The 108,315-nt window shown below is 72.3% G+C and carries 111 protein-coding genes; 87 read left to right on the top strand and 24 right to left on the bottom strand.

The genetic code is table 11. From position 1 onward, the window contains the following. The 3 genes from IE200_RS16795 to IE200_RS16785 form a co-directional block, all read right to left on the bottom strand. A partial coding sequence (locus IE200_RS16795) for a helix-turn-helix domain-containing protein (protein WP_191280628.1) occupies nucleotides 1-278 on the bottom strand: 278 nt, incomplete at its 3' end. A gap of 526 nt (nucleotides 279-804) precedes the next feature. After that, nucleotides 805-1,137, bottom strand: a complete 333-nt coding sequence (locus IE200_RS16790) for a DUF4235 domain-containing protein (RefSeq protein ID WP_191280627.1) — start codon at nucleotides 1,135-1,137, stop codon at nucleotides 805-807. 9 nt (nucleotides 1,138-1,146) lie between these two features. Continuing rightward, nucleotides 1,147-1,605: a DUF3093 domain-containing protein gene (locus IE200_RS16785; protein ID WP_191280626.1), complete on the bottom strand. Its 459-nt coding sequence runs from the start codon at nucleotides 1,603-1,605 to the stop codon at nucleotides 1,147-1,149. A 27-nt stretch (nucleotides 1,606-1,632) separates the two neighbouring features. Here IE200_RS16785 and dut point away from each other — a divergent pair, with 27 nt between their 5' ends. The 4 genes from dut to IE200_RS16765 are packed head-to-tail and all read left to right on the top strand — an operon-like array spanning nucleotide 1,633 to nucleotide 3,891. After that, complete coding sequence (gene dut / locus IE200_RS16780) at nucleotides 1,633-2,115, top strand: dUTP diphosphatase (protein ID WP_268245561.1); 483 nt, start codon at nucleotides 1,633-1,635, stop codon at nucleotides 2,113-2,115. A gap of 46 nt (nucleotides 2,116-2,161) precedes the next feature. Further along, entirely contained in the window at nucleotides 2,162-2,827 is a 666-nt protein-coding gene (locus IE200_RS16775) for a DUF3710 domain-containing protein (RefSeq protein WP_191280625.1), read from the top strand. A 3-nt stretch (nucleotides 2,828-2,830) separates the two neighbouring features. Then, nucleotides 2,831-3,193, top strand: a complete 363-nt coding sequence (locus IE200_RS16770; RefSeq protein ID WP_191280624.1) for an OB-fold nucleic acid binding domain-containing protein — start codon at nucleotides 2,831-2,833, stop codon at nucleotides 3,191-3,193. Further along, nucleotides 3,190-3,891 (top strand): DUF3159 domain-containing protein, encoded by a 702-nt coding sequence (locus tag IE200_RS16765; protein WP_191280623.1) that lies wholly within the window; start codon nucleotides 3,190-3,192, stop codon nucleotides 3,889-3,891. The genes IE200_RS16770 and IE200_RS16765 overlap by 4 nt, the downstream gene beginning before the upstream one ends. 25 nt (nucleotides 3,892-3,916) lie before the next feature. Here IE200_RS16765 and IE200_RS16760 read toward each other — a convergent pair whose 3' ends face one another. After that, the gene (locus tag IE200_RS16760; RefSeq protein ID WP_191280622.1) at nucleotides 3,917-4,582 is read right to left on the bottom strand and encodes a potassium channel family protein; all 666 of its coding nucleotides are present in this window, start codon (nucleotides 4,580-4,582) and stop codon (nucleotides 3,917-3,919) included. 59 nt (nucleotides 4,583-4,641) lie between these two features. Next, nucleotides 4,642-5,304 carry a potassium channel family protein gene (locus IE200_RS16755; RefSeq protein ID WP_191280621.1) on the bottom strand — a complete coding sequence of 221 codons (663 nt, stop codon included), beginning with the start codon at nucleotides 5,302-5,304 and terminating at the stop codon, nucleotides 4,642-4,644. A 56-nt stretch (nucleotides 5,305-5,360) separates the two neighbouring features. Here IE200_RS16755 and IE200_RS20855 point away from each other — a divergent pair, with 56 nt between their 5' ends. The 4 genes from IE200_RS20855 to IE200_RS16740 all read left to right on the top strand — a co-directional run bounded on the left by IE200_RS20855 (nucleotide 5,361) and on the right by IE200_RS16740 (nucleotide 10,011). Continuing rightward, on the top strand, nucleotides 5,361-7,409 hold the full coding sequence (locus tag IE200_RS20855) for an APC family permease (RefSeq protein WP_229856702.1): 2,049 nt from the start codon (nucleotides 5,361-5,363) through the stop codon (nucleotides 7,407-7,409). Further along, nucleotides 7,406-8,593, top strand: coding sequence for a class I SAM-dependent RNA methyltransferase (locus IE200_RS20850; RefSeq protein WP_229856700.1), 1,188 nt, complete (start codon nucleotides 7,406-7,408; stop codon nucleotides 8,591-8,593). Before IE200_RS20855 ends, IE200_RS20850 begins: the two co-directional genes overlap by 4 nt. A gap of 108 nt (nucleotides 8,594-8,701) precedes the next feature. Further along, nucleotides 8,702-9,040, top strand: a complete 339-nt coding sequence (locus tag IE200_RS16745) for a hypothetical protein (RefSeq protein ID WP_191280620.1) — start codon at nucleotides 8,702-8,704, stop codon at nucleotides 9,038-9,040. After that, on the top strand, nucleotides 9,034-10,011 hold the full coding sequence (locus IE200_RS16740; RefSeq protein WP_191280619.1) for a hypothetical protein: 978 nt from the start codon (nucleotides 9,034-9,036) through the stop codon (nucleotides 10,009-10,011). Before IE200_RS16745 ends, IE200_RS16740 begins: the two co-directional genes overlap by 7 nt. A 6-nt stretch (nucleotides 10,012-10,017) precedes the next feature. Here the strand turns inward: IE200_RS16740 and IE200_RS16735 are convergent, their stop codons facing one another. Continuing rightward, a complete protein-coding gene (locus IE200_RS16735; protein ID WP_229856698.1) occupies nucleotides 10,018-10,383 on the bottom strand; it encodes a DUF5655 domain-containing protein in 366 nt (121 codons plus the stop codon). A gap of 100 nt (nucleotides 10,384-10,483) precedes the next feature. Between IE200_RS16735 and IE200_RS16730 the strand changes: the two genes are divergently transcribed. Continuing rightward, a complete protein-coding gene (locus IE200_RS16730) occupies nucleotides 10,484-11,986 on the top strand; it encodes a hypothetical protein (RefSeq protein WP_191280617.1) in 1,503 nt (500 codons plus the stop codon). Nucleotides 11,987-12,004: 18 nt separating this feature from the next. After that, nucleotides 12,005-12,361 carry a hypothetical protein gene (locus IE200_RS16725; RefSeq protein ID WP_191280616.1) on the top strand — a complete coding sequence of 119 codons (357 nt, stop codon included), beginning with the start codon at nucleotides 12,005-12,007 and terminating at the stop codon, nucleotides 12,359-12,361. A gap of 13 nt (nucleotides 12,362-12,374) precedes the next feature. On the opposite strand, the gene IE200_RS16720 is transcribed toward IE200_RS16725, so the two are convergent. Continuing rightward, entirely contained in the window at nucleotides 12,375-12,908 is a 534-nt protein-coding gene (locus tag IE200_RS16720; RefSeq protein ID WP_191280615.1) for an AAA family ATPase, read from the bottom strand. A 153-nt stretch (nucleotides 12,909-13,061) separates the two neighbouring features. Between IE200_RS16720 and acnA the strand changes: the two genes are divergently transcribed. From acnA to dxs, 10 genes are all read left to right on the top strand, one after another. After that, the gene (gene acnA / locus IE200_RS16715) at nucleotides 13,062-15,770 is read left to right on the top strand and encodes an aconitate hydratase AcnA (RefSeq protein ID WP_191280614.1); all 2,709 of its coding nucleotides are present in this window, start codon (nucleotides 13,062-13,064) and stop codon (nucleotides 15,768-15,770) included. Nucleotides 15,771-15,988: 218 nt separating this feature from the next. After that, nucleotides 15,989-17,344, top strand: a complete 1,356-nt coding sequence (locus IE200_RS20845) for a hypothetical protein (RefSeq protein WP_229856697.1) — start codon at nucleotides 15,989-15,991, stop codon at nucleotides 17,342-17,344. Further along, the gene (locus IE200_RS16710) at nucleotides 17,331-17,837 is read left to right on the top strand and encodes a SigE family RNA polymerase sigma factor (protein ID WP_229856696.1); all 507 of its coding nucleotides are present in this window, start codon (nucleotides 17,331-17,333) and stop codon (nucleotides 17,835-17,837) included. The genes IE200_RS20845 and IE200_RS16710 overlap by 14 nt, the downstream gene beginning before the upstream one ends. Continuing rightward, entirely contained in the window at nucleotides 17,834-18,448 is a 615-nt protein-coding gene (locus IE200_RS16705; protein ID WP_191280612.1) for a DUF3105 domain-containing protein, read from the top strand. The genes IE200_RS16710 and IE200_RS16705 overlap by 4 nt, the downstream gene beginning before the upstream one ends. A 46-nt stretch (nucleotides 18,449-18,494) precedes the next feature. Then, nucleotides 18,495-18,800 carry a thiamine-binding protein gene (locus IE200_RS16700; protein WP_191280611.1) on the top strand — a complete coding sequence of 102 codons (306 nt, stop codon included), beginning with the start codon at nucleotides 18,495-18,497 and terminating at the stop codon, nucleotides 18,798-18,800. Beyond that, entirely contained in the window at nucleotides 18,790-19,194 is a 405-nt protein-coding gene (locus IE200_RS16695) for a YjbQ family protein (RefSeq protein ID WP_191280610.1), read from the top strand. Before IE200_RS16700 ends, IE200_RS16695 begins: the two co-directional genes overlap by 11 nt. Before the next feature lie 41 nt (nucleotides 19,195-19,235). Next, complete coding sequence (locus tag IE200_RS16690) at nucleotides 19,236-19,652, top strand: hypothetical protein (protein WP_229856695.1); 417 nt, start codon at nucleotides 19,236-19,238, stop codon at nucleotides 19,650-19,652. A 20-nt stretch (nucleotides 19,653-19,672) separates the two neighbouring features. Continuing rightward, nucleotides 19,673-20,137 carry an NUDIX domain-containing protein gene (locus IE200_RS16685; protein ID WP_191280609.1) on the top strand — a complete coding sequence of 155 codons (465 nt, stop codon included), beginning with the start codon at nucleotides 19,673-19,675 and terminating at the stop codon, nucleotides 20,135-20,137. Continuing rightward, nucleotides 20,134-21,075, top strand: a complete 942-nt coding sequence (locus tag IE200_RS16680; RefSeq protein WP_191280608.1) for an SMP-30/gluconolactonase/LRE family protein — start codon at nucleotides 20,134-20,136, stop codon at nucleotides 21,073-21,075. The genes IE200_RS16685 and IE200_RS16680 overlap by 4 nt, the downstream gene beginning before the upstream one ends. Nucleotides 21,076-21,091: 16 nt before the next feature. After that, nucleotides 21,092-22,996 (top strand): 1-deoxy-D-xylulose-5-phosphate synthase, encoded by a 1,905-nt coding sequence (dxs, locus tag IE200_RS16675; protein ID WP_191280607.1) that lies wholly within the window; start codon nucleotides 21,092-21,094, stop codon nucleotides 22,994-22,996. Between the two features lie 9 nt (nucleotides 22,997-23,005). Here the strand turns inward: dxs and IE200_RS16670 are convergent, their stop codons facing one another. The 4 genes from IE200_RS16670 to IE200_RS16655 form a co-directional block, all read right to left on the bottom strand. Continuing rightward, nucleotides 23,006-23,134, bottom strand: a complete 129-nt coding sequence (locus IE200_RS16670) for a methionine/alanine import family NSS transporter small subunit (RefSeq protein WP_191280606.1) — start codon at nucleotides 23,132-23,134, stop codon at nucleotides 23,006-23,008. Then, a complete protein-coding gene (locus IE200_RS16665) occupies nucleotides 23,134-24,681 on the bottom strand; it encodes a sodium-dependent transporter (protein ID WP_229856694.1) in 1,548 nt (515 codons plus the stop codon). Before IE200_RS16665 ends, IE200_RS16670 begins: the two co-directional genes overlap by 1 nt. Nucleotides 24,682-24,886: 205 nt before the next feature. Further along, nucleotides 24,887-26,965: a 3-hydroxyacyl-CoA dehydrogenase NAD-binding domain-containing protein gene (locus IE200_RS16660; protein WP_191280604.1), complete on the bottom strand. Its 2,079-nt coding sequence runs from the start codon at nucleotides 26,963-26,965 to the stop codon at nucleotides 24,887-24,889. Next, nucleotides 26,962-28,179, bottom strand: a complete 1,218-nt coding sequence (locus tag IE200_RS16655; RefSeq protein WP_191280603.1) for a thiolase family protein — start codon at nucleotides 28,177-28,179, stop codon at nucleotides 26,962-26,964. The genes IE200_RS16660 and IE200_RS16655 overlap by 4 nt, the downstream gene beginning before the upstream one ends. 130 nt (nucleotides 28,180-28,309) lie before the next feature. Here IE200_RS16655 and IE200_RS16650 point away from each other — a divergent pair, with 130 nt between their 5' ends. After that, complete coding sequence (locus tag IE200_RS16650; protein ID WP_191280602.1) at nucleotides 28,310-29,257, top strand: proteasome assembly chaperone family protein; 948 nt, start codon at nucleotides 28,310-28,312, stop codon at nucleotides 29,255-29,257. Then, entirely contained in the window at nucleotides 29,257-30,123 is an 867-nt protein-coding gene (locus IE200_RS16645) for an acyl-CoA thioesterase (RefSeq protein ID WP_191280601.1), read from the top strand. Before IE200_RS16650 ends, IE200_RS16645 begins: the two co-directional genes overlap by 1 nt. Here IE200_RS16645 and IE200_RS16640 read toward each other — a convergent pair. Both IE200_RS16640 and IE200_RS16635 read right to left on the bottom strand, forming a co-directional pair. After that, on the bottom strand, nucleotides 30,120-30,995 hold the full coding sequence (locus tag IE200_RS16640; protein WP_191280600.1) for a MaoC/PaaZ C-terminal domain-containing protein: 876 nt from the start codon (nucleotides 30,993-30,995) through the stop codon (nucleotides 30,120-30,122). The two genes, IE200_RS16645 and IE200_RS16640, sit on opposite strands and share 4 nt — an antisense overlap. Beyond that, on the bottom strand, nucleotides 30,995-32,329 hold the full coding sequence (locus tag IE200_RS16635) for a 3-oxoacyl-ACP reductase (RefSeq protein WP_191280599.1): 1,335 nt from the start codon (nucleotides 32,327-32,329) through the stop codon (nucleotides 30,995-30,997). The genes IE200_RS16640 and IE200_RS16635 overlap by 1 nt, the downstream gene beginning before the upstream one ends. A gap of 142 nt (nucleotides 32,330-32,471) precedes the next feature. Between IE200_RS16635 and IE200_RS16630 the strand changes: the two genes are divergently transcribed. The 5 genes from IE200_RS16630 (at nucleotide 32,472) to IE200_RS16610 (ending at nucleotide 37,244) form a co-directional block, all read left to right on the top strand. Continuing rightward, nucleotides 32,472-33,752: an acetyl-CoA C-acetyltransferase gene (locus tag IE200_RS16630; protein WP_191280598.1), complete on the top strand. Its 1,281-nt coding sequence runs from the start codon at nucleotides 32,472-32,474 to the stop codon at nucleotides 33,750-33,752. Nucleotides 33,753-33,911: 159 nt separating this feature from the next. Next, nucleotides 33,912-34,481, top strand: coding sequence for a bifunctional pyr operon transcriptional regulator/uracil phosphoribosyltransferase PyrR (pyrR, locus tag IE200_RS16625; protein WP_191280597.1), 570 nt, complete (start codon nucleotides 33,912-33,914; stop codon nucleotides 34,479-34,481). Beyond that, entirely contained in the window at nucleotides 34,478-35,416 is a 939-nt protein-coding gene (locus IE200_RS16620) for an aspartate carbamoyltransferase catalytic subunit (protein ID WP_191280596.1), read from the top strand. The genes pyrR and IE200_RS16620 overlap by 4 nt, the downstream gene beginning before the upstream one ends. Further along, complete coding sequence (locus IE200_RS16615; RefSeq protein ID WP_191280595.1) at nucleotides 35,416-36,705, top strand: dihydroorotase; 1,290 nt, start codon at nucleotides 35,416-35,418, stop codon at nucleotides 36,703-36,705. The genes IE200_RS16620 and IE200_RS16615 overlap by 1 nt, the downstream gene beginning before the upstream one ends. Further along, nucleotides 36,702-37,244: an isochorismatase family protein gene (locus IE200_RS16610; RefSeq protein WP_191280594.1), complete on the top strand. Its 543-nt coding sequence runs from the start codon at nucleotides 36,702-36,704 to the stop codon at nucleotides 37,242-37,244. The genes IE200_RS16615 and IE200_RS16610 overlap by 4 nt, the downstream gene beginning before the upstream one ends. Before the next feature lie 6 nt (nucleotides 37,245-37,250). Here the strand turns inward: IE200_RS16610 and IE200_RS16605 are convergent, their stop codons facing one another. Both IE200_RS16605 and IE200_RS16600 read right to left on the bottom strand, forming a co-directional pair. Further along, nucleotides 37,251-37,889, bottom strand: a complete 639-nt coding sequence (locus IE200_RS16605) for a DUF3060 domain-containing protein (protein ID WP_191280593.1) — start codon at nucleotides 37,887-37,889, stop codon at nucleotides 37,251-37,253. A 46-nt stretch (nucleotides 37,890-37,935) separates the two neighbouring features. Beyond that, nucleotides 37,936-38,667, bottom strand: coding sequence for a VOC family protein (locus IE200_RS16600; RefSeq protein WP_191280592.1), 732 nt, complete (start codon nucleotides 38,665-38,667; stop codon nucleotides 37,936-37,938). A gap of 32 nt (nucleotides 38,668-38,699) precedes the next feature. On the opposite strand from IE200_RS16600, the gene IE200_RS16595 reads away from it, so the two are divergent. After that, nucleotides 38,700-38,876 carry a VOC family protein gene (locus IE200_RS16595; protein WP_191280591.1) on the top strand — a complete coding sequence of 59 codons (177 nt, stop codon included), beginning with the start codon at nucleotides 38,700-38,702 and terminating at the stop codon, nucleotides 38,874-38,876. A gap of 28 nt (nucleotides 38,877-38,904) precedes the next feature. On the opposite strand, the gene IE200_RS16590 is transcribed toward IE200_RS16595, so the two are convergent. Continuing rightward, entirely contained in the window at nucleotides 38,905-40,140 is a 1,236-nt protein-coding gene (locus tag IE200_RS16590) for an acetyl-CoA hydrolase/transferase family protein (protein WP_191280590.1), read from the bottom strand. Nucleotides 40,141-40,320: 180 nt separating this feature from the next. On the opposite strand from IE200_RS16590, the gene IE200_RS16585 reads away from it, so the two are divergent. From IE200_RS16585 to IE200_RS16465, 25 genes are all read left to right on the top strand, one after another. Continuing rightward, the gene (locus IE200_RS16585; protein ID WP_229856693.1) at nucleotides 40,321-41,970 is read left to right on the top strand and encodes an ABC-F family ATP-binding cassette domain-containing protein; all 1,650 of its coding nucleotides are present in this window, start codon (nucleotides 40,321-40,323) and stop codon (nucleotides 41,968-41,970) included. A 130-nt stretch (nucleotides 41,971-42,100) separates the two neighbouring features. Further along, a complete protein-coding gene (gene carA, locus IE200_RS16580; RefSeq protein ID WP_191280589.1) occupies nucleotides 42,101-43,234 on the top strand; it encodes a glutamine-hydrolyzing carbamoyl-phosphate synthase small subunit in 1,134 nt (377 codons plus the stop codon). Nucleotide 43,235: 1 nt separating this feature from the next. Further along, nucleotides 43,236-46,568, top strand: coding sequence for a carbamoyl-phosphate synthase large subunit (gene carB, locus IE200_RS16575; RefSeq protein WP_191280588.1), 3,333 nt, complete (start codon nucleotides 43,236-43,238; stop codon nucleotides 46,566-46,568). A gap of 1 nt (nucleotide 46,569) precedes the next feature. Then, the gene (locus IE200_RS16570) at nucleotides 46,570-47,613 is read left to right on the top strand and encodes a quinone-dependent dihydroorotate dehydrogenase (protein ID WP_191280587.1); all 1,044 of its coding nucleotides are present in this window, start codon (nucleotides 46,570-46,572) and stop codon (nucleotides 47,611-47,613) included. A gap of 43 nt (nucleotides 47,614-47,656) precedes the next feature. Further along, nucleotides 47,657-48,424 carry an iron-sulfur cluster-binding protein gene (locus IE200_RS16565; RefSeq protein ID WP_191280586.1) on the top strand — a complete coding sequence of 256 codons (768 nt, stop codon included), beginning with the start codon at nucleotides 47,657-47,659 and terminating at the stop codon, nucleotides 48,422-48,424. After that, on the top strand, nucleotides 48,421-49,278 hold the full coding sequence (locus tag IE200_RS16560) for a beta/alpha barrel domain-containing protein (protein ID WP_191280585.1): 858 nt from the start codon (nucleotides 48,421-48,423) through the stop codon (nucleotides 49,276-49,278). Before IE200_RS16565 ends, IE200_RS16560 begins: the two co-directional genes overlap by 4 nt. Next, entirely contained in the window at nucleotides 49,275-50,099 is an 825-nt protein-coding gene (gene pyrF, locus IE200_RS16555) for an orotidine-5'-phosphate decarboxylase (protein WP_191280584.1), read from the top strand. The genes IE200_RS16560 and pyrF overlap by 4 nt, the downstream gene beginning before the upstream one ends. Beyond that, on the top strand, nucleotides 50,096-50,542 hold the full coding sequence (locus tag IE200_RS16550) for a hypothetical protein (RefSeq protein ID WP_191280583.1): 447 nt from the start codon (nucleotides 50,096-50,098) through the stop codon (nucleotides 50,540-50,542). Before pyrF ends, IE200_RS16550 begins: the two co-directional genes overlap by 4 nt. Nucleotides 50,543-50,684: 142 nt before the next feature. Next, the gene (gene mihF / locus IE200_RS16545; protein ID WP_191280582.1) at nucleotides 50,685-51,008 is read left to right on the top strand and encodes an integration host factor, actinobacterial type; all 324 of its coding nucleotides are present in this window, start codon (nucleotides 50,685-50,687) and stop codon (nucleotides 51,006-51,008) included. Further along, on the top strand, nucleotides 51,005-51,622 hold the full coding sequence (gmk, locus tag IE200_RS16540) for a guanylate kinase (protein WP_191280581.1): 618 nt from the start codon (nucleotides 51,005-51,007) through the stop codon (nucleotides 51,620-51,622). Before mihF ends, gmk begins: the two co-directional genes overlap by 4 nt. Nucleotides 51,623-51,641: 19 nt before the next feature. Then, a complete protein-coding gene (gene rpoZ, locus IE200_RS16535; RefSeq protein ID WP_191280580.1) occupies nucleotides 51,642-51,956 on the top strand; it encodes a DNA-directed RNA polymerase subunit omega in 315 nt (104 codons plus the stop codon). 13 nt (nucleotides 51,957-51,969) lie between these two features. Further along, nucleotides 51,970-53,226 (top strand): bifunctional phosphopantothenoylcysteine decarboxylase/phosphopantothenate--cysteine ligase CoaBC, encoded by a 1,257-nt coding sequence (coaBC, locus tag IE200_RS16530; RefSeq protein WP_191280579.1) that lies wholly within the window; start codon nucleotides 51,970-51,972, stop codon nucleotides 53,224-53,226. 71 nt (nucleotides 53,227-53,297) lie between these two features. Next, nucleotides 53,298-54,500 carry a methionine adenosyltransferase gene (gene metK, locus IE200_RS16525; RefSeq protein ID WP_191280578.1) on the top strand — a complete coding sequence of 401 codons (1,203 nt, stop codon included), beginning with the start codon at nucleotides 53,298-53,300 and terminating at the stop codon, nucleotides 54,498-54,500. A gap of 130 nt (nucleotides 54,501-54,630) precedes the next feature. Further along, nucleotides 54,631-56,637, top strand: a complete 2,007-nt coding sequence (locus tag IE200_RS16520) for a primosomal protein N' (RefSeq protein WP_191280577.1) — start codon at nucleotides 54,631-54,633, stop codon at nucleotides 56,635-56,637. Nucleotides 56,638-56,707: 70 nt separating this feature from the next. Beyond that, nucleotides 56,708-57,253, top strand: a complete 546-nt coding sequence (gene def, locus IE200_RS16515) for a peptide deformylase (protein WP_191280576.1) — start codon at nucleotides 56,708-56,710, stop codon at nucleotides 57,251-57,253. 13 nt (nucleotides 57,254-57,266) lie between these two features. Beyond that, nucleotides 57,267-58,202, top strand: a complete 936-nt coding sequence (gene fmt, locus IE200_RS16510) for a methionyl-tRNA formyltransferase (protein WP_191280575.1) — start codon at nucleotides 57,267-57,269, stop codon at nucleotides 58,200-58,202. Continuing rightward, nucleotides 58,199-58,375, top strand: a complete 177-nt coding sequence (locus IE200_RS16505; protein ID WP_191280639.1) for an MmcQ/YjbR family DNA-binding protein — start codon at nucleotides 58,199-58,201, stop codon at nucleotides 58,373-58,375. Before fmt ends, IE200_RS16505 begins: the two co-directional genes overlap by 4 nt. Continuing rightward, a complete protein-coding gene (locus tag IE200_RS16500; protein ID WP_191280574.1) occupies nucleotides 58,368-59,684 on the top strand; it encodes an RsmB/NOP family class I SAM-dependent RNA methyltransferase in 1,317 nt (438 codons plus the stop codon). The genes IE200_RS16505 and IE200_RS16500 overlap by 8 nt, the downstream gene beginning before the upstream one ends. A 185-nt stretch (nucleotides 59,685-59,869) precedes the next feature. After that, nucleotides 59,870-60,898: a hypothetical protein gene (locus IE200_RS16495; RefSeq protein ID WP_191280573.1), complete on the top strand. Its 1,029-nt coding sequence runs from the start codon at nucleotides 59,870-59,872 to the stop codon at nucleotides 60,896-60,898. A 22-nt stretch (nucleotides 60,899-60,920) separates the two neighbouring features. Next, on the top strand, nucleotides 60,921-61,892 hold the full coding sequence (gene ligD / locus IE200_RS16490; RefSeq protein WP_191280572.1) for a non-homologous end-joining DNA ligase: 972 nt from the start codon (nucleotides 60,921-60,923) through the stop codon (nucleotides 61,890-61,892). A gap of 66 nt (nucleotides 61,893-61,958) precedes the next feature. Continuing rightward, nucleotides 61,959-62,906, top strand: coding sequence for a lipid kinase (locus IE200_RS16485; protein ID WP_191280571.1), 948 nt, complete (start codon nucleotides 61,959-61,961; stop codon nucleotides 62,904-62,906). A gap of 10 nt (nucleotides 62,907-62,916) precedes the next feature. Further along, the gene (gene rpe, locus IE200_RS16480; RefSeq protein WP_191280570.1) at nucleotides 62,917-63,579 is read left to right on the top strand and encodes a ribulose-phosphate 3-epimerase; all 663 of its coding nucleotides are present in this window, start codon (nucleotides 62,917-62,919) and stop codon (nucleotides 63,577-63,579) included. Next, complete coding sequence (locus tag IE200_RS16475; RefSeq protein ID WP_191280569.1) at nucleotides 63,579-64,040, top strand: hypothetical protein; 462 nt, start codon at nucleotides 63,579-63,581, stop codon at nucleotides 64,038-64,040. The genes rpe and IE200_RS16475 overlap by 1 nt, the downstream gene beginning before the upstream one ends. Next, entirely contained in the window at nucleotides 64,028-64,393 is a 366-nt protein-coding gene (locus tag IE200_RS16470; RefSeq protein ID WP_191280568.1) for an MmcQ/YjbR family DNA-binding protein, read from the top strand. Before IE200_RS16475 ends, IE200_RS16470 begins: the two co-directional genes overlap by 13 nt. A gap of 23 nt (nucleotides 64,394-64,416) precedes the next feature. Further along, nucleotides 64,417-64,881 (top strand): DUF427 domain-containing protein, encoded by a 465-nt coding sequence (locus IE200_RS16465; RefSeq protein WP_191280567.1) that lies wholly within the window; start codon nucleotides 64,417-64,419, stop codon nucleotides 64,879-64,881. A gap of 84 nt (nucleotides 64,882-64,965) precedes the next feature. Here the strand turns inward: IE200_RS16465 and IE200_RS16460 are convergent, their stop codons facing one another. Together IE200_RS16460 and IE200_RS16455 are read right to left on the bottom strand one after the other, a co-directional pair. Further along, a complete protein-coding gene (locus IE200_RS16460) occupies nucleotides 64,966-65,193 on the bottom strand; it encodes a DUF5703 family protein (RefSeq protein ID WP_191280566.1) in 228 nt (75 codons plus the stop codon). A 43-nt stretch (nucleotides 65,194-65,236) separates the two neighbouring features. Further along, the gene (locus tag IE200_RS16455) at nucleotides 65,237-66,184 is read right to left on the bottom strand and encodes an aldo/keto reductase (protein ID WP_191280565.1); all 948 of its coding nucleotides are present in this window, start codon (nucleotides 66,182-66,184) and stop codon (nucleotides 65,237-65,239) included. 64 nt (nucleotides 66,185-66,248) lie between these two features. On the opposite strand from IE200_RS16455, the gene IE200_RS16450 reads away from it, so the two are divergent. Next, nucleotides 66,249-67,073: an undecaprenyl-diphosphate phosphatase gene (locus tag IE200_RS16450; protein ID WP_229856692.1), complete on the top strand. Its 825-nt coding sequence runs from the start codon at nucleotides 66,249-66,251 to the stop codon at nucleotides 67,071-67,073. Here IE200_RS16450 and IE200_RS16445 read toward each other — a convergent pair. Continuing rightward, complete coding sequence (locus IE200_RS16445) at nucleotides 67,039-68,283, bottom strand: MFS transporter (protein WP_229856684.1); 1,245 nt, start codon at nucleotides 68,281-68,283, stop codon at nucleotides 67,039-67,041. The genes IE200_RS16450 and IE200_RS16445 overlap by 35 nt on opposite strands. Next, entirely contained in the window at nucleotides 68,274-69,272 is a 999-nt protein-coding gene (corA, locus tag IE200_RS16440; protein WP_191280564.1) for a magnesium/cobalt transporter CorA, read from the bottom strand. The genes IE200_RS16445 and corA overlap by 10 nt, the downstream gene beginning before the upstream one ends. 53 nt (nucleotides 69,273-69,325) lie before the next feature. Here corA and IE200_RS16435 point away from each other — a divergent pair, with 53 nt between their 5' ends. The 4 genes from IE200_RS16435 to mshC are packed head-to-tail and all read left to right on the top strand — an operon-like array spanning nucleotide 69,326 to nucleotide 72,709. Next, nucleotides 69,326-70,039 (top strand): histidine phosphatase family protein, encoded by a 714-nt coding sequence (locus IE200_RS16435; RefSeq protein WP_191280563.1) that lies wholly within the window; start codon nucleotides 69,326-69,328, stop codon nucleotides 70,037-70,039. A gap of 10 nt (nucleotides 70,040-70,049) precedes the next feature. Next, on the top strand, nucleotides 70,050-70,634 hold the full coding sequence (locus IE200_RS16430) for a DUF3090 domain-containing protein (RefSeq protein WP_191280562.1): 585 nt from the start codon (nucleotides 70,050-70,052) through the stop codon (nucleotides 70,632-70,634). Continuing rightward, nucleotides 70,624-71,412, top strand: a complete 789-nt coding sequence (locus tag IE200_RS16425) for an SCO1664 family protein (RefSeq protein WP_191280561.1) — start codon at nucleotides 70,624-70,626, stop codon at nucleotides 71,410-71,412. The genes IE200_RS16430 and IE200_RS16425 overlap by 11 nt, the downstream gene beginning before the upstream one ends. A gap of 58 nt (nucleotides 71,413-71,470) precedes the next feature. Next, nucleotides 71,471-72,709, top strand: a complete 1,239-nt coding sequence (mshC, locus tag IE200_RS16420) for a cysteine--1-D-myo-inosityl 2-amino-2-deoxy-alpha-D-glucopyranoside ligase (protein WP_191280560.1) — start codon at nucleotides 71,471-71,473, stop codon at nucleotides 72,707-72,709. Nucleotides 72,710-72,867: 158 nt separating this feature from the next. Here mshC and IE200_RS16415 read toward each other — a convergent pair whose 3' ends face one another. After that, complete coding sequence (locus IE200_RS16415; protein ID WP_191280559.1) at nucleotides 72,868-73,713, bottom strand: PAC2 family protein; 846 nt, start codon at nucleotides 73,711-73,713, stop codon at nucleotides 72,868-72,870. A gap of 209 nt (nucleotides 73,714-73,922) precedes the next feature. Between IE200_RS16415 and metH the strand changes: the two genes are divergently transcribed. The 7 genes from metH to IE200_RS16380 all read left to right on the top strand — a co-directional run bounded on the left by metH (nucleotide 73,923) and on the right by IE200_RS16380 (nucleotide 84,384). Further along, nucleotides 73,923-77,600: a methionine synthase gene (gene metH, locus IE200_RS16410; protein WP_191280632.1), complete on the top strand. Its 3,678-nt coding sequence runs from the start codon at nucleotides 73,923-73,925 to the stop codon at nucleotides 77,598-77,600. Nucleotides 77,601-77,639: 39 nt separating this feature from the next. After that, on the top strand, nucleotides 77,640-78,347 hold the full coding sequence (locus tag IE200_RS16405; protein WP_229856682.1) for an HAD family hydrolase: 708 nt from the start codon (nucleotides 77,640-77,642) through the stop codon (nucleotides 78,345-78,347). Nucleotides 78,348-78,443: 96 nt separating this feature from the next. Next, nucleotides 78,444-80,111 carry an ABC transporter substrate-binding protein gene (locus tag IE200_RS16400; RefSeq protein ID WP_229856680.1) on the top strand — a complete coding sequence of 556 codons (1,668 nt, stop codon included), beginning with the start codon at nucleotides 78,444-78,446 and terminating at the stop codon, nucleotides 80,109-80,111. A gap of 96 nt (nucleotides 80,112-80,207) precedes the next feature. Next, on the top strand, nucleotides 80,208-81,218 hold the full coding sequence (locus IE200_RS16395; RefSeq protein ID WP_191280557.1) for an ABC transporter permease: 1,011 nt from the start codon (nucleotides 80,208-80,210) through the stop codon (nucleotides 81,216-81,218). Between the two features lie 6 nt (nucleotides 81,219-81,224). After that, nucleotides 81,225-82,199, top strand: a complete 975-nt coding sequence (locus tag IE200_RS16390) for an ABC transporter permease (RefSeq protein ID WP_191280556.1) — start codon at nucleotides 81,225-81,227, stop codon at nucleotides 82,197-82,199. A gap of 5 nt (nucleotides 82,200-82,204) precedes the next feature. Further along, a complete protein-coding gene (locus tag IE200_RS16385; RefSeq protein ID WP_191280555.1) occupies nucleotides 82,205-83,218 on the top strand; it encodes an ABC transporter ATP-binding protein in 1,014 nt (337 codons plus the stop codon). Continuing rightward, nucleotides 83,215-84,384 (top strand): ABC transporter ATP-binding protein, encoded by a 1,170-nt coding sequence (locus IE200_RS16380; protein ID WP_191280554.1) that lies wholly within the window; start codon nucleotides 83,215-83,217, stop codon nucleotides 84,382-84,384. The genes IE200_RS16385 and IE200_RS16380 overlap by 4 nt, the downstream gene beginning before the upstream one ends. Before the next feature lie 9 nt (nucleotides 84,385-84,393). Here the strand turns inward: IE200_RS16380 and IE200_RS16375 are convergent, their stop codons facing one another. After that, a complete protein-coding gene (locus tag IE200_RS16375) occupies nucleotides 84,394-85,290 on the bottom strand; it encodes a RecB family exonuclease (protein WP_191280553.1) in 897 nt (298 codons plus the stop codon). A 90-nt stretch (nucleotides 85,291-85,380) separates the two neighbouring features. On the opposite strand from IE200_RS16375, the gene IE200_RS16370 reads away from it, so the two are divergent. From IE200_RS16370 to IE200_RS16350, 5 genes are all read left to right on the top strand, one after another. Further along, nucleotides 85,381-86,550: a site-2 protease family protein gene (locus IE200_RS16370; protein ID WP_229856678.1), complete on the top strand. Its 1,170-nt coding sequence runs from the start codon at nucleotides 85,381-85,383 to the stop codon at nucleotides 86,548-86,550. 48 nt (nucleotides 86,551-86,598) lie between these two features. Beyond that, nucleotides 86,599-87,558, top strand: a complete 960-nt coding sequence (locus IE200_RS16365; RefSeq protein WP_191280552.1) for a tRNA (adenine-N1)-methyltransferase — start codon at nucleotides 86,599-86,601, stop codon at nucleotides 87,556-87,558. After that, a complete protein-coding gene (locus IE200_RS16360) occupies nucleotides 87,555-88,097 on the top strand; it encodes a GrpB family protein (RefSeq protein ID WP_191280551.1) in 543 nt (180 codons plus the stop codon). Before IE200_RS16365 ends, IE200_RS16360 begins: the two co-directional genes overlap by 4 nt. Nucleotides 88,098-88,211: 114 nt before the next feature. Next, nucleotides 88,212-89,957, top strand: coding sequence for a proteasome ATPase (gene arc / locus IE200_RS16355; protein ID WP_191280550.1), 1,746 nt, complete (start codon nucleotides 88,212-88,214; stop codon nucleotides 89,955-89,957). 8 nt (nucleotides 89,958-89,965) lie between these two features. Continuing rightward, complete coding sequence (locus IE200_RS16350) at nucleotides 89,966-90,349, top strand: hypothetical protein (protein WP_191280549.1); 384 nt, start codon at nucleotides 89,966-89,968, stop codon at nucleotides 90,347-90,349. A gap of 197 nt (nucleotides 90,350-90,546) precedes the next feature. Here IE200_RS16350 and IE200_RS16345 read toward each other — a convergent pair whose 3' ends face one another. After that, on the bottom strand, nucleotides 90,547-91,170 hold the full coding sequence (locus IE200_RS16345; protein WP_191280548.1) for a class I SAM-dependent methyltransferase: 624 nt from the start codon (nucleotides 91,168-91,170) through the stop codon (nucleotides 90,547-90,549). A gap of 3 nt (nucleotides 91,171-91,173) precedes the next feature. On the opposite strand from IE200_RS16345, the gene dop reads away from it, so the two are divergent. From dop to prcA, 4 genes are all read left to right on the top strand, one after another. Then, the gene (dop, locus tag IE200_RS16340) at nucleotides 91,174-92,694 is read left to right on the top strand and encodes a depupylase/deamidase Dop (RefSeq protein ID WP_191280547.1); all 1,521 of its coding nucleotides are present in this window, start codon (nucleotides 91,174-91,176) and stop codon (nucleotides 92,692-92,694) included. Between the two features lie 69 nt (nucleotides 92,695-92,763). Beyond that, entirely contained in the window at nucleotides 92,764-92,961 is a 198-nt protein-coding gene (locus tag IE200_RS16335) for a ubiquitin-like protein Pup (RefSeq protein ID WP_191280546.1), read from the top strand. A 5-nt stretch (nucleotides 92,962-92,966) separates the two neighbouring features. Further along, nucleotides 92,967-93,797 (top strand): proteasome subunit beta, encoded by an 831-nt coding sequence (gene prcB / locus IE200_RS16330; RefSeq protein WP_191280545.1) that lies wholly within the window; start codon nucleotides 92,967-92,969, stop codon nucleotides 93,795-93,797. A gap of 21 nt (nucleotides 93,798-93,818) precedes the next feature. After that, nucleotides 93,819-94,859, top strand: a complete 1,041-nt coding sequence (gene prcA, locus IE200_RS16325; RefSeq protein WP_407941020.1) for a proteasome subunit alpha — start codon at nucleotides 93,819-93,821, stop codon at nucleotides 94,857-94,859. Between the two features lie 139 nt (nucleotides 94,860-94,998). Here the strand turns inward: prcA and IE200_RS16320 are convergent, their stop codons facing one another. Next, nucleotides 94,999-95,409: a hypothetical protein gene (locus tag IE200_RS16320; protein ID WP_191280544.1), complete on the bottom strand. Its 411-nt coding sequence runs from the start codon at nucleotides 95,407-95,409 to the stop codon at nucleotides 94,999-95,001. Between the two features lie 126 nt (nucleotides 95,410-95,535). Here IE200_RS16320 and pafA point away from each other — a divergent pair, with 126 nt between their 5' ends. The 13 genes from pafA (at nucleotide 95,536) to IE200_RS16255 (ending at nucleotide 108,173) form a co-directional block, all read left to right on the top strand. Continuing rightward, nucleotides 95,536-96,897: a Pup--protein ligase gene (gene pafA / locus IE200_RS16315; RefSeq protein WP_129453982.1), complete on the top strand. Its 1,362-nt coding sequence runs from the start codon at nucleotides 95,536-95,538 to the stop codon at nucleotides 96,895-96,897. A gap of 100 nt (nucleotides 96,898-96,997) precedes the next feature. Then, on the top strand, nucleotides 96,998-97,951 hold the full coding sequence (locus IE200_RS16310; RefSeq protein ID WP_191280543.1) for an FKBP-type peptidyl-prolyl cis-trans isomerase: 954 nt from the start codon (nucleotides 96,998-97,000) through the stop codon (nucleotides 97,949-97,951). 37 nt (nucleotides 97,952-97,988) lie between these two features. Continuing rightward, nucleotides 97,989-98,990: a helix-turn-helix transcriptional regulator gene (locus IE200_RS16305; protein WP_191280542.1), complete on the top strand. Its 1,002-nt coding sequence runs from the start codon at nucleotides 97,989-97,991 to the stop codon at nucleotides 98,988-98,990. Continuing rightward, nucleotides 98,987-100,021 (top strand): helix-turn-helix transcriptional regulator, encoded by a 1,035-nt coding sequence (locus tag IE200_RS16300; RefSeq protein ID WP_191280541.1) that lies wholly within the window; start codon nucleotides 98,987-98,989, stop codon nucleotides 100,019-100,021. Before IE200_RS16305 ends, IE200_RS16300 begins: the two co-directional genes overlap by 4 nt. Nucleotides 100,022-100,034: 13 nt before the next feature. Beyond that, nucleotides 100,035-100,322 carry a twin-arginine translocase TatA/TatE family subunit gene (gene tatA, locus IE200_RS16295; RefSeq protein ID WP_191280540.1) on the top strand — a complete coding sequence of 96 codons (288 nt, stop codon included), beginning with the start codon at nucleotides 100,035-100,037 and terminating at the stop codon, nucleotides 100,320-100,322. 18 nt (nucleotides 100,323-100,340) lie between these two features. Then, nucleotides 100,341-101,177 carry a twin-arginine translocase subunit TatC gene (gene tatC, locus IE200_RS16290; protein WP_191280539.1) on the top strand — a complete coding sequence of 279 codons (837 nt, stop codon included), beginning with the start codon at nucleotides 100,341-100,343 and terminating at the stop codon, nucleotides 101,175-101,177. Between the two features lie 52 nt (nucleotides 101,178-101,229). Then, entirely contained in the window at nucleotides 101,230-101,643 is a 414-nt protein-coding gene (locus IE200_RS16285) for a hypothetical protein (protein WP_191280538.1), read from the top strand. Nucleotides 101,644-101,690: 47 nt separating this feature from the next. Continuing rightward, complete coding sequence (locus IE200_RS16280) at nucleotides 101,691-102,596, top strand: diacylglycerol kinase (RefSeq protein ID WP_191280537.1); 906 nt, start codon at nucleotides 101,691-101,693, stop codon at nucleotides 102,594-102,596. Further along, a complete protein-coding gene (locus IE200_RS16275) occupies nucleotides 102,593-105,409 on the top strand; it encodes a DEAD/DEAH box helicase (protein ID WP_191280536.1) in 2,817 nt (938 codons plus the stop codon). Before IE200_RS16280 ends, IE200_RS16275 begins: the two co-directional genes overlap by 4 nt. A 12-nt stretch (nucleotides 105,410-105,421) precedes the next feature. Then, on the top strand, nucleotides 105,422-106,363 hold the full coding sequence (locus tag IE200_RS16270) for a 5'-3' exonuclease (RefSeq protein ID WP_191280535.1): 942 nt from the start codon (nucleotides 105,422-105,424) through the stop codon (nucleotides 106,361-106,363). A gap of 10 nt (nucleotides 106,364-106,373) precedes the next feature. Beyond that, a complete protein-coding gene (locus IE200_RS16265) occupies nucleotides 106,374-106,826 on the top strand; it encodes an Lrp/AsnC family transcriptional regulator (protein ID WP_268245559.1) in 453 nt (150 codons plus the stop codon). A 45-nt stretch (nucleotides 106,827-106,871) separates the two neighbouring features. Further along, complete coding sequence (locus tag IE200_RS16260; protein ID WP_191280534.1) at nucleotides 106,872-107,432, top strand: TetR/AcrR family transcriptional regulator; 561 nt, start codon at nucleotides 106,872-106,874, stop codon at nucleotides 107,430-107,432. A gap of 69 nt (nucleotides 107,433-107,501) precedes the next feature. Further along, nucleotides 107,502-108,173, top strand: coding sequence for a maleylpyruvate isomerase family mycothiol-dependent enzyme (locus tag IE200_RS16255; protein ID WP_191280533.1), 672 nt, complete (start codon nucleotides 107,502-107,504; stop codon nucleotides 108,171-108,173). The last annotated feature ends 142 nt before the right edge of the window (nucleotides 108,174-108,315 follow it).

Genomic DNA, 108,315 nt, shown 5'->3' with positions numbered 1-108,315 from the left:
GGACTCGTACGCCCGGTCTCCCACCGCGCCACCACCGACTGCGAGACCCCCAACAACGCCGCCAGCCCCCGCTGCGAGACGTCCAGGATCCGCCGCACCCGCCTCACCAGCCCCGGCACCTGCCCCGGGAACGGACCCATCCACCACCACTCCCGCTCCGCCGGCGACCAGTTCACCATCGCATCACGCACCGGCCCGACCGGCCCGGCCTGCCCGTCGTCGGGCCCGTCCTGCCCGTCGGGCCCGTCCTGTGTGTTCTGTGCCCCCGTGTCGTCCATCCCCGACACCCACCCTTCCTCGACCCGGGCCCCGCCGCTCGAGGCCACCACACCCCATTCCACGCCCCCGCACCGACACCCGCCCCCGCCCATCCACAACCACCCCCGCCCCGGCGTGCGAACCGTCCCCTGTGGACACCTCGTGGCCCATCAACCCCCGCGGCACAGAGCCTCCGGGACCTCTCCAGGCACGGCCATCACCTCGGCTGGCGACGGCTCGCCGCGGCCTGGCCGGTGCGAGCCCGCGCGACCTCACGATGCTCCCTTGCCCCTGAGTCGCTCACAGACTCACGGGCAAGGGAGCGTCGCCGGCAGGTGCACGAGCCCCTGAGTCGCTCAGAGACTCACGGGCAAGGGCCGATCATCTGGTCCGGGAACGGCGGGGCGGCGGTCGCCCGGGCACGGCAGAGCTACCGGACGCGACCAGCTGGATCGACGGGGTCCGGGACCAGCGAACGGACGCGACAGCGGGCGGGCCGACCCTGAGTGAGTGAGCGCGGGCGGCGCCGCTCGGGTCGGTGAGCGGTCAGGACTGCGGAGCAGGCGCCTTGGAGGCGTCCTGGTTGTCCTTCTGCAGCTGCGGCGGCAGGTGACCGGTCGAGCGGGCGTAGTAGTGCGCGGCGCGACGCGTGGCCAGCATCCGGGCGACGCCGATCAACGTGCCGCTGAGAGCCGCCCACATGATCGCCTCGCTGAGGCCGACATCGGGGTCCGCCGGGTTGGCAGGCGGGTTCTTGCCGGTCGCGGCGCGCCAGGACGAGTTCAGCCCCTTCTTGGCCACGGCAGCCGCACCGATCGCGGCGGCGAGGGAGAAGGCCGAGTAGACCTTGCTGTTGTTGTCCTTGGAGGAAGACGCCATGTCGTCACCCTACCCAGCGGCTCGGCGCGCCCGCCCCGCCTCGAGGGCTGAGACGAGCGCGTCGGGACGACGGCAGCTGACGAGCCAGTACGGGGTGGGGTCAGCCGGGTCGGTGATGTCCACGCGCACGCCCCGCTTGAGGTACGGCCGAAGCACGAGGTGCGCCCGCGCGTCGGCGTCGACACCGGCCTGCCGACGTACGCCGTCGGCGTCGAGGGGGGTGGCTGCGCCCACCAGCGCGAGCGGAATGTGTGCCCGCCCGGCGCGGAGCGTCGTTCCGTCGACCGAGACGCGGGCACGCCCGTACGCGAGGAACAGCGCGACCATGAGCAGCAGCGCGGCGCCGCTGATCGACCAGGCGAGCGCATCGGGCACGGCGACGACGAGTGCGAGCCACAAGGACGCCACGAGCATCGTCCCCTGCGCCCACCAGCGCAGCGGCACGGTGAGGCGTTCGGCGTAGTCCACGGCGCAGAGCCTATAGATTCAGTCCTCGTGCCCGACCACGACCCACACCATGCCGTCGCCCCCGACCTCGACGTCGCCGTCCTCCGCCTCGACCCCGACCTGCCGGTCCCGTCGTACGCCCACCCGGGCGACGCCGGCGCCGACCTGCACACCGCCGTGGACGTCGACCTCGCGCCGGGCGAGCGGGCGCTGGTGCCGACCGGCCTGTCGATCGCGCTGCCGGACGGCTACGTCGCGCTGGTGCATCCACGCTCCGGGCTCGCTGCGCGCCACGGCCTGTCGATCGTCAACACGCCGGGCACGGTCGACGCCGGCTACCGGGGCGAGATCAAGGTCCTGCTGATCAACCACGACCCTGTCGAGGCCGTGACGCTCAGGCGCGGTGACCGCATCGCCCAGCTGGTGATCCAGCGGTTCGAGCGCGCCCGGTTCGTCGAGGTGGGGGTGCTGCCCGAGTCGTCCCGGGGCGCCGGGGGCTACGGTTCTACAGGTACTGGCTCGCGCGCGTGAGCCGGGCCGACCTGTCGAGAAGAGCGCCGATCGAAGGAGTGCTGACGTGAAGTTCCGCCGCAAGGCAGAGGCCGCCCCGGCGTCGACCGACGACGTCGTGGACCCGAGCGCCGTCGACGAGGCCGCCGGCTCGCCCGCCGCACCGGCAGGCGCAGGCGGAGGCGCGAGCGCAGGTCCGCGTGACGTGTCGGAGGTCGAGGGCGACGGCATCGAGCGCGCCGACCTGGGCTCCCTGCTGGTCCCGGCGATCGCGGAGCGCGAGCTGCGGCTCCAGGTGGACGAGAAGTCCGGCCAGGTGCGTGCGGTGATGCTCGCGGGAGCTGACGGTGCCTGCGAGTTCCAGGCGTTCGCCGCTCCTCGCAACGGCGACCTCTGGTCGGACGTCAGGCCCCAGATCGCCGAGGACATGGTGCGGCGCGGTGGCGCGGCGACCGAGCGTGAGGGCCGGTGGGGCACCGAGCTGGTCTGCCAGATGCCCGTGCGCCGTCCGGACGGGACGACCGCGACCCAGCCGTCGCGGATCCTCGGCATCAACGGTGACCGCTGGATGCTGCGCGCGTCGTTCCTCGGGCGACCCGCTCTCGACCCCGACTCCACCACGGAGTGGGAGGACGCGCTCGCCCAGGTGGTCGTACGACGCGGCGAGCAGGCGATGCCCGTCGGCGAGCCCCTCCCGGTCACCCTGCCGGACGACGCCCGCCGGGTCCGGTGAGCGATGGGCGAGAAGAGCCGGCTGCGGCAGGCGCTCTCGAGGTGGGCCGACAGCTCCGAGGCGCACCAGCGCGACCTGCGTGAGTCGCGCGCGTCCACCGCGGCGCTCGCCATCGCCGACGCCCCCGAGCGCGAGCACGTGGTGGTCAGCGGTGTGCTGCGCACCGTGACGCTGCGCCCGCGCGGCGGCGTGCCGGCGCTCGAGGCAGAGCTCGACGACGGCTCGGGCGTCATCACGCTCGTGTGGCTCGGCAGGCGCCGGATCACCGGCGTGGACCCGGGACGCTCGGTGACGGTCGCCGGCTGCATCGGGCGTCAGGGCGGCGTCTCCATCATGTTCAACCCGCGCTACGAGCTGCGCCCATGAGCGAGAAGATCGGCACCGACACGGTCGAGGCCGTGGTGCGCCAGCAGCTGTCCACCGCTCTCGGAGGGCGACGCGGGATGGCCGAGGCGGCCGTGCCGACGATCCTGTTCACCGTCACGTGGCTGACGATGCGCGACCTCGACCGCGCCCTGATGGTCAGCATCGGGTCCGCCCTGGTGCTGCTGGTCGTGCGCCTCGTCCAGCGCTCGACGGTGCAGTTCGTCGTCAACGCCCTCCTCGGCATCGGCATCGGCTGGTTCTTCGTCCAGCGCTCGGCCGCGTCCGGCGGCTCCGAGCAGGAGCAGGCGCTCGCCTACTTCCTGCCCGGCCTGCTCTACAACGGCGGGTACGCCGTGGTGCTGGCGTTCACCTGCCTCATCGGCTGGCCCCTGGTCGGGTTCATGGTCGGCAGCATCACCGGCGACCCCACCGCGTGGCACTCCGACAAGCAGGTCGTGCGGCTGTGCAACCGGCTCACCTGGCTGCTGGTGGCCCCGTGCGTCCTGAGGGTCGTTATCCAGGCGCCCATCTGGCTCGCCGGGAGCTCCGGCTCGATGGACCCCGACGCGGCGGTCGCGGCGCTGGGGGTCCTGAAGATCGCCCTGGGCTGGCCGCTGCAGCTCGCGGCGCTGGGGTCGATGGTCTGGCTGCTCTCACGCAACCGGACGCCGGTCGAGCCGGACGCGACGCCGGCCTGACGACCGGCCCGACCCCGGACCAGGCTCAGGCGTGACCGGGGGAGAGCAGCTGCTCGAGCTCGGACTCGACCTCGGCCGGCACGACGAACAGCAGCTCGTCGCCCGACTCCAGCGGCTGCTCGGCCTCGGGGGTGTAGACCTGACCGTCGCGCAGGATCGTCACCAGCGCGCAGTTCTCCGGGAACGGCACCAGCCCCGCCGGCGTACCGACGTAGGGCGAGTCGGCCGACAGGGTGAGCTCGACCAGGTTGGCGTTGCCCTGGCGGAAGGTGAACAGGCGCACGAGGTCGCCGATCGATACGGCCTCCTCGACGAGCGCCGACATGATGCGCGGCGTCGACACGTTGACGTCGACCCCCCATGCCTCGGTGAACAGCCACTCGTTGTTGGGGTGGTTGACCCGGCCCACGGTGCGCGGGACGCCGAACTCGGTCTTGGCCAGCAGCGAGGTCACCAGGTTGGCCTTGTCGTCGCCGGTCGCGGCGATCACCACGTCGCACTTGCCCAGCTGGGCCTCGGCCAGCGAGGACAGCTCGCACGAGTCGGCCAGCAGCCACTCGGCGTTGGGGACGCGCTCGGGACGGATCGCGGACGGGCTCTTGTCGATGAGCAGGACCTGGTGGCCGTTCTCGATCAGCTCGCGCGCGATCGAACGGCCCACGGCTCCGGCTCCGGCGATGGCGACGCGCATGTCAGCAGTGCTCCTGGCTCAGGTCTGGGTGAGGTGCTCGGTGGGGGGTGCTCGGGCGGTCAGTCGTCTTCAGGGCCGGCCTCGAGCACGGCGTACGCGTGGGCGGCGTTCTCCTCGCGGATGACGAGGTGCAGCATGTCGCCCTCCTGCAGGACCGTCTCGCGGGTGGGCAGCATGCCCTCGCCGAGGCGGTCGATCCACGCGATCCGGCTGCGCGACTGCATCTGGAACTCGACCGTGCGGTTCCCGATCCACACCTCGGGCACCGGGACGTGGTCGACGCGGATCGTGCCGGAGGGGTCGCGGAAGTCGGGCTCTGCACCGGCCGGCAGGATCCGGCGCAGCACCTGGTCGGCCGTCCACTTCACGGTCGCCACGGTCGTGATGCCGAGGCGCTGGTAGACCTCGGCGCGGCCCGGGTCGTAGATACGGGCGACGACCTGCTGCAGGCCGAACGTCTCGCGCGCAACTCGGGCGGCGATGATGTTGGAGTTGTCTCCGCTGGACACCGCGGCGAAGGCGTCCGCCCGCCGGATCCCGGCCTTCTCCAGCACTTGCTGGTCGAAGCCGTAGCCGGTGATCTTGTCGCCGTTGAACTCGGGGCCCAGGCGCCGGAAGGAGTCGGGCTCGCTGTCGATGACGGACACCGTGTGGTTGCGGTCCTCGAGGCTGCGGGCGAGCGTCGAGCCGACGCGGCCACAACCCATGATCACGACGTGCACAACGGAACCGTATCCCAGCGGGGATATCGGCCGCTGCGGGTCTAGGCTTGCCGCCCGTGAGTGTCGGCGACGTGTCCAAGCGGATCCTGCTGGGTCGCAAGCTGCGGAGCAGCCAGCTGGGCGAGACCCTGCTGCCCAAGCGGATCGCGCTGCCCGTGTTCGCCAGCGACGCGCTGTCGTCGGTCGCGTACGCCCCCGACGAGGTCTTCATCATGCTGGCGATCGCGGGCGCGTCGACGTACGTCTGGTCGTGGAAGATCGGCCTCGCCGTCGCGGTCGTCATGCTCACCGTGATCGCCAGCTACCGCCAGACCGTGCACGCCTATCCGTCCGGTGGCGGCGACTACGAGGTGGCCACGGTCAACCTCGGCCGCAACGCCGGCGTCACCGTGGCCAGCGCGCTGCTGGTCGACTACGTCCTCACGGTGGCGGTCTCGATCTCCTCGGCCTCCCAGTACGCCGCCGGGGCGATACCGGTGCTGATCGGGCACGAGGCCACCGTCGGCGTGATCGCGGTGGCGCTCCTGGCGGCGATGAACCTGCGCGGGGTGCGCGAGTCGGGGGCGTTCTTCGCCGTGCCGACCTACCTGTTCATGGTGGCGATCCTCGGCATGTGCGCGTACGGCCTGATGCGCCTCCTGGCCGGGGACCTGCCCGACGCGGAGAGCGCGGACCTCCGGATCGTGCCCCAGGAAGGCTGGGAGGGACCGCTCACCCAGATCGGCCTGATGTTCCTGCTGGCGCGGGCGTTCTCCTCGGGTTGCGCGGCGCTCACGGGTGTCGAGGCGATCAGCAACGGGGTGCCGGCGTTCCGCAAGCCCAAGAGCCGCAACGCGGCCACCACGCTGCTCCTGCTCGGCCTCATCGCCATCACGATGATGATGAGCGTCATCGTGCTCGCCAAGCAGATGACGATCCGCTACGTCGACCCGCATCACCTCGAGCAGCTGCGCACGTCGAGTGGTGCGGTTCCCGAGGGCTACGAGCAGCACCCGGTGATCTCCCAGATCGCCGCCGGGGTCTTCGACCACTTCCCGCCGGGCTTCTACTTCGTCGTCACGGTCACCGGGATCATCCTCGTCCTGGCCGCCAACACGGCGTTCAACGGCTTCCCGGTGCTCGGCTCGATCCTCGCCAACGACGGGCTCGCGCCGCGCTCGCTGGGATCGCGCGGCGACCGCCTGGCCTACAGCAACGGCATCGTCTTCCTCGCCGGGATGTCCATGCTGCTGATCTGGGTCTTCGACGCCGAGACCACCAAGCTGATCCAGCTCTACATCGTCGGCGTCTTCGTGTCCTTCAACCTCAGCCAGCTCGGCATGATCCGGCACTGGACGCGACACCTGCGCACCGAGTCCGACCCGGCCGTTCGCCGGCGGATGATGCGCTCGCGCGCGATCAACACCTTCGGCCTCGGGATGACCGCGGTCGTGCTGGTCATCGTGCTGATCACCAAGTTCCTCGCCGGCGCCTGGATCACGATCCTGGCGATGGGCTTCTTCTTCGCGGTCATGCAGGCGATCGGGCGCCACTACGAGCGCGTCGAGCTCGAGCTCGCGGCCGACGAGCAGGACAAGGTGATGCCGACCCGCGTGCACGCGATCGTCCTGGCCTCCAAGCTGCACAAGCCGACGCTGCGCGCGCTCGCCTTCGCCCGGGCGACGCGGCCCAACGTCCTGGAGGCGATCTACGTCAGCGTCGACCCGCGGGCGACCAACCGGCTGCTCGAGGAGTGGGACGAGCGCCACCTCGACATCCCCCTCAAGGTGCTGCACTCGCCCTACCGCGAGGTCGTGCGGCCGATCGTCGAGTACACCCAGGAGATCCGCCGGGCGAGCCCGCGCGGGGTGGTCGCCGTCTACATCCCCGAGTACGTCGTCGGACGGTGGTGGGAACAGCTGTTGCACAACCAGACTGCGCTGCGGCTCAAGGGTCGACTGCTCTTCACGCCGGGGGTCATGGTCATCTCGGTGCCCTACCAGCTGCGGTCCTCCCAGGCTGCCCAGGAGCGGGGCCGCCTCGACGAGGTGCGCGTCCACGCCGGCGACCTGCGGCGGGGCCGTGTGACCTCGCGCGACAGCGAGCGCCAGGTCGACGAGCCGTGAGCCGCACCAACCGTCCACGCCGGGCCCGGGGCCGCTCGCGCGTCGGGGAGCGCTTCGAGGTCGAGGTCGGGCCGGTGGCCCACGGAGGCCACTGCGTCGCCCGGCTGCCGGAACCCGAGTCCCGCGTCGTGTTCGTACGCCACGCGCTGCCCGGCGAGCGGGTGCTGGTGGAGATCACCGAGGGCACCGAGGGAGACCGGTTCTGGCGCGGCGACGCCGTACGGGTGGACGAGACGTCGGCCGACCGGGTGCCCGTACCGTGCCCCGTCGCGGGGCCCGGCCTGTGCGGCGGCTGCGACTTCCAGCACGTCGCCGTGCCGGCGCAGCGCGACCTCAAGACCGCCGTCGTGCGGGAGCAGCTGGTGCGGCTGGGGCGGCTGCCTGCGGAGTCGGCGATCGTGTCCGGGCTCCACGTCAAGGCGGTCCCGGTGCCCGGACGCGCGGACGACGGCCTGCGGTGGCGCACCCGCCAGAGGTACGCCGCCCTCCCGGACGGACGGCCCGCCATGCGCGCGCACCGCTCCCACGACCTCGTGCCGCTCGAGGACTGCCTCATCGCGGCCGAGGGCGCTCGACCGGCGGACGCACTGGTCGAGGAGGGCGCCCCGCCCGTCGTCCACACCGTCACCGCCGCCGGGCAGTCCCACGACTTCGCCGTGGCGGCCGACGGCTTCTGGCAGGTCCACCCCGAGGCGCCACGCGTCCTCGTCGAGGCCGTCCTCGAGCTCCTCGCGCCGCGTCCGGGGGAGCGGGCGCTCGACCTGTACGCCGGTGTCGGGCTGTTCGCCCGGTTCGTCGCCGACGCGACCGGCACCCGGGTGGTCGCGGTCGAGGCCGACCGCACCGCCTGCCACCACGCGCGCGCCAACCTGGCCGGGCTCGACGCCGCGGCCGTCGAGTGCGGCCCCACCGACCGCGTCCTGCGCACGAGCCTGGACGAGCCGTTCGACCTCGTCGTCCTCGACCCGCCGCGGGAGGGCGCGAAGCGTGCGGTCGTCGAGCAGGTCGTCGACCGTCGCCCGCGCGCGGTGGTGTACGTCGCCTGTGATCCCGCCGCCCTGGGTCGTGACGTGGCGATCTTCGCCGAGCACGACTACGAGCTGACCGCGGTGCGGGCCTTCGACCTGTTCCCGATGACGCACCACGTGGAGTGCGTCGCGCTCCTCGAGCCGCGTCGCCGCTGACCGGCGGACGGGGTTTGCAGGGGTCCCGTACGGGTCCTTCGACCCTTGTCGTCCGGTGCTGGTGACGGCTCCACTGGGAGTGTCCGCAGGTCGTACGGGGAGGTCGCGTTGAGAGCCGTGCATGCCGTCGTGGTCGCGCTCGCCACGGTAGCCGGCGCCTTCACCGCACCCGCTCTCGCCGGCACCGTCGACGACTGGCATGCGCCCGTCCCCCTCACCCGTGGCGGTGCCGACGTCTGGGACCTCGGGCTGAGCCTGGCCGACGACCGGGGCGTGGCCGCCTGGGTGCGTTGGAAGGACGACCGCACCCGCCTGCTCGTCGCCCGGCAGCGCCGCGACGACAGCTGGTCGCCCCCGCGCGTGGTCCGCGGGACCGGCAGGCTCGCCGAGGTGGAGGTCGCCGCGGACGGACGCGGCTGGCATGGACAGCGGGCCGGCGGGTGCTGACCGCGAGGCTGCGGGCCGACGGGTCCACCAGCCCGCCCGTCGTCCTGCACCGCACGCCCGGGGGGCCACTGGGGACGCGCCCGGTCTACCTGCGGCTGGCCGTCAACGCCACCGGCGCGGCGGTCGTGGCCTGGGAGACCATGGACGACGACGAGGCGCCGCCGTTCGCCGACCCGGTGGCGCAGGTGGCCGCCCGCGACGCGGGCGGACCATGGAGCCCGGCGCGGACCCTGTCGACCGACGGTGTCCTCGGCATCCGGCCCGAGGTCTTCGTCGCCCGCACCGGACGGATGACCGCAGCGTGGGGTGAGCGCGACGGTCGCGCATGGTCGGTGCGTGCCGCCTCACGACCCGCCGGAGCGGACTGGGGGAGAAGCGAGCGGTTGAGCGCCGCAAGGGAGCGGGCCGGCGCGCCGCACCTTGCGGGCCTGCCGTCCGGGCTGACGGCGGTGGCCTACGCGTTCCGCTCGGAGGAGTCGGAGGGCATCGCCGTGCGCCACGGGTCGCCCGCAGCACGGTGGTCGTCCCCGGCGCGGATCAGGGGAGCGCGACTTGCGAGCTGGCTCGACGTCGGGCTCGGCCGTACGGACGCGGTCGTCGCTCACACCGACCGCCGCGACGCCGCGTGGGCCGCCTCGGTCTCGCGGACGGGTGTCGTGACCCGCACCCGGCTGCTCCCCGAGGTCTCGGTCTACTACGGCCTGCAGGTGGTGGCCAACCCGTCCGGGGAGGCCCTGGCGGTCTGGGACTCGGTCGCGGGGGACGACCACCCCATCGAGGCGGCCGTACGCCGGCGCGACGGGACCTGGAGCCGTGCGGCGCGGTTGTCCGGCGGCGGGGTCGACGGCTTCCTCGGCGCTCCGGTGATCGCGACGGGCGGTGGCGCGCTCGTGCTGTGGAACGCCGGGGAGGAGACCGACCCGGACTCGTCGCGGGTGTGGGTCAGCAGCCGTCCCGGTCGGGCACGGTGAGAGCCGTCAGCCCGCCGCGTCGTACGCCTCGCTGAGCCAGTCGCGCACCTCGGCGTCCACCTGGCCGGGCGCGTGGAGCTCGAGGTGGTGCATCCAGGTGTGGGCAGAGGGGTGGACGACCTGCTTCCACCGCGGGCTCGCGACCGCGCGCGGGAGGGCGATCGACAGCACCGCGGGGACGTCGCTGGCGACGTACTGTCCGGGACGCCACAGGTAGGCGAACCCGGTGCGGCGGCGGAACGCGACCTGGCTGCGGGAGACCCGCACCTCGTGGGGACCCGACGACGCGACGACCCGTGCGACCACGGCGGCCACGGCCTGGCCGTCGGGGTGCCCGGCGAAGAACCGGACGGCAGGGTGCTCGGCGACCACGGGTCCAGCCTGGCCCCGATGGCCCATGAGGTCGAGTGCCTCGCACCTTCGGGGGAGAACCTCCCCCGACCTCCCGCGATGCCGAACTAGAGTCGGGCGGGTGCGTCTGGTCTCGGCAGTCCTCGGCTTCGTCCTGAGGAAGACGGGCGCGCTCCTCGCGGTGGTGGTGTCCCTCTTCCTGGCCTACCTGCTCGTCCAGGCCGCGATCCCGGCGGTCAAGGAAGCCGTGACCGACCGAGAGCGGCTCCAGCAGATGGCGGCCGAGCGCGCTGCGCTGGAGGAGGACCTCCAGCAGCTGAGGGACGAGGTCGAGGAGGCCCGGCGCGAGGAGGTCGCCGCGCGGCTGGACAGCATCGGCGCCGAGGTCGACGCGCTGGGCGACCAGGTGTCGGACCAGCGGGACGAGGTCGCGGACAAGGTGGCGGAGAGCGAGGAGTGCGGTCGCCTCCGCGAGCTGGTCGAGGACCTGCCGCTGGTGCCCAACACGTGCGACCTCAAGCAGCGGGCCGCCGAGTCGGCCCAGGCGACGCTCGAGACCCTCGAGTCGGGACTCGCCCGGGCCGAGGCTGATGCGTCGGTGCTGGGAGACCCGGACCTGACGCCGCAGCAGAAGCTCGAGCAGGTCGGCGCGGACGGCGCCTTCGCCCGCTCCGAGACCGAGCTCGACGCCGCCGAGTCGGAACTGGCCCAGAAGCAGGCGGAGGAGCGCAGCCTCGAGCAGACGCAGGGGTCCGGCGTCGGGTGGGTCGTCGACCAGTGGGCCCGGTCGTGGCGGTGGCTGGCCGCCGTCGCCCTGGCCGTGCTGCTCCTGCCTCCGGTGCTCAGGACGTTCAGCTACTTCGTCCTGATGCCGCTGGTCCACCGGGCGCACCGGCCGATCAACCTGGCCGGGGGATCGGAGGGGGAGGCCGGCGTGCTCCGTACGTCGGAGGCCGAGCGGACGCTGACGGTCGAGCTCGGCCCCGGCGAGGTCCTGTCCGCGCGCTCGGAGCACGTACGGCCCGTGCAGGGCCGAGCGCGGAGCCATCTCCTCTACGACTGGTCGTCGCCGTTCATCAGCTACGCCGCCGGACTCTTCGCCCTGAGCCGCGTCACGGGTGGTGAACGTGTCACGGCGGCGACGCTGTCGACGCCGGACGACCCGGACTCCTACCTGATGCGCATCGACTTCGTCGACCATCCGGGGCTGGTGATGCGGCCCCGGCACGTCGTGGGTGTCATCGGGACGCCGGAGCTCGGGACGCGGTGGCGCTGGGGGATCCAGTCCTTCGCGACGTGGCAGGTGCGCTACATCCTCTTCTCGGGCACCGGCAGCCTGATCGTCCAAGGTCACGGCGACGTCGTGGCGACGAGCCCCCGGGGAGGGACCACCCGGATGGAGCAGCACCTGGTGATGGGCTTCGACTCCCAGCTGCTCGTGGGCGTCAACCGGACCGAGGTGTTCTGGCCGTACCTGTGGGGCCGGGCGCCGCTGGTCGACGACGAGTTCTCGGGCCAGCACCCGTTCTTCTGGCAGAAGGCCAGTGCCGCCGGTCCCGGCAATCCCGTCGCCCGGGCGTTCGACACCTTCTTCTCCGCGCTCGGCAAGCTTCTCGGCTTCTGAGTCTGGCAAGGTGGCGCCATGGCCAGGTACGCCGTCAACGCCGCCGCCGTCACCCACGCGCGCCGGCTGATCGATGCCCGGCAGTACGTCCTGGACAGCGACTGGGGCGAGGTCCAACCTCGGGCGGAGGCGGAGAACGCCTACCTGGAGCGCCACTCGTGGGAGGAGTACGCCGCGTGGCACCTCGGCCTCACCGAGGGTGCCCGCGACGGGACGAAGGCGCGCTACGCCTTCGCCTACGGGGACCTGCGGCGGGTCCACCGGAGCGGCCTGATCGCGTGCGTCTACCGCGCCTCGGAGTGGCGGCACAAGGCCGTCGAGCTGGCGGCGCACGACCTGCTGCAGCGCCTCGACCAGATGGCGGGGATCGACTGACCCGGAGCCTGGCTCACGACCGTACGGCGCGCGCCAGCGTTGCGAGGGCGGTGTCGCGGTCCGACGCGTCGACCACCGACCACCCATGCTCCGGAGCGAGGTCCAGCAGCTGCCGACGGCCCTCGAGGACGAGGTCGTCGCCCCCGCGCTCCTCGATGATGCGCGACACGACGGCGGTCACCGAGGTCACCTCCCGGGCGTGGAGGCGCTCGAGCAGCGTGTCGGGTGCGACGTCGAGCACCACCCCGACGTACGTCGCGCCGGCCTCGGCAGCGGCGGCCTCGAACCTCTCGGCCTGCGACGGAGTCACGATGAGCTGGGGGAGGACCACGTCACGCCCGGTGCCCAGGTAGGCCGTGAGCAGCGCGAGCGCCGACGAGCGGACGGCCTCACCGGTGCCGATGAAGTCGTCCTCCCAGCCGGACACCCACGACCTCAGCTCGTCGATGTCGAGGAGCAGCGTGCCGGGATGGGCGGCTGCGTGGGCCCGCGCGAGCGTCGACTTCCCGACGCCGGACGGACCGTTGAGGTGGAGGAGGGTCGGCACGCGCCGAACGCTATCCCCGACCATCCCGCCCACTGTGATATCTTGACGTCAAGATACTGCGATGCCAGAACTAAGGGTCGCCTGTCTTCCCGTCCCTTCCGGTGCGACGGCAAGATGGTGGCGAACCCGCGAACTCCCGAGGAGATGTGGCTGATGGCCAGTCAGGACAGCTTCGGTGCCAAGGGCACCCTGGACGTGGACGGACAGTCCTACGAGATCTACCGCCTCGACGCGGTCAAGGGAGAGGGCCTCGACGTCGAGAGCCTGCCCTTCTCGCTGAAGGTGCTGCTGGAGAACCTGCTCCGCACCGAGGACGGCGCCGACATCACGGCCGACCACATCAAGGCGATCGCCGGCTGGGACGCCGCCGCCGACCCCGACCAGGAGATCCAGTTCACGCCCGCCCGCGTGATCATGCAGGACTTCACCGGCGTCCCCTGCGTCGTCGACCTCGCCACGATGCGCGAGGCGATGGCCGAGCTCGGCGGCGACGCCACGAAGATCAACCCGCTCGCGCCGGCCGAGATGGTCATCGACCACTCCGTCATCGCCGACGTCTTCGGCTCCGCCGACGCCTTCGAGCGCAACGTCGAGATCGAGTACGAGCGCAACCGCGAGCGCTACCAGTTCCTGCGCTGGGGCCAGGGCGCCTTCGACGACTTCAAGGTCGTCCCGCCGGGCACCGGCATCGTCCACCAGGTCAACATCGAGCACCTCGCCCGCGTGGTGATGACGCGCGAGACGGCTGACGGGACGATGGCTGCCTACCCCGACACCTGCGTCGGCACCGACTCCCACACCACGATGGTCAACGGCATCGGCGTGGTCGGCTGGGGCGTCGGCGGCATCGAGGCCGAGGCCGCGATGCTCGGCCAGCCCGTCTCCATGCTGATCCCGCGCGTCGTGGGCTTCAAGCTCTCCGGCGAGCTCCCCGAGGGCTCGACGGCCACCGACCTCGTGCTCACGATCACCGAGATGCTCCGCGAGCACGGTGTCGTCGGCAAGTTCGTCGAGTTCTACGGCGAGGGCGTCTCCGCGCTGCCCCTGGCCAACCGCGCCACGATCGGCAACATGAGCCCGGAGTTCGGCTCCACGATCGCCGTCTTCCCGATCGATGAGCAGACCGTCGACTACCTGCGCCTCACCGGCCGGTCCGAGGAGCAGCTCGCGCTCGTCGAGGCGTACGCCAAGGAGCAGGGCCTCTGGCACGACCCGAGCGCCGAGCCGCGCTACAGCGAGCGTCTCGAGCTCGACGTCTCGACCGTCGTCCCGTCGCTGGCCGGCCCGAAGCGCCCGCAGGACCGCGTGGAGGTCACCAAGGCGCAGGAGAGCTTCGAGAAGGCGCTCGCCGACTACACCGAGGACCGCGACGCCAAGGCGACCGTCAGCCTCGACGGCCAGGAGTTCGAGATCGGCCACGGCGCCGTCACGATCGCCGCGATCACCTCGTGCACCAACACCTCCAACCCGAGCGTGATGATCGGTGCGGCTCTGCTCGCCAAGAACGCCGTCGACAAGGGCCTGACCCGCAAGCCGTGGGTCAAGACCACGCTGGCCCCCGGATCCAAGGTCGTCTCCGACTACTACGACCGCTCGGGCCTCACGCCCTACCTCGACAAGCTGGGCTTCAACCTCGTCGGCTACGGCTGCACGACCTGCATCGGCAACTCCGGTCCGCTCATCCCCGAGGTCAGCGCCGCGGTCAACGAGGCCGACCTCGCGGTCGTCTCGGTGCTCTCGGGCAACCGCAACTTCGAGGGCCGGATCAACCCCGACATCAAGATGAACTACCTCGCGTCGCCGCCCCTCGTCGTGGCGTACGCGCTGGCCGGGTCGATGGACCTCGACCTGTTCAACGACGCGCTGGGCCAGGACCAGGACGGCAACGACGTCTTCCTCAAGGACATCTGGCCGAGCCCGGCCGAGGTCGAGGAGACCATCGCGCAGGCGATCAACTCCGAGATGTTCGGCGAGTCCTACCAGGACGTCTTCGCCGGTGACGAGCGCTGGCAGTCCCTGCCCACCCCGGAGGGCAACACCTTCGAGTGGGACGAGAACAGCACGTACGTTCGTCGTGCGCCCTACTTCGACGGCATGCCCGACGAGCCGGAGCCCGTCACCGACATCACCGGCGCGCGCGTGCTGCTCAAGCTCGGCGACTCGGTGACCACCGACCACATCAGCCCGGCGGGTGCGATCAAGAAGGACAGCCCGGCGGGCACGTACCTCGCCGAGCACGGTGTCGAGCAGCGTGACTTCAACTCCTACGGCTCGCGCCGCGGCAACCACGAGGTCATGATCCGCGGCACGTTCGCCAACATCCGCCTGCGCAACCAGCTCGCGCCGGGCACCGAGGGTGGCGTGACGCGCGACTTCACGACCCCCGACGGCGACGTGACCAGCGTGTTCGAGGCCAGCCAGAACTACCAGGCCGCTGGCACGCCGCTGGTCGTGCTCGCCGGCAAGGAGTACGGCTCGGGCTCCTCGCGCGACTGGGCCGCCAAGGGCACCGCGCTGCTCGGGGTCAAGGCCGTCATCGCCGAGTCGTACGAGCGCATCCACCGCTCGAACCTCATCGGCATGGGCGTCATCCCGCTGCAGTTCCCCGCCGGCAAGACCGCCGACGACCTGGGCCTCACCGGCGCCGAGGTGATCTCCATCAGCGGGATCACCGCGCTCAACGACGGCACCACGCCCAAGACGGTCACCGTCCGGGTCGAGCCGGCCCCCGGCACCGACCAGGCGCACGGCGAGACCAGCGAGTTCGAGGCGACCGTGCGCATCGACACCCCTGGCGAGGCGAACTACTACCGCAACGGCGGCATCATGCAGTACGTCCTGCGCAACCTGCTGCGCGGCTGAGCACCGCTCGAGCGACCCTGACGGGCCGCGTCCGGGACCTCCTGGGCGCGGCCCGTCCGCGTGTCCGCCGTAGTTCGGGACGTTCTGGTAGGTCTCGACCCCGTTCGGCCTACCAGTTCGTCCCTGACTACCGGAAAAGGTCCCGGGTCCGACCCCTCCGGTTGCCCGGCTCGAGGCGTGTCGACATGTGAGGCTGTCCCACCACTCGAGGAGATCTCATGACCGCACCCGCTGGCGACGTCGCCGACCGGCTCGAGAGGCTCGCGGTGCTCGCGCCCGGCGACGGCATCGACCCCGACGCGGTCTGGACTCGCGGTCGGCGGCGCCAGCGCGTACGCCTCGGCGCCGCGCTCACAGCCGTCGCGGCGGTCGGTCTGCTGGGGACCACAGCGACCCCGCTGCTCGTCGAGCGCGCCCAGCAGGTCGAACCGGCCGGAGCGGACCCCCGGATGGTGCTTCCGGACGTGATCCGCCAGCCCGGCGGGTGGGAGCCGCAGTTCCCGGGCACGCCCGGTCGGCTGTCCGCGGTGGGGGTCGGCACGAGGGCCGGCCTGTGGTCGGACCGCAACGCGTGGTGGGGCGTCTCCGCGGCCACGGGGGAGTCTCGGTTCTTGGACCTGCCCGGCGCGCTCGAGCTCAGCCCGGCCGCCCTCTCGGACGACGGGTCGCACGTGGCGTACTGGATCGCGACGACCGCCGACGCCGACGCCCTCGGTCCGAGCGGGGACGGCATGGCGCTCGCCGACGGGGTCGCCGTGCTCGACCTCGAGACCGGCGAGCGCGAGACCTGGACCATCGAGTCCGAGCACGGGCTCTGGATCGGGGGCCTCGCGTGGGCCGGCGACGTGCTGTGGTGGTCGGCTGGGTCCGCGCGGCTGCTCGAGAAGGATGCGATCGGCGCGCGGCAGCGGACCCGGACGTGGGACCTCGGTACGGGTGAGCGCGACGACAGCCCGGGCTCGGCGCAGCGCGTCACTGCCAACGGCGTCGGCGACGCACCAGGCGGCTTCGTCGAGCTGCGCGGCTCGCAGCGCCTGACCGTCGTGAGCGGCGCGGTCCCCACCACCGTCCGGCTCACCCTGCCGGACGACGCACCCGCGGGGGCCGGGACGACCGACCCGACAGTGAGCACCGACGGCTCGCTCGTGGCGACGCTGCTGATGCCCGACGCGAGCACCTACGACGAGTCTCCCAAGCCGGTCGTCGTCGGCGACCTCGGGAGCGGTGAGATCACCCTGCGCCGCGTCGGCGGCGTGTCCGCGCAGTCCGTCCTCGGATGGCGGTCGCCCAGCGAGGTGCTCGTCGGGGGCCTCGACGACGTGGGCGAGGGCCGCCCGCGGCAGGTGAACCGCGTCTGGACGCTCGACGTGGCCACCGGTGAGCGCGAGGCGCTGCTGGAGTTGTCGGGGAACTTCCCGGATGTCGCGGCCGAGGCGTGGACGGCGGACGTCGTCGCGGCCCCCGACGCGCCGTTCGCCCCCGACCCCCGGCTGGTCGGCCTCGGCCTCGTGGTCGCCACGTTCGCGGCGTGGCGCGTCGTCGTACGGGCCAGGGGGCGCCGTGAGCGCGCCTGAGGGCTTCTCCGAGTTCGTCCTCGCCCGGCAGGCGGCGCTGCTGCGCACGGCGTACCTCCTCACCGGCCATGCCCAGGATGCCGAGGACCTCGTCCAGACGACGCTGGTCAAGGTCGTGCCCCACTGGCGCCGCATCCGCGACAACCCCGAGCCGTACGTCCGCCGGACCATGGTCAACGAGAACGTCTCGCGCTGGCGCCGTCGCCGGTGGCGCGAGGAGAGCACCGACGTGCTGCCCGAGCAGCTGGCGGACGGCGCCGACCACGCCGACCTGCTCGCCGTACGCTCCGCCCTGGCCGGCCTCGCGCCGCGACAGCGGGCGGTGCTGGTGCTGCGCTACTACGAGGGGCTCTCCGAGGCCGAGATCGCGGCCACCCTCGGCATCGCCCCCGGCACGGTGAAGTCGCAGGCCCGCGACGGACTGGCGCGGCTGAGGGACGCGCTCCCCGCCGGCGAGGAGGCCGGGGAGGGCGCCGGTAGCCTGACGCGGTGAGCGACCCCCACCCGTACGAGCAGCCGCGCGCCAACCGACTGCCGCTGGTGCTGGCCGGCGTCGCCTCGGCGCTGGTGCTCGGCGCGGCGCTCGTCGCCCCGCTGGTCGACGGGGCGCTCCGCGGCGACGAGCAGGAGCAGCGTGCCCTCGACCTCAGCCTCGTGGAGACCTGGGAGATCACCGACCGGGCGCACACGACGGGCGACGTGACCTACCCGCAGGACCCGCCGGCCGGCGGCGCGCACGCGCCGATCTGGCTTGCGTGCGGGGTCTATGACGAGCCGGTCCGTGAGGAGAACGCTGTCCACGACCTCGAGCACGGGACGGTCTGGATCACCCACGACCCGGACCTGTCGGCCGCGGACATCGAGAGCCTGGCCGCCCAGCTGCCCGACAACGGCATCATGTCGCCGCGCGACGGCCTGCCGTCGCCGGTCGTGGTGACCGTCTGGGGCGCCCAGCTGCGGCTCGACGGCGCCGACGACGAGAGGCTCGCGCTGTTCGTCGCGGAGTACGGGGACGGGCACACCGCCCCGGAGTTCGGCGCCTCCTGCGAGGGCGGCACCCCCGACCCGCAGGGCGGGCTGCCGGGCGAGGGTGCCGACGCCTGAGACGCCTGTCCCGGTCGCGAGCCGACCACGGGCTAGCGTGGCGGCCATGATCGTGGCCTTCTCGCTCTCGCCCATGTCCAGCGACCCGACCGGGTCCGTCACCGAGGCGGTCGCCGCCGCCGTCCGGGTCGTGCGTGAGTCGGGGCTGCCGCACGAGACCAATGCGATGTTCACCAACATCGAGGGGGAGTGGGACGAGGTGATGGCCGTGGTCAAGCGCGCCGTCGACGTCGTCGCCGAGGTGTCCCCGCGCGTCGGGCTCGTCCTCAAGGCGGACATCCGCCCGGGCTACGACGGCCAGCTCACCGCCAAGGTGGAGCGGATCGAGGAGGCGCTGCGCGATGCACAGTGAGACCAGGACCTACCGCACGGGCGGCGAGGAGGTCGTGCTCGACCTGACCCGCGACGCGGCGGACGTGGTCGCCGGCCGGGGCGACGGGCTGCTGCACGTCTTCGTGCCGCACGCGACCGCCGGGATCGCGGTCATCGAGACCGGAGCGGGGTCCGACGACGACCTGCTGGCCGCGCTCGGTGACCTGCTCCCGGCCGACGACCGCTGGCGGCACCGCCACGGTTCGCCGGGTCACGGCCGGTCCCACGTGATGCCGGCCATCGTGCCGCCGTACGCCACGGTGCCCGTGCTGGGCGGTCGGCTCGCCCTCGGCACCTGGCAGAGCATCTGCCTGGTGGACCTCAACGTGGACAACGCCGAGCGCGAGGTGCGCTGGTCCTTCCTCGAGGGCTGACGCCGCTGGGCGTCCGAACACGTGTTCGATAGACTGGAGCCGTGTTCCCGGCTCCGCAACCACGCCAGCGCCCGACGCCGCCCGATGGCCACCCGGGCGTCGTGCCGCCGGGGTGGCCGCGGCAGGTCCGTCCACCCGACGCGCCCGACTGGGAAGCCACGGCGGCGAGCTGGCTGCTCGACCTGTGCCCGCCCGACTACCGCCGGTTCCCGGGCCTGCGACGCCACGTCGTGGTCCTGGCCCGGTTCGCCGTGCTGCACGTGGAGGCCCAGCAGGCGGCGACCCGGCGTGGCCTGAGCGAGATCCGCGGCGACCTCCGGGGGGTCGCCACCGAGGGGGTCGTGCTCGCCGCCGTGCAGACCTTCCAGCTCGAGGACGCCCGGCTGCAGGCCGTACGCCGCGAGGTCGGCCTCGTGGAGGACGCGCTGCGCGGGCGTCGCTACCGTCAACGCATGTGAGCGCTGGCTAGGGTCGCGGGATGCACGGATCCACACCGGACCCAGGGTCTGATCCCCGCCGCTTCGCTGGCGTCGTCCTCGTCGACCGTCGGGGGTGGATCCTGCTCCAGGAGCGCGACGAGCACGCCCCCATCGACCCCGAGAAGTGGGGCCTGGCGGGCGGCCACGTCGACCCCGGGGAGGACTTCGAGCCGGCGGCGCACCGCGAGCTCGACGAGGAGACCGGCGTACGTCTGCCCGCCGGAGCGCTGCACCTGTTCCGCGAGTTCGTCGTCGACCACCGCAAGGCCCACGGCACGTGGGACGTGATGCAGGTCTTCGCCGCCGCCACCGACCTCACCGACGCCGACATCGACTGCCAGGAGGGACGGCAGATCGTCTTCGTCGACCCGCAGGTCGCGCGTGGCCTCGACCTGTCCTCGGCCGCGTCCCTCATCGTGCCGGCCTTCCTCGACAGCCCGCTCTACGCCAGCATGGCGCCATGACCGGATCCCGCTCCGCCTTCACCGTCCACCCCGTTCCCTCGATGGGCGCCGAGGACGTCGTCGTCTCAGGCGACGGCCTGGTCCTCACCGGCACCGAGGACGGAGCGATCTGGGAGCTCGACCCGGCGACCGGCAGCACCCGGCTCGTCGCCGACACCCGTGGCCGTCCGCTGGGCCTCGAGCTCCTGCCCGACGGCCGGCTGCTGGTCTGCGACGCCGTGCGCGGGCTGCTGCAGGTCGACCCCGCGACCGGCGAGGTCGAGGTGCTCGTCGACCGGGTCGAGGGCGAGCCGATGAGGTTCTGCAACAACGCCGCGGTCGCCGTCGACGGGACCATCTGGTTCAGCGACTCCTCGCGGCACTTCGGCGTGGACCGGTGGAAGGACGACTTCGTCCAGGACACCTGCACCGGCCGGCTCCTGCGGCGCGACCCCGACGGCACGGTCTCGGTCGTCCTCGACGGGCTGCGGTTCGCCAACGGCGTCGCGCTCGCGGGCGACGAGTCGTTCGTCTGCGTCGCCGAGTGCCGTGGGCGCACCGTCGTACGCCTGTGGCTGACCGGGCCGCGCGCGGGCGAGCGCGACCACCTCGTCACCGACCTGCCGGGCTATCCCGACAACATCAGCCGCGGCAGCGACGGCCTTGTCTGGGTGGCCGTCGCCAGCCCCACCGACGGCCTGGTCGAGCGCCTCGGGCGGGCTCCGATGGTGCTGCGCCGCGCGATGACACGGATCCCCGAGGCGCTGCAGCCGAAGCCGAAGCAGACGATCCGGGTGCAGGCCTACGACGACGCCGGCCGCCTGGTGCACGACCTCGATCTCCCGAGCCCGGAGGGCGGGTCCGGCTACCACATGGTCACGGGCGTGCGGGAGCACGACGGCAGGGTGTGGATGGGGAGCCTCCACGAGCCGGCGGTGGCGGTCCTCGACCGCCCATGAAATAGACTCCTGCCCCATGGCCCTCCTCGACTCGATCGCCTCCCCGCGCGACCTCCGCGACCTCTCGGCGGAGCAGCTCGACGAGCTGGCCGCCGAGATCCGGGACGTGATGATCCGCACGGTGGCGACCAACTCCGGCCACCTCGGCCCCAACCTCGGCGTGGTCGAGCTGACGCTCGCCATCCACCGCGTCTTCGACTCTCCGCGCGACCGCGTCGTCTTCGACACCGGTCACCAGTCCTACGTCCACAAGCTGGTCACCGGCCGCCACGCCGACTTCGCGACGCTGCGCAAGGAGGGGGGCGTCAGCGGCTACCCGAGCCAGGCCGAGTCCGAGCACGACATCGTCGAGAACTCGCACGCCTCCACGTCGCTGTCCTACGCCGACGGGCTCGCCAAGGCCTACGCCATCCGGGGCGAGGACCGACACGTCGTCGCCGTGATCGGTGACGGCGCGCTCACCGGCGGCATGGCGTGGGAGGCCCTCAACAACATCGCCATCGCCAAGAACAGCCGCCTGGTGATCGTCGTCAACGACAACGAGCGCTCCTACACCCCGACGATCGGCGGCCTGGCCACCGCACTCACCTCGCTGCGCACCAACCCCCGCTACGAGCAGGTCCTCGACCTGGTCAAGAAGCGGCTCAACCAGGTGCCCGGCGTCGGGCACGCGGCGTACGACGCACTGCACGCGGTGAAGAAGGGCATGAAGGACGCCCTGGCCCCGCAGGGCCTCTTCGAGGACCTCGGCCTCAAGTACGTCGGCCCGGTCGACGGGCACGACCGGGCCGCGATGGAGCAGACGCTGGCCAACGCCAAGCGCTTCAACGGCCCCGTCATCGTCCACGCGATCACCCGCAAGGGGCAGGGCTACGACCCGGCGCTGCGCCACGAGGCCGACCAGTTCCACGCGCCCGGCCCCTTCGACGTCCAGACCGGCGCGGAGAAGCCGAAGGGCAGGATCTGGACCGACCACTTCTCCGAGGCGATCGTCGAGCTCGGAGAGCGGCGCGACGACGTCGTGGCGATCACCGCGGCGATGATGCACCCGGTGGGGCTCGACGACTTCGCCCGCAAGTTCCCCGAGCGCACGTTCGACGTCGGCATCGCCGAGCAGCACGCCGTCACGTCGGCGGCCGGCCTCGCGATGGGCGGCCTGCACCCGGTGTTCGCGGTCTACGCGACCTTCCTCAACCGTGCCTTCGACCAGGTCCTGATGGACGTCGCGCTGCACAGGTGCGGCGTGACCTTCGTCCTCGACCGCTCGGGTGTCACCGGCGACGACGGCGCCAGCCACAACGGCATGTGGGACATGTCGATCCTCCAGGTCGTCCCGGGCCTGCGGCTGGCCGCGCCCCGCGACGTCACCCGGCTCCACGAGCTGCTCGACGAGGCCGTCCAGGTCGACGACGCCCCCACGGTGGTGCGGTTCCCCAAGGGGCCCCCGCCGGAGGACGTGCCCGCGATCGACCGCGTCGGCGGGGCGGACGTCCTGGTCCGCAGCGGCGAGCAGGACGTCCTGCTCGTGGCCGTCGGCTCGATGGCCACCACGGCGGTGGAGGTCGCGGCACGACTCGCCGACCAGGGCATCGGAGTGACGGTGGTCGACCCGCGCTGGGTCAAGCCCGTCGACCCCGCGATCGTCGACCTCGCCCGCCGGCACCGGCTGGTGGTCAGCGTGGAGGACAACGGACGGGTCGGCGGCTGTGGTGCCGCGCTGCTCCAGACGCTCAACGACGAGGGCGTGCGTACGCCCTTCCGCCTGCACGGCATCCCGCAGGAGTTCCTCGACCACGCCAAGCGTGACGCGATCCTGGCGCGCATCGGCCTCGACGCCCAGTCGCTCACCCGGGCGATCGTCGAGGACGTCGCGGCGCTCGACAGCGGCCTCACGCTCGTGGCGTCGGACCACCCGGCCTGAGCCGGCCGGTCACAGGTCGCGCTGGACGGATCCGGGCTCCTCGCCGCGGAAGCGGCTGATGTTCCAGATCGCGACGGCCAGGCCTCCCCAGAGGACGGCCATGGCGATCAGCATCATGACGACGGCTGCTGCGGACATCAGGAGCTCCTCTCGTCCTGCGTGACGATGGTCTCGGGGTCCTCGAGCGGGGTGGTCTCGCGCCACGGCAGGCGCGCCGCGACGAAGCCGAGCACCAGGACGGCGCCGGCGAGGCCCCAGCCGAGGGTGTTGAGCATCCACGTCGGGTAGCCCTCGTAGGGGACCTGCAGGTTGTCGACGAGCTCGTTGACGAGGATGAAGACCAGGGCCGCGGGAGCCACCACGCTGATGAGGACCTCCCACGTACGGCCGAGCTGCACCGAGCCGTTGCGGTTGAGGTGGTCACGCAGCAGGCCCGTGCGCCGGAACACCCACGCCAGCGCGAGCATGCTCGCCACGGCGACCAGGAGGATCCCGAAGCGGTTGATGAAGTGGTCGACGATGTCGAGGACGTAGACGCCCGTCGTGGTGCCGAGCAGCACGATGCTGAGCAGCGCCGCCGGGACGCCGACCGCGAGGGACGCCGCGACGCGGGTCAGCTCGAACTTGTCGCGGACCGCGGAGATGACGACCTCGATGACGCTCACCAGCGACGTGACGCCAGCGACGACCAGGGAGCCGAAGAACAGGATGCCGATGAGGGCCCCGGCCGGGGCCTCGTTGATGATCGCGGGGAAGGCGATGAAGGCGAGGCCGAGGCCGTCGGTGGCCACCTCGTCCACCCCCACGCCCGCGGCGGTCGCCATGAAGCCGAGCGCGGCGAAGACGCCGATGCCGGCCAGCAGCTCGAAGCCCGAGTTGGCGAAGCCCACCACGAGCCCGGAGCCCGTCATGTCGCTGCGACGGCCGACGTAGGAGGCGTAGGTGATCATGATGCCGAAGCCGACCGACAGCGAGAAGAAGATCTGCCCGTAGGCGGCGATCCACACGCTGGTCTCGGTCAGGGCGCTCCAGTCGGGGGAGAACAGTGCGTCGAGTCCGGTCGCGGCGCCGTCGAGCGTCAGCGCGACCACCACCAGCGTGATGAACGCGACGAAGAGGATCGGGATGAAGATCGTCGACGCGATCCCGATGCCCTTCTGCACGCCCAGGACCATCATGGCCAGCACGGCCACCCAGACCAGCACCAGCGGGACGGTGACGCCGCTGACGAAGTCGAGGCCGACGCCGGGGTCACCGGCCTGCAGGTAGGAGCCGAAGAGGAAGCCCTCGGGATCGTCGCCCCACGCCTTGTCGAACGAGAACATGGCGTAGCGCGCGGCCCACGCGATGACGGCGGCGTAGTAGACCGCGATGACGAAGCAGATGCCCACCTGCCACCAGCCCAGTCCCTCGGCCGCGCGGTGCGCCCGCCGGAAGGACAGCGGCGCCGACCCGCGGTAGCGGTGCCCGAGGCCGTAGTCGAGCAGCAGGAACGGCAGTCCGGCCGTGAGGAGGGCGATCAGGTAGGGGAGGATGAACGCCCCGCCGCCGTTCTCGTAGGCGACGTAGGGGAAGCGCCAGATGTTGCCCAGGCCGACGGCGGAGCCGATGGCGGCGAGGATGAACACCTTGCGCGAGCTGAAGCCGCCGCGCTGCTGCTCGGCGTGGTCGAGTTCCTGGCTCACGGTGCCTCCTGACGGACGACGACGGACGACGCCCAGCATGGCAGAGGCCCGACACGACGAACGCCCCGCCCAGCGGTGAGTGAGACACGTTCTGCAGGCCGAGAACCTGCGTCACTCACCGCCTGGCGGGGCGTACGTGGCCAAGCGGTGAGTAAGACATCATTCGCGCGCTCGGAAGATGCCTCACTCACCGCTCAGCGGTGGATCAGTGGAACCGCTTGCCCGTCGCCTTCTCCGAGATGCCCTTCACGTCGAGCATGAAGGTCAGCCCGCCGTTCCAGAACGAGAACCCGGCACCGGTGATCATGGCCAGGTCGATGTCCTGCGGCGCGGCGACGACGCCCTCGTCGAGCATCAGACGGGCCTCCTCGGCCAGGCCGGCGAGGGTCTTCTCCCGCACCTCCTCGGCGGTCAGGACGACCGGCGAGGCGGGCTTCTCGAGCATCGCCTCGACCTCGGGGTCGAGGTTGCCGTCGGGACCGTAGTAGGCCGGCTTGCGCGCCGCCACGATCCGCTCGAGGGCGGGGGAGACGTAGAACCGCTCCGGGAAGGCGCGCTGGAGCGTCTCGTTGTTGTGCAGCGCGATAGCCGGGCCGACCAGGGACAGCAGCACGAACGGCGGCATCGGCGCGATGCCGGCGAAGGCGTTGTCGGCGACCGAGACGGGCGTGCCCTCGTCGACGATGCGCCCGACCTCGCTCATGAAGCGCCCGAGCAGGCGGTTGACGATGAACGACGGGCTGTCCTTGACCAGGATCGAGGTCTTCTTCAGCGCCTTTCCGGTGGCGAAGGCCGTCGCGAGCGTGGCGTCGTCGGTGGCGTCGCCCTTCACGATCTCCAGCAGCGGCATCACCGCGACCGGGTTGAAGAAGTGGAAGCCGACGACCCGCTCGGGGTGCTCGAGGTCGGCGGCCATCTCGGTGATCGACAGCGACGAGGTGTTGGTGGCCAGCACGCACTCGGCGCTGACGACCTTCTCCACGTCGGCGAAGACGGTCTTCTTGACCGACATCTCCTCGAAGACGGCCTCGATGACGAAGTCGGCGTCGCCGAAGGCGACCTGCTTGTCGGTCTCGCCGGAGACCAGCGCTTTGTGGCGGTTGGCCTTGTCCTGGTTGATCCGGCCCTTGGCGAGCAGCTTGTCGATCTCGGCGTGGACGTAGGCCACGCCCTTGTCTGCGCGCTCCTGGTCGAGGTCGGTCAGCACGACCGGCACCTCGAGCCGGCGTACGAAGAGCAGCGCGAGCTGGCTGGCCATCAGGCCGGCGCCGACGATGCCGACCTTGGTCACCGGGCGGGCCAGCGACTTGTCGGGCGCGCCGGCGGGTCGCTTGGCGCGCTTCTGCACCAGGTCGAAGGAGTAGAGCGAGGCGAGGAGCTCGGCGGTCTGCGACATCGCCTCGAGGGCGTCGTCCTCGGCGGCGAAGCCTGCGTCGCGGTCGCTGTCCCGCGCGGCGGCGATCAGCTCGACGGCCTTGGCCGCGGCCGGGGAGGCGCCGCCGGTCTTGGCGGCGACGATGCCCTCGGCCCGCTTGACGGCGGCGTCCCAGGCCTCGCCGCGGTCCACCTCCGGGCGCTCGACGACGGTCTCGCCGCGCAGGACCGAGGCTGCCCACAGCAGCGACTGCTCGAGGAAGTCGGCGCCGTTGAAGACCGCGTCGGCCAGCCCGAAGTCGTACGCCGCCTGCCCGCCCAGGGTCTTGCCCTGGTTGAGCGGGTTCTCGACGATCAGCGTCACCGCCTTGTCGGCCCCGACGAGGTTGGGCACGAGCCACGCTCCGCCCCAGCCGGGGACCAGGCCGAGCATGACCTCGGGCAGGCCCAGCGCGGGTGCGGAGTCCATGACGGTGCGGTAGGTGCAGTGCAGCGCCACCTCGAGACCGCCGCCGAGGGCGAGGCCGTTGATGAAGCCGAACGACGGCTTGCCACCCTCGCCCAGCTTGCGGAAGACGGCATGGCCGAGCTCGGCCACGATCCGCACGGCGTCGGGGCCGCCGCCCTGGATGGAGGTGAGGTCGGCACCCGCGGCCAGGATGAACGGCTTGCCCGTCACCGCGAGGGCGTCGATCGAGTCGTCGGCCAGCGCCGCGTCGATCGCCTCGTCGAGCGCGAGGAGCGACGCCGGGCCGAAGGTGTTGGGCTTGGTGTGGTCCTCGCCGTTGTCGAGGGTGATCAGGCCGATGGTCGCGCCCGGGAGCGTGACCGTGCGGAGGTGGGCCTGCGTGACGCGCTCGGCGTCGGAGACGATCGCCCGCGCGCGCTCGAAGATGCTGGTGGTGCTCACTTGTCGTCTCCCTCGTTGTCGCCGGCGCCGGTCCAGTGCGGGTTCTCCCAGATGACCGTGCCGCCCATGCCGATGCCGATGCACATGGTGGTGAGTCCGTAGCGGACCTCGGGACGCTCCTCGAAGGCGGCCGCGAGCTGGTTCATCAGGCGTACGCCGGACGAGGCCAGCGGGTGGCCCATCGCGATCGCGCCGCCGTAGGGGTTGACCCGGGCGTCGTCGTCGGCGATGCCGTAGTGCTCGAGGAAGGCGAGCACCTGCACGGCGAAGGCCTCGTTGACCTCGAAGGCCTCGATGTCGTCGATGGTCAGCCCGGCCAGCCTCAGCGCCTTCTCCGTGGCGGGGATGGGGCCTGCGCCCATCACCTCCGGCTCGACGCCGACGAAGGCGTAGGACACCAGGCGCATCTTGACCGGGAGGCCGAGCTCGCGCGCGGTCTCCTCGTCGGCGAGCAGCGCAGCCGTGGCGCCGTCGTTGATGCCGGCGGCGTTGCCTGCGGTCACGTTGCCGTGGGAGCGGAACGGTGTCTTGAGGGCGGCGAGCGACTCGAGGGTGGTCTCGGGGCGCATCGGCTCGTCGGTCGTGGCCAGGCCCCAGCCTGCGTCGGCCGAACGGGTCGCCACCGGCACGAGGTCGGGCTGGATCTTGCCGGCGTCGTAGGCCGCCTTGGTCTTCTGCTGGCTGCGCACGGCGTAGGCGTCGACGCGCTGCTTGGTGATCGTGGGGTAGCGGTCGTGCAGGTTCTCTGCGGTCTTGCCCATCACGAGCGCGTCGGGGTTGACGATGCGCTCGGAGAGGATGCGCGGGTTGGGGTCCACGCCCTCGCCCATCGGGTGGCGGCCCATGTGCTCGACGCCGCCGGCGATGGCCACGTCGTAGGCGCCGAACGCGATGCCCGACGCGGTGTTGGTCACCGCGGTCATGGCGCCCGCGCACATGCGGTCGATGGAGTAGCCGGGCACGCTCTGCGGCAGGCCGGCGAGGAGCGCGGCGGTGCGGCCGATGGTGAGGCCCTGGTCGCCGATCTGGGTGGTGGCGGCGATGGCGACCTCGTCGACCCGCTCCGGCGGGAGGGACGGGTTGCGGCGCATCAGCTCGCGGATGCTCTTGATGACGAGGTCGTCGGCGCGCGTCTCGGCGTACTGGCCCTTGGCCTTGCCGAACGGGGTGCGCACGCCGTCGACGAAGACGACCTCACGCTGGGGACGGGGCACTGGCTACTCCCAATGGTCTCGGGTGGAACGAGGGGGACAGGGTGAGGTCACGTTACCCTCCAGTAACAATGCCTGCCCACAGGGGCGGGTGTGTGTCGGGTCACCCGTGGGCACGCCCTACGCTGGGCACATGGCGGACCGACTCGTGCACATCGTCGACGACGCGGAGGTGCTGGCCGACGCCGGTGACCTCACGCTGGTGGTCGTGCTCACCGGGTTCCTCGACGCCGGAAAGGCCGCCGAGCTCGCGGCCGCGCACCTCGCCGACCTGTCCGAGGGCAAGGTCGTGGCGACCTTCGACGTCGACGCGCTGCATGACTACCGCGCCCGGCGTCCGCCCATCACGTTCATCCGCGACCGCTACGCCGACTACGAGGCGCCCAGGCTGGTCGTCCGGGCGCTGCGCGACACCGGCGGCACCCCCTTCCTGCTGCTCGCCGGCCCCGAGCCCGACACCCGGTGGGAGGGCTTCGCCCGAGCCGTGCGCGAGGTCGTCGAGCACTTCGGCGTGTCCCGGACGGTGAGCCTCGGCGCGGTGCCGATGGCGGTCCCGCACACGCGACCCATCGCGATCACCCCGCACGCCAACCGCCCCGAGCTCGTGCCCGGCGAGAGCCCGTGGCAGGGCGAGCTGCGGGTGCCGGCGAGCGCCCAGGCGCTGCTCGAGGTGCGGCTGGGGGAGTGGGGCCTCGACGCCCTCGGCTTCGTGGCGCACATCCCCCACTACCTCGCCCAGATGGAGTACCCGCAGGCGGCACTCGTGCTGCTGGAGCACCTCGAGATCGGCGGCCACCTCACCATCGACCTCGGCGAGCTGCGCGAGGCGGCCGAGATCACCGAGGCCGAGGTCGACCGCTACCTCTCGACCCACGACGAGGTCGGCGACGTCGTGCGCGGGCTGGAGCAGCAGTACGACGCGTTCCGCGAGGCCGAGGCCAACGGGTCCTCGCTCCTCGCCGGGGACGAGCCGCTGCCCACGGGGGAGGAGATCGGCAGCGCCTTCGAGGCGTTCCTGGCCGATCTGGACGACCGTCCCAAGGACAGCGACGACGACACCTCCGGCTGGGACGGCCGCTGATGGCCGGCTCCGCGGCCGAGCTCGCGACCCTGCTCGACCTTGAGCGCCTCGAGGTCGACCTGTTCCGCGGCGCGCAGGCGCGCACCGAGCGCCAGCGTGTCTTCGGCGGCCAGGTGGCCGCGCAGGCCGTCGTCGCGGCGACCCGCAGCGTGGACCGCGACTTCGTGCTGCACTCGCTGCACTCCTACTTCCTGCGCCCGGGCGACACGGCCGTGCCGATCGTCTACGACGTCGAGCGGATCCGCGACGGCCGTTCGTTCGTCACCCGCAGGGTCTCCGCCCGCCAGCACGGGCGCCCGATCTACTACATGACCGCCAACTTCCAGGTCCCCGAGGCCGGGCTGGAGCACCAGGACCGGATGCCTGACGTGCCGGCCCCTGAGCAGGGGATGCCGCTCGTCGACCTCGCGCGTGAGCGCGGGCCGGAGGCCGCTGAGCACTGGGAGCGCGAGTGGGCCGCGCTCGACATCCGTCACGTGGGCATCACCGGCCAGGGGCTTCCCGAGGACCCCGAGCACGCTGCCCGGGCGCGGCTGTGGATCAAGGTCGACGGCACGCTCGCCGACGACGCGACCGTCCAGCAGGCGGCCTTCACCTACGCCAGCGATCTCACGCTGCTCGGCGCGGCGCTGGTGCCGCACGGCATCCACATCGCCTCCCCGCGGCTCCAGCCGGCGTCGCTCGACCACACCATCTGGTTCCACCGACCCTTCCGGGCCGACGAGTGGTGGCTCTACGACCAGTTCTCGCCCTTCGCCGGAGGTGCCCGTGGCCTCGCCCTCGCCCGGGTGTTCTCCCTGTCCGGCGAGCTCGTCGCCACGGTCGCCCAGGAAGGTCTGATCCGGCTGCGCGACGAGCGTCGCTAGGACGTACGTCCCACCAGGTGGGGGGACCCGTCCACCGGGTCGGTGAGCGCGAACGTCCAGCCCGTGTCGTCCTCCCTCGCGGCGAAGGCGACGGTGCCCGGCAGCAGCACCGGCTTCTTGAACGCCGCCTCGACCGTCACTGCATCGGGCAGCCGGTTCTCGATCGCCGCGACCGAGCGCGCCAGCGTCCACATGCCGTGCGCGATCTGGCGGGGGAAGCCCAGCGCCTTCGCGGTCAGCGCGTAGAGGTGGATCGGATTCGCGTCGCCGGAGACCGCTGCGTAGGTGCGTCCCAGGTCGGGCGGTAGGCGCCACTCGACGCCCCCCGTCGGCGGGTCCGGCACGACCAGGCCGGGCGCGACCTCACCGTCGATCGTGCGGCCGCGGCGCAGGTAGGTCGAGGTCGACTCCCAGGCGGTCTCGCCGTCCGCGCCGACCGTGGTCACGAAGTCGAGCAGGACCCCGCGGGCGTGGGGCCGTGGCGCACCGACCGTGGTCGCCACGGCGAGCTCCTCGCCGACCGCGACCGGACGGTGGGCGGTGATCGTGTTGGCGACGTGCACCATCCCGATCGCGGGGTAGGGGAAACCAGGGTCGCCCATGATCGCGACGTGCAGGGGGAAGGCGAGCATGTGCGGGTAGGTCAGCGGCACGACGTCACGGCGCGGGAACCCGCACACGCCGGCGTACGCCTGGACGCGCTCGCGCTCGACCACGGCGTGCTCGCGCCGGTAGGTCAGCCCGTCGAAGTCGCCGGGCCGGACCTTGCGCACGCCCGGCAGCCGGTTGACGCCCGGGACGACGGGCAGCGCCACGCGGACCAGGGTGGCGAGCCGTCCGGGCTCGTCCTGGAGGATCCTGGTCCCGCTCATCAGGCGCCCAGCATCATCTGGCCGCACACGCGTACGACGTTGCCGTTGACGGCGCCCGACCCGGCGCTGGCGAACCACGCGATCGTCTCCGCGACGTCGACGGGCAGGCCGCCCTGGGACATCGCGTTGAGGCGCTGGCCGACCTCGCGGGTGGCGAACGGAACGGCTGCGGTCATCTGCGTGATGATGAAGCCGGGGGCCACGGCGTTGACCGTGATGCCGTCGTCGAGCTCCTCGCGCAGGCTCTCCACGAGGCCGATGACACCGGCCTTGGAGGTGGCGTAGTTGGTCTGCCCGACGTTGCCCGCGATCCCGGCGATCGAGGCGACCCCGACGATCCGGCCGCTCGCGTTGACGACGCCGGCGTCGAGGAGCTCGCGGGTGATCAGCTCGGGGGCGGTGAGGTTGACGGCGATGACACTCTCCCAGCGGTCCGCGGCCATGTTGGCGAGCTTCTTGTCGCGGGTGATGCCGGCGTTGTGCACGACGACGTCGACGCCGCCGTGGTGCTGGCGCAGGTGGTGGGCGATGCGCTGCGGCGCGTCGCTCGCGGTGATGTCGAGGACGAGGTGGTCGCCGTCGAGCTCGGCCATGAGGGTTTGCAGCTCGCTCGCCGCCTGGGGCACGTCGACGCCGACGACCGTGGCGCCGTCGCGGTGCAGGACGCGGGCGATCTCCTCGCCGATGCCGCGGCTCGCGCCGGTGACCAGGGCGACCTTGCCGGCCAGCGGCCGGGTCCAGTCGGCCACCTCGTCGGTGGTCGTCGCCCCGTGGGCGCCGATCCGCACGACCTGCCCCGAGACGTACGCCGACTTGGGGGAGAGCAGGAACGCGAGCGTGGAGGCGATCGCGCCGTCGGCGGCGGGCGCGACGTACACGAGCTGGACGGTGCCGCCCCGACCGATCTCCTTGCCGAGGCTGCGGGTGAAGCCCTCGAGGGCCCGCTGGGCGATGCGCTCGGAGCCGGTGCGCTGCTCGGGCGGGGTGCCGAGCACCACGACCCGGGGGCAGGTCTCGAGCCGGCGCATCAGGGGCGTGAAGAACTCGTGGAGCGCCACCAGCCCGGCGGTGTCGGTGATGCCGGTGGCGTCGAAGACGAGCGCCTTCGCGCGGGCGCCGTCGTCGAGCGTGCGGGTCGAGGCGATGCCGAGGCCGTCGAGCGTCGTGGGCAGCGCCTCGCCGAGGCGGCCGTCGCCGCCGATCACGACGAGCCCGTCCACCAGGACGTCGCCGCCGGACCAGCGCTCGAGCGCGGTCGGGTTGGGCAGTCCGAGGTTCTTGACCAGCAGCTGACCGATGGAGGTGGACACGAAGTCCTGGTAGCGATCGCTCATGACGTGGGGGCCTTCCGGTCGTATGGCGGACGAAGACATGCAGCTCGAAGACATGCAACTCGGTGTGCAACTCGGAGTCCACCATTCGTGACGTGGCCCTCATACCGTTGGCGCCGAGCACCTCACCGGCAAGGATATGGACATGCAGCCCACCACTCGTCACGTCGCCGTCCTCGGCGGCAACCGCATCCCGTTCGCCCGGAGCAACACCGTCTATGCCGGGGTGTCCAACCAGGAGATGCTCACCGCCGCCATCGACGGGCTCGTGGACCGCTTCGAGCTGCGCGGCGAGCGGCTCGGCGAGGTCGTCGCCGGCGCGGTGCTGAAGCACTCGCGCGACTTCAACCTCACCCGCGAAGCGGTGCTCGGCTCGCGCCTGGCCCCCGAGACACCGGCCACCGACATCCAGCAGGCCTGCGGCACCGGGCTCCAGGCGGCGATCCAGGTGGCGAACAAGATCGCGCTCGGCATCATCGACGTCGGCGTCGCGGGCGGCACCGACACCACCTCGGACGCCCCGGTCGCGATCAGCGACAAGCTCCGCCGCAAGCTCATGAAGGTCAACTCCGCCAAGGACACCGTCTCGCGGCTCAAGGCGCTCGGCGCGATCCGCCCCGGTGACATCGGGCTCGACGTCCCGCAGAACGGCGAGCCGCGCACCAGGCTCTCGATGGGCGAGCACGCCGCCCTGACCGCGCTGGAGTGGCGGATCACGCGTGAGGCCCAGGACGAGCTCGCCGCCCGCTCGCACCACAACCTCGCGCGGTCCTACGACGAGGGCTTCCACGACGACCTCGTCACACCCTTCCGCGGCGTCGAGCGCGACAACAACATGCGCCCGGACTCGTCGGTGGAGAAGCTCGCCGCGCTCAGGCCCGTCTTCGGCAAGGGTTCGGCTGCGACGATGACCGCCGGCAACAGCACGCCGCTGTCCGACGGCGCCTCCGCGGTGCTGCTCTCGAGCGACGAGTGGGCCGAGGAGCGCGGTCTCCCCGTCCTGGCGCACCTCGTCGACGCCGAGACCGCCGCCGTCGACTACGTCAATGGCCACGAGGGGCTGCTGATGGCGCCGGCGTACGCCGTCCCGCGGATGCTGGAGCGCAACGGGCTCACCCTCCAGGACTTCGACTTCTACGAGATCCACGAGGCGTTCGCCTCACAGGTGCTCGCGACCCTCGCGGCCTGGGAGGACCCGGTCTTCTGCGAGCAGCGACTGGGCCTCGAGGCGCCGCTGGGGGCGATCGACCGCGACCGGCTCAACGTCAACGGCTCCTCGCTCGCGGCGGCGCACCCCTTCGCCGCCACCGGTGGCCGGATCCTCCCGGTCGCCGCGAAGCTGCTGGCCCAGAAGGGCGGTGGCCGCGCGCTGGTCTCGATCTGCGCCGCGGGCGGGCAGGGAGTCGTGGCGATCCTGGAGCGCTGAGCGGGCACTTCCTGCCGATACACGCCAGGCTGACGGGCACGAGGTGCCCGGTCGAGGTGCCTGACGGGCAGGAAGTGCCCGGTCACCTGTAGTGTCAGGGCCGATCGACATCCTTTAACGAGCCGTCCCGTGAGGCGGAGAAGGAGGTCCGGCGCGCAGATGCCTGCCCCCGACGAAGCCGTTCCCGACCCCGCGAGCGACCGTGCGGTCCGCACCGTGCTCGACGCCCGTGACATCTCCCGGGCGCTGACCCGGATCTCCCACGAGCTGCTCGAGCGCAACAAGGGCGCCACCGACCTGGTGCTGCTCGGCCTGCACACCCGCGGCGTGCCCCTGGCCCGGCGCATCGCCGAGCGGATCGCGAGCGTCGAGGGCGCTCCGGTCGCCGTCGGCGAGCTCGACGTGACGATGTACCGCGACGACCTGCGCTCGCAGCCCACCCGGCGCGCCCACCGTACGGCGCTGCCACCCTCCGGTATCGACGGCAAGGTCGTCGTGCTGGTGGACGACGTGCTGTTCTCCGGCCGGACGATCCGCGCCGCCCTCGACGCGCTCGCCGACCTCGGTCGCCCGGCGGCCGTACGCCTCGCCGTCCTCGTCGACCGCGGCCACCGCGAGCTGCCGATCCGCGCCGACCACGTCGGCAAGAACCTGCCCAGCGCCCTCGCCGAGCGCGTCAGCGTGCGCCTCAGCGAGGTCGACGGCACCGACGAGGTGACGATCTCGTGAAGCACCTGCTCTCCATCGACGAACTGTCGACCGACGAGATCCTCCAGCTCTTCGAGACCGCCGCCGACATGCACGACGTGCAGGGCCGCGAGGTCAAGAAGCTGCCCGCGCTGCGCGGGCGCACGGTCGTCAACATGTTCTTCGAGGACTCCACGCGCACCCGCTCCTCCTTCGAGATCGCCGGCAAGTGGCTCTCCGCCGACGTGATCAACGTCAGCGCCAAGGGCTCGAGCGCCTCGAAGGGTGAGAGCCTGCGCGACACCGTGCTGACCGTCTGCGCGATGGGCGTCGACGGCCTGGTGATCCGCCACCCCGCGAGCGGTGCCGCGGTGCAGGTCAGCCAGTGGGTCGACGCGGCGGTGATCAACGCCGGCGACGGCATGCACGAGCACCCCACCCAGGCGCTGCTGGACGCCTACACCCTCCAACGCCACCTCGGCTCGCTCGAGGGCCGTCACGTCGCGATCATCGGCGACCTCACCCACAGCAGGGTCTTCCGGTCCAACGTCCAGTGCCTCACCCGGCTGGGCGCGCGGGTCACGGTGGTGGCGCCGCCCACGCTGATGCCGAGCGGCATCGCCGCGTGGTCTGCCGCGGCCGGGTTCGAGACGTCGTACGACGCGGACTCCGTGCTGCCCGACGCCGACGCGGTGATGATGCTGCGCGTCCAGCGCGAGCGGATGTCGGGTGCGTTCTTCCCGAGCGCCCGCGAGTACACCGTGGGCTACGGGCTGACCCGCAACCGGCTCGCCCTGCTCAAGCCCGACGTGCCGATCTGCCACCCGGGACCGATGAACCGCGGCCTCGAGATCGCCGCCGACGCCGCCGACGCGGCCCAGTCGGTGGTGCTGGAGCAGGTCTCCAGCGGCCTCGCGATCCGGATGGCCGTGCTCTACCACCTGCTCGCCGGATCGTCCGAAGGAGGAGTCGCCTGATGTCGCTGGTGATCAAGGGGGCCTCGCTGCTCGGCGAGGAGACCGTCGACCTGTTCGTCGACGACACCGGGACGTTCGTCGACGCAGCGCCGGCCGGCGCCGAGACCGTCGACGCCTCGGGTCTCGTCGCGCTGCCGGGCCTCGTCGACCTGCACACGCACCTGCGCGAGCCGGGACGTGAGGACGCCGAGACGATCCTGACCGGCTCCCAGGCCGCCGCGCTGGGCGGCTACACCGCCGTCCTGGCAATGGCCAACACCAGTCCCGTCACCGACACCGCCGAGGCAGCGACCCGCGTGTGGGAGCTCGGGCGCGAGGCGGGCCTCGTGCACGTCCAGCCGGTCGGCGCCGTCACCCGGGGCCTGGCCGGCGAGGAGCTCGCCGAGCTCGGCCTCATGCACCGCTCCCGCGCCCGCGTCACCGTCTTCTCCGACGACGGGAAGTGCGTCCACGACGCCCGCGTCATGCGGCGGGCGCTGGAGTACGTCAAGGCGTTCGGCGGCGTCGTCTCGCAGCACTCGCAGGACCCGTCCCTGGCCGGACCGGCCGCGTGCTGCCACGAGGGCGAGCTGTCCGGCCGCCTGGGCCTGCCCGGCTGGCCCGGGATCGCCGAGGAGGTCGTCGTCGCGCGCGACGTCATGCTGGCCCGGCACACCGGGTCGCGGGTCCACGTCGCCCACGTCTCGACGGCCGGGTCGGTCGAGGTGATCCGCTGGGCCAAGGCCCAGGGCATCTCGGTGACGGCCGAGGTGACGCCGCACCACCTGCTCCTCACGACCGACCTGCTCACCGGCTACGACCCGACCTACAAGGTCAACCCGCCCCTGCGCCCGCAGGAGGACGTCGCGGCGCTGCGTGCGGCGCTCCTCGACGGCACGATCGACGCCGTCGCCACCGACCACGCCCCGCACGCGCGCCACGACAAGGAACACGCGTTCGTCGACGCGGCGTTCGGGATGCTCGGCCTCGAGACGGCGCTCGGCGTCGTCCGTACGGCCCTGCCCGACCTGTCGTGGGCCGACGTCGCGCGGGTCATGTCGGTGGCCCCGGCCCGGATCGCCGGCCTCGCCGGGCAGGGGCAGCCGCTCGCTCCGGGCAACCCCGCCCATGTCGTGCTCGTCGACCCCGACGCCACGGTCACCGTCGACCGCGACGCCTCCGCCTCGCTCTCGCGCAACAACCCCTGGCACGGCCGTGCGCTGACCTCTCAGGTGGTGCACACGGTGTACGCCGGGCGCCTCACCGTCCGCGACGGGGCCCTGGCGCAGGCGGGTGCCCTCTCGTCGTGAGGACCGCGGTCGTGGTGGTGGACGTCCAGCGAGGGCTGGTGGAGGGTGGCGCGGCCGTCTCCGGCGCCGCCGCGTTCACCGCCCGGATCGACGAGTTCCTCGGACGTGCCCGAGCTGCCGGCGTCCCGGTGGTGCACCTGCAGGACGACGGCAGTGCACCCGGGGCCCTTGTCCGGCGGGGCTCGGAGGGCTGGGAGCTCGCACTCGGTGTCGCTGACGGTGAGGCGGTGCTGCCCAAGGCCGAGGACGACGGCTTCCGCGACACCGACCTCCACCAGACGCTGCAGTCGTGGGGTGCCGACCGCCTGGTCGTCGTCGGGATCCAGTCGGAGATGTGCGTGGCGGCGACTGCACGCGGCGCCCTCGACCGCGGCTACGCGGTGGTGCTGCCCCGCGAGGGCCACACGACGTACGACATCCCGGCCGACGAGGCAGGTGGCGCAGCCGTGCCGGCCGCACTCGTCGCGCGGGTGGCCGAGTGGTCGCTCGGCGACACGGTCGAGCTCCCGCAGAGCCTCGACGAGGTCGCCTGGACGTGACGCGGGTCAGCGGCGCTCGCGGCGACGCAGGTCGAGGACGTTGCCCTCGCCGCGGTCGCGGACCGTCGTACGGCCGCGCGCGACGGTGACGACGTTGGCGTCCCCGGTGAGCACCAGCCGATCGGCCCGCTTCAACCGCAGCGCGTTCGCCTGCCCCGTGATGCGGACCCGGTAGGCCTTGCGTGCGGTCACGCCGTCGGTGCCGCGGAGCCGGAGCACGTTGACCGTGTCGGCGGTCAGCGAGGACCCGGTGCCGGTGAGCTCGGCACGCTCGACGATTCCTGCGACCGAGACACTCGACCCGGCCCCGGCCAGGACGAGAGAGGTGAGGGACGGGGTGCTGACGGTCGTGCCCGCGCCGAGAACGACCAGGTCGTAGACCGGCCTCGCGTCCACGGCGTTGCCGGTGCCCTCGATGACCAGCCGGGTCGCCGACGGCATCGTGACGGTGGCGTCGTCGGCGGTCACCCGCACGACACCGCAGGTGCCGCGCAGGTCGTAGGCCACGCCGTCCCACGCCAGCACGGTCTCCGAGCCGACCTCGCACTGCACCGGGACGGTGAGCCCGACGGCACCCGCCGGTGCGGCGGGCAGGGCGAGGAGCGGTGCGGAGACCAGGGCGGCGGCAGCGGCACGGAAGTTCACATACCGACAGTACGCAGACGTGGGCCGGACGTCGCCGTGGGATGAGTCACACCCCTCGGGCGCGACCCGTCGTGGGGTCGCGGTCGGTGAGGCAGTAGACCTGACCGCCGGGAGCCTCGAGGACGGTCCAGTGGTCGCGAGCGGCGATGACCGTGGCGCCGAGGGCCCGGTGCCGGTCGGTGTCGGACACGCGGTCGGCGGACGCGAGGTCCGGGTGGGCGCGTACCCGTCCGTCCTGCTCGCCGAGTCGCTGGAGGAGCAGGCGCAGCTGCCCGTCCTCGACGAGGCGGACGAGCTCGGGACGCCGGCCGACCTCGGGTGCACGTCCGGTGAGCGCCGCCCAGAACGCCACCTCGGCCTGCCAGTGCGCGGCCGGGATGTCGAGGCAGACCTGGTCGAGGACCGTGGAGCCGTCCCGGACGAGCTCCGGCTCGCCCTCGACGAGCGTCTGGCAGAACACGAAGCCTCCGGGGGAGCGCATCACCTCGACGTCGTGGTAGGTCCAAGCAGTCGTCGCCCCGAGTTCTCGGGCCCGCTCGGTGGCAGCAGGACGGTCCCCCGAGTCGAGGTCGAGGTGCACCCCGGCCCGTGCGCCGACGGCTTGCATCTTCACGTGGGCGGCGCCCTGCGGGGGCTCCAGGGTGAGGAACTGGTCACCCTCGCCGCGGCGCGCGGAAGGGCGCCCGCCCGTCACCGCGGACCAGAACGCCACCGCGTCCTCGAAGCGGTCGGCAGGCGTGTCGAGGAAGACCTGGATCCAGGCCGGTCGCGCGGTCATCCGGCGATGGTGGCACGACATAGGGTCGAGGGGTGAACGACTTCCCGCCCGTCGTCCCGCTGCTCGAGCACACGGTGCTCGACGCCGTCCACGAGCGCGTCCTGTCCCTCGGCGGCGAGCTGCGGCTGGACCGGACCGACGACGCCGAGGAGCCGCTGCGCGCGTACGCCAGCCCGGCGGGGCACGTGTTCTGCGTCTTCGTCGCCTGAGCCGGACCTGCCTCGGCCATGCGCGCGATCACGCGAGCCCGAGGGCCCGCGCCTCCTCCCAGAGGTCGTCGCGCACGCTGGGGTGCGCGGCGCGCTCGATGAGGTTGCGCGCCTGGGTGCGCTCGTCGCGTCCCCACATCCAGGCGATGCCCTGCTCGGTGACGACCGCGCCGTGCTGGAAGGATGTCACCGGCTCGTCGACGAGCGGCACGATGGTCGACACGTCGGCCTTGGGGTGCCAGCTGCGCAGCGCCATGAACGCCCGGCCGCCGGGGGAGTGGCTGGCGCCGACGGTGAAGTCGGTCTGGCCGCCGAAGCCGCTGTGGATCCGGGCGTTGATCCGCGACGCGTTGGCCTGGTCGAAGAGGTCGACCTGGAGGGCGGTGTTGATCGAGGTCATCGCGGGCTGCTGGGCGATCTCGGCCGGCGAGTTGGTGGTCTCGGTGCGCAGCATCCGCACCCGCGGGTTGTCGTCCACCCAGTCGTAGAGCTCCTGGCTCCCGAAGACGAAGGACGTGCGCACCGGTGTGCCGCGGTCGAGCGCGCCGGCCTCCTCCAGGACCAGGACGCCGTCGCTGAACATCTCGGTCCAGATCTTCAGGCCGCGGCGCTCGAGCACCCCGGCGATCGTCGCGTCGGGGACCTCGCCGATGCCCGCCTGCAGGGTGGCGCCGTCGGCGATCTCGGCGGCCACCCGCGAGCCGATGAGCCGCGCGTCCTCGCTGGGCGCACGGGCGGCGTGCGTCGTCAGTGGCGCGTCCACCTCGACGCCGAGGTCGATGTCGTCGACCGACAGCACCGCGTCGCCGAAGGTCCACGGCATCCGCGGGTTGAGCTGCGCGACCACCAGGGCGCCGCGCTCGCGGGCCGCCTCGATCGCTGCGGGCAGCACGTTGACCTCCAGCCCGAGGGACACCTGCCCGTCGCGTGGCAGCGTCGTGTGCACGACGACCACGTCGGGGGCGAGCGGGCCGCTGAAGAGCCGCGGCACCATCGAGAGGCGGCACGGGACGTACGACAGGCGCGGGTGACGCCTGAACCCGGGGCCGACGAAGGTCGTCTCCGGGATCACGCCGTCGTGGAGCGGCAGGTCGGGCTGGGCGTTGAGGGCGTGGAGCCGTACGGCGGGCAGCTCGGCGAGGAGCGGGCCGAGCAGGGTGATCGGCGAGGCGAAGTTGCCGCTGGTGACGACGCGCGGCACCTCGATCGGACCGCAGTGCTGGTGGACGGCCGTGACGGCCCGGGCGAGGTCGACGACGTGCATGGGCACAGCGTGCCAGTCGCCGGAGAAAAATCGTTGGGCCCTCCGACCCGCTGCGCCTAGGCTGTTGGTCATCATGTGGATCCAGGACTGACCCGACTCGCGTCCGCGGCGGCGCCCCCTTCGACGGCGGAGCGCCCACAGGCCCGGCGAGTCCCTCTCCTGATCGTGAAGGACGTCCACGTGCCTGCCCCCTCCGCCACCCGCAACACCCCCACCGCCCGCGCCGGCCTCGCACCGCTCGTCGTCACCGGTCTCGCGGTGACCTACCCCGATCGCACGGTGCTCGGCGGCGTCGACCTGCTCGCCCAGCCAGGTCGTCGCATCGGCCTCGTCGGCGAGAACGGCGTCGGCAAGTCCACCCTGCTGCGCGCCGTCGCCGGCCGGCTCCCCGACCAGGCGCGCGTCTCCGGCTCGGTCAGCGTGCCCGACGACCTGGTGCTCCTCGGCCAGGAACCGCCCTTCCGGGACCGGGCGACGATCGCCGAGGTGCTCGCCCTGGCGCTCGCCCCGCTGCGCACGGCGGTCGCCGACGTCGAGCGCCTCGCGGGCAGCGTCGGGACCGCCGAGGGGGACGAGGCGTACGAGCGGGCGCTCGAGCTCGCGCTCGCCCACGATGCGTGGGACGCCGACCGCCGCGCGGGTCTGGCCGCCGATCGGCTCGGCCTCGCAGACCTCGCCCCAGGCCGCCTGGTCGGCACGCTGTCCGGCGGCCAGCGCACCCGGCTCGCCCTCGCCACGATCATGACCACCCGCCCGTCGTGCCTGCTGCTCGACGAACCGACCAACCACCTCGACGACGACGCCGTCGAGGTGCTCACCGACTTCCTGCGCGACCTGTCGGGAGTCGTGGTGCTCGCCAGCCACGACCGGGTCCTGCTCGACGACGTGTGCACCGACCTGGTGGACCTCGACGCCGGCGACCTCGGGACCGACGGCAGCGGCGGCCGGCGCTTCGGTGGCGGCTGGAGCGCCTACGAGGCAGCGCGGGCCGACTCCCGGCGGCGGTGGGAGGAGACGTACGCCGCGCAGCAGGAGGAGATCGGCCGGCTGCGGGCAGCGACGAGGATCGGCACCGACGCGATCGCCCACGACCGGCCCCCGAGCGACAGCGACAAGTTCATCTACTTCGGGAAGGGCCAGAAGGTCGCCAAGGCCCTGTCGCGGCGCAAGAAGGACGCCCGTCGCCGGCTCGAGGTCGCCGAGCGGGAGCAGGTCCGCAAACCGCCCGCCCCGCTGGTGTTCCGGGGGGACCTGGCCGGTCACGGGACCGGCCGGCTGGTGCAGGCGCGCGCCGTCGAGGTCGAGGGCCGGGTGCGGCTGGACCGACTCGACCTGGACGCCGGCGACCACCTGCTGCTCACCGGGCCCAACGGGTCGGGGAAGTCGACGCTGCTCGGCGTGCTCGCCGGTCGGCTGGCGCCGACCGCGGGATCGGTCCAGGTGTCGGCGCGCTCGGTGCGCGAGCTCGCCCAGGACCCCGAGGCCACCCACCCGTCGCGGTCCGCGCTCGAGACGTACGACCGCGCGGTGCGCGGGCTCGCCGACCCGCCGCGGCTGCGGGACCTCGGGCTCCTGCACCCGCGCGAGCACCGCACGCCGGTCGGCAGCCTGTCGGTCGGGCAGCGCCGCCGGCTCGGACTCGCCGTCGCGATCGCCGCGGCGCCCGACCTGTTGCTGCTCGACGAGCCGACCAACCACGTCTCGCTCGCCCTCGCCGGCGAGCTCGAGGAGGCGCTCGCCTCCTCCCCGGGTGGGGTGGTCCTCGCCTCGCACGACCGGTGGCTGCGGCGACGTTGGGAGGGCCCCGAGCTGCGCCTGGACCCATGGTGAGGCAGGCGGTGACGCAGGTGGTGACGCGGCGTGGACCGATGCCCGTGGAGCTCGGTGTCGCTGGTAGGGTCGGCGGCGGCTCGAACATCCTTTAACGATCCGCCCCGTGAGGCGGAGAAGGAGGTACGGCATGGCTCTGCATGCCCCTGCGCTCTTGGTCCTCGAGGACGGGCGCTCCTTTCGCGGTGAGTCCTTCGGAGCCGAGGGTGAGACCTTCGGCGAGGCCGTCTTCTCGACCGGCATGTCCGGCTACCAGGAGACGCTGACCGACCCCAGCTACCACCGCCAGGTCGTCGTCATGACGGCCCCGCACGTGGGCAACACGGGGATGAACGACGAGGACACCGAGTCCTCGCGCATCTGGGTGGCCGGCTACGTCGTGCGCGACCCCGCCCGGGTCCCGTCCAGCTGGCGCAGCGTGCGCACCCTCGACGACGACCTGCGCGACCAGGGCGTGGTGGGGATCAGCGGCGTCGACACCCGCGCGCTGACCCGCCACCTGCGTGAGCGCGGCGCGATGCGCGTCGGGATCTCGACGACCGAGACCGACCCGCAACGGCTGCTGGAGCGGGTCCTGGCGTCGGGGGAGATGACCGGCGCCAACCTGAGCGAGGCGGTGAGCACCCGCGAGGCGTACGTCGTCCCTGCGCAGGGCACCAAGCGCTTCACGGTCGCGGCCGTCGACCTCGGCATCAAGTCCAACACCCCGCGGATGATGAGCGAGCGCGGCATCGAGGTGCACGTGCTGCCCGCCACGGCGACGCTCGAGGACGTGCAGGCGGTCGGGCCCGACGGGCTCTTCTTCTCCAACGGGCCCGGCGACCCGGCCGCGACCACCGGTCAGGTCGAGCTGCTGAGGGGCGCGCTGCGCGCCGGCATCCCCTACTTCGGGATCTGCTTCGGCAACCAGCTCTTCGGCCGCGCGCTCGGCTTCGGCACCTACAAGCTCAAGTACGGCCACCGCGGCATCAACCAACCGGTGATGGACCGCACCACCGGCAAGGTGGAGGTGACCGCGCACAACCACGGGTTCGCCGTCGACGCGCCCCTCGAGGGCACCACGACCACCGAGTTCGGCGAGGTCGCCGTCAGTCACGTCTGCCTCAACGACGACGTCGTCGAGGGCCTCGAGCTGCGCGACGCCGACGGCGCGCTGGCCTCGTTCTCCGTGCAGTACCACCCCGAGGCCGCGGCCGGGCCGCACGACGCGGCCTACCTCTTCGACCGCTTCTGCGACCTGATGACCGACCGGAAGGACGCCTGACATGCCCAAGCGCACCGACATCCAGAGCGTCCTGGTCATCGGCTCCGGGCCGATCATCATCGGTCAGGCCTGCGAGTTCGACTACTCCGGCACCCAGGCGTGCCGCGTGCTGCGCCAGGAGGGCCTGCGGGTCATCCTGGTGAACTCCAATCCCGCCACGATCATGACCGACCCCGAGTTCGCCGACGCGACCTACGTCGAGCCGATCACGCCGGACTACGTCGAGAAGGTCATCGCCAAGGAGCGCCCCGACGCGCTGCTCGCGACCCTCGGCGGCCAGACGGCCCTCAACTGCGCGATGGCCCTCGACAAGGCCGGCGTGCTCGAGAAGTACGGCGTCGAGCTGATCGGTGCGTCCATCGAGGCCATCGAGCGCGGCGAGAACCGCCAGCAGTTCAAGAAGATCGTGGAGGAGCTCGGCGGCGAGTCTGCCCGCAGCGTCATCTGCCACTCGATGGACGACCTGCTCGCGGCGGCCGACGACCTCGGCTACCCGATGGTGGTCCGACCGTCGTTCACGATGGGCGGCACCGGGTCCGGCATGGCCTACGACGAGGCGGACCTGCGCCGCATCGGCGGCGCCGGCCTCGCGGCGAGCCCGACCACCGAGGTGCTCCTCGAGGAGTCGATCCTCGGGTGGAAGGAGTACGAGCTCGAGGTGATGCGCGACGGCGCCGACAACAGCGTGATCGTGTGCTCCATCGAGAACCTCGACCCGATGGGCGTGCACACCGGCGACTCGATCACCGTCGCGCCCGCGATGACGCTCACCGACCGCGAGTACCAGAAGATGCGCGACCTCGCGATCGCCATCATCCGCGCGGTCGGCGTGGACACCGGCGGCTGCAACATCCAGTACGCCGTGAACCCCGCCGACGGCCGGCTCATCGTCATCGAGATGAACCCGCGGGTGTCGAGGTCCTCGGCGCTCGCCTCGAAGGCCACCGGCTTCCCGATCGCGAAGATCGCCGCCAAGGTGGCCATCGGCTACACCCTCGACGAGATCCGCAACGACATCACCCAGGAGACCCCGGCCTCCTTCGAGCCGAGCCTGGACTACGTCGTGGTGAAGGTGCCCCGCTTCGCCTTCGAGAAGTTCCCTGAGGCCGACCCGACGCTGACCACGCACATGAAGTCGGTCGGCGAGGCGATGGCCATCGGACGCAACTTCACCGAGGCGCTGCAGAAGTCGCTCCGCTCGCTGGAGAGCAAGCATGCGCCCTTCGACTGGCACAAGGAGTTCGTCGAGCTCGACAAGGCCGAGCTCCTCGAGGCGATCAAGGTCCCGCACGACGGCCGGCTCAAGAAGGTCATGGACGCCATCCGTGCCGGCGCCACGCCCGAGGAGATCTTCGAGGCGACGAGGATCGACCCGTGGTTCGTCGACCAGCTCGCGCTGATCAACGAGGTCGCGGTCCAGCTCATCGAGGCCCCCGAGCTCACCCCGGAGCTGCTGCGGCTTGCCAAGCGCCACGGCTTCTCCGACGAGCAGGTCGGCAAGATCCGCGGGCTGTCCGCCGACGTCGTGCGCGGGGTGCGGCACGCGCTCGGCATCCGGCCGGTCTTCAAGACCGTCGACACCTGTGCCGCCGAGTTCGCCGCCCGCACGCCCTACCACTACTCCTCCTACGACGAGGAGACCGAGGTGCAGCCGCGCGCGGAGGGCAAGGAGGCCGTGATCATCCTCGGCTCGGGCCCCAACCGCATCGGCCAGGGCATCGAGTTCGACTACTCGTGCGTGCACGCCTCGCTCGCGCTGGCCGAGGCCGGCTACGAGACGATCATGGTCAACTGCAACCCGGAGACGGTGAGCACCGACTACGACACCTCCGACCGGCTCTACTTCGAGCCGCTCACGCTCGAGGACGTGCTCGAGATCGTCCACGCCGAGCAGCAGGCCGGCCCGGTCGCGGGCGTGGTGTGCCAGCTCGGCGGCCAGACGCCCCTCGGCCTGGCCCAGGGCCTCGCCGACGCGGGCGTCCCGATCGTCGGCACCACCCCCGAGGCGATCCACCTCGCCGAGGAGCGGGGCGCGTTCGGTCGCGTCCTGGCCGACGCGGGCCTGCCCGCGCCCAAGCACGGCACGGCCACGTCGTACCCGCAGGCGCAGCGCATCGCCCACGAGATCGGCTACCCCGTGCTCGTGCGGCCCTCGTACGTCCTGGGCGGTCGCGGCATGGAGATCGTCTACGACGACGCCGCGCTCGAGGCCTACCTGGAGAAGTACGTCGCCAACGGCCTGATCAACGAGCGCCAGCCGGTGCTGGTCGACCGGTTCCTCGACGACGCGGTCGAGATCGACGTCGACGCCATCTTCGACGGCGAGGAGCTCTTCCTCGGCGGCGTGATGGAGCACATCGAGGAGGCCGGCATCCACTCCGGCGACTCCTCCTGCGCCCTCCCGCCCATCACCCTCGGCCGCGAGGAGATCGAGCGGATCCGGCGATCGACCGAGGCGATCGCGCGAGGCCTGGACGTGCGCGGGCTGCTCAACATCCAGTACGCCCTGGCCTCCGACGTGCTCTACGTGCTCGAGGCCAACCCGCGGGCCTCGCGCACCGTGCCGTTCGTCTCCAAGGCCACGGCCACGCCGCTGGCCAAGGCGGCGGCCCGGGTGATGCTCGGCGAGAGCATCGCCGAGCTCCGCGCGGCGGGTGTCCTGCCCGCCGAGGGCGACGGCGGGCACCTCGCCGACGGGTCGCCGATCGCGGTCAAGGAGGCGGTCATGCCGTTCGACCGCTTCAAGACCGCGGACGGGCGCACCGTCGACGCGCTGCTCGGCCCGGAGATGCGCTCCACCGGAGAGGTGATGGGCTTCGACGCGTTCTTCGGCACCGCCTTCGCCAAGGCCCAGGCCGCGGCGTACGGGTCGCTGCCGCTCTCGGGCACGGTCTTCGTGTCGGTCGCCAACCGCGACAAGCGGCACATGATCTTCCCGGTGCGTCAGATCGCCGACATGGGCTTCGAGATCCTCGCGACCGCCGGCACCGCCGAGGTCCTGCGCCGCAACGGCGTGGAGGCGACGGTGGTCCGCAAGCAGTCCGAGGGCGAGGGCCCCGACGGGGAGCGCACGATCGTGGGGCTGATCCGCGACCGCGAGGTCGACCTGGTGATCAACACGCCGCACGGTGCCACCAGCGGCGGCTCGCCGCGCGCGGACGGCTACGACATCCGCACCGCCGCGGTCCTCACCGACATCCCGTGCATCACCACGATCCAGGGCCTCGGCGCCGCCGTGCAGGGCCTGGAGGCGATGCGGCGCGGCGAGATCGGGGTGCGGTCGCTGCAGGACTGGGCGGCCCACCTCAACCCCGCCGGCGACCGGGACGCGTGACGTGCGGCCCTACGACGTCGTCTTCGACCAGGTCCTGACCCGGGTCGACCCCGAGCGCATCCACCACGCGGCGTTCCGGGCGATCCGGGCGGCGGGCCCTGTGACGGGCCGGGTCGTACGGGTTCCGTCGGCGCCCGTGCGCGCCCTCGGGCTGACCTTCCCGCACCCGCTCGGGCTGGCGGCCGGCTTCGACAAGAACGCCGTCGGGATCGACGCGCTCGCGGCGCTCGGCTTCGGGCACGTCGAGATCGGCACGGTCACGGGTGAGGCCCAGCCCGGCAACCCGCGGCCGCGGCTGTTCCGGCTCACCGACGACCGCGCGATCGTCAACCGGATGGGCTTCAACAACGACGGTGCCGAGGTCGTGGCGCGCAGGCTCGCGGCGTGGCGCGCCACCGGCCGCAGCACGATCCTCGGCGTCAACATCGGCAAGTCCAAGGTGGTGCCCGAGGACGAGGCCGTGCGCGACTACGAGAAGTCGGCCGGGCTGCTCGCACCCCACGCCGACTACCTCGTCGTCAACGTCTCCTCGCCCAACACCCCGGGCCTGCGCAACCTGCAGGCCGTGGAGAAGCTCGAGCCGATCCTCGCCGCGGTCCGCCGCCGGGCCGACGAGGTCCGCCCCGACCACCGGGTCCCGCTGCTGGTCAAGATCGCGCCCGACCTCAGCGACGACGACGTCCTCGCGGTGGCCGACCTCGCCCTGTCGAGCGGCCTCGACGGCATCATCGCCACCAACACCACGACCAGCCGCGAGGGCCTCGCGACCCCCGCCGAGAAGGTCGCCGCCATCGGGGCCGGCGGGCTGAGCGGACGGCCCCTGACAAAGCGCTCGGAGGACGTCGTACGCGCACTGCGCACGCGGGTCGGACCGGGCCTGGTGCTCGTCGGCGTCGGTGGCATCACGACCGTCGACGACGCCCGCCGCCGGCTGGCGGCCGGTGCCGACCTGCTGCAGGGCTACACCGCCTTCGTGTACGAGGGTCCGCTGTGGCCGCAGCGAATGGTCACGGGCATCGTGCGGGGGCTCACCACGGATGGCTGAGGAGCGGACACCGCACGGGCCGGTCCATGTCGAGGGGGAGGTCGTGGCGACCAAGCGCGTGGGTGCCTACCGCCACCTCACGCTGACCGCCCCGGGTGTCCCGGAGCGCTTCCGCGCCGGCAGCTTCGTCGCGCTGAGCGTCGCCGGCCACGTGGCGCGCCGCGCCCTGTGGGTGCACCGCGTCCGCGCCTCCAGCGCATTCGGACCCACCCTCGACGTCGTCCTCGAGGTCCGGGGGAGCGGCACGGCCTGGCTCGCCGCCCAGCCCGTCGGGGCGAAGGTCGCGATCACCGGTCCCCTCGGACGGCCGTTCGCGCTGCCGAAGGACGCCGTGTCCTGCCTGCTGGTAGGCGAGGCGTACGCCGCCGCGCCGCTGTTCCCGCTCGCCGAACGGCTGCGCGAGCGCGGCTGCGCGGTCTCGCTCGTCGTCTCCGCCCCCGACGAGCACCACCTGCTGTCGGCGCTCGAGGCGCGGCGCTCGGCGCGGTCGGTCACCGTGCTCACCGCCGACGGCTCGGTCGGTCAGCGCGGGGGAGTGCCCGACCACGTCGACGACCTGGTCCGGCGCAGCGACGCCGACGTCGTCTACGCGGCCGGACCCGTCGAGGTGCTCCGGAGCGCAGCCGCCGCGGCCGAGCGGGCGGGCGCCTGGAGCCAGGTGGCGGTCGAGGTGCCGACGCCCTGCGGAACCGGGTTGTGCCACGGCTGCGCGCTGCCCGTCGTCGGCGAGGACGGAGTCGATCGCGTGGTCCGGGCCTGCACCGAAGGGCCGGTCGTGCGCGGTGACCGCGTGCGGTGGGACACCCTGTGAGCACCTCGCTGCGGATGCTGCCCGGGCCAGTGATGGTCGCCGCGGGCTGCGGCGGCACGGGCCGCGAGCTCCTGCCCTTCGCCGGACCGACCGGCCTCGAGGGCCTGGACCTCGTCACCCGCTCGATCACCCTCGACCCGCGCAGCGGCGGCACCGGGCCTCGCGTCGAGGAGGTGTCCGGCGGGCTCGTCAACGCCGTCGGGCTGCCCAACCCGGGCCTGGAGCACTTCCTCGCCACCGAGCTCCCGTGGCTCGTGCGTGCCGGCGCCCGCGTCTTCGTCTCCGTCGCAGGGGCGACGATGGGGGAGTACGCCGACCTCGCGCGCCGGCTCAGCCGTGCGCCGGGCGTCGCCGGCCTCGAGGTCAACGTCGGGGCGCCGGACGAGGCCGGGGCCGGGCTGTTCGAGGTCCGTGAGCCCTACCACGCGGCGAGCGTCATCGCGGCGGTGCGACGCGAGTTCCCCTCCGACCGGCCGGTGCTGGCCAAGCTGCGACCCGACGTGTCCCGGGTCCTCGAGGGCGCACGCGCCTGCCACGAGGCCGGCGCGACGGCGGTGGTGGTCGGCAACGCGGTGCCCGCCGCGTTCCGCGACGGCCGGGCCGGCGGGCTGAGCGGGCCGGCGGTCTCGCCGGTCGCGCTGCGCTGCGTCGCCGAGGTGCACCACGCCCTGCCCGCCCTCCCGGTCATCGGCTGCGGCGGGGTGCACGACCTGGCGTCGGCCCGCTCCTTCCTGGACGCCGGCGCCGTCGGCGTACAGGTGGGCACCGCGCTCCTGCACGACCCCACCACTGTCGCGCGGCTGCGCGCCGACCTCCTGCCCGCCGCCCCGCCCCCACCCGAGGAGACCCCGTGACCCCGTTCGGAACCCGCCTGGCCGCCGCCATCGAGGACCGCGGTCGGTTCTGCGTCGGCATCGACCCGCACGCGGCCCTGCTGCACGATTGGGGACTGTCCGACGACGTCGCGTCGCTCGAGCGGTTCGCGCTCACCGTCGTCGAGGCGGTCGCCCCGGTGGTCGGCGTGGTCAAGCCCCAGAGCGCGTTCTACGAGCGCTTCGGCAGCAAGGGCATCGCCGTCCTCGAGCGGGTGGTCGCCGAGTCCCGGGCCGCCGGCGCGCTCGTGGTGATGGACGCCAAGCGCGGCGACATCGGGTCGACGACCCAGGCCTACGCCGACGCCTACCTCGACCCGACCTCCCCGCTGGGGTCCGACGCGCTCACGGTCAGCCCCTTCCTCGGCTTCGGCTCGCTCGACCCGATGGTGGAGGCCTGCCTGGAGCACGGCGGCGGGCTCTTCGTCCTCGCCCTCACCTCGAACAAGGAGGGACCCGAGGTGCAGCACGCGCGCACCGCCGACGGCACCGTGGCGGGGACGGTGCTGGCGCACCTGCGCACGCTCAACGCCGGCGTCGTGCCGGTGGGCTCCTTCGGCGCCGTCGTCGGCGCCACGATCGGCGAGACCGCCGAGGACCTCGACGTCAACGGCCCGCTCCTCGTGCCCGGCTTCGGCGCCCAGGGCGGGACCGTCGCCGACCTCGAGCGCATCCTCGGACGTGCGGCGCGCTGGGCGCTGCCCAGCTCCTCGCGCGAGGTGCTCCGCGCCGGACCCGACGCGACGGCCCTGCGCGACGCCGCCCTGCGCGGCAACGACGCCGTACGGGGCCTCGGCGCGTGAGGCACCTCGTCCCGGCGGCGACGCTGGCCGCCCTGGCCGGCCTCGCCCTGGGCGGCTGCTCGCGCGACCCGCAGGAGCGCTACTGCGAGACCGTCGAGCACCACCAGGCCGCGCTCACCGAGGTCGCTGCCTCCGACGACCCGGGGGCTGTCTTCGACGCGCTCGACGCCTACGTCGACCTCGCCGAGCAGGCGCCGCGCGACATCTCCGACGACTGGGCCGCCGTCGTCGACCCGCTCCGAGCCCTCGAGCGGGTGCTGGCCGAGCACGACGTCGACCCGTCCGACTACAGCGCCGACACGCCGCCGGGACGGCTCGACGACGCCGCGCGCGCCGAGATCGAGGCTGCCGCGCGCGACGTCGGGTCCGAGCAGGCCATCGATGCGATGGCCGCCGTCGAGCAGCACGCACTCGACGTCTGCGGCACGCCGCTGTCGCGCTGAAGGCCTGCCGGGATGGCGAACATCACGTGATCCGGGCGAGGGTGACGGTTCGATTGCCTGCGTCGTCGCGCACTGACTAGATTGACCCGCACCTGCCGGCCCTCCCGTGACCGGCCCGTTCCGATCCCGAAGGACAGCTTTCGTGGCCTTGCCCCCTCTGACGCCCGAGCAGCGCCAGGCAGCCCTCGACAAGGCCGCGGCCTCCCGACGTGAGCGGGCCGAGGTGAAGAACCGCCTCAAGAACTCCGGCGGCTCCATCGTCGACGTGCTGCGCGAGGGCCAGACCAACGAGGTGATCGGCAAGATGCGCGTCGTCGAGCTCCTCCAGTCCGTGCCCGGGCTCGGTCGCGTCCGCGCCCGTCAGGTCATGGAGCGTCTCGGCATCGCCGAGAGCCGTCGCGTCCGCGGGCTCGGCGTCAAGCAGGTCGCCGCGCTCGAGCGTGAGTTCGGCCCCGACGCCTCGTGACCGACTCCTCTGCGCAGACCGGCACCACCCCCACCCGCTCGCGGCTGATCGTCCTCGCGGGCCCCACGGCCGTCGGCAAGGGCACCGTCGCCGCCGCCGTGCGCGAGACGCACCCCGAGGTGTGGATCTCGGTGTCGGCCACCACCCGTCCGCCGCGCCCGGGCGAGGAGAACGGCGTCCACTACTGGTTCGTCTCCGACGAGGAGTTCGACGCCATGGTCGACAAGGGTGACCTGCTCGAGTGGGCCGTGGTCCACAAGGCCGCCCGCTACGGCACGCCTCGTGGTCCCGTCGACCTGGCGCTGGCCTCCGGACGCCCGGCGATGCTCGAGATCGACCTCCAGGGCGCCCGGCAGGTGCGCGAGACGATGCCCGAGGCGCTGTTCGTCTTCCTCAAGCCGCCGTCGTGGGAGGAGCTCGTACGCCGCCTCGTCGGCCGCGGCACCGAGACCGCGGCCGAGCGCGAGCGTCGTCTCGAGACCGCGCGTGCCGAGCTCGCCGCCGAGAGCGAGTTCGACGTCACCATCGTCAACCACGAAGTTCACGCTGCCGCCGACGAGTTGGTAGCCTTGATGGTTGGACCTTCGTCCCCCGAACTCGACCCGCCCAACTGACTAGCGAGGCATCCACACCGTGGCTTCTCCCACCATCGCCGCCGAGGGCGTCACCAACCCCTCGATCGACGACCTGCTCGAAAAGACCGACAGCAAGTACAAGCTGGTGCTCTACAGCGCCCAGCGCGCCCGCCAGATCAACGCCTACTACTCCCAGCTCGGCGAGGGTCTCCTCGAGTACGTCGGTCCGCTCGTCGACACGCACGTGCAGGAGAAGCCGCTCTCGATCGCGCTGCGCGAGATCAACGACGACCTCCTGACCTGCGAGGACATCGATCCTGCCGCCGAGGCCGCCGCCGCCGAGGCCGCGGCTGCCGGCGACGCCACGGAGTGACGCGAGCCTCTCGATGACCGCGAGGGCTCGTCCTGAGGAGGTTGCACAGCAACCGTCTCCAAGGGTCGTCCTGGGCGTCTCGGGCGGGATCGCCGCCTACAAGGCCTGCGAGCTGCTGCGCCGGTTCACCGAGTCGGGGCACGACGTCACCGTCGTGCCCACGGCTGCGGCGCTGGAGTTCGTGGGGGCGCCGACGTGGGCGGCCCTGTCCGGCAAGCCCGTGTCGGCCGAGGTGTGGACCGGCGTCCACGAGGTTCCCCATGTGCGGATCGGCCAGACGGCCGACGTCGTCGTGGTCGCCCCGGCGACCGCCGACCTGCTCGCGAAGGCAGCCCACGGCCTCGCCGACGACCTCCTCACCAACACGTTGCTCACCGCGCGCTGCCCGGTCGTCCTGGCGCCCGCGATGCACACCGAGATGTGGGAGCACCCGGCCACCCAGGCCAACGTCGAGACGCTGCGCCGTCGCGGAGTCGTGGTCGTCGAGCCGGCGGTCGGCCGGCTCACCGGCGCCGACAGCGGCAAGGGACGGCTGCCAGAGCCGGCCGAGGTGTTCGAGCTCGTCCGTGCCGTCCTCGACCGAGGCGCCGACGCCCCGCAGGACCTCGCCGGCCGCAAGGTCGTGGTGTCCGCCGGCGGCACCCGCGAGTACCTCGACCCGGTGCGCTTCCTCGGCAACCGCTCCTCGGGCCTCCAGGGCTACGCGCTTGCCCGTACGGCTGCGGCCCGTGGCGCCCACGTCACGCTCGTCAGCGCCAACGTCTCGCTCGACGCCCCGGCCGGCGTCAGCGTCGTGCACGTCGAGACCACCGAGGAGCTGCGCGAGGCCGTGCTGGCAGCGACCGCCACTGCGGACGCCGTCGTGATGGCCGCGGCACCTGCCGACTTCCGCCCCGACTCGGTCAGCGACGCGAAGATCAAGAAGGCCGAGGACGGCTCGGCGCCGTCGATCGGGCTCGTGCAGAACCCCGACATCCTCGCCGAGATCTCCCGTGACCGGGCCCGTGACGGTGCGGTCGTCGTGGGCTTCGCGGCCGAGACCGGCGACGTGTCAGGCTCGGTCCTCGACCTCGCACGCGCCAAGCTGGCCCGCAAGGGCTGCGACCTGCTGGTCGTCAACGACGTCAGCGGGGGAGCGGTCTTCGGCAGCGCCGACAACGAGGCCGTCATCCTCGGGGCCGACGGCTCCGCCGTCGAGGTCCCGCGGGGCACGAAGGCCGCGCTCGCCCAGGTGATCTGGGACGAGGTCGCCCGGCGATTCGTGGACTGAGACGCCCGTCCCGGATGCTGGGCACCGAGTAGGTTTGCCGACACCGTTCCACACAAGAATCGAGGGCACACGTGGCTGGACGCCTCTTCACCTCCGAGTCCGTGACCGAGGGCCACCCCGACAAGATCGCCGACCGGATCAGCGACTCCGTCCTTGACCACCTCATGGCAGAGGACCCCGACCGCGCCAACCTGCGCGTGGCGGTGGAGACGTTGCTGACCACCGGCCTGGTGGTCGTGGCCGGCGAGGTCCGCACGACGGCCTACGCCCCGGTGGCCGACATCGTCCGCAAGGCCATCCTCGACATCGGCTACGACTCGTCCGAGAAGGGCTTCGACGGCACCACCTGCGGCGTGCAGGTCGCCATCGGCGCCCAGTCGAGCGACATCGCCGCCGGCGTCGACGCCGGCCACGAGTCCCGCGTCGGGTCCTCGGAGGACGAGCTCGACAAGCGCGGCGCCGGCGACCAGGGCCTGATGTTCGGCTATGCGTGCGACGACACGCCCGAGCTGATGCCGCTCCCGATCACCATCGCCCAGCGTCTCGCGCAGCGGCTCACGGAGGTCCGCAAGGACGGCACGCTCGACTACCTGCGTCCCGACGGCAAGACCCAGGTCACCATCGAGTACGACGAGGACGACCGCCCGCTGCGCGTCGACACCGTCGTGCTGTCCACCCAGCACGACCCCGGGATCGAGCACGCCGCGCTCGAGGCCGACATCAAGGAGCACGTCATCGACCCGGTGCTCGGGTCCTTCGACATCCCGTCCGACGGCTACCGGATGCTGGTCAACCCGACCGGCACCTTCGTCATCGGGGGGCCGATGGGCGACGCCGGACTCACCGGGCGCAAGATCATCGTCGACACCTACGGCGGCATGGCCCGTCACGGTGGCGGCGCCTTCTCCGGCAAGGACCCCTCGAAGGTGGACCGCTCGGCGGCGTACGCGATGCGCTGGGTGGCCAAGAACGTCGTCGCCGCCGGCCTTGCGCGACGCTGCGAGGCGCAGGTCGCCTATGCCATCGGCAAGGCCGCACCGGTCGGCGTGTTCATCGAGACCTTCGGCACCGGCGTGGTCCCGGACGAGGAGATCCAGGACGCCGTGCTCGAGGTCTTCGACCTCCGCCCGGCAGCGATCATCCGCGACCTCGACCTGCTGCGCCCGATCTATGCCCAGACCTCGGCCTACGGCCACTTCGGGCGCGAGCTCCCCGACTTCACCTGGGAGAGCACCGACCGCGCCGACAAGCTCCGCGCGGCAGCCGGCATCTGACTCCTGCGCGCTCACGCAGGATCCCCGCTCGAGCGGGGATCCTGGCTCCTGGAGGCCGTTGCAACCCCCTCCAGGAGCCAGGACTCCCCACCAGGTGGGGACGTCGGTGGCCGCTGACACAATCGCCGCCATGAGCTCTCACGACGCCCCGGAAGCCGACATGCTCCCGGGGCTCCGTGCCGCCGTCGACGACGCCAGGGCCAAGGCAGCCGCGACTCGGCGCCGCAAGGCCGCTGCCTGGCAGCCGGCGACGACCGACCCCGTGGCCCGGGTGCTCGTCGACATCGCGCTCGCCCACCTCGACCGCCCCTTCGACTACGCCGTGCCGACCACGATGGCCGACACCGCGGTCCCCGGGGCCCGGGTCAAGGTGCGCTTCGCCGGCCAGGACGTGGACGGCTACGTGGTCGAGCGCGCGAGCACCACCGACCACACCGGCACCCTGCAACCGCTGCGCAGGGTGGTCAGCCCCGAGCCCGTGCTCGCGCCCGAGATAGCCCGGCTCAGCGAGACCCTCGCCCACCACTACGCCGGCGCACGGTCCGACGTCCTGCGTCTGGCGGTGCCACCGCGACACGCCACCGCGGAGAAGACCGCGTCCCCGCCCGCGCCGGAGCTGGTGCCGGTCCCGCCCACGGCGTGGTCGGAGGTCGAGCACGCCGAGGCGTTCCTCCGCCACCTCGCGACCGGCGGAGTGCCGCGGGCCGTGTGGTCTGCCGCACCGGGTGACGAGTGGCCCACCATGATCGCCGAGGCGGTCGCCGCCGCCCGTGCCGGCGGTCGTGGAGCGCTGGTCTGCGTGCCGGACCGCCGCGACGTCGCGCGCCTCGACTCCGCCCTGACCGCCGTCCTGGGGGAGGGGCACCACGTGTGCCTCACCGCCGACGGCGGTCCCGCGGTGCGCTACCGCGACTTCCTCGCCGTCTCCCGCGGGGCGCGGCGCGTGGTCGTGGGCACCCGGTCCGCGGCGTTCGCGCCCGTCCACGACCTCGGCCTGGTGGTGCTGTGGGACGACGGCGACGACCTGCACGCCGAGCCCCGCGCCCCCTACCCGCACACGCGCGACGTGCTGCTCGCGCGCGCTGCGCAGCAGGGCACCGCGGCCCTGCTCGGCGGCGTCGCCCGCACCCCGGAGGCCCAGCAGCTGGTGGCGAGCGGATGGGCCCACGAGCTCGCCGTCCCGCGCGCGGTGCTGCGCCATCGCGTTCGTGTGGAGGCCGTCCCGGCCGAGGACCGCGCCGTGGGCACCCGCATCCCTCGTGGGGCGTACGACGCCCTGCGCCGCGGTCTCGCCTCGGGGCCCGTTCTCGTCCAGACTCCACGTGCCGGCTACGCCGCGTCCCTGGCCTGTGACACCTGCCGGACCCCGGCGCGCTGCGCGGCCTGCACCGGACCGCTCGCGCTGGCAGGTCCCGCCGAGCCGCCCCACTGCCGTTGGTGCGGCCACGCCGAGACGACCTGGGCCTGCCCGGCGTGCGGCGGGCGCGGTTTGCGTGCCCCTGTGCGGGGGGAGGCCCGCACCGCCGAGGAGCTGGGCCGGATGTTCGCCGGTACGACCGTGCGCAGCTCGAGCGGGGACCGGGTCGTCGACCGCGTCGGCGGCTCGCCCGACATCGTGGTGGCAACCGTCGGGGCCGAGCCGGTCGCGGACGAGGGCTACACCGCCGTCGTGCTGCTCGACACGTGGCTGACCCTGGCACGAGACGACCTGCGGGTGGCCGAGGAGGCCCTGCGCCGCTGGCTCAACGCGGCAGCGCTCGTACGCCCGGGCGGGCACGTCGTGGCGGTCGGAGACCCGGCCCACCCGGCGCTCCAGGCGCTCGTGCGCTGGGACCCGGCCGGGTTCGCCCGGCGCGAGGCCGAGGAGCGCGCCCAGGCCCACCTGCCGCCCGCGGCCCGGATGGCGACGGTGACCGGCGACCTCGGGGCGCTCGACGACGTGCTCCACCTCCTCGACCTGCCCGACGGCGCGGAGGTGCTCGGCCCCGTGCCGGTCGAGGACGAGCACCGGGTCCTGCTGCGGGTGCCGAGGTCGGCGGGCGAGGCGCTCTCCCGGGCCCTCGGCGACCTCCAGCGGCTGCGCTCGGCGCGCAAACTCGACCCCGTGCGCATCCAGGTCGATCCGTTGAGCATCTAGGCGGGGCCGACGCCCGTCCGACGGCGTCCCTAGACTTGGCCCTTCCCGCACACCCGATCCAAGGAGCTCCGTGGCCGTCCAGCCCATCCGTCTCTTCGGCGACCCGGTCCTGCGCCAGCGTGCGCTGGAGGTCGACGACTTCGACAAGGAGATCCGCCAGCTCGTCACGGACCTCACCGACACGATGCTGGCCGCGCCCGGCGCCGGTCTCGCCGCGCCCCAGATCGGGGTCGGCCTTCGGGTGTTCACCTGGAACGTCCACGGCGAGGTGGGTCACCTCGTCAACCCCACGCTCGAGCTCTCCGACGAGACCCAGGACGGCGCCGAGGGCTGTCTCTCGCTGCCCGAGCTGACCTACGACTGCCTGCGTGCGCTGTCCGTCGTCGCGACCGGCTTCGACATGCACGGCGAGCCGCAGCGGATCGAGGCGTCCGAGCTGCTGGCGCGTGCGATGCAGCACGAGACCGACCACCTCGACGGCGTGCTGTTCATCGACCGGCTCGACACCGCCGCCCGCAAGGCGGCGATGAAGGAGATCCGCGAGTCCGAGTGGTTCGGCCTGGAGCGCCCGACCGTACGGATCAGCCCGCACGCCACCTACGGACTCGGCCGATGAGGGGGCACAGCTGATGCGCGTCGTCTTCGCCGGCACCCCCGAGGTCGCCCTGCCCGCGCTCGAGGCGATCGCGGAGAGCCGCCACGAGCTGGTGGGCGTCGTCACCCGCCCCGACGCTCCTAGCGGCCGCGGCCGCAAGCTGGTCGCCAGCCCGGTCGCCCAGCGCGCCGAGGAGCTGGGCGTGCCCGTCCTCAAGCCGGAGCACCCGCGCGACCCCGACTTCCAGGAGGCGCTCGTTGCCCTGCGCCCCGACGCCTGCCCCGTGGTGGCCTACGGCGCGCTGCTGCCGCAGTCGGCGCTCGACCTCGTGCCGCACGGCTGGATCAACCTGCACTTCTCGGTGCTGCCCGCCTGGCGCGGCGCCGCCCCGGTCCAGCACTCGCTGTGGGCCGGTGACGAGGTCACCGGGGCGACCACGTTCCGGATCGTGAAGGCCCTGGACGCTGGGCCGGTCTTCGGCGTGATGACCGAGCGCATCCGGCCCGACGACACGGCAGGCGACCTGCTCACGCGCCTCGCCGAGGGGGGAGCGGGCCTGCTCGTGCAGACGCTCGACGGGATCGAGGACGGCACCCTCGAGGCACGCGAGCAACCCGAGGACGGCGTGTCCTTCGCGCCGAAGATCCTCGTCGACGACGCCCGCGTCGACTGGAGCCGCCCGGCCGCCGCCATCGACCGCCAGGTGCGCGCCTGCGACCCGGCACCCGGGGCGTGGAGCACCTACGAGGGCCAGCGGATCAAGATCGGGCCCGTCCGCCCGGTCGACCGCGAGCCGCTGGCGCCCGGCGTCCTCGAGGTCACCAAGAACGCCGTCCTCGTCGGCACCGGGACGGTCCCCGTCCAGCTCAGTACGGTCAAGGCCTTCGGCAAGAAGCAGATGGGAGCGGCCGACTGGGCCCGCGGCGTACGTCTCGAGTCCGGCGTCCGCCTGGGCGACGACCCCTCATGAGCACCGCGGCCCGACCCGAGGACGTCGACGACATCTGCGCGAGCCTGCCCGAGACCGAGCTCGGCACGTCGTGGGGCGACCGACCGACGTGGAAGGTGCGTCGCGGAGGCACGGGCAAGGGCTTCGTGCTCCACCGCGCGCCCCACAGGACGGCGGTGGACCTCGGTGGCTGAGCGTCGACCGCGCCCGGTGGACCGCGCGCGCCGCGCCGCCCTCGACGTGCTGACCGCCGTCCGGGTCGACGAGGCCTACGCCAACCTCGTCCTGCCCCAGGTGCTGCGCAAGCACGGGCTGACGGGTCGTGACGCCGCGCTGGCCACCGAGCTGGCCTCCGGCGCGATCCGGATGCACGGGCTCTACGACCCGGTCATCGACGCCTGCCTGACCAAGCCCCGGCTCCAGCCCGAGGTGCGCGACGTCCTGCGCCTGGGCACCCACCAGCTGCTGTCCATGCGGGTGCCCGACCACGCCGCCATCTCCACGAGCGTCGACCTCGTGCGGGCGACGGTGGGCCGGGGGCCGTCCGGGCTCGTCAACGCCGTGCTCCGCTCGATCAGCAGGCGCAGCCTCGCGGAGTGGGTCGACCAGGTGTCGCCCGACGCCACGGCCGACCCGCACGGGCACCTCGCCGTGGCCCGGTCGCACCCGCGCTGGGTGGTGGACCTCCTCGCGGAGGCGCTGGGAAACGACGACGAGCTCGACGCCCTGCTCGCCGCCGACAACGCGGCCCCCGCCGTCACGCTCGTCGCGCGACCGGGGCTGGCCACGGTCGAGGAGCTCGAGACCGCCGGGGGAGTCCGGACCGCACGCTCGCCGTACGGCGTGGTCCTTCCCGGCGGCGACCCGGCCGCGGTCCCGGCGGTCGCCGAGGGCCGTGCCGGCGTGCAGGACGAGGGCTCCCAGCTGGTCGCGCTCGCCATGGGCGACGCCCCGCTCGAGGGCCGCGACGAGCGGTGGCTCGACCTGTGCGCCGGGCCGGGGGGCAAGGCAGCGCTGGTCGGCGCGCTCGCAGCGCAGCGCGGCGCCGTGCTCGTCGCCCACGAGCGACAGCCACACCGCGCAGCCCTCGTCGCCTCCGCCGTCCGCGCGCTCCCGGGCGAGTCGGTGAAGGTGGTGGCAGGCGACGGCGCACGCCCCGCCTGGACCCCCGGGACCTTCGACCGCGTCCTCCTCGACGCCCCGTGCTCGGGGCTGGGGGCGCTGCGGCGCCGTCCGGAGTCGCGCTGGCGGCGCACGCCCGAGGACGTCGACGTCCTCGTGGGGTTGCAGCAGGTGCTGCTCGACACGGCCCTCGACTCCGTACGGCCTGGCGGGATCGTCGTCTACGCGACCTGCTCGCCGGTGGTGGCCGAGACCACCGCCGTCGTCGACGCCGTCCTCAGCCGTCGCGGCGACACCGACGAGATCGACCGGTTCCAGCTCTGGCCGCACCGCGACGGCACCGACGCCATGTTCGCCGCCACCCTGACGCGCCGAGCCTGAGGACCGGACCGGACACCGAAGGGTGCACCCACGGTCGGTCCGTCACCCAGACAGGTGAAAACCGGGCGTCCGTCAGGTGTCAAGAGGCTGCTGCCTGTTCACATCCCTTGCCGGTGCCAGCATGATGGAGGCAGCGCGGGACACCGGAGGGGTGGTCGGCGCGACGGGGAGCAGGAACGACACGCATGCACGTACGCAGCCTCATGGCGGCCGTGGCCGTCGCGGCCATGACGACGACGCTCGGCACGGTGCTGGGCGCCGCGCCGGCCCAGGCCGGCGAGACGCGCACGTTGTCCGGCCCCAGCACGGGTGACGCCGGGGCCTACCTCACCTTCGTGCGGTGTGACGACCTCTTCGGCGCCGAGGCCGCCACGGCGCCACGCTCGCGCCTCAACCTCGGTCCGTACGCCGCGCCGCTCGGGCGCCGCTCCCTCGGCCTCGTCCCGGCCGCGGCCGGCAGTGCCGCGGGTCCCTACGCGGGATTCAGCTCCCTGACCGCTCTCGACACCTCGCTGTCGGTGGCGGCGACCGGCGGCAGCCAAGGTGTGTCGTGGCTCGTCGCGGTCACCCCCACGACTCCCCGAGGCGCCGCCTGGAGCGGGCGGGCGGCCGTCAGCGTGGCACCCGGGGCCTGGGCCCACGTCGCACCGGCTGCGCTGACCCACGAGTGGACCCTCGTCGACCTGACCACCGGGGCAGCCCTCGACCGGGCGACCGACGCGACACCGGGCGGCTTCGCCGCCGAGCACGGTGACGGCCCCGGCTTCGCCGTCACGGGGTTCGGCTGCGACGGCCGGCCCTTCAACCTCGACGCCGTCCGCGCTTCCGGCACGACCTTCGACTTCGAGGCAGTGGCGCTGACCACCTCGGTCGCCGTGGACGCCACCAGCTCCGAGGCGGGCGAGGAGGTCACGGTCAGCGGCACGGTCACCGACGCGGCCGGCCGCTTCACTGGTGACCCGCTGGTGCTGCAGACCCGCTCGCCCGGTGGCGAGTGGACGTCCGCCACTGCTCCCGTCCTCGCCGACCGCGAGGGCGTCTCGAGGACGACGGTACGGCTGGACGCGACCACCGAGCTGCGGTGGCACCGTCCGGAGAGCCAGTACGCCGACGAGGGCTGGTCGGACCCGGTCACCGTGACGGTCGAGCCGCAGGCCGACGCTCCGGAACCGTCCGAGGACCCCACGCCGTCCGAGGCTCCCGCGCAGCAGTAGGCCGCACCGCTAGGGTCGGGACGTGGCGTCGCCGTTCATCGAGATCGAGGTCGACGACCGCGTCGTCAAGGTCACCAACCCCGACCGGGTCTACTTCCCGCCGACCGGCTCGGCGCCGGGGGCGACCAAGCTCGACCTCGTCGAGTACTACCTCGCCGTCGGGCCCGGCATCGTCAACGCGCTCTACGAGCGGCCCTGCATGCTGCACCGCTTCCCCAAGGGCCTGGCGGGGCAGAAGGTGCACCAGAAGCGGCTCCCGGCAGGCGCACCCGACTGGGTCGAGACCGTGCAGCTGTTCTTCCCGCGGTGGAAGCGCACGGCCGACGAGCTCTGCGTCACCGAGCTGGCCAGCGTGATCTGGGCGGTCCAGATGTCGACGGTGGAGTTCCACCCGTGGAACAGCCGCCGCGCCGACACCGAGAAGCCCGACGAGTGGCGCATCGACCTCGACCCGGGGCCGGAGTGCGACTGGGCGACGGTCCGGCGGGTCGCGCACGTCGCCCACCAGGTGCTCGACGAGCTCGGGGCTGTCGGCTTCCCGAAGACCAGCGGCGGATCCGGCCTGCACGTCTACGTACGGATTCCGCCCGACCACGGCTTCACGGACGTGCGCCGCGCGGCACTGGCCTTCGCGCGCGAGGTCGAGCGCCGGGCCGGCGGGGACGTCACCACCGCGTGGTGGCGCAAGGACCGAGACCCCTCCCAGCTGTTCGTCGACTACAACCAGAACGCCCGCGACCACACCATCGCCGCCGCCTACTCGGTGCGCGGCGTGCCCGAGGCCCGCGTGTCGACGCCGGTGCGGTGGCACGAGATCGACGCCTGCGTGCCCGACGACTTCACCATCTTCACGGTGCCTGAGCGGTTCGCGGAGATCGGCGACCTGCACGCCGACATCGACGACCACCCCTTCGACATCGCTCCGCTGCTCGCGTGGGCCGAGCGCGACGAGGCCGACGGCGCCGACGCGCCGCCGGATCCCGACGCACAGTAGGACGCCACAGCGGGCGCACAGGTCGGCCTCAGACTCCTCTCACACAGCCCGCCTACGGTCGAGGGCATGCAGCAGGACACTCCCGTCACCCCGCGCACCGACCGGGTGGCCGTCGTCGTCAACACCGCCGCGCGCACCGGCGCCCGCGCCCTTCCGCTGGTCGCGAGCGCGCTGCGCGGGGTGGGGTCCGAGGTTGCGGTGCACCCGGTCCAGGGGGGCGCGGAGCTCCACGAGGTGCTCGTCGCGGTCATGGACGACGCTCCCGATCTCCTCGTCGTCGGCGGCGGTGACGGGACGGTCGGCTGCGCGGCCGCCGCGGTGGCCCACACCCGTACCCGTCTCGGAGTGCTGCCGCTCGGCACGGCGAACGACTTCGCGCGTACGTTGGAGATCCCCGCGGGCCTCGCCGCCGCCGTCGACACGCTCCTCCACGGTCGGGTGGTCGACGTCGACCTCGGCCGCGTCGACGGACGGGCCTACCTCAACGTCGCGTCCATCGGCCTCTCGGTCGCCGTGACACGACGACTCACCCCAGGTCTCAAGCGTCGCCTCGGACGGCTCGCGTACCCGGCGGCGACCCTCGCGGCGTACCGCTCCCACCGGCCCTTCGCCGCACGCCTCGAGCTCGACGACGGCACCGTGCTGGAGCTGGATGACCTGATGCAGGTCGCGGTCGGCAACGGGCGGCACTACGGAGGAGGACTCACCGTCGCGCCGGACGCGTCGATCGACGACCACCTGCTCGACGTGTACGCCGTCGAGCAGGGCAGGCTGCGCGACCACGTCTCGGTCGCCCGGCTGTTGCGGACCGGCCACCTCGTCGAGCACGAGCGCGTGCACCACGTCACCACCCGCCGCCTCCGCCTGGTCACCGACGAGCCGCTGCCGGTCAACCTGGACGGTGAGATCGCCGCCTCGACGACCGCCACCTTCACGGTCGACCGCAACGCAGTGCACGTCGTCGTGCCCACCGCGAGCCGTGCCGCCCGCCTCGACGGCGCGGACCGCCACTAGGCTCGGGGCCGTGGGCATCCAGATCACTCCGAGCATCCTCAACGCCGACCTGTCGCGCCTCGCCGACGAGGTCGCGCGCATCCCGAGCGCCGACTGGGTGCACGTCGACGTGATGGACAACCACTTCGTCCCCAACCTCACCCTGGGTCTGCCGGTGGTCGAGGCACTCGCCAAGCACGCGAGCCAGCCGCTGGACGCCCACCTGATGATCGAGGACGCCGACCGGTGGGCGCCTGCCTACGCCGAGGCCGGCTGCGGGTCGGTGACCTTCCACGTCGAGGCGGCGAAGGCCCCCGTACGCCTCGCGCGGGAGATCCGTGCGCAGGGCGCGCGCGCGGCGATGGCGCTCAAGCCGGCCACGCCGATCGAGCCCTACGAGGCGCTGCTGCCCGAGCTCGACATGGTGCTGATCATGACGGTCGAGCCGGGATTCGGCGGCCAGAAGTTCCTCGACCTGTGCCTGCCGAAGATCCGCACCGCGCGCGAGCTGATGCGCAAGCACGGGGTCGAGACCTGGCTCCAGGTCGACGGGGGCGTCTCGCTGGAGACCATCGAGCGCTGCGCCGAGGCCGGCGCCGACGTCTTCGTGGCGGGGTCCGCGGTCTACTCCGCGGACGACCCCGACGCGATGGTGCAGGCCCTGCGCGAGCGTGCGCTGGCGGCGCAGGCCTGATGCAGCGCTACGAGCGGCTGTGGGAACGACTGCTCACGCTGCTCGGCACGCTCGGCGAGGTCGATGCCTCGACATCTGGCCGGATCCGCCTCCACATCGACCGCCAGCGGGTCGAGCTCGTGATGACAGAGCGGGACTGGGAGGACCTGGTCTCGATCCCCTACGGATCGTTCGCCGGGGGAGCGCGGCACCTGCTGCACGCGTTGTCCGCCGCCGAGGCGGCCGAGGTGCCGTACCTCGTCTACTACAACTACGAGCTGGAACCCAGCGCGACGCCCGAGAGCCCGACCCGGATGGCCGAGGAGGCCGAGCACCGGCGGGTGATGGACCACCTCCGCACTCACCCGGACGCCCGGGCTGAGTGGCGGGCGTACCCGCCCGGGCACGGGGACGAACCGACGTTAGCCGGCCGGCGTCCGTCGACGACATCCACCGCACCGCGCGGGCGATGCCGCACGTGACCGTCGAGCGCCCGGACAAGAACCCCGTCTACCGGGTCGGCGGCAAGTCGTTCGTGTTCTTCCGTACGCCGCGACCCGACGCGGTCGACCCGCACACGGGTGAGCGCTACGACGACGTCGTGGTGATCTGGGTGGCCTCGGAGGGCGACAAGCAGGCGCTGCTGCAGGACGAGCGCCTGCCGTTCTTCACCACCGCCCACTTCGACGGGCACCCGTCGGTGCTGCTGCGCGCGTCCCGCGTCGGCGAGATCGACCGGGACGAGCTCGTCGAGATCGTCGAGGAGGCCTGGCTCTCGCAGGCGTCGGAGCGCCGCGGTCGCGCATGGCTCGCCTCGCGCGGTCTCGAGCCGTAGGACCACGTCCGTACATTGACTGCATGACCGAGTCCGTGTGGGACTATCCCCGCCCGCCGCGGGTCGAGCCGAGCAGCGAGCACGTCGTGGTGACCCACGGCGGCGTCGTCGTCGCCGACACGACGTCGAGCCTCCGGGTGCTGGAGACCAGCCACCCGCCGACCTACTACCTCCCGCGCGCCGCCTTCGCCGACGGCGTGCTCCGTCCCGGGAAGGGCGCGTCGTGGTGCGAGTGGAAGGGCCGCGCGGCCTACTTCGACCTCGTCGTGGGCGACGAGGTGCTGCCGGCGGTCGCCTGGACGTACCCGTCGCCGTCGAAGGGCTTCGAGCAGCTCGCGGACCACTTTGCCCTCTATCCGGGGCGCGTGGACCGCTGCACCGTCGACGGAGAGGTCGTCGAGCCGCAGCCGGGCGACTTCTACGGCGGCTGGATCACCTCGCGGGTCACGGGGCCGTTCAAGGGCTCACCCGGCACCTCGGGCTGGTAGGTCGGCGCACGTTCCGGGAGTCGTTCGCGCCCGGCACGCTCCCGGGTCGACAGCCGGCCGGGCCGGGGCCAGGCCGCGAGGAGATCAGCCGGCGAAGAGCGTGAGCCGCTGGCGGATGATCTTGCGCCGCAGCACCACGCGCCGCTTGCCGTCGTTGCCGATGCGCAGCCGGTCGAGCTCCCACCCGCCGTGCTCGGCGCGCTCGACCAGCATCCGGGTGACGACGTTGCGGGAGAACTCCTTCGGGAGCACGAGCGTCTCGAACTCCCACTCCACGCCGCGAGCCGGGGGACGGCGCTGGATCCTTGCCATGGGGACTCCTCTCGGACGGGACGTCGGGCGCGTACGGGGCCGGTCAGTCGGCGGACACGTCGTCGAGGGCGGCGACGATCTCCGGGGGCAGGGTGAGCTCCTCGACGCCCAGGGCGCCGTCGAGCTGCGCGGCCGTACGGGCGCCGACGACGGGGGCGGTCACGCCCGGCCGGTCGCGCACCCAGGCGAGTGACACCTCCAGCGGCGACCACCCGAGGCCGTCGGCGGCCCGGGCGACCGCCTCGACGATCCCACGACCGCGCTCGTCGAGGTAGGCGCCCACGAACCGGCCGAAGTGCTCGGTGGCGGCACGGGAGTCCGACGGCGTGCCGGTGCGGTACTTGCCGGTGAGCACGCCACGGCCGAGCGGGGACCACGGCAGCACGCCGAGACCCAGTGCGCAGGCTGCCGGGACGACCTCGTGCTCGACCTGCCGGTTGAGCAGCGAGTACTCGACCTGGGTCGAGGCCAGCGGCACCCGGCCGGGGACCGCGCGCTGCCAGGTGGCGGCCTGGGCGGTCTGCCAGCCGGTGTAGTTGGAGATGCCGACGTACGACGCGCGGCCGGAGGTCACGGCGAGGTCGAGCGCGCTCAGGGTCTCCTCGACCGGCGTCTCGTCGGTCCACACGTGCACCTGCCAGAGGTCGACGTGGTCGACGCCGAGACGCGTCAGCGACGCGTCGAGCGTGGTCAGCAGGTTGCCGCGGGACGTGTTGGTGACGCGCTCGCCCGTACGCCGGGAGATACCGGCCTTGGTCGCCAGCACGACGTCGTCACGGGCGACGACGTCGCCGAGGAGCGTGCCGATCAGCTCCTCGCTGGCCCCGTCGCCGTAGCCGGCCGCGGTGTCGAGGAGCGTGCCGCCCGCCTCGGTGAACGCGATCAGCTGGTCACGCGCCTCGTGCTCGTCGGTGTCACGGCCCCACGTCATGGTGCCGAGACCGAGTCGGGACACCTTGAGGCCGGTCGCGCCGAGGGAACGCTGCTGCATGGAGGTGAGGGTAGCCACGGGTCCCGCGCAGGCGGCACGGGACGCGCCCGTAGGCTCACCCCCTGTGATCGATCTCCTCAAAGCCGTCGTCCTCGGAGTGATCCAGGGGCTGACCGAGTTCCTGCCGATCTCGAGCAGCGCGCACCTGCGGATCTTCCCCGAGCTCTTCGGCTGGGGAGACCCGGGAGCGGCGTTCACGGCCGTCATCCAGATCGGCACCGAGCTGGCCGTGCTGATCTACTTCCGCAAGGACATCTGGCGCATCGGGAGCGCGTGGGTGCGCTCGTTGTTCCAGCCGGAGTACCGCGGGACGCTCGATGCCCGGATGGGCTGGTTCATCATCGTCGGCTCGCTGCCGATCGTGGTGCTCGGCGTGCTCCTCAAGGACATCATCGAGAGCGACTTCCGCAACCTCTGGATCATCGGCACCACGCTCATCGTGATGGGCGTCGTGCTCGGCATCGCCGACCGGGTGGGCCGTACGGACCGCCCGCTCGGCAAGATCACGATGCGGGACGCCGTGCTGATGGGCGCGGCCCAGGCGCTCGCGCTGATCCCCGGCGTCTCCCGATCGGGGGCCACGATCTCGATGGGTCGCTTCCTCGGCTTCGATCGCGAGGCCGCGACCCGGTTCGCCTTCCTCCTCGCGATCCCGGCCGTCGTCGGCGCGGGGCTCTTCGAGCTCAGGGAGATCCCGCACGGTCACAACGACTTCGGCTGGGGTCCGACGATCACCGCGACAGTGGTCTCGTTCGTCGTCGGCTACGCCGCGATCGCCTGGCTGCTGCGCTACGTCAGCACCCGGTCCTACACGCCCTTCGTGGTCTATCGCATCCTGCTCGGCACCGGCACGCTCATCCTGCTGGGAGCCGGGGTGCTGACCGCCTGAACGTGTCGGCCAGCAGCACCACGGCCAGCAGCTGGCTGAGCGCGACGACGAGGACCAGCGCTGGGAGCGAGCGCTCGTAGAGCCACCCGGCGGTGACGCCGCCGACGATGGCGAACAGGCCCTGGACGCCGGCGAAGACGCCGTACGCCGTGGCGCGACGAGGTGCGTCGACGAGGTCGGCGACCACCGCCTTGACCGTGGAGTCCTGGACGCCCTGGGCGATGCCCCACGCGGCGACCCCGGCCAGGACCGCGACGAGTGCCGACCCGAGCGCCAGGGCGGGCACGAGTGCGACCAGGACGGGGACGGCGAGCAGCACGCGAGCCCCGGAGCGGTCGTACACCGTGCCCACCACGAGGGCGGCCACCGCCTCGACGGCCATCGCGGCGGCGTACACGACCGGGACGGCCGCCACCGGCAGCAGCCCGTCGACGGTCAGGTGGTAGCCGATGATGCCGAAGGTCACCAGCCCACCGGTGGTCAGCGAGGCGGCCACGGCGTAGCGGAAGAAGTCGCGGGGGAGCCCGGCTCCGACCACGTCCGCCCACCAGCCGCGCCGCTCGTCGGTCGCGCGCGCGGGACCGGACGGCGGCGTCGACCCGTCGTACACGCCCGGGTCGGGCACGCGGCGACGCAGGGTCACCAGCAGGAGCATCGCCACCGCGCCGGGCACGGCGAGGACGGCCATGCCCGTCCAGACCGAGGCGGCCGCGACCACGCCGGCCACCAGCAACGGCCCCGCCAGCGCCCCGACCTGGTCGAGGGCCTTGTGCACCCCGAAGCCGCGCCCGCGCCCCACGGCGGACGTGACGTGTGCCAGCAGCGCGGACTTCGACGGCGAGCGGATCGCCTTGCCCAGCCGCTCCAGGAGGATCAGCGTGGCGGCGAACGCGATCCCGGCCGCCCCGAGGCGCGGCGCCAGGGCGAGGAGCGGGACACACACCGCGGTGAGGCCGTAGCCGAGGATCGTCAGCGACCAGTAGCGCCCGGTGCGGTCGGCGATCGGGCCGAACGCGAGCCGCAGCACCAGCGCGACGGCCTCGCCGGCGCCGGTGACGAGGCCCACCACCACCGCGGACGCGCCGAGCGTGGCCAGCAGCGGCCCGTAGACCGACCGGGCACCCTCGTAGACCATGTCGGCGGCGAGGCTGACGAACCCGAACCACCACACGACCCGCCAGGCCGACGGAACCGGTCGCGTCACAGCCACCCGGACTTCTTGAACCAGGCGAACAGCCCGGTCGCCACCCCGACCATCAGCACCAGCGCGAAGGGGTAGCCGTAGACCCAGCCCAGCTCGGGCATGTGCTCGAAGTTCATGCCGTAGATCCCGGCGATGAGGGTCGGCACCACCACCAGCGCCGCGCCGGCGGAGATCTTGCGCATGTCCTCGTTCTGCTGCACCGAGATCCGGGCGAGGTGCGCGTCGAACGCAGTCGACAGCAGGACGTCGAGGTTGTCGACCAGCTCGGAGACCCGCTGCAGGTGGTCGGAGACGTCGCGGAAGTAGGTCGCGGTCTCGGAGGTGACGTGCCCCTCCACGCCGGTCGTGTCGAACCCCTCCATCGCGAGCTTGCGCATCGGCTCGCGCAGCGGCATCACGGCCCGGCGGAACTCCGCGATCTCCCGCTTGAGGACGTAGATGCGGTTCGCGTCGTCGGTGCGGGCGGGAGAGAAGACCGACTCCTCCACCTCGTCGACGTCCTCCTCCAGCGCGGCGCCGACCCGCTCGTACTCGTCGACGACGCGGTCGCAGATGGCGTACATGACCCCCATCGGGCCGTGCTCGAGCACCTGGGCCCGCTCCTCGAGGTCGCGTCGGGAGTCGGCGAGGTCGATGCCCTCGCCGTGGCGGACGGTGACGACGAAGTCGGCGCCGACGAACATGTTGATCTCGCCGGTCTCGACCGCGTCCTCCTCGTCGACGTACCAGAGCGTCTTGAGCACCAGGAAGAGCGTGTCGCCGTAGTGCTCGAGCTTCGGGCGCTGGTGGGAGTCGCCCGCGTCCTCCACCGCCAACGGGTGCAGGCCGAAGGTGTCGGCGATGAGCTGGAGCTCGTCGGGGCTGGGCTCGTGGATGCCGATCCACTGGAAGTCGCCTGGGTCGCACGGCACCCGCGCCGACCCCAGGCTCTGGTCGGCGCCCTCGCCCACAGGCACGCGCCTGCCGTGGTGATACAGCGCGTTGTCGACGATCACAGTGCTGAGGCTAGCCCCGGCACCGGTTCCGCGCGCCCCACTAGGGTCGGGACATGCCCACCGTCATCCTCGTCCGCCACGGCCGTTCCACCGCGAACGCCACCGGCGTCCTCGCCGGACGGCTGCCCGGCGTGCACCTCGACGACACCGGCGTCCAGCAGGCGACCGCCGTCGGCGAGCGGCTCGCGGGCGTACGCCTCGCCGCGGCGGTCACCAGCCCGTTGGAGCGGTGCCGGGAGACGGCACGCGAGATCACCTCGCGCCAGGCCCCCGGCCTGCGGGCCGGCACCGACCGGCAGCTCTCCGAGTGCGACTACGGGGAGTGGCAGGGCAGGGCGCTCAAGGACCTCGCCCGCGAGAAGCTCTGGAAGACCGTCCAGGCCCAACCGTCGGCGGCCACGTTCCCGGGCGGGGAGTCGATGCGGGCGATGCAGGACCGCGCCGTGGCCGCCGTCCGCCGGCACGACGCGCGCGTCGCCGCCGAGCACGGCGAGGACGCGGTGTGGCTCGCGGTGAGCCACGGCGACGTCATCAAGTCGATCCTGGCCGACGCGCTCGGCACCCACCTCGACCTCTTCCAGCGCATCCACGTCGACCCCGCCTCGGTCTCGATCGTGCGCTACACCGAGTCGCGGCCGTTCGTGATCGGCACCAACACCCACGCCGGCGACCTGGCGTGGCTCACCCCGCCGCGCAGGAAGGCGCGCGGACGCCGTACGGACGCCGAGGTCGGAGGAGGCGCCGGCCCGCAGACAGGCACGCCCTAGGGTGAGTGACATGCCAGTCGTGCACCGTTTCGACCCGCCCGAGCGCTTCGTCGCGGGCACCGTCGGCGAGCCCGGTCACCGTACGTTCTTCCTCCAGGCGCGCGAGGGGACCCGGCTGGTCAGCGTCTCGCTCGAGAAGCAGCAGGTGCAGGCGCTCGCCGAGCGGATCGACGAGCTGCTCGACGAGCTGATGCGCGCGGCGGGCGACGACGTCCTGATCCCGGCCATCGCACCGCGCGACCTCGTCGACAGCCAGCCGCTCGAGCAGCCCATCGAGGAGGAGTTCCGCGCCGGCACCATGACCCTGTCGTGGGACGGCACCGACGAGCGCGTGGTGATCGAGGTGTTCCCGTTCACCGAGGCGGCCGTGGTCTCGCCCGAGCAGCTCCAGGAGGACCTCGAGGACCTGCTGGAGCCGGAGCCCGACGAGATCTTCCTCGTCCGGCTCACCGCCGCAGCCGCGCGGTCGTTCGTGGAGCGGTCCCTGTCCGTGATCGGGGCGGGACGGCCCGACTGCCCGTTCTGCGGCGAGCCGGTCGACCCCGACGGCCACCTGTGCGTCCGCGCCAACGGCTTCCGTCGTCGTGACCCCTGACCCAGCCACCCAGCGCCCCGCGGGGTTCCCGACCGGTGAGCTCACCCTGCACGGGCGGGTGCTGCCCGCCTCCAACGCGACGTTCGTCGGTGAGATCGACGGCGTACGAGTGGTCTACAAGCCGATCGCGGGGGAGCGGCCCCTGTGGGACTTCCCCGACGGGACCCTCGCCGCGCGCGAGGTCGGGGCGTACGCCGTCTCGGAGGCGCTCGGCTGGGACATCGTGCCGCCGACGGTGCTCGGCGACGGGCCCCACGGCCCCGGGATGGTCCAGCTCTGGCGCGACGAGGTCGAGGACGTCGCCCCGGTCGACATCGTCGCGGAGGACGCGGTGCCCGAGGGCTACCGCCACGTCTTCGACGGGCTCGACGCCCACGACCAGCCGGTCTCGCTCGTCCACGAGGACAGCGCGGCGCTGCGTCGGATGGCGCTGTTCGACGTCGTGGTCAACAACGCCGACCGCAAGGGCGGCCACGTGCTCCCGATGCCCGACGGGCACCGGCACGGGGTGGACCACGGACTGACCTTCCACGTCGAGCACAAGCTGCGCACCGTGCTGTGGGGATTCGTCGGCGAGCCCGTCTCGCCCGAGGAGGTCGACGGCCTGCACCGTCTCGCCTCGGCGCTCGACGGCGACCTCGGGACGAGGCTGGCCACCCTGTTGAGGCACGAGGAGCTCGCTACCACCCAGCGCCGCCTCGCCCGCCTCCTGGCGACCGGCACGTTCCCCGCGCCCGCCACCTCGGCGTACCCGGTCATCCCGTGGCCGCCGTTCTGAGATCAGGGCGTGCGACGTGACCATGAAGCCTTCCCGACCGGCCGATAGGCTGCCCGCCATGCGCGCCTGGTCGTCCCCCGACGTTCCCCCACTGCCCGTCACGGGCCCCGTCGTGCGGGTGCACGACACCGCGAGCAACGCCCTCGTCGAGACCCGGCCCGAGGGACCCGCGCGGCTCTACGTCTGCGGCATCACGCCCTACGACGCCACCCACATGGGGCACGCCGCGACGTACGTCGGGTTCGACCTCCTGCACCGCGCCTGGCGCAACGCCGGCCATCAGGTGACGTACGTCCAGAACGTCACCGACGTCGACGACCCGCTGCTCGAGCGCGCCGAGAAGGTCAAGGTCGACTGGGTCGAGCTGGCCGAGCGCGAGACGCAGCTGTTCCGCGACGACATGGAGGCGCTGCGGGTCCTGCCGCCCGCGCACTACGTCGGCGCCGTGGAGTCGATCCCGCAGGTGATCGAGCTGATCCAGCGGCTGGACGCCGCCGGCGCGGTCTACCGCGTGGACGACGACCTCTACTTCTCGGTCACCGCTGACGCCGCCTTCGGCACGGTGTCGGGCCTCGACCGGGCCGCGATGCTCGAGATCTTCCCCGAGCGCGGCGGTGACCCCGACCGCGAGGGCAAGAAGGACCCGCTCGACTGCCTCCTGTGGCGCGCCGAGCGACCCGGCGAACCGGCCTGGGACAGCCCGTGGGGCCCGGGGCGACCCGGGTGGCACGTCGAGTGCTCCGCGATCGCCCTCGACCACCTCGGCACCGCGTTCGACGTGCAGGGCGGGGGCAGCGACCTGGTCTTCCCGCACCACGAGATGTCGGCGGGTGAGGCGCAGGTCGCCCACCCCGGCACGCGCTTCGCGCAGGCCTACGCCCACGCCGGGATGGTCGCCTACGACGGCGAGAAGATGTCGAAGTCCAAGGGCAACCTGGTCTTCGTGTCCGCGCTGCGGCTGAGCGAGGTCGACCCCATGGCCATCCGCCTCGTCCTGCTGCGCCACCACTACCGCAGCGACTGGGAGTGGACCGACGACCAGCTCTGGGACGCCGTCGACACCCTGGCCGGCTGGCGCCGCGCGCTCGCGTTGGGCGCCGGAGCCGACTCCGCCGCCCTGGTCGACACGGTGCTGGCAGCCCTCGCCGACGACCTCGACGCGCCCACCGCCGTGGCGGCCGTGCAGGAGTGGGTCGACGCCACGCTCGGGACCACCGGCCTCGCCGACACCTCGGACCGCGAGGCGGCGGCGACGGTGCACCGTCTGCTCGACGCGGCGCTCGGCCTGTCGCTCTGACGTACGCCCGGGCTGGCGGTGCGTGAGACATGTTCCGGCGTCCCGGAACCTGCGTCACTCACCGCCCGGCGGCGTACGCCCGCGGTGGCGGTGCGTGAGGCACGTTCGGGCGCCTCGGAACCTGCGCCACTCACCGCCCAGCGCCAGAGCCGGGCGGCTCAGTCCGTGTCGCGCCGCTTGAGGTAGCGCTCGAACTCCCGCGCGATCGCCTCGCCGCTTGCCTCCGGGAGGTCCGCGGTGTCCCGGGTCTCCTCCAGTGCCCGGACGTAGTCGGCGACGTCCTCGTCCTCCGCCGCGAGCTCGTCCACACCGCGCTCCCATGCCTTGGCGTCCTCGGCGAGCTCACCGAGGGGCATCGGCGCCTGGAGCAGCTCCTCGAGGTGTCCGAGCAGCGCGAGCGTGGCCTTCGGGCAGGGCGGCTGTGCGACGTAGTGGGGGACGGCCGCCCAGTAGGAGACCGCCGGGATGTCGAGCTGGATGCACGCGTCGTTGAAGACGCCGACGATGCCGGTCGGCCCCTCGTAGGTCGACTGCTCGAGGTCGAGCCGGTCGACGAGCTCGGGTTCGCTCGCCGTCCCGGTGACGGGGATGGGCCGGGTGTGCGGCGTGTCGGCGAGCAGCGCACCGAGCGTCACGACCAGCTCGGCACCGAGGTCGTCGCAGGCGGCGAGGAGCTCGGCGCAGAACTGGCGCCACTTCATGTTGGGCTCGATCCCGCGCACGAGGATGACGTCGCGGTCGAGCTCGGCCGGCCGGGCGACGGCGATGCGCGTGGTGGGCCATGTGAGCCGGCGGTGGCCGTGGTGGTCGGTGCCGATGACCGGGCGGTTGACCTGGAAGTCGTAGAACTCCTCGGGGTCGATCGCGCCGATCACCTCGGCCTTCCACTGCTCGATCAGGTGGTCGACCAGCCCGGAGGCGGCGTCGGCCGCGTCGTTCCATCCCTCGAAGGCGGCGATCACCACGGGGTGGACCAGGTCCTGCACGTCGTCGAACTCGATCACCAGCCCAGCCTAGGACGCCCGGCCCACTCCACCCCGGTGATTTCGTGACGCGTCGGCCCGGGTGCCACCATGTGAGAACCCGGTCCGCGATCCGGACGACGTTCCTAGGCTGGCAGTCCTGCCAGGCGAGAGGAGCCACGCAACCCGTGGAGCCGCAGCACCGACCCGATGCCACCCAAGCCCTCTCGGCGATCCTCGCCGAGCGGATCATGGTGCTCGACGGCGCCATGGGCACGGCGATCCAGCGGGACCGCCCCGACGAGTCGGGCTACCGCGGTGAGCGCTTCGCCGACCACCCGAGCGACCTGGTCGGCAACAACGACCTGCTGACCCTCACGCAGCCGCAGATCATCCGCGCCATCCACGAGGAGTACCTCGCCGCCGGCGCGGACATCATCGAGACCAACACGTTCAACGCCAACGCGGTCTCGCTCGCCGACTACGGCCTGGAGGACCTGGCCTACGAGCTCAACCTCGAGTCCGCCCGGCTCGCCCGCGAGGCCGCCGACGCGGTGGCGACGCCCGACCGCCCGCGCTGGGTGGCCGGCGCGCTCGGTCCCACCACCCGTACGGCGTCGATCTCGCCCGACGTCAACGACCCGGGCGCCCGCAACGTGAGCTACGACCAGCTCACCGACGCCTACCTGGTCGCCGCCCGCGGCCTGGTCGATGGCGGCGCCGACCTGCTGATGATCGAGACGATCTTCGACACGCTCAACGCCAAGGCGGCGATCTTCGCGGTCGAGACGCTCTTCGAGGAGCAGGGACGCCGCTGGCCGGTGATCATCTCCGGCACCATCACCGACGCGTCCGGTCGTACGCTCTCCGGCCAGGTGACCGAGGCCTTCTGGGCCTCCGTACGCCACGCGCGCCCGCTCGCGGTCGGCCTCAACTGCGCCCTCGGCGCCCGCGACATGCGCCCCTATGTCGCCGAGCTGGCGCGCCTCGCCGACTCGTTCGTCTCGGTCTACCCCAACGCCGGCCTGCCCAACGCGTTCGGCGAGTACGACGAGACGCCGGACCAGACTGCGGCGGTGCTCGAGGAGTTCGCCGAGGCCGGGTTCCTCAACCTCGTCGGCGGGTGCTGCGGCACCACCCCCGACCACATCGCCGCCATAGCCCGCGCGGTCGACGGCAAGCAGCGCCGCGAGCCGGTCCCGCACGAGCCGGTGATGCGGCTGTCCGGCCTCGAGCCCCTGACGATCACCGCCGACAGCCTCTTCGTCAACGTCGGGGAGCGCACCAACATCACCGGTTCGGCCCGCTTCCGCAAGCTGATCAAGGACGGCGACTACGACACCGCCCTGAGTGTCGCCGCGCAGCAGGTCGAGGCCGGCGCGCAGGTGATCGACGTCAACATGGACGAGGGCATGATCGACGGCGTCGGCGCGATGGACCGCTTCCTCAAGCTCATCGCGTCCGAGCCCGACATCAGCCGCGTGCCCGTGATGGTGGACTCGTCGAAGTGGGAGGTCATCGAGGCCGGGCTCAAGTGCGTCCAGGGCAAGCCGATCGTCAACTCCATCTCCATGAAGGAGGGCGAGGCCGCCTTCCGTGACCACGCGCGCCTGTGCCGCAAGTACGGCGCGGCCGTGGTCGTGATGGCCTTCGACGAGGACGGCCAGGCAGACAACCTCCAGCGCCGCAAGGCCATCTGCGAGCGGGCCTACCGCATCCTCGTCGACGAGGTCGGCTTCCCGCCCGAGGACATCATCTTCGACCCCAACGTGTTCGCGGTCGCCACGGGCATCGAGGAGCACGCCACCTACGGCGAGGACTTCATCGAGGCGACCCGCTGGATCAAGCAGAACCTGCCCGGCGCCAAGGTGAGCGGCGGCATCTCCAACGTCTCGTTCTCCTTCCGCGGCAACAACCCGGTCCGCGAGGCGATCCACGCGGTCTTCCTCTACCACGCGATCCGGGCCGGCCTCGACATGGGCATCGTCAACGCCGGTGCGCTGGTGGTCTACGACGAGGTCGACCCCGAGCTGCGCGAGCGCATCGAGGACGTCGTGCTCAACCGCCGCCCCGACGCCGCCGAGCGCCTGCTGGAGATCGCGGAGGCGCACAACCGCACCACCGAGGTCGACGAGGCCGCCGAGGACGAGTGGCGCTCGCTCCCCATCGGTGAGCGGATCACCCACGCCCTGGTCAAGGGCATCGACGCCCACGTCGAGGCCGACACGGAGATCCTCCGCCAGGAGATCGCTGCGCGCGGCGGTCGCCCGATCGAGGTCATCGAGGGTCCGCTGATGGACGGGATGAACGTCGTCGGCGACCTGTTCGGCGCCGGGAAGATGTTCCTCCCGCAGGTCGTCAAGAGCGCTCGTGTGATGAAGAAGGCGGTCGCCTACCTCATCCCGTTCATCGAGCAGGAGAAGCTCGACAATCCCGAGCTCGCGACAGCCAAGGACACCAACGGCACGATCGTCATGGCGACGGTCAAGGGCGACGTCCACGACATCGGCAAGAACATCGTCGGCGTGGTCCTGCAGTGCAACAACTACGAGGTCGTCGACCTCGGCGTCATGGTCCCGGCGCAGAAGATCCTCGACACGGCCGTCGAGGTGGGCGCCGACATCATCGGCCTGTCCGGGCTCATCACGCCCTCGCTCGACGAGATGGTGAACTTCGCGACCGAGATGCAGCGCCAGGGCCTGACGATCCCGCTGCTCATCGGCGGGGCGACGACGTCGCGCGCACACACCGCCGTGAAGGTGGACCCGAAGTACGACGGCCCCGTGGTCTGGGTCAAGGACGCCTCCCGTTCGGTGCCCACCGCCGCGGCGCTGCTCCACGAGACCGGCCGCGAGAAGCTGCTGGCCGACGTCAAGGCCGACTTCGACTCGCTGCGCACCCGTCACTCTGCCAAGAACGACCGGCCGATGGTCACCCTCGAGCACGCGCGTGCCAACGCCACGCCGATCGACTGGACCGACCACGAGCCCCCGCAGCCGCGGCTGCTCCAGGAGGGGACCGAGCGCGTACGGGTGCTGCGCGACCACGACCTGTCGGTGCTGCGCGGCTACATCGACTGGCAGCCCTTCTTCAACGCCTGGGAGATGAAGGGCGCCTTCCCCGACATCCTCAACAACCCGAGCTCGGGACCGGCCGCGCGCAAGCTCTACGACGACGCGCAGGAGATGCTCGACCGGATGATCGAGGAGAAGTGGATCCGCGCGCACGGCGTGGTGGGCTTCTTCCCGGCCAATCGCGTCGGCGACGACGTCGAGCTGTACGTCGACGACGACCGCGGCGAGGTGCACGCGACGCTGCACCACCTGCGCCAGCAGGGCCAGCACCGCGACGGCGTGCCCAACCGCTCCCTCGCCGACTTCGTCGCGCCGAAGGACAGTGGCCTGCCCGACCACGTGGGGGCCTTCGCGGTCACGGCCGGCGACGGGTTGTCGGAGCGTGTCGCGGCCTTCCGCGCGGAGCTCGACGACTACAACGCGATCCTGCTCGAGTCGCTCGGCGACCGCTTGGCCGAGGCGTTCGCCGAGCAGCTCCACGAGCACGTGCGCAAGGAGCTGTGGGGCTACGCACCCGACGAGCAGCTCGACAACGTCGGGCTGATCAAGGAGCAGTACGACGGCATCCGCCCGGCGCCCGGCTATCCCGCCTGCCCCGAGCACACCGAGAAGCAGACCCTGTGGGAGCTGCTCGACGTCGAGACCCACACCGGGATCAAGCTCACCGAGTCGATGGCGATGTGGCCGGGCGCCTCGGTGAGCGGCTTCTACTACTCCCACCCCCAGGCCCAGTACTTCGTGGTGGGCCGGCTCGCCCGCGACCAGGTGGCCGACTACGCCGATCGCAAGGGGTGGACCCTCGCCGAGGCCGAGCGTTGGCTCTCGCCCAACCTCGGCTACGACCCGGAGGACTGACCCGGGAGGGTGACCGGCGGAGCCCGATAGGGTCCGTGCGTGACTCCTACGGTGACGCAGCCCGCCCCTCCGACCGCAGTCCTCTGGGACATGGACGGCACGCTCGTCGACACCGAGCCCTACTGGATCGACACCGAGTTCGCGCTCGCCGAGAAGTACGGCGGCACGTGGTCGCAGGAGCACGCGATGAACCTCGTCGGCAACGCCCTGCTCGACTCGGGGGAGTACATCCGCGAGCACATGGGCATCGACCGGACGCCGCAGCAGATCGTCGACGAGCTGCTCGACGGCGTGGTGGCACGGGTGGAGGCCGAGGTCCCGTGGCGCCCCGGTGCCCGGGAGCTCCTGGCGGACCTGCGCGAGCACGCCGTGCCGTGCGCCCTGGTGACGATGTCCTGGCAGCGATTCGTCGACCCGATCCTGGCGCAGCTGCCCGACGACACCTTCGCCAGCGTGGTGACCGGCGACCGGGTGGAGCTCGGCAAGCCGCACCCCGAGCCCTACCTCAAGGCTGCGGCCGAGCTCGGTGTCGACCCGGTCGACTGCGTGGCGATCGAGGACTCCAACACCGGCGCGAGATCGGCCGTCGCGGCGGGCTGCACGGTCGTGTGCGTCCCCAACCACGTGCCGATCCTGGAGGGGGAGCGGCGGGTCTTCGCCCCGTCGCTCGAGGGCCTCGGCGTGCCGGGGCTGACCGCGTTGCTGGACGAGCACGCCGCTCGGGAGCGACGTCCACACGTGATCTGACCGTGACCGTGTTGGTGTGGCCCGGGTCACGTCGGCCGGTCTAGGGTGCTGGACACACCTGATCGATTACCGGACGGAAGGAATCCCGGGATGTCCATGAGACGCACCGTGGCCACGTGGACCACGGCTGTCCTGGCAGCTGCCACCCTGGCGAGCTGCGCCGAGAGCGAGCGCGACGACAGCGGCAGCGGTGGCGGCGGTGACGACGGCACCTTCGTCTTCGGTGCAGCCGGCGCGCCCGAGATGTTCGACCCCTTCTACGCCACCGACGGCGAGACGTTCCGCGTCACCCGCCAGATGTTCGAGGGCCTGCTCGGCGTCGAGCCCGGCAGCGCCGAGGTCGTCCCCGAGCTCGCGACCGAGTGGACGCCCAACGAGGACGGCACCGAGTGGACCTTCACGCTCCGCGACGACGTCACGTTCCACGACGGTGAGCCGTTCAACGCGGAGGCCGTCTGCTACAACTTCGAGCGGATGTTCGACCAGAACGACGCCGGTCAGGTCGCCGGCGAGTACTGGGGCTACGTGATGGGCGCGTTCTCCAACGACGCCGAGAGCTCGCTCTACCAGGGTTGCGAGGCCACGGACGAGTTCGAGGCGGTCATCTCCATCAGCGGACCCACCTCGGGCTTCCCGACGATGCTGACCCTCGAGTCGCTGTCGATGCAGTCGCCGAAGGCGCTCGAGGAGGGCGACGCCAACGGCATCGCCGCCGAGGGCGAGGGCTTCAGCTTCCCCGACTACGCCAACGCCCCCGTGGGGACCGGCCCGTTCTCGTTCGGTGAGTACGACGAGGCCAACGGCTCGATCACCCTGGAGCGCAACGACGACTACTGGGGCGAGACGGCCAAGGTGAGCGAGATCGTCTTCCGCGTGATCCCCGACGAGAGCACCCGTCGCCAGGAGCTCGAGGCGGGCAGCATCAACGGCTACGACCTGCCCAACCCGGTCGACTGGGCCGCGCTCGAGGAGGACGGCAACACCGTCGAGGTCCGCGACGCGTTCAACATCCTCTACCTCGGCCTCAATCCCGAGGCGAACCCGCAGCTGGAGGACCTCCGGGTCCGCAAGGCGATCTACCACGCCCTCAACCGGGAGCAGCTCGTTCAGACGCAGCTGCCGGAGGGTGCCGAGGTCGCCACGCAGTTCATGCCGTCGACGGTCAGCGGCTACAACACCAGCCTCGAGCCCTACGCCTACGACCCCGACGAGGCCAAGCGCCTGCTGGCGGAGGCCGGAGCCGAGGGCATGACGCTGAACTTCGCCTACCCGACCGAGGTCACCCGCCCCTACATGCCGGACCCGCAGAAGATCTACGAGGCCCTGCGCACCGACCTCGAGGCCGTCGGCATCAACGTCAAGGTGTCGACCGCTGCGTGGAACGGCGGCTACCTCGACAACGTGTCCGGCGAGCCGGGCAAGTACGACGCCTACATCCTGGGCTGGACCGGTGACTACGACTCGGCCTACAACTTCATCGGCACGTTCTTCGGCAACCTGAAGGACAACGACTTCGGCACCGACGTCATGCCGTGGGGCAAGCAGCTGGCCGACGACCTCAAGGCCGCCGACGCCATCGTCGACGAGGACGAGCGCGGCGCCGCCTTCGAGGAGATCAACCAGCAGATCATGGAGGAGTACCTCCCCGGCCTGCCGATCAGCCACTCGCCGCCCGCCCTCGTGGTCGGTCCCGGTGTCGAGGGTCTGATCCCCAGCCCGCTGACGGCCGAGGAGTTCGACACCGTCACCGTCAGCGGTGAGTGAGGCACGCACCGCCCCATGACACGCTGACACGCTGAGTGAGCCAGGGGGCCGTTCCGCCGGGACGGCCCCCTGGCCCGCTCGCGCCTGAGGAGACCCATGCTTCGTTTCGTCGTACGGCGCCTGCTGCAGATGGCGGGCGTGCTGCTGGTGCTGTCACTGCTCGTCTTCGTCTGGCTCCGCTCGCTCCCCGGCGGTCCGGTGTCGGCGTTGCTCGGTGAGCGGCAGACCGAGGAGCGCCGCGAGGCCCTGCAAGCAGCCCTCGGCCTCGACCAGCCCCTGCCGATCCAGTACGTGAGGTTCATGCAGAGGGCGTTCGAGGGCGACTTCGGCGTGTCCACGCAGGTGCTTCCCGGCGAGGACGCGCTCGACATCTTCCTGGCCCGGTTGCCGGCGACGATCGAGCTGTCGTTCTTCGCCCTCGTCATCGCCATCGCCCTCGGCATCCCGCTCGGCTACGTCGCCGCGCGGCGCAAGGGCACCCCGATGGACACCAGCCTCGTGATCAGCTCCCTCGTGGGCGTGGCCGTGCCGGTGTTCTTCACCGCGTTCCTGCTGAAGTACTTCTTCGCGGTCGAGTGGAACCTGCTGCCCGTCTCGGGGCGACAGAGCATCGGCCTCGACGCCACTCGGGTCACCGGGCTCTTCGTCCTGGACGGCATCCTCACGCGCGAGTGGGACGCCGCCTGGGACGCGCTCAAGCACCTCGTGCTGCCGTCACTCGCCCTGGCCACGATCCCGTTCGCGGTCGTCTTCCGCATCACCCGCGCCTCGGTGCTCGACGTGCTCGACGAGGACTACGTGCGCACCGCCGAGGCGAAGGGGCTCACGGCCAGGGTGATCCGGGCACGGCACGTCCTGCGCAACGCCATGCTCCCGGTCGTCACCACCATCGGCCTCCAGGTGGGCGCACTCCTGTCGGGCGCGGTCCTCACCGAGACCGTCTTCTCCTGGCGTGGTGTCGGCCAGGCACTCGCCGAAGGCTTCCTCCAGAAGGACTATCCCGTGCTGCAGGTCCTGATCATGGCGGCCGCCGCGATCTACGTCCTCGTCAACCTCCTCGTCGACATCACCTATGCCCTCATCGACCCCCGGATCCGGACGAGGTGATCCGCCATGACCTCTGAGAACCCCCCGCCCCAGCCCGGGCGCACGTCCTACGCCGATCGCCGCAAGCAGCGCCTGGACGCGTTGGCCGCCACCTCCGTCGACGACGAGGGGGGCGTCTCGCTGATCCTGAGCGCCTGGCGCCGGCTGCGACGCAACCCGGTGTTCCTCGTGGGCCTCGCCATCACGGTCACGTTCGTGGTGCTGGCGATCATCGCGCCGTGGCTGGCCCCGTACGACCCGGCGGCCCGACCGCTCCTCGACGACATCCGGCCGCAGTCCAACCCCGTGCCGGGGCCCGAGCCGGGCCACCCGCTCGGCGGCGACGACAAGGGTCGGGACCTGCTGTCCCGGCTGCTCGTGGGCAGCCAGCAGACCCTGATGGTGGGGGTGCTCGCCACGCTCTTCGGCCTCCTCGGCGGCGTCACCCTCGGCACCATCGCCGGGGCGTTCGCCGGCTGGACCGACTCGCTGGTGATGCGGATCGTCGACGTGATGCTGTCCATCCCGTCGCTCCTGCTCGCGTTCACCATCGCCGCGCTGGCGAGCAGCCCGAGCCAGTGGACGCTCATCATCGCGATCGCGACCGTGCAGGTGCCGATCTTCGCGCGGCTGCTGCGCGGGTCGATGCTCGGCCAGCGCGCGAGCGACCACGTCCTGGCGGCGCGGTCGCTGGGCGTCAAGCCGCACGCGATCGTGTTCCGCCACATGCTCCCCAACGCGCTCGGCCCGGTCATCGTCCAGGCCACGCTCGTGCTCGCAGTCGCGATCATCGACGCCGCGGCGCTGTCCTTCCTCGGGCTGGGCAACCCCGACGACCGGCGGCCCGAGTGGGGCCAGATGCTCGGGGCCGCCCAGCCCTACCTCGGGCAGGAGCCCCACCTCGCCTTCTACCCCGCCGCCTGCATCATCGTGGTGGCACTGGGGTTCACGCTGATGGGCGAGTCGCTGCGCGAGGCCCTCGACCCCAAGACCCGGAGGTGAGTGCGATGAGCACCCCAGCGATCCGTCCCGCCGCCCGTGCCGGCGAGCCGCTGCTCGCGGTGCGCGACCTGCGCGTGACCTTCGGACGTCGCGGCGAGGAGCTCTTCCGCGCGGTCGACGGCGTCAGCTTCGACGTACGTCCGGGCCAGACCGTGGGCCTCGTCGGGGAGTCCGGGTGCGGCAAGTCCGTCACCTCGCTCGCGATCATGGGCCTGTTGCCCACCCGCGGCAACACCGTCGAGGGCTCGGCCGTCTTCGACGGCGAGGACCTGCTGTCGCTGTCGCCCGCGCAGATGCGCGACCGCCGGGGCGCCGACATCGCGATGATCTTCCAGGACCCGCTCTCCTCGCTGAACCCGGTGGTCCCGATCGGCCGCCAGGTCACCGAGGTGATGGAGCGGCACCAGGGCCTGAGCCGCAAGGAGGCGATGCCCAAGGCCGCCGACCTGCTCGACCGCGTCGGCATCCCCGACCCGAAGGCGCGGCTGGCCAACTACCCCCACCAGCTCAGCGGGGGGATGCGCCAGCGTGCGCTCATCGCGATGGCGCTGGCGTGCAAGCCGCGACTCCTGATCGCCGACGAGCCGACCACCGCGCTCGACGTGACGATCCAGGCCCAGATCCTGGCCCTGCTCAAGGAGCTCGTGGTGGAGACCGGCACGGCGATGGTGATGATCACCCACGACCTCGGCGTGGTGGCGGGCCTGTGCGACGAGGTCAACGTGCTCTACGGGGGCAAGATCGTCGAGCGCGGCGACCGGCACACGCTCTTCGCGAGGCCGCGCCACCCGTACACCGTCGGCCTGCTCAACTCCATCCCGCGCCTCGACGCCCCCCGCGGGGAGCCGCTCTCGCCCATCCCGGGGTCCGTGGCCGACAACCTGCCCTGGGACTCCGCCTGCGCCTTCGCGCCGCGCTGTCCCAACGCCCTCGACGTGTGCGTGCAGCAGACGCCCGAGTGGGACGGCGACGACGTCGTCGGCCTGCGTTGCTTCAACCCGATGGGAGTGACCCGATGAGCGGCTCGACGGGGCTCGACGTGGCGCCCGGCGCACCGACCGCCGGAGCGGGGGAGGTGCTGGTGGAGGTGCGCGACCTCGAGGTCCACTTCCCGATCAAGAAGGGGATCGTCTTCGACCGCACCGTGGGACACGTACGCGCCGTGGACGGCGTCGACCTGACCATCCGTCGCGGAGAGACCTACGGCTTGGTCGGGGAGTCCGGCTGCGGCAAGTCCACCCTCGGCAAGGCGATCCTCAACCTCGAGCCGCCCACGGCCGGTTCGGTGGTCTTCGACGGCGTCGACATCGCCTCCCTCAAGGGGGAGGACCTGCGCCAGGCGCGCAAGCGCTTCCAGATGGTCTTCCAGGACCCCATGTCGAGCCTCGACCCCCGGCAGACGGTCGAGGCGCTGCTGCTCGAGGGGATGCGCGCCCACGGGCTCGACACCGACAAGGCCGCCACCCACGCCCGGCTGCGCGAGCTGATGTCGGCCGTCGGGCTTCCCCCCGCCGGGCTGAAGAAGTACCCCCACGAGTTCTCCGGCGGTCAGCGACAGCGCATCGGCATCGCCCGCGCGCTCTCGGTCGGACCCGACCTGATCGTCGCCGACGAGCCCGTGAGCGCCCTGGACGTCTCGATCCAGGCCCAGGTGATCAACCTCCTCCAGGACCTGCAGGACGAGCTCGGGCTCACCTACCTCGTCGTGGCGCACGACCTCGCGGTGGTGCGCCACATCAGCGACCGGATCGGCGTGATGTACCTCGGTGGCCTGGTGGAGGAGTCGGAGGCGGGCGAGCTCTACGCCGTGCCCCTGCACCCCTACACCCGGGCGCTCATGTCCGCCGTGCCCGTGCCGGACCCCCGCCTCGAGGACTCACGCGAGCAGATCTTGCTCACCGGCGACCTCCCCTCACCGGCCAACCCGCCGGCCGGCTGCCGGTTCCACACGCGCTGTCCGTGGCGCCAGGAGACGCGGTGCGACACCGAGCGACCGCAGCTGAGGATCGTCGACGTCGCCGGCGCGGGCGCCGGGCACCGGGTGGCCTGCCACTGGGCCGAGGAGATCGCTCGGGGGGACATCCAGCCGCACGAGGTCGACGCCGCGGCGGTGGAGCAGCCGTGGTCGGCCCCGCCCGACGACGGGTCCGCGTTCCTGGCCCCGGACGGACCGCCCGTGCCCTGAGCCGCGCCGTCAGTCCGCCGACTCGTCCACCGACGCGTCCACGACGGCGGCCACCGGCTCCGGCAGGGGCAGCAGGGTCCCACCCTTGGTGGGGCAGTGCTCGTGGAAGGAGCACCAGTCGCACAGCCGCGACGGGCTGGGTCGCCAGTCGCCGGTGGACTGGGCGAGCGTGATGGCGCGCCAGAGGGCCTCGACCTTGCGCTCGGTCGCGAGCAGGTCCTGCTCGTCGGGCTCGTAGCGGACGATCTCGCCGTTGCCGAGGTAGATCAGCTGGAGCACGGACGGCACGACCCCGCGCAGGCGCCAGACAACGAGGGCGTAGAACTTCATCTGGAACAGGGCCTTGGCCTCGAAGCCCTCGGCAGGGCTGCGGCCGCTCTTGTAGTCGCTGATGCGGATGCGCCCGTCGTCCGCGACCTCGACCCGGTCGACGAAGCCGCGCAGCAGCAGCCGCGACTCCAGCAGCGCCTCGACGTAGAGCTCGCGCTCGGCCGGCTCGAGCCGCCGGGGGTCCTCGAGGTCGAAGTAGCGCTCGAGCACCGTGCGGCACGTCGCCATCCAGGCGGCGAGGCCGGGCCCGTCGCTGCCGAACATCTCCGCCAGCGCGGGCTCGACCGCGAGGATCGCGTCCCACGCCGGTGCGAGCATGTCGGCGGCACGCTCGGGCGTACGGTCCGGGGCGGGCAGGTCGAACAGGTCCTCGAGCACCTTGTGCACGAGCGTGCCGCGCGCGGCGTCGGGGGAGGGAGCCTCGGGCAGCCGGTCGATCGTGCGGTAGCGGTAGAGCAGGGGACAGGCCATGAAGTCGCCGGCGCGGCTCGGCGACAGCGCCCCGAGCACGTCGACGCCGTCCACGGGCGTGGACACCCGCTCGGCGGGCGACTGTTGGGATGCTGGGGTCGACATGACGCGGTCACCCTAGGCGAGTCGACCGACACCGCCCCGCGGACCGCTCTGGCCACGCGGGGTGTCGGCGCCGTTCGTTAGGGTTGACACGTGCCAGATCCCATCGGTCCAGCCTCCTCCGAGGGTCCCCCGGGGCGCCCGCAGCGCGCACCCGGCACCTTGCGGATCGGATCGATCGCCGGCATCGACGTCCTGGTCACGAGCTCGTGGTTCATCGTCGCGCTGCTGATCTCCCTGACCTTCGCCCCGCGCATCGAGGACGCGGAGCCGGGGCTGGGGTTCTGGAAGTACGTCGCCGGGTTCGTGTTCGCCGTCGTGCTCTACCTCTCCGTCCTGCTCCACGAGGCCTCGCACGCAGTGGTCGCGCAGCGCCTCGGCTACGGCGTCAACTCGATCACGCTGCACTTCCTCGGTGGCATGACCGAGATCGACGGGCAGTCCCGGCGGCCGCGTCACGAGTTCTGGATCGCCGTCGTGGGCCCGCTGACATCCATCGCGGTCGGAGCGGGTGCCGCGGCACTGTGGTTCGTGGTGCCCGACGGCCTGGTCCGGCTGGCGCTGCAGGGCCTGGCCGGCGCCAACCTGATCATCGGCGTCCTCAACCTCGTGCCCGGTCTGCCGCTCGACGGCGGGCGGGTGCTCAAGGCCGCGGTCTGGGGCGCCTCCGGCAACCAGCACCGCGGCAGCATCGTCGCCGGCTGGGGCGGCCGGATCACCGCCCTCGCCCTGCTCGCGTGGCCCCTGGTGATGGAGCCCCTGACCGGGCAGCAACCGACCGTGCTCGACCTCGTGCTGGTGTTCATCCTCGGCCTCTTCCTGTGGACGGGCGCGACTGCGGCGATGGCCCACGCCCGGATCCGCCAGCGGCTTCCCGCGCTGGTCGCGCGACCGCTGGCGCGGCGTACGCTCACCGTGCCGGAGGACCTGCCCCTCGCCGAGGCCGTGCGCCGCGCGCAGGAGGCGCAGGCCGGCAGCATCGTGACGGTGGCCGCCGACGGCTCGCCCGCCGGGATCGTGAGCGAGGCGGCGGTCACCGCGATGCCCGCCGAGCGCCGCCCCTGGGTGGCGGTGTCGGCGGTCGCCCGCCGGCTCGAGCAGGGGCTCACCCTGCCGGCGACGGTGGCCGGCGAGGACCTGATCCTGGCCATCAGCCGGCGACCGGCCGAGGAGTACCTCCTCGTCGAGGCGGACGGGACGATCTACGGCGTGCTGTCGACCGCCGACGTGGACCGCGCCTTCCGGGACAACGCCCGGCGCTGATCGTCGTCGGCTGAGCGGATCGCCACCTCTCGCACTAGGGTTCGCGCCATGTCCGAGCCTTCTCCCGACGTCCCCGCCGAGGCCTGGTCCGGCGTCCACCGCGGTCCCCTGCGCGAGGGGGAGTGGGTGCGGCTGACCGACCAGAAGGGCCGCAAGCACAACTTCGAGCTGATCGCCGGCAAGCGGTTCTTCTCCAACAAGGGCCACCTCGACCACGACGAGCTCATCGGACGCGACGAGGGCTTCACCGTGACGTCCTCGGCAGGCGGCCAGTACCTGGTGTTCCGCCCCCTGCTCAACGAGTTCGTCGTCTCGATGCCCCGCGGCGCGGCCGTCGTCTACCCCAAGGACGCGGCCCAGATCGTCGCGTTGGCCGACATCTACCCCGGCGCCCGGGTCGTCGAGGCGGGCGCCGGCTCCGGCGCCCTCACCTGCTCGCTGCTGCGCGCCGTCGGGCCGTGGGGACGGGTGACCTCCTTCGAGCTGCGCGAGGAGTTCGCCGAGGTCGCCCGCCGCAACGTCACCCAGTTCTTCTCCGCGCCCGAGGGCGGGACCCACCCTGCGTGGGACCTCCGTCTCGGCGACCTCAAGGACGGCCTGCCCGCGCTCGGAGCGCAGGTCGACCGGATCATCCTCGACATGCTCGACCCGTGGAACTGCGTCGACGTCGTCGCCGACGCCCTCGTGCCGGGTGGCATCGTGTGCGCCTACGTCGCCACCACGACCCAGCTCTCCCGCATCGTGGAGACCCTCCGTGCGCACGGCGGCTTCACCGAGCCCCAGCCGTGGGAGTCGCTGGTGCGCGACTGGCACGTCGAGGGCCTCGCGGTGCGCCCCGGCCACAAGATGATCGGGCACACCGCGTTCCTGGTCACCGCTCGGCGGATGGCACCGGGGGAGAAGCCGCCCCGCAAGACGCGTCGCCCCGCCCCCGGTGCCTACGGCCCGGACTACACCGGACCCCGTCCGGCGGACGTGCCACCTCCCGAGCAGCCCGACGAGGCATGAGCGTCGAGGTCGTCGACTGGTCGCCGCGCTGGGCCGTGCAGTTCGAAGAGGTGGCCGCCGTCCTCCGCGAGGCGCTGGCGGGCGTCCCGTCCGCACAGGTCGAGCACGTCGGGTCGACGTCCGTGCCGGGGCTGGCCGCGAAGCCCGTCCTCGACGTCGACGTGATCGTCGAGCCGTACGACGTGTCGCCGGCCGTACGGGTGCTGGAGTCCGTCGGCTACGTCCACCGCGGCGACCTCGGCGTCGCGGGGCGTGAGGCCCTCCACGCGCCCGACAGGCCTCGGCGCAACGTCTACGTGTGCACCGCAGGCACCACCAACGTGCGCAACCACCTCGCCGTGCGTGACGTCCTGCGCTCCCGCGCCGACCTGCGCGAGGCGTACGCCGCGGTCAAGCGCGCGCTCGCTGCGGACCCGGGGATGGACATCGACACCTACGTCGCCGGCAAGACGGCGGTGCTGCAGGAGGTGCTCACGGCCTCCGGGGCGTTCAGCGACGCGGAGCTCGCGGCGATCCGCCGGCTCAACGACGCCGGCTGACACCGTCACGGGCGCGTCCCCCGACCGACCGTTGCCAAACGGTGATCGACACGGTGGGACAACCCCTTCCGTCCCACCGATCGATGGGTAGTGTCACTGGGCAGGAGGTGCGAGATGTCTGAGCCGACACGCGAGCAACTTGCCACTCAGGTGCGTTACCTGGAGGCGGAGGTCGCCGACCTGCGCCGCCGTCTCGACGACGCGCCGGGTCATGCGCGCACCCTCGAGACCCGCCTGACCGACGCACAGAGGTCGCTGGCGGCCGTCTCCGGGCAGAACGAGCGCCTCGCGCAGACCCTGCGCGACGCCCGCGACCAGATCACCACGCTCAAGGAGGAGGTCGACCGGCTGGCCCAGCCGCCGGCAGGGTTCGGCACCTTCCTCGCCCGCAACGACGACGACTCCGTCGACGTCTTCACCGGGGGCCGCAAGCTACGGGTGAGCGTGAGCCCGGCGGTCGAGCTCGACGCCCTCGTACGTGGCCAGGAGGTCATGCTCAACGAGGCCCTCAACGTCGTCGCCGCGCTCGACTTCGAGCAGGTCGGCGAGGTCGTGATGCTCAAGGAGATCCTCGCCGACGGCGAACGGGCGCTGGTCATCGCCAACGCCGACGAGGAGCGCGTCGTACGCCTCGCGGAGCCGCTGTGCGCAGAGGACGTCACCATCCGCGCCGGCGACTCGCTCCTGCTCGACACCCGTGCGGGATACGTCTACGAGGTCGTGCCCAAGTCCGAGGTCGAGGAGCTCGTCCTGGAGGAGGTGCCCGACATCGACTACACCCAGATCGGCGGCCTCACCACGCAGATCGACGCGATCCGCGACGCCGTCGAGCTGCCCTACCTCCACCCCGAGCTGTTCAAGGACCACGAGCTGAAGCCGCCCAAGGGCGTGCTGCTCTACGGTCCGCCCGGCTGCGGCAAGACGCTCATCGCCAAGGCCGTGGCCAACTCCCTGGCCAAGAAGGTCGCCGAGAAGACCGGCGCCTCCGGGAAGTCCTACTTCCTCAACATCAAGGGTCCCGAGCTGCTCAACAAGTACGTCGGGGAGACCGAGCGCCACATCCGTCTGGTCTTCCAGCGGGCCCGCGAGAAGGCATCGCTCGGCACGCCGGTCATCGTCTTCTTCGACGAGATGGACTCGTTGTTCCGCACCCGTGGCTCGGGCGTCTCCTCCGACGTCGAGAACACCATCGTCCCGCAGCTGCTCAGCGAGATCGACGGCGTCGAGGCCCTGGAGAACGTGCTCGTCATCGGCGCCTCCAACCGCGAGGACATGATCGACCCGGCGATCCTGCGCCCGGGCCGGCTCGACGTGAAGATCAAGATCGAGCGACCGGACGCCGAGTCCGCCCGCGACATCTTCTCCAAGTACCTCACCCCGACGCTCCCGCTGCACGCCGACGACCTCGCCGAGTTCGGCCAGGACCGCACCGCGACGGTCAACGCGATGATCCGCGCGACGGTCGAGCGGATGTACACCGAGTCGGAGGAGAACCGCTTCCTCGAGGTCACCTACGCCAACGGCGACAAGGAGGTCCTCTACTTCAAGGACTTCAACTCCGGCGCGATGATCCAGAACATCGTCGACCGCGCCAAGAAGATGGCGATCAAGGACTTCCTCGACAGCGACCTCAACCCCGCCCAGCGGGGACTGCGCGTCCAGCACATGCTCCAGGCGTGCGTCGACGAGTTCAAGGAGAACGAGGACCTGCCCAACACGACCAACCCCGACGACTGGGCGCGGATCTCGGGCAAGAAGGGTGAGCGCATCGTCTTCATCCGCACCCTCATCACCGGCAAGCAGGGCACCGAGCCCGGACGCTCGATCGACACGGTGTCCAACACCGGCCAGTACCTGTGAGCCGGCCGATGGCGGACGTCGGTCGTCGCGAGGACGACCTCGGCCACAGCGACATCGAGGCCGCCCTCGCCGCGAGGCGTGAGCTGGGGGCCCGCTACGACGCCGAGCTCGTCGACGGCTTCGCCGAGCGCATCGAGCGCGCCGTCGAGCAGCGGGTCGCCGAGCAGGTCGCCGTCGCGCAGCGGCAGGCGTCCGGCAGCGAGGGCGCGAAGATCCGGCAGTTCGTCCTCGGCATCGTCTCGGTCGGGGCGGGCATCCCGATCACCATCGCCACCACTGTCGCCACCGACGGGTCCGGGCTGCCGGCGGTCGTCGTCGCCTGGCTCGGCATCGCCGCCGTCAACGCCGCGCACGCCTCGGCGGTCAACGGGCCGCACCGCCGCGAGCACTGACCCGCGACACCCCTCGGGAGGGGTTGCAGGTGGCCTGCGTGCCGCTAGGTTGAGCAGATGCGAACCATTCTGATCATCGTCGTCATCGTCGTCATCGTGCTCTTTCTCGCCGGTTTCCTCCGTCGCGGACGCTGACCCGGCGCTGACCCGGCGCTGACCCGGCGCTGACCCAGCGCTGACCCACCGCTGAGCAGGCCTCAGCCCGCCACCAACCGGTAGCCGTACGTCCACGGCCGGGCGACGGCCGGTCCGGGGAGGTACGCCCGCTCGAGCTCCTGCACGCGCCATCCCGCGCCCTCGACGAGGGCCGGGATGTCCCGCGTGAGGTGGCAGCCTCCGGCGACGGCGCGCTGCAGCGGTTCGAGTCGGCGCTGCCAGCGACGTACGGACTCCTCGGGCGCCACTCCGTGCTCGAGCACGTGCAGCCGGCCGCCCTCGCGCACCACCCGTCGAGCCTCCCTCAGCGCAAGGACCGGGTCGGGGATCGTGCAGAGGCTGAACGTCACCAGCGCGCTGTCGTGCGAGTCGTCCGGCAGGTCGAGGCGCTGGCCGTCGAGACCGGCCCGCTCGATCGGCAGGGGTGTGCGCGCACGCCGCTTCGCCGAGATCGACCACCCCGCGTCGGACGGCTCGATCGCGGTCACCGACGTCACGGCCGGTGGGTACCAGCGGACGTTGAGCCCGCTGCCGAACCCGAGCTCCAGCACCCGTCCCACCAGGCCCGCGCAGGTGGGCTCGCGCAGCTCGCCGATCTCGCGGCCGCGCAGGCTCACGTCGGTCAGCCGGGGCAGCACCCGCTCGTCCCACACCCGTAGGCTCATCACATGAGCGTACGCCGCGTGATGGGCACGGAGGTCGAGTACGGGATCTCCGTGCAGGGACAGCCGTCGGCCAACCCGATGGTCGCGTCCTCGCAGATCGTCAACGCGTACGCCAGCTCGACCGCGCGCGCCCGGCGGGCCCGCTGGGACTTCGAGGAGGAGTCGCCGCTGCGCGACGCCCGCGGCTTCGACATGGCGCGCCAGATCGCGGACCCGAGCCAGCTGACGGACGAGGACCTCGGCCTGGCCAACGTCATCCTCACCAACGGCGCCCGGCTCTACGTCGACCACGCCCACCCCGAGTACTCCTCGCCCGAGGTCACCACGCCGCTCGACGTGGTGCGCTGGGAGAAGGCGGGGGAGCAGGTGATGCTCGACGCCTCGCGGATGGCCGCCCAGGTGCCCGGCAGCACGCCGATCCTGCTCTACAAGAACAACACCGACAACAAGGGTGCCTCCTACGGCGCCCACGAGAACTACCTCATGCGGCGCTCGACCCAGTTCGCGGAGATCGTGCGCCACCTGACCCCGTTCTTCGTCTCGCGGCAGGTCGTCACCGGCGCCGGCCGGGTCGGCATCGGGCAGGACGGCCGCGACACCACGGCCGACCGCGGCTTCCAGATCAGCCAGCGCTCCGACTACTTCGAGGTCGAGGTCGGGCTCGAGACGACGCTCAAGCGTCCGATCATCAACACCCGCGACGAGCCCCACGCCGATCCCGCGGTCTACCGCCGCCTCCACGTGATCCTGGGCGACGCCAACCTCGCCGAGGTGTCGATCTACCTCAAGTCGGGCACCACCGCGCTCGTGCTCGCCATGATCGAGGACGGCTTCATCGACCGCGACCTGAGCGTCGAAGGGGCGGTCAAGTCGCTGCGCGACGTCTCGCACGACCCGACGCTGCGGCACCTCGTCACGCTCCGCGACGGGCGTCGCCTGACCGCCGTGCAGCTGCAGCTGGAGTACCTCGACCTCGCCCGCAAGTACGTCGAGGACCGCTACGGCAGCGACGCCGACGACCAGACGGTCGACGTGCTGGCGCGGTGGGAGTCGGTGCTGACCCGGCTCGAGCGGGACCCGATGGAGTGCGCGACCGAGCTCGACTGGGTCGCCAAGCTCAAGCTGCTCCAGCAGTACCGCGACCGCGACGGCCTCGGGTGGGACGACGCCAAGCTGCACCTCATCGACCTGCAGTACGCCGACGTACGCCCCGACAAGGGCCTCTACCACCGCCTCGCCGCCGCCGGGCGGATCGAGCGGCTCCTCGACGACGCCACCATCGAGGCGGCCATGCACGACCCGCCGGTCGACACGCGCGCCTACTTCCGCGGGCGGTGCCTCGACAAGTACGCCGACTCGGTCGCCGCGGCGTCGTGGGACTCGGTCATCTTCGACCTCCCCGGCCGCGAGTCGCTCCAGCGGGTGCCGACCATCGACCCGCTCCGGGGCACCCGCGCCCACGTCGGCGAGCTGATCGACCGCTGCGACACCGCCCAGGCGCTGGTCGCGGCGATCACCCGCTGACCGAGGAAACACCCGTCCGCCGACGGTGAACGTCCTTGTGGCGTCGGTGGGAGTGGATAGGGTCGTGGCATGGCCCAGGAGCAGAAGCAGCCGCGCAAGTCCTCGCAGGAGGAGTCGGCGACCGAGGAGGTCGTCGAGACCGACGTCGCCGAGCGCAAGGAGATGATCGACGAGGACGTCGACGCGATCCTCGACGAGATCGACGAGGTGCTCGAGACCAACGCCGAGGACTTCGTGAAGTCGTTCATCCAGAAGGGCGGGGAGTAGGCCGCATGGGAGACTCCCGCCTCCCCTCGTCGTACATGACGCCCGGCACCTCCAGCTTCGCCGACTTCCTCGGCGCCGAGGCGCCCGACCTGCTTCCCTCGCGCCGTGCCGTGCCCGCCGGTGCCGCCGGCGACCTGGCCCCTCACGGCACCACGATCGTCGCGGCGACCTTCGACGGCGGCGTCGTGATGGCGGGCGACCGGCGCGCCACGATGGGCAACATCATCGCCCAGCGCGACATCCAGAAGGTCTTCCCGGCCGACGAGTACTCCGTGGTCGGCATCGCCGGCACCGCCGGTCTCGCGGTCGAGATGGTGCGGCTCTTCCAGACCGAGCTCGAGCACTACGAGAAGATCGAGGGCACCACGCTGTCGATGGACGGCAAGGCCAACCGGCTCGCGGCCCTCATCCGCGCCAACCTCGGCATGGCCATGCAGGGCCTCGCGGTGGTGCCGCTCTTCGCCGGCTACGACCTCACCGCCGACCAGGGGCGGATCTTCAGCTACGACGTGACCGGCGGCCGCTACGAGGAGACCGCCTTCCACTCGGTGGGCTCCGGCTCGCTGTTCGCCCGCGGCTCGCTCAAGAAGCTCTACCGCGACGACTTCGACGTCGAGGAGGCGGTCACCGCCATCGTGCAGGCCCTCTACGACGCCGCCGACGACGACTCCGCCACCGGCGGCCCCGACATCACCCGCCGGATCTTCCCGGTCGTCCACGTGATCACCGCCGACGGTGGGCGCCGGATGCCCGACGACGAGGTGGCCGCCATCGCCGACCGCATCCTGGCCTCCCGCATGGAGCGCCCCGACGGCCCCGCCGCGGCCCTGACCTGATCCGACGCAGGAGTCACTCACATGAGTATGCCGTTCTATGTCTCGCCCGAGCAGCTGATGAAGGACCGGGCCGACTTCGCGCGCAAGGGCATCGCCCGCGGGCGCTCGGTGGTCGCGGTCCAGTACGCCGACGGCATCCTGTTCGTCTCGGAGAACCCGTCCCAGGCGCTGCACAAGGTCAGCGAGATCTACGACCGGATCGCCTTCGCGGCGGTCGGACGCTACAACGAGTTCGAGAACCTCCGCATCGCCGGCGTACGCCTCGCCGACATGCGCGGCTACGCCTACGACCGGCGCGACGTCACCGGCCGTGGTCTCGCCAACGCCTACGCCCAGACGCTCGGAACGATCTTCTCCTCCGGCGGCGAGAAGCCCTACGAGGTCGAGATCTTCGTCGCCGAGATCGGCGACGCCCCCGAGGACGACCAGCTCTACCGCCTCACCTACGACGGCCAGGTCGCCGACGAGCACGGCTACGCCGTGATGGGTGGCGCAGCCGACGTCGTGGCCGGGCACCTGGCCGAGCACTACGTCGCCGGGGCCTCGCTCGACGAGGCCCTGCGGGTCGCCGTCGCCGCCCTCGGCCACAGCGACTCCGAGGACCGGGTGATCCCGGCCCGCGACCTCGAGGTCGCCGTCCTGGACCGCACCCGTACGCAGCCGCGCAAGTTCCTGCGGCTGCGCGCGGCGCGGCTCGCCGAGGTCCTCGGGGCCCGCGGGGACGAGCGCGCCGACGAGGCGTCCCCTGAGGACGCCCTCGCCGGGTCGGGGCCGCGTCACTCCGGCCAGGACGACCCGAGCGACCCGACCGACCAGGTCTCGGGAGCGACGCCGCCCCTCGAGGACCCGGTCACCGGGGAGCCGGGCTCACCGCCGACCGCGCCTCCGGTGGCGCCTCCCGTCGCGCCCCCGGTGGCCCCGCCCGCCGACCCGCCGGCCGAGCCGACCGACCCGGCCGCCCCCGGCGAGCCGTCCCCACCGGCACCGCAGCCCCCGGCACCCCAGCCGGGCCGACCGCCGGACCCCGGCACGCCGCCGCCCGCGGAGCCCGGCCAGATCTGATCGTGCGCGTCCCGCCTGCGGGACGCGCCTGCTGGGTGGGGAAGTCCGACACCTGGAGGGGGTCGTACACCCCTCGAAGTGGCGGACTCCCCGCTCGAGCGGGGAGTCCCCGGGCGGCGGGACACCGTCCCCGGACCGCTCAGCGGAGGTGGAGCCCCGGCCACTCCGCCGTGGGCACCGTCGGGATCCCGGTGAGCCGCCGCCGGTAGCGCACGAACGGACCGAACTCGTCCAGCGCGCTCCACAGCCGCTGGTGCGCGGCCCAGGGGAGCGGCCCCGACGGGCGTACGTCGCCGTCCGGTCCGAACTCGTGCCAGGCGGCGCCGAAGCCGATCCAGGCCGGGGTCCAGCCGGCGGCGTCGTCCCACTCCCCGCGCCGCTGCTCGACCAGGCGCCGGCGGAGCTGGAACTCCAGCCTGGCGCCGTCGACCACCACGGGCGCCGTCCTCACCGGCCACAGCCACAGGTCGTCGGTCATCACCCTCAGCTCGAGGTCCTCCACGGTGCCCGGCTCGACCAGGACGGTCGCGACGAGGTGGCGGGGTCCCATGGGGGAACGCTCGCCCGCCCGGGACGGCCACGTCAAGCGCGGCGTCGGGCGGCGACGCGGGCAGGTTCGCCAAGTTTCGGTGCGGAGTGCCGCGCGGGACGTGGTCCCCGGTCCTAGTGTGGGGACATGGACCGGCGGATCTTTGGCATCGAGAACGAGTACGGCGTCACGTGCACGTTCAAGGGGCAGCGCCGGCTGAGTCCCGACGAGGTCGCGCGCTACCTGTTCCGCAAGGTCGTCAGCTGGGGTCGCTCGTCCAACGTCTTCCTCCGCAACGGCGCCCGGCTCTACCTCGACGTCGGCAGCCACCCGGAGTACGCCACCCCCGAGTGCGACGACATCGTCGACCTCGTCACGCACGACAAGGCGGGGGAGCGGATCCTCGAGGGGCTGCTCCTCGACGCCGAGGCGCGCCTGCACGAGGAGGGCATCGCCGGCGACATCTACCTGTTCAAGAACAACACCGACTCCGCGGGCAACTCCTACGGCTGCCACGAGAACTACCTCGTCGGCCGGGCGGGGGAGTTCAGCCGGCTGGCCGACATCCTGATCCCGTTCCTGGTGACCCGCCAGATCGTCGTCGGGGCCGGCAAGGTCGTGATGACGCCGCGCGGTGCGTCCTACAGCGTGAGCCAGCGAGCCGAGCACATCTGGGAGGGCGTCAGCAGCGCCACCACGCGCAGCCGCCCGATCATCAACACCCGCGACGAGCCGCACGCCGACGCCGAACGGTTCCGCCGCCTGCACGTCATCGTCGGCGACTCCAACATGAGCGAGACCACGACACTGCTCAAGGTGGCGTCGTGCGACCTCGTCCTGCGGATGATCGAGGAGGGCGTGGTGATGCGCGACCTCACGATGGAGAACCCGATCCGCGCCATCCGCGAGATCAGCCACGACCCGACCGGGCGACGCAAGGTGCGCCTGGCCAACGGACGCGAGGCGAGCGCGCTGGAGATCCAGGCCGAGTACCTCGGCAAGGCCCGCGACTTCGTCGACCGCCGTCAGATCTCCACCCCGACCATCGAGCGCGCCCTCGACCTGTGGGAGCGCGGGCTCAAGGCCGTCGAGTCCGACGACCTCGGCCTGGTCGACCGCGAGATCGACTGGGTCATCAAGCTCAAGCTCATCGAGCGCTACCGCGCCAAGCACGGCCTGTCGCTGGGCGACGCGCGCATCGCGCAGCTCGACCTCGCCTACCACGACATCCACCGCGGCCGCGGGCTCTACTACCTGCTCGAGAAGCGCGGGGCGGTCGCCCGCGTGAGCAGCGACCTCAAGATCTTCGAGGCCAAGAGCGTCCCGCCGCAGAACACCCGCGCGCGCCTGCGCGGCGAGTTCATCCGCCGCGCGCAGGAGCGGCGTCGTGACTTCACCGTCGACTGGGTGCACCTCAAGCTCAACGACCAGGCGCAGCGCACGGTGCTCTGCAAGGACCCGTTCAAGGCCTACGACGAGCGGGTGCAGCGCCTCATCGACGGCATGTGAGAGCCCCGCTCCGACCCACCGGCCGGTGTCGCGACCGTACGGGTGGGGTCCGCTGGATAGGGTGTGCGCGCAAGCCGACCGATCGAACAAGGTGAACCCAGTGTCTCGTGTACGTTCCGCTGCCCTCAGCAGTGTCCTCGCCCTCAGCCTGCTCGGGCTCGCCGCGTGCGGGTCCGCCTCCGGCGACTCCGAGGAGGGCGGCGCGCCGCTCAGCTCGGTGACGATCGAGGGCAAGCAGGGCGAGGAGCCCGAGGTCACCTTCGACGGCCGGCTCGACGGCTCCGAGGCCGAGACCGAGGTCCTCGTGGAGGGCGACGGCGACGAGGTCGCGGACGGCGACACCGTGTCGGTCGACTGGTGGATCGGCAACGGCTTCACCGAGGAGCAGGCCCAGAGCACCTACGAGCAGGGTCCCCAGTCGGTGGAGCTGGCCGAGGACACGCTGCCGTTCCTGCGTGAGATGCTCATCGGCAACCAGGTCGGCGACCGTGTCGTGCTGCTGACCTCCGCCGAGGACGCCTACGGCGAGGGCGGTCGGCCCGACATCGGCATCGGCAACCGCGACGCCGTCCTCGCGATCGTCGACATCATGGACACCGCCGAGACGGTGCCGCCGCTCGACGGCCCGCAGGGCGAGGACAAGGAGCCCGCCGGCTGGGCGCCCACCATCGTCGAGGAGGACGGTGTCATCACCGGCTTCGACTTCAGCACCGCCCACACGCCGACCGGCGAGCTGATCGCCACGACGCTCGTGAAGGGCGACGGCCCCAAGGTGAAGTCCGGCCAGACGCTCACCGTCGACTACCTCGGCCAGGTCTACAACGCTGACGAGCCCTTCGACGAGTCCTACAGCGCAGAGCCGGCGGAGTTCCCGATCGGCGTCGGCCAGGTCATCGCCGGCTGGGACGAGCGCCTCGTCGGCCGTACGGTCGGCTCCCGGGTGATCCTGGAGATCCCGCCCGCCAAGGGCTATGGCAAGCAGGGCAACGAGCAGGCCGGCATCAAGGGCACCGACACGCTCTTCTTCGTCGTCGACATCCTCGGCGCCAAGTGAGCTGACGGCGGGCGCGGCGAGGAGCGGGGGAGAGCGCATGGTGCAGCCACGGGCAGAGCGGCTGATGAACCTGCACATCCTGCTGCTCGGCGCGAAGCGGTTCATCGGCAAGGACGCGATCCGCGAGGCGTGCTACCCCGAGCACGCGCGCGGGCCGGCCGGCGACGAGGCCTTCGAGCGCGCCTTCGAGCGCGACAAGGACGCGCTGCGCCAGATCGGGGCCGTCATCGAGGTCGGCAGCGCCGACGCGTTCTTCGACGACGAGATCGGCTACCGGATCCCCACGGAGCAGACCTCGTTGCCGGAGATCCGCTTCGAGCCCGACGAGGCCGCTGTTCTCGGCCTGGCGGCCCAGGTCTGGCAGCACGCCACGCTCGCCAAGGCGACCGGGCGCGCGCTGGCCAAGCTGAAGGCCCAAGGCGTCGAGGTCGACCCCTCCCGCCTGGAGGTCGTGGCGCCTGCCATCACCGCCGACGAGCCGGCCTTCGAGCCGCTGTGGGACGCGGTCGGCAAGCGGCGCCAGGTCAGCTTCCCCTACCAGCGCGCCGACGAGACGACGCCCACCACCCGTCGCCTGGAGCCCTGGGGCCTGGCCCGGTCGTCGGGGCGCTGGTACGTCGTGGGCCACGACGTCGACCGTGGAGCCGAGCGGGTCTTCCGCCTGTCCCGCATCGTCGGACCGGTGCGGGCGACGGGTCGCTCTGGGGCGTACGAGGTGCCCGCCGGCACGGACGTGCGCGCGGTCGCGCGCCGGCTCTCGTCCTCGTTCCCCTCCGTGCGCGCGCAGGTCCGGGTCCGGCAGGGCACCGGCATCGGCCTGCGGCGGCGCGCCGAGTCCGTGACCCCGCTCGCGGACCGTCCCGGCTGGGACGCCGTCGTGGTCGAGGGACCGGTCCACGAGCTCTCCGACGAGGTGATGACCTACGGGCCCGACGTGGTCGTGGAGTCCCCGGAGGCACTGCGCGACGACGTGGTCGCCCGGCTGCGTGCGGTGGTCGCGGCCGCTGGTGGAGCCGCCGCGACGGGGGAGGACCGATGACGACGCAGGGCTCGGACACTGCCCCCGACCAGGTGGCACGGCTGCTCGCGCTCGTGCCCTACCTGCTCGCTCGCGGCGAGGTCCGCCTCGACGACGCGGCCGCCCACTTCGGCACCGACGCCGAGCAGATCGAGCGTGACCTGCGGCTGCTCTTCATGACCGGGCTGTCTCCGGGCCTGCCGGGCGACCTCATCGAGGTCGACCTCGATGCGCTGGAGGGCGACCGGGTCATCCGTGTCGACAACGCCGACTACCTCGCCCGCCCCGTGCGCTTCTCGCCGGCCGAGGCCACCTCGCTCGTCGTCGCCCTGCGCACCATGGTCGACACGGCACCGGCCGAGGCGCGCGAGGTCATCGCGCGCACGCTGGCGAAGCTCGAGGAGGCGGCCGGCCACGACGGCGAGGAGCTGCTGCGGCTGCACGTGTCGCCGACGCCGCTGGAGACCAGCGGCGTGGTGCCGGTCCTGGAGTCGGCGATCGCGCACGGCCACCAGCTCGAGATCAGCTACCACGTGCCGTCGCGCGACCAGCAGTCCACGCGCGTGGTCGACCCGCGTGGTCTCTCGCGCGTCGAGGACGTGCTCTACCTCGACGCCTGGTGCCACACGGCCGTGGGGGACCGGGCGTTCCGCGTCGACCGCATCGTCGCGGCCACCGAGCTCGACAGCCCGGTCGCCGACCCCGGCGCGCGTCCCCGCGACCTCGCAGGCGGGTGGTTCGCCGACGCCGAGACCACGCCGGTGACCCTCCGGCTCGCGCCGCCGGCGCGCTGGGTGGTGGAGTACTACCCCGTGACCGGTCAGCGCCCCGGCCCCGACGACACCGTCGATGTCGACCTCGAGGTGGCCAGCGAGGAGTGGGTGACCTCCCTCCTGCTGCGCCTGGCCCCGCACGCCACGCTGCTCGCCCCCGCGGCGTACGCCGACTCGTTCACCGCCGTTGCGCGCGCGGCACTCAGCCACTACGTCCACGACGACGGCGTAGACTCGGGAACGACCACCGCAGCACCTCCCACCCACCCCCACGAATGACGGAGTGACTCCCATGTTCAACCCCTTGATCGGCATGCCGCAGGGTCTCGAGTGGCTGGTGATCCTGGCGATCGTCGTGCTCGTCTTCGGTGCTGCCAAGCTGCCCGACCTCGCCCGCAGCTCGGGGCAGGCGCTGCGTATCTTCAAGACCGAGACCAAGGGCCTGCGCGACGAGGACGAGGACGACACCAAGACGCCCGAGCAGCGTGAGATCGAGGCCCGCGAGCGCGCTGCCGACGAGGCCCGGAGCGAGGCTTCAGGCGAGGTCCTCCGCGAGCGTCGCGACGACACGACCGCCTGACCCGGAGCCGCGACGATCGTGAGGATCGCCGGTCTCGTCGGCCTGTTCCAAGGCCGGCCCCATCACGCCGTGGGCCCCGACGGCCGCATGGCGCTCTCCGACCACTTCCGCGAGTTCCGTGCGCGCCTGCTGCGGTGCCTGCTGGTCTTCGTGGTCGCCCTGGCGGTCGCGCTGGTCTTCCGCCACGCGCTGCTCGACCTCGTCTACGGTCCCTACGACGACGCCCGCGCCAAGCTCCCCGAGGGCACCACCACGGCCACGACGAGCGGCGCCGGAGCCGGCCTGCTGCTGTGGCTGACGCTCTGCGGCTTCGCCTCGGCGATCGTCACCGCTCCCTACTGGCTCTACCAGATCTGGGCGTTCGTCCTGCCCGGGCTCTACGCCCAGGAGCGGAAGATGAGCCGGATCTTCGTCGCCGTCGCGGGGCCGCTGTTCCTCGCGGGCATCGCTCTGGGCTACCTCACCCTGCCGGTCGCGCTCGAGGTGCTGATCGGCTTCAACCCCGACGGGGTCACCAACCTCATCGACTTCAACGACTACCTGCAGTTCTTCACCCGGACGCTGTTCGTGTTCGGGCTGGCGTTCAACATCCCGGTGTTCGTCGTGCTGCTCAACTTCGCGGGCGTGGTCAAGGGTGCCTCGCTCAAGGCCTACCGCCCCTGGATCATCATCGGGACGTTCGTCTTCGCCGCAGTGGCGACTCCCTCGGCCGACCCGTTCACCATGACGCTTATGGCGGTGCCGATGGTGCTGCTCTTCTTCGCCTCAGAGGCGATCGCCCGGTTCAACGACCGACGACGGGCCCGCCGCAACCCCAACGCCGGCCTGAGCCCCGACGAGCTCTCGTCCATCTGAGCACCGCCCGGGGCCGCCCCGCCCGTGGGGGCCGGTCTGACAGGGTGGTCCCATGCAGGCCGCGATCACCGACACCGATCCGTTCGACCTGCCTGACTGGCTCGGCACCCACGACGTCGTGTGGCGCGCCGACGCCGGGCTGCGTACGGGCCACCTGGTCCGTGGCCGGCTGACGGCCGAGCCTGCGCCGGACCAGGTCGAGGAGTCCGGGTGGAGCCTCGAGTGCGACCTCCTCGCCGTCGACGAGGCCTATCCCGCACCCGTGGTCGACGACGAGACCCGGTCGCGGGTGCACCAGGCCTGGCGTCACGGGCAGGTCGTGGTCGGCGAGATCGACTCGCGCCTGGTCCTGGCCGTCCCCGGGACCCGGTTCGACCCCGACCTCATCCTCGACGCCCTGGGGCGCCTCGCCCGCGCGGTGGGCGCCCGTGCCGAGCGGTACGCCGCGCTGCTGCGCCTCGGGTGAGCGGCCGGTCGCCGTACGGGGTCGGTGCCGGGGGATAGGGTCGCGCCATGCACGACCCGGCTGCGTCCGCCCACCCCGTGCGGGGGCGAGAGATCGCACTCCTGACCAACCCGACGGCGGGCCGGGGCAAGGGAGCCCGGCACCGGGACGTCGCCCTGGCCCGGCTGCGCGAGAGCGGGTTCGTGGTGCGCAACCTGGAGGGTCGCGACGCCGACGAGGCCGCCGACCTGGCGCGCGCGTGCGTCGCCGACGGCGTCGAGGCGCTGGTCGTGTGCGGGGGCGACGGCCTGGTGCACCTGGGCGTGCAGGCGGTCGCCGGCACCGGCGTCCCCCTGGGGCTGATCCCCAGCGGCACGGGCAACGACGTCGCCCGTTACCTGGGCCTGCCGCGCACCGACCCGGCCGCTGCGGCCGACCGCATCATCGCCTCGCGTCGCCGCACCATCGACCTCGCCCGCAGCGGCGACCGGTGGTTCGTCACGGTCCTCGCCGCGGGCTTCGACGCCATCGTCAACGAGCGGGCCAACGCGATGACCTGGCCGCGCGGGCAGATGCGCTACAACCTCGCCACCCTCGCCGAGCTGCGCACCTTCCGCCCGATCGCCTACGTCCTGCAGCTCGACGGCGAGACGATCGAGCACGACGCGATGCTGGTCGCCGTCGGCAACGGTCCCTCCTTCGGCGGCGGCCTGCGCATCACCGAGGGTGCACTCCTCGACGACGGGATGCTCGACGTCGTGGTGATCACGCGGATGAGCAAGCCCAAGCTGGTCCGGTCCTACCCCCGGCTCTTCACCGGCCGGATCGCCGGCGTGCAGGAGTACGTCCACCGCCGGGTCCGTACGGTGACGATCGCGGCGCCCGGCATCGTGGCCTACGCCGACGGCGAGCGCTTCGGCCCGCTGCCACTCACCGTCGAGTGCGTCCCCGGCGCGCTGGAGGTCATCGCATGAGCACCCTCGACAACCCCGCCGACGACGAGCAGTCGCCCGCCGAGCGCTACGCGGCGTTCCGGCGCGACCGGCCCTACCCGATGCTCAAGGACTTCGCCGGCCTCTACGGCTTCGAGCTCGACGACTTCCAGCTCCGTGCGTGCCGCGAGATCGAGGACGGCCGCGGCGTGCTGGTGGCCGCGCCGACCGGCTCGGGCAAGACCGTGGTCGGCGAGTTCGCGATCCACCTCGCCCTGCAGACCGGCCGCAAGGCGTTCTACACGACCCCCATCAAGGCGCTGTCCAACCAGAAGTACCACGACCTGGTCAAGCGCTACGGCGCCGACAACGTCGGCCTCCTGACCGGTGACAACGTCGTCAACGGGGAGGCCCCGGTCGTCGTGATGACCACCGAGGTGCTGCGCAACATGCTGTACGCCGGCTCCCGCACGCTGCTCGGCCTCGGCTACGTGGTCATGGACGAGGTGCACTACCTGGCCGACCGCATGCGCGGCGCGGTCTGGGAGGAGGTGATCATCCACCTGCCGGAGTCGGTGACGCTGGTGTCGCTGTCGGCGACGGTGTCCAACGCCGAGGAGTTCGGCGAGTGGCTGGCCACCGTCCGCGGCGAGACCACCACGATCCTCGAGGAGAAGCGTCCGGTCCCGCTCTACCAGCACGTGATGGTGGGTCGCCGGCTCCTCGACCTGTTCGCGTCCTCCGACGTCGACGCGAGCGCCGGCTTCGTCAAGGAGGGGGCGCCGGTCAACGACGAGCTGACCCGCATCGCCCGAGACGACTGGGCCAGCTCGCGCCTGATGCGCGACCGGCGCTCGCCCCGCAAGGGCAAGCCCGGGTCGTCGAAGAACCCGCGCGCCGTCGGCAACGGCCGGCGCGTGTGGATCCCGAGCCGCGTCGAGGTCGTCGAGCGGCTGGACCGCGAGGGCCTGCTGCCGGCGATCGTCTTCATCTTCAGCCGCGCAGGCTGCGACGCCGCGGTCACCCAGCTCGTCCAGGCCAACACCCGCCTCACGACGGCGGCCGAGCGCGACGAGATCTTCGCCCGGGTCGAGGAGGCCTCGCGCACCCTGCCGGAGGAGGACCTGCACGTCCTGGGCTACCACGAGTTCCTCGACGGGTTGACCCGTGGCATCGCCGCCCACCATGCCGGCCTGCTGCCGGCGTTCAAGCAGGTCGTCGAGGAGCTGTTCCAGGACGGCCTGGTCAAGGTCGTCTTCGCCACCGAGACCCTCGCCCTGGGCATCAACATGCCGGCCCGCACGGTCGTCATCGAGAAGCTGTCGAAGTGGAACGGCGAGACCCACGCCGACCTGACGCCGGGGGAGTACACCCAGCTGACCGGTCGCGCCGGCCGGCGTGGGCTCGACATCGAGGGCCACGGCGTCGTGCTCTACCAGCCGGGGATGAACCCGCGCGAGGTCGCCGGCCTCGCGTCCACGCGCACCTACCCGCTGCGCTCGTCCTTCCGGCCCTCCTACAACATGGCCGTCAACCTCGTGCACCAGTTCGGCCGCGCGCGCTCACGCGAGCTGCTCGAGCAGTCCTTCGCGCAGTTCCAGGCCGACAAGGCCGTCGTCGGCCTGGCCCGGCAGGTGCACAAGGCCGAGGAGGCCCTCGACGGCTACCGGGAGGCCGCCACCTGCCACGTCGGCGACTTCATGGAGTACGCCGCCCTGCGGCGCCGGATCTCCGACCTCGAGAAGGGCGCGGCACGGGAGCGCCGCCAGGACCGGCGCGGCGAGGCGGCCGCGTCGCTCGGCCGGTTGCGTCCCGGCGACGTCATCCACGTCCCGGCGGGCAAGTTCAGCGGCCTCGCCGTGGTGATCGACCCGGGGACGTCTGGCGAGGAGCCGCGACCCTACGTCGTCACCGCGGACCGGCAGGCCCGACGGCTGGCGATGATGGACTTCCCGGTCCCCGTCGAGTCGATCGGGCGGCTGCGGATCCCCAAGTCGTTCAACGGTCGCAACCCCGGCCAGCGCCGCGAGCTCGCCAACGCCCTGCGGTCGCGGGCCGACTCCTTCGAGGCGCCTGCCCCCCGGCGCACGAAGCAGCGCGACTCCTTCAGCGACACCCCCACGGACCGCGAGATCGGCCGGCTGCGCGCCGACCTCAAGGCCCACCCCTGCCACCAGTGCCCCGAACGCGAGGACCATGCCCGCTGGGCCGAGCGCTGGTTCAAGCTCCAGCGCGACACCGAGACCCTCAAGCGTCGCGTCGAGAACCGCACCAACACCGTGGCCCGCACCTTCGACCGGGTCTGCGACGTGCTCACCGCGCTCGACTACCTCGAGGATGACACGGTCACCGAGAAGGGCTCGCACCTGCGGCGGATCTACACCGACATGGACCTCGTCGCCGCAGAAGCGATCCGGGCCGGGCTCTTCGACGGGCTCGACCCCTCGGAGCTGGCGGCCGTGCTCTCCGCCCTGGTCTTCGAGGCCCGTCGCGCCGACGACGCGTCGTCGCCCAAGATGCCGGGCGGACAGGTGCGACCGGTGCTGGCCGAGCTCGTCCGGCTCTGGGGCCAGCTCGACGCCCTCGAGCGCGACCACAAGCTCGACTTCCTCCGCGAGCCCGACCTCGGGTTCGCCTGGGCGGCGTGGCGCTGGGCAGAGGGCGACGACCTCGACGACGTCCTGATGGTCACCGGGCTGTCGGCCGGTGACTTCGTACGCTGGATGAAGCAGCTCCTCGACCTGTGCGGCCAGGTCGCCGACGCCGCCGGCGACAAGGACCTGCGCGAGACCGCCCGCGCCACGGCCAGGCTGCTCAAGCGCGGCGTCATCGCCTACAGCGTCCTCGCCGACTGAGAGGCTGGGCCCATGACCGTCACCGCCGAGAGCCGACTGCTCCTGCTCGACACCGCCTCGCTCTACTTCCGGGCGTTCTTCGGCGTCCCCGACTCGGTGAAGGCCCCGGACGGCACGCCCGTCAACGCCGTGCGCGGACTCATGGACTTCATCAGCCGACTGGTGGGGGAGTACGACCCCACGCACCTCGCCTGCTGCTGGGACGACGACTGGCGCCCGCAGTGGCGCGTCGACCTCCTCCCGTCCTACAAGGCCCACCGGGTGGTGCGCGAGGTGCCCGGTCCACGACCCGACGTCGAGGAGGTGCCCGACCCGCTCGAGGCCCAGGTCCCGATCATCCTGTCGGTGCTGGAGGCCTACGGCATCCCCGTCGTCGGCCACCCGGAGATGGAGGCCGACGACGTCATCGGCACGCTCGCCACCGGCGCCGGCATGCCGGTCGACATCGTGACCGGCGACCGCGACCTGTTCCAGCTCGTCGACGACGAGGCGGCCGTGCGGGTGCTCTACGTCGCCCGCGGCGTGAGCCGGCACGAGCGGGTCGACAACGACTGGGTGCGGGGCAAGTACGGCGTGCACGCCCACCAGTACGCCGACCTGGCGACGCTGCGCGGCGACGCCTCCGACGGACTGGCCGGCGTGGCAGGAGTGGGGGACAAGACCGCCGCGACCCTGCTCGGACGCTTCGGCACGATCGCGGACATCATCGAGGCGGCCCACGACCCCGAGTCCGACATGGGGCCCGGCCCGCGCGGCAAGATCAAGGCCGCCGCCGACTACCTCGCCGTCGCGCCCCGCGTGGTCGCCGTACGTCGCGACCTCGACCTCGGGGCGCCCGACCTCACCCGCCCGCGCACGCCCGCGGACCACGACGCGGTCGTCGCCCTGGACGAACGTTGGGGCCTGGGGTCGTCCGCCGTGAGACTCGTGCAAGCACTGTCCGGCTCGGACTAGGGTGCCTCCCGTGAGCTCTCCCGAGGTCGAGTCCAAGGACCGGCAGATCCTGTCACTGCTGGCGGCCGACGGCCGGATGTCCTTCACCGACCTCGGCCGCGCCACCGACCTGTCCACCTCGGCGGTGCACCAGCGGGTCAAGCGGCTCGAGCAGCGCGGGCTCATCACCGGCTACGGCGCCACCGTCGACCACGACCAGCTCGGGCGACCGCTGACGGCGTTCATCTCGATCACGCCGATCGACCCCTCGCAGCCCGACGACTACCCCGACCGGCTGGTGGGGATCAAGGAGATCGAGTCCTGCTGGTCGGTCGCCGGCGAGGAGTCCTACATCCTCAAGATCCGCGTCGCCACGCCCCTCGCGCTCGAGGAGCTCCTGGCCCGCATCCGCGGGGCGGCCAGCGTGTCCACCCGGACGACGATCGTGCTCTCGACGCCCTACGAGAACCGTCCGATCGACTGAGCGTCGCCCCCGCCCTGAGTGGCACTATGGCTGTAGTGTGCGGGCGTGGCCGACCGACGTACCGTCCTGCTCGACGCCGCGCTCGAGCTCGTCGGTACGCACGGGATGCGCGCACTGACTCATCGGGCGGTGGACGCCGCCGCCGGCGTCCCGCCGGGCTCGACGTCGAACCACTTCCGCACCCGCGAGGCCCTCGTGCTCGGGATCGCCGAACGGTTCATCGCGCGCGAGCGAGCGATGGCGACCGAGCCCAACGACGAGGTCGATGCCACGCCCGACGGCGTCGCACTCGCTCTGGGCCGGTTCGTCGACCGCGCCCTGGGACCGGACCGAGCCGTCACCCTCGCCCGTTACGCCATCCTCGTCGAGGCCGCCCAGAACCCCGATCTCCTGCGGGAGGGGATGGCCCCCGGTGCAGGCCAGGTCGACGCCTGGGCTCTCGACCTCGTCACGCGAGCGGGTTCGCACGACCCCGCGCGCGACCTCGGCGTGCTGGCCAACTACGTGACAGGACTCGTGCTCCACGAGCTCGCGCTCCCGACGACCGACCTGGACGCCACGGCCCGCATCCGCGAGGTGATCGGCGCCCTCAGCTGGAGGTCTTGACCCCAGTGGACTACATATGTAGTTTGCAGGCATGGACCGCTTGGCCGACGCCCCTGGCCGGAGCACCCCGTGACGACCGCCCCCACACTCCCCGACCTCGTGCGCAGGGAGCGCACGGCCTTCGTCGACACGCTCGAGCAGCTCGACGCGGAGCAGTGGCTCGCGCAGACCCTGTGCTCGCAGTGGCGGGTCGTCGACGTCGCGGCGCACCTCGCCTGGGCGCCCGTGCTCGGCCCCGTGGCCGGGGCGACGGCGATGCTGCGCCACGGGTTCTCGATGAACCGGATGATCGCCGCCTCGGCCGTCGAGTGGTCTCGCCGGGGACGCGACGCGATCCTCAATCAGCTCCGAGACAACGCGCACACCGGCGCCCGCCCGATCGGGATGCCGCCGGTCGCGGCGCTCGCCGACGCCGTCGTCCACGGCCTCGACGTACGCCGTCCGCTGGGGCTCAGCCGCCCGATCCCGGCTGCGGCCCTGGCGCCCGTCGCCCACTTCAGCCTCCGTACGCGCTGGCCGATGAACGTCGTGGTCGGTGGCAGCGCGCGTCGGCGCGTGGCCGGCGTGCGGCTCGTCGCGACCGACACCGACTGGTCGTACGGCGAGGGACCCGAGGTGCGAGGATCTGCCGAGGCGCTCCTCCTGCTGCTCTACGGTCGCCGCCCGGCGCCGGGCGAGCTCAACGGCCCAGGCGCCGACATGGTCGCCCAGCGACTCGCCGCCGTCCGCGGAACCCCCTGACAAGCTCAGTGATCCCCGGTCAACCGGCTCTCCTGACACATCTGTGGGTAGGTGAGCGCGCCTGTCGTGGCGGCACGCCGCTCCCTGCCTAGGTTTCTGAGCTGTCGAAGAACAGGAACCGGTGACAGGAGAACGGCGTGCC

This window comes from Nocardioides flavus (ex Wang et al. 2016), from assembly GCF_014653115.1.
GTDB classification, from domain to species: Bacteria; Actinomycetota; Actinomycetes; order Propionibacteriales; family Nocardioidaceae; genus Nocardioides; species Nocardioides flavus.
This window is presented reverse-complemented; position numbering and strand designations above follow the sequence as displayed.

Excerpts from the sequence above, each read along its gene's own strand:
- IE200_RS16380 (WP_191280554.1), top strand. The coding sequence starts at position 83,215 with ATGAGCGGCTCGACGGGGCTCGACGTGGCGCCCGGCGCACCGACCGCC.
- IE200_RS16460 (WP_191280566.1), bottom strand. The coding sequence starts at position 65,193 with ATGGCAAGGATCCAGCGCCGTCCCCCGGCTCGCGGCGTGGAGTGGGAG.
- IE200_RS16285 (WP_191280538.1), top strand. The coding sequence starts at position 101,230 with ATGCAGGCCGCGATCACCGACACCGATCCGTTCGACCTGCCTGACTGG.
- IE200_RS16700 (WP_191280611.1), top strand. The coding sequence starts at position 18,495 with ATGATCGTGGCCTTCTCGCTCTCGCCCATGTCCAGCGACCCGACCGGG.
- IE200_RS16695 (WP_191280610.1), top strand. The coding sequence starts at position 18,790 with ATGCACAGTGAGACCAGGACCTACCGCACGGGCGGCGAGGAGGTCGTG.
- IE200_RS16635 (WP_191280599.1), bottom strand. The coding sequence starts at position 32,329 with ATGAGCGATCGCTACCAGGACTTCGTGTCCACCTCCATCGGTCAGCTG.
- IE200_RS16465 (WP_191280567.1), top strand. The coding sequence starts at position 64,417 with ATGACCGAGTCCGTGTGGGACTATCCCCGCCCGCCGCGGGTCGAGCCG.
- IE200_RS16725 (WP_191280616.1), top strand. The coding sequence starts at position 12,005 with ATGGCCAGGTACGCCGTCAACGCCGCCGCCGTCACCCACGCGCGCCGG.
- IE200_RS16495 (WP_191280573.1), top strand. The coding sequence starts at position 59,870 with ATGCACGTACGCAGCCTCATGGCGGCCGTGGCCGTCGCGGCCATGACG.
- IE200_RS16670 (WP_191280606.1), bottom strand. The coding sequence starts at position 23,134 with ATGTCCGCAGCAGCCGTCGTCATGATGCTGATCGCCATGGCCGTCCTC.
- IE200_RS16685 (WP_191280609.1), top strand. The coding sequence starts at position 19,673 with ATGCACGGATCCACACCGGACCCAGGGTCTGATCCCCGCCGCTTCGCT.
- arc (WP_191280550.1), top strand. The coding sequence starts at position 88,212 with ATGTCTGAGCCGACACGCGAGCAACTTGCCACTCAGGTGCGTTACCTG.
- IE200_RS16435 (WP_191280563.1), top strand. The coding sequence starts at position 69,326 with ATGCCCACCGTCATCCTCGTCCGCCACGGCCGTTCCACCGCGAACGCC.
- IE200_RS16630 (WP_191280598.1), top strand. The coding sequence starts at position 32,472 with ATGCAGCCCACCACTCGTCACGTCGCCGTCCTCGGCGGCAACCGCATC.
- IE200_RS16590 (WP_191280590.1), bottom strand. The coding sequence starts at position 40,140 with ATGCACGTCGTCGACCTCGCCCGGGCCGTCACGGCCGTCCACCAGCAC.
- IE200_RS16275 (WP_191280536.1), top strand. The coding sequence starts at position 102,593 with ATGAGCACCCTCGACAACCCCGCCGACGACGAGCAGTCGCCCGCCGAG.
- pyrR (WP_191280597.1), top strand. The coding sequence starts at position 33,912 with ATGCCTGCCCCCGACGAAGCCGTTCCCGACCCCGCGAGCGACCGTGCG.
- IE200_RS16600 (WP_191280592.1), bottom strand. The coding sequence starts at position 38,667 with ATGACCGCGCGACCGGCCTGGATCCAGGTCTTCCTCGACACGCCTGCC.
- fmt (WP_191280575.1), top strand. The coding sequence starts at position 57,267 with ATGCGCGTCGTCTTCGCCGGCACCCCCGAGGTCGCCCTGCCCGCGCTC.
- IE200_RS16335 (WP_191280546.1), top strand. The coding sequence starts at position 92,764 with ATGGCCCAGGAGCAGAAGCAGCCGCGCAAGTCCTCGCAGGAGGAGTCG.
- IE200_RS16430 (WP_191280562.1), top strand. The coding sequence starts at position 70,050 with ATGCCAGTCGTGCACCGTTTCGACCCGCCCGAGCGCTTCGTCGCGGGC.
- IE200_RS16485 (WP_191280571.1), top strand. The coding sequence starts at position 61,959 with ATGCAGCAGGACACTCCCGTCACCCCGCGCACCGACCGGGTGGCCGTC.
- IE200_RS16305 (WP_191280542.1), top strand. The coding sequence starts at position 97,989 with ATGGTGCAGCCACGGGCAGAGCGGCTGATGAACCTGCACATCCTGCTG.
- tatA (WP_191280540.1), top strand. The coding sequence starts at position 100,035 with ATGTTCAACCCCTTGATCGGCATGCCGCAGGGTCTCGAGTGGCTGGTG.
- IE200_RS16520 (WP_191280577.1), top strand. The coding sequence starts at position 54,631 with ATGAGCTCTCACGACGCCCCGGAAGCCGACATGCTCCCGGGGCTCCGT.
- IE200_RS16640 (WP_191280600.1), bottom strand. The coding sequence starts at position 30,995 with ATGAGCGGGACCAGGATCCTCCAGGACGAGCCCGGACGGCTCGCCACC.
- dop (WP_191280547.1), top strand. The coding sequence starts at position 91,174 with ATGAGCGTACGCCGCGTGATGGGCACGGAGGTCGAGTACGGGATCTCC.
- IE200_RS16280 (WP_191280537.1), top strand. The coding sequence starts at position 101,691 with ATGCACGACCCGGCTGCGTCCGCCCACCCCGTGCGGGGGCGAGAGATC.
- dxs (WP_191280607.1), top strand. The coding sequence starts at position 21,092 with ATGGCCCTCCTCGACTCGATCGCCTCCCCGCGCGACCTCCGCGACCTC.
- IE200_RS16475 (WP_191280569.1), top strand. The coding sequence starts at position 63,579 with ATGCAGCGCTACGAGCGGCTGTGGGAACGACTGCTCACGCTGCTCGGC.
- carB (WP_191280588.1), top strand. The coding sequence starts at position 43,236 with ATGCCCAAGCGCACCGACATCCAGAGCGTCCTGGTCATCGGCTCCGGG.
- IE200_RS16345 (WP_191280548.1), bottom strand. The coding sequence starts at position 91,170 with ATGAGCCTACGGGTGTGGGACGAGCGGGTGCTGCCCCGGCTGACCGAC.
- IE200_RS16385 (WP_191280555.1), top strand. The coding sequence starts at position 82,205 with ATGAGCACCCCAGCGATCCGTCCCGCCGCCCGTGCCGGCGAGCCGCTG.
- IE200_RS16470 (WP_191280568.1), top strand. The coding sequence starts at position 64,028 with ATGCCGCACGTGACCGTCGAGCGCCCGGACAAGAACCCCGTCTACCGG.
- IE200_RS16645 (WP_191280601.1), top strand. The coding sequence starts at position 29,257 with ATGGCCGGCTCCGCGGCCGAGCTCGCGACCCTGCTCGACCTTGAGCGC.
- IE200_RS16400 (WP_229856680.1), top strand. The coding sequence starts at position 78,444 with ATGAGACGCACCGTGGCCACGTGGACCACGGCTGTCCTGGCAGCTGCC.
- coaBC (WP_191280579.1), top strand. The coding sequence starts at position 51,970 with ATGACCGCGAGGGCTCGTCCTGAGGAGGTTGCACAGCAACCGTCTCCA.
- IE200_RS20845 (WP_229856697.1), top strand. The coding sequence starts at position 15,989 with ATGACCGCACCCGCTGGCGACGTCGCCGACCGGCTCGAGAGGCTCGCG.
- IE200_RS16455 (WP_191280565.1), bottom strand. The coding sequence starts at position 66,184 with ATGCAGCAGCGTTCCCTCGGCGCGACCGGCCTCAAGGTGTCCCGACTC.
- IE200_RS16650 (WP_191280602.1), top strand. The coding sequence starts at position 28,310 with ATGGCGGACCGACTCGTGCACATCGTCGACGACGCGGAGGTGCTGGCC.
- acnA (WP_191280614.1), top strand. The coding sequence starts at position 13,062 with ATGGCCAGTCAGGACAGCTTCGGTGCCAAGGGCACCCTGGACGTGGAC.
- IE200_RS16770 (WP_191280624.1), top strand. The coding sequence starts at position 2,831 with ATGGGCGAGAAGAGCCGGCTGCGGCAGGCGCTCTCGAGGTGGGCCGAC.
- IE200_RS16300 (WP_191280541.1), top strand. The coding sequence starts at position 98,987 with ATGACGACGCAGGGCTCGGACACTGCCCCCGACCAGGTGGCACGGCTG.
- IE200_RS16760 (WP_191280622.1), bottom strand. The coding sequence starts at position 4,582 with ATGCGCGTCGCCATCGCCGGAGCCGGAGCCGTGGGCCGTTCGATCGCG.
- IE200_RS16395 (WP_191280557.1), top strand. The coding sequence starts at position 80,208 with ATGCTTCGTTTCGTCGTACGGCGCCTGCTGCAGATGGCGGGCGTGCTG.
- IE200_RS16390 (WP_191280556.1), top strand. The coding sequence starts at position 81,225 with ATGACCTCTGAGAACCCCCCGCCCCAGCCCGGGCGCACGTCCTACGCC.
- IE200_RS16270 (WP_191280535.1), top strand. The coding sequence starts at position 105,422 with ATGACCGTCACCGCCGAGAGCCGACTGCTCCTGCTCGACACCGCCTCG.
- IE200_RS16765 (WP_191280623.1), top strand. The coding sequence starts at position 3,190 with ATGAGCGAGAAGATCGGCACCGACACGGTCGAGGCCGTGGTGCGCCAG.
- pafA (WP_129453982.1), top strand. The coding sequence starts at position 95,536 with ATGGACCGGCGGATCTTTGGCATCGAGAACGAGTACGGCGTCACGTGC.
- IE200_RS16365 (WP_191280552.1), top strand. The coding sequence starts at position 86,599 with ATGTCCGAGCCTTCTCCCGACGTCCCCGCCGAGGCCTGGTCCGGCGTC.
- IE200_RS16350 (WP_191280549.1), top strand. The coding sequence starts at position 89,966 with ATGGCGGACGTCGGTCGTCGCGAGGACGACCTCGGCCACAGCGACATC.
- metH (WP_191280632.1), top strand. The coding sequence starts at position 73,923 with ATGGTGCTCGACGGCGCCATGGGCACGGCGATCCAGCGGGACCGCCCC.
- IE200_RS16375 (WP_191280553.1), bottom strand. The coding sequence starts at position 85,290 with ATGTCGACCCCAGCATCCCAACAGTCGCCCGCCGAGCGGGTGTCCACG.
- IE200_RS16505 (WP_191280639.1), top strand. The coding sequence starts at position 58,199 with ATGAGCACCGCGGCCCGACCCGAGGACGTCGACGACATCTGCGCGAGC.
- carA (WP_191280589.1), top strand. The coding sequence starts at position 42,101 with ATGGCTCTGCATGCCCCTGCGCTCTTGGTCCTCGAGGACGGGCGCTCC.
- prcB (WP_191280545.1), top strand. The coding sequence starts at position 92,967 with ATGGGAGACTCCCGCCTCCCCTCGTCGTACATGACGCCCGGCACCTCC.
- IE200_RS16320 (WP_191280544.1), bottom strand. The coding sequence starts at position 95,409 with ATGGGACCCCGCCACCTCGTCGCGACCGTCCTGGTCGAGCCGGGCACC.
- IE200_RS16790 (WP_191280627.1), bottom strand. The coding sequence starts at position 1,137 with ATGGCGTCTTCCTCCAAGGACAACAACAGCAAGGTCTACTCGGCCTTC.
- IE200_RS16680 (WP_191280608.1), top strand. The coding sequence starts at position 20,134 with ATGACCGGATCCCGCTCCGCCTTCACCGTCCACCCCGTTCCCTCGATG.
- IE200_RS16615 (WP_191280595.1), top strand. The coding sequence starts at position 35,416 with ATGTCGCTGGTGATCAAGGGGGCCTCGCTGCTCGGCGAGGAGACCGTC.
- mshC (WP_191280560.1), top strand. The coding sequence starts at position 71,471 with ATGCGCGCCTGGTCGTCCCCCGACGTTCCCCCACTGCCCGTCACGGGC.
- IE200_RS16360 (WP_191280551.1), top strand. The coding sequence starts at position 87,555 with ATGAGCGTCGAGGTCGTCGACTGGTCGCCGCGCTGGGCCGTGCAGTTC.
- prcA (WP_407941020.1), top strand. The coding sequence starts at position 93,819 with ATGAGTATGCCGTTCTATGTCTCGCCCGAGCAGCTGATGAAGGACCGG.